Consider the following 110,640-nt stretch of genomic DNA (forward strand, 5'->3'; position numbering starts at 1 on the left):
CGGCGCACTTGTCCTCGTTGCAGGTGAACAGGCCGAAGTCGGTGTAGAGCTTGGCGGTGCGCGGATGGTAGTTGCCGGTGCCGAGATGGGCGTAGCGGCGCAGCCGGCCTTCTTCGCGGCGCACCACCAGCAGCATCTTGGCGTGGGTCTTGTAGCCGTAGACGCCGTAGACCACGTGGGCGCCGACGCGCTCGAGCTTGGCCGCCCAGTTGATGTTGGCCTCCTCGTCGAAGCGCGCCATCAGCTCGACCACCACCGTCACTTCCTTGCCGGCCTGGGCCGCCTCGATCAGCGCCTCCATCAGCGCCGAATCGCTCGAGGTGCGGTAGACCGTCATCTTGATGGCCACCACCTGCGGATCGCGCGCGGCCTGCTGCAGGAGGTCGATCACCGGGGTGAAGCTCTGGAACGGGTGGTGCAGCAGGATGTCGCCATGGCGGATGGCGGCGAACATGTCGGGCTGCTTGCGCAGTTCCTTGGGCACGCTCGGCATGTAGGGCGGGAACTTGAGATCGGGCCGGTCGACCTGGTCGGGCACCTGCATCAGCCGCACCAGGTTGACCGGGCCGTCGACGCGGTAGAGGTCGTCGCTGTCGAGGCCGAACTGTTCGAGCAGGAAGTCCGAGATGTGGTGCGGGCAGGTGTCGGCCACCTCGAGCCGCACGCCGTCGCCGTACTGGCGCTGGCTCAGCTCGCCCTGCAGCGCGGCGCGCAGGTCCTTGACGTCCTCCTCGTCGACGTTGAGGTCGGAATCGCGGGTGACGCGGAACTGGAAGCAGCCCTTGATCTCCATGCCGGGGAACAGCGTGTCGACGTGGGCGTGCACCACCGAGGAGAGGAAAACGAAGCCGTGCTCGATGCCCGACACCTCGGACGGCAGCTTGATGAAGCGCGGGAAGATGCGCGGCGCCTGCACGATGGCGACGCCGGAATTGCGGCCGTAGGCGTCGCGGCCGTCGAGCTCGACCACGAAGTTGAGGCTCTTGTTCAGCAGGCGCGGGAAGGGGTGGGACGGGTCCAGCCCGATCGGCGTCAGCACCGGCGCCAGCTCGCGGTCGAAGTAGTCGCGCACCCACTGGCGCTGCACCTCGTTCCACATGGTGCGGCGCAGGAAGCCGATGCCCTGGGCCGCCATCTCGGGCAGCACCACTTCGCGCAGGATCTTGTACTGCTTTTCGACCAGCGCGTGGGCGTCCTCGGCGATGCGGTGGTAGGCCGCCTCGGGCGACAGGCCGTCGGGTGCCGCCCGCGCCGTATGCAGGCGGATGTTCTCCTTCAACCAGGCGACGCGCACCTCGAAGAACTCGTCCATATTGCTCGACACGATGCAGAGGAACTTGAGCCGCTCGAGCAGCGGATTGTTCGGATCCTCGGCCTGGGCCAGCACGCGCCGGTTGAATTCGAGCAGGCCCAGCTCGCGGTTGAGGAACAGTTCGTGGCCTTGCTCGTGGGGATTGGCTTGGGGTGGCATGCTGGTCATGGTGTCATCGTACGGGCTACGGCCCCGGCTTGGAGCGGGGCCCCAGTATAGTCCCGGCCCGGAGGTGGAAACGAAAATGGCCGCGCAGGGCGGCCATCGGGGCGTGAAGCGGATTACTGCGGCGGCGGCACGTAGCCTTGCGGCATGTCGGCGCCGGCGCCGAAGAAGTAATTCTGCATCTGCTGCGACAGGTACTGGCGTGCGCGGCTGTCGGCAAGATTGAGGCGGTTCTCGTTGATCAGCATGGTCTGGTGCTTGACCCAGGCCTGCCAGGCTTCCTTCGACACGCTCTCGTAGATCTTCTTGCCCAGTTCGCCGGGCAGCGGCGCGAAATCCAGTCCCTCGGCTTCGCGACCCAGTTTGACGCAGTTCACCATTCTGGCCATGGCGGTACTCCTCTCGACTAATAGCATTGCCACGTGACGCCCGTATGAACGGGCGCCACGCAGTGGATCAGACGTTAAGGCGCGATTGCGCCTGCAAGGCATTGATTTAAATAATCAACAGGCTACACCGTCCAAGAAAATACTCATGCTTGTACTCAAAGAACGCGGTGCTGAGTATGTTCAACGGTGAACTGGAGCCATTGCGAGATGCTCGGATTCAGCGCTCCAAGCGCTGGTGACAGGTATCAATGACGGATTTTATCTGCTGCGCCATCGTCTGCCTAATCGGAACGCGCTCAAATCGCTCAGCCAATGAGCGTGCCTCCAGCAACATCCGGTCGATGACCTCCTCCGCCTGTTTGATCGATACGCCTCCCTCCTTCGCCAGGCGCAACAGATGCTGGCGTTCGATGGCGGCGCCTTCGCCGCAAATGTCCAGGTGGTGCTGACCCATCGGGCCCTCGCTGAAGGTCAGATCGAAGGCGGGCGCTAGCCGCCAGCGCCGGTCACGTCCGAGACGCCACGCGAAATTCTTCGGATGATCGTCACGGTTGTGGAAGAGCACGTTGAAAACGGCTCGTGCATAAGCCTTCTCCACTTCGCGCTCATCGCGCGTCAAGAAGCGGGTGGCCCGCAGGAAGGCGGTGTAGTCGCTGGCACCAGGCATCCGGAAATCCACCTGCAGTAATCCGGCCAGACTATGCACTGGCACGAGTAGCCCGCCTTCGCGGTCGAAGCGTGCGACGCCGAATGCCGCCAGTTCAGGGCCAAGGTCGAAGCAGCGACTTTCGGGCATGTCCAGCCCACAATCCCGAGCCAACTCGGCATAGAGCTGCTCGATGACACAGACTTCCTTGTGTTCGTTCTGCGCGGGAAACTTGACCAGCCAGGGGCTGCCGGGCGCATCAGGACGGGTGCTGACTTGCCCGGTCGCGGCGTCATACTGCACCAGCGCCTTGGGCCTGGCGCCTTGCGGCGAGCCGCCGGTGAGCGCGAGTTCGCGCAGGGCGGCACCCGCTTCACCAGCCAGCGCGCGCCGGCTTTGCTCGGCCAGTGCCAGCAAGGACCAGTCGGGCTCCCGGGCACCGGCATCGCTCACCGGGACAAAGCGCAAAGCACCCATGGCGCGCCCACCAACGAAGGCCAGCCGGTCCAGTGGCCCGGGGTGACGCACACCCTGCTGACGAAACAGGCGATCCATCAGCAACAAGCCCCAGCCGTCAGGAAGGCTGTCGGCGATCAGGCCCGGAAGGCGATGCAGGTGAGGCGGAAAGCTACCGTAGGCATCTGCACGCAACTTGAGGTGTAAGGGTGACAGTTCCAAGCCCTGAGCCAGGGCTTCGGCGGAGTATTCGAAGAGCAGGGATTGACCGTCATCAGCTAACCGCCCCAACGGCCAGTCTTCGCCCCAGCCGCAATAATGCACGGTGAGCGACTTCATGATGCCCTCTTGCGTGGCGCACGCTGGCGGCGGCTGACAAGGTCAACCTGCTCCATCTGGGCGATGGATTGCCGTTTGAGCACGAAGAGATCGTCCAGCGCCTCCAGCAAGCCAAGCGCCTGCGCGGCGCGGACCAGTGTTTCCAGCGAGCATTGGCCGTCCGTTTCGAGTTTGCGCAACGCCCCCAACGACAGCCCGGCCATTTGCGCCAGTTCACGCTGCGTAAGGGACTGGGCAAGCCGCTGCTCGCGCAGACGCACACCCAGTGCCTGCTGGATTTCAACGGGGGTCGAGAGATTAAAAGCCAACCTAATGATCCTAATCGCAACAAAAATAGCTTAAAGATCATAATAATGACTTTTAATAAACATGAAAAGTGGCCTGTGCCGCGATAGCTACTGCGAGCGATCAGACGGCATCGGAGGCGCCACTTTCAACACCTCATTCAAAATGGTTCACGAGCCTGTCGCGGCTCTCAGCTCGGTTCGGTACCTATCATCTACTCGTTGGCAGAGCTCACCCAGCGAAAGCTCCAAAGCTTCCGCAAGACGGTGCAGGACGCTGATGGTGGGCTGCTTCCGTCCGCTTTCGATCATCGTGATGAATGGACGGTCGAGCTCACAGCGCCCGGCCACATCCTCTTGAGACAGCGCCAATTCTTGCCGGCGCACCTTGACCTCGACCCCGAGAGCTGTGATCAGCAGTTGATTTCGACTTGGACGCATAGGCGTCAAGTCTTTGTGTTTGGTTTACTATTGACACGTGTCTATAGATAACAATCGACTGCTGCTGAATCTAATGGGGAAGCTAATGAAGGTACTAACACAAAGGGTGCTCTCACATGGCAACGCACACTTTCGGCTGGTAAAGGTTGGCGCTGCGTCTATCTTCGCGGCAACGGCCCTGACCGGCTGCGTGACGACACAGTCACAGGCTGACGGCTCGACCAAGGTTCATCTCTCGCTGGGTGGCGTCTCCAAAATCAGTCCGGACAGCCCATCATCTCCCCCTACATCTGAAGCCAGACTGGCAACAACAGCCAATCAGACGAAGCCGGGCCTGCCGAGCCCGGTTAGCACTCCCGGCATTCGCACGACGGCGCTGGCGGGCGTCTTTAGCAAGCATCCCTACGACGGAACGCCCAAGACCTATTTCCCCCGAGTGGCTATCACGGTAACGGACTGGTCTCGCAACGACTGCTGGATTGGCACGGCCACCATTTGGTGGAGCAAGAGCAAGTCCGAGGCTGTGCCTGCCTTCTCAGTGTGCTGGGGACAGTCGGTCGGCTTCGCCGTCAACAACGCCGCCAACCTGCACCTATTCATGCAGCAGACAGCGGTCGAGCACAGCGGCAACGTGCGCACCGCTGGCCCGAAACCGCCGATGCTGGCGGTTCCTGACCGGCAGCCGATCAGCGAACGGCAGCAGCTCGCTTTCCAGGGATTCATCCAGCAACTGGTACTCGACACCGGCTGGCGGCCAGGCGCGCCGACCAATCTGTGGTTGGTGGGGTACGACGCCAATGCCGTAATCAGGCCGACCACGGCTCCTGTCTCCAGCAAGGGAGCGCCGCAGCCCGTGGACGCCAAGGGCAAGGCGCAGCTCGATCAGGCGCTGGCCTGCACTGCCATCAGCCCACGATTTGATTTGGCCGAGTCCATGCTCAAGCAGGCTGGGTGGAGCCCAGACCAGGGAATCATGCCGGTCACCCTCACTGAGCAGGTCAAGGTCTACGGGTTCAGCGTTCGAAGAGTTGCGGTGTCACGTGACGGCGGCGAGCAGATCTACCGCAGCTACTTGGCTGGCACCACCCTCCAGCAGCTTGCGAAATCGGCCTCGCTAAAGCTGGGCAAAGACGGCAAGACCTACGGTCGTTTGACCAAAGTCGGTGTGTTGTCGGCGGGCATGGAGGGCGGCGAAGCCACGCTGACCTGCACCGTCAACACCGAAGGTTCGGAGGGTTGACCATGACGATACAATGCCCGAGCTGCGGCAGCACGCACATCCAGCCTATGGCCGTTGTGCATGCGGGCGGCACGCAGCACTTCCACGCAACGCACACGGCGATCACTTCAGATGGGCAGTTCGTTCAAGGCAGCAGCCAAGGCTCCCAATCCACGGCGCTGGCTCAGCACTGCGCCCCACCTGCGCCGCCGTCACCGCTACCGTTCATTGGAGCCTATGGGATTGGCGGCATCATCATCTACATGTCGATGACGGTGTGCCCTTTGCTGGCGCGAGAGTGCGTTTATGTCGGCATGGCAGGCCTGCGCTACAACTGGAAGCAAGCTGCTATCGGTCTGGGTCTGATCGCGTTGGGCTGGCTGCTGATGAAGGGCTGGCGTGCCCAGGCCAAGGTCTACAGTGCGGCGAAGCGCCAGTGGCAGAGCACTTGGTTTTGCCATACGTGTGGGCAGGCGCATCAACGGGAGTGACGGGCCGCAGGCGATTACCGTAGTTATCGTAATTACGGTAATCGCCCGGGCCGGGTAACAAGTAGGCGCCATCGGGCCGCGCTGAAACACTCACAAGCCAACGGAGTGTTCGACTTCCCTTGGTCAAGCCATGAATCCGATCCCCCGGCGTGAAGAGGCCGGGATGGCGGGCAGATCACTGGCGCGAATGTGGTCACGCTCATCACGGGCAGCGCGCCCCAGTGCGCGCTGCAAGGCGAGGCCCAGGGTACGTGGTGGCAGGTCTTTCAGCTGGCTCACCACCTCTTCATCCAGCTTCGGGGCAAAGACGGAACCCCAGGGGCTCTCGGCCCGCATGCGGCCGTAGATTTGCTGCGCGATGTGCGCGACTTGCTCGGGCGTAGGCGCCCGCACCTGTAGCACCGTCATGCGCGACAGCAGTGGCGCCGGGATGCCCTCGGTACTATTCGCCGTGGCGATCCAATTCACGTGGCTGGCATCGATGGCGAAATCGCGGATCGACAGGTCGATGAAATCGCGTGCGCTGCGTGGTTCCAGCAGGGTGTAAAGCGCCGCGAGTGGATCGTACTGGCGCTGCTGATCGGTCTTGTCGAGCTCGTCCAGCACGATCACCGGATTGGCCAGCGGCTGGTACGCCAGCAGCTCAAACACCACGCCAGGCTCCGAGTTCGACCAGAACGACTCCGACCCCGCCAAAGGCGAGCTGGACTGGGTGCTAGCCATGTCGATCACGCGGAACGGAAGGCTCAACCGGGAGGCAAGCCAGCGTGCAGCCTCTGTCTTACCAATGCCCGCAGGGCCGATGAGCAGGATGGGAGACCAGGCAACACGGCCGTCGCCCATCGCGTGCAAGGCGAAGTGGTCATGCAATACGTCGGCTAGTTCGGCAAAGTTGGGGAAGTCGCGCTGGAAGTCTTCGATCAACTGCGGCCAGTCGTCAGGCAGTTCGCCCAGCTTGCGGCGTTCATGGCCTGCGGTGCGGATGCGCTCGGCGATGTACTGCGCCCGCTTGGCTTTCTCATCGGGCTTGGTGCGGTGACGCTCAACAAAGCTGCGCAGACCAGCGGCATCCAGAAACGCGATTGGGGGCGTTGCCCGAGGTGCCTGTAGTGCGGGCTGCTCCGGCGCCGCTGACGCTGCCTTCATGTCTGGCAGCGACTGCACTAGAGCATGCACCGCATCGTCGATGGATGGATCCAGCGGTTCCCCACGAACCGATTGCTCAGGCTTGGTGGCGGCCTGCAGCAGCCCTGCCGCGACCGCGAGCTTGTGGTTGCGCTTCAAGTCTTCCGCGAAGAGTCCGATGGTGGTTTCGTGCTGCTGGCAGCGCACGCCCTGGCCTGCGTTGGCATCACCGCCAATCACAGGCGCAGCGCACACCGGGCAGTGCTGCTGGGCAGCATGCCGGGTCGCCTCGATCAGATCCAGCAGGGCACGGTCTCTGTTGATGCTAGCGCCCACCAGCTCCACGCGCAGGCTGAGCTTGTCGCGCTGGTTGGTGGCGCAAAAGAGCGGCAAGTGTCGGTAGTCGGCCGGCTTCATCAGCAGCTCGCATTGAGACACGAAGTGCTCCAGCACTGCTAAGTGGCCGGGAGCCGGCTCCACCACCTGCTTGGCCAACCAAGGGTGTTGGGCTTTCAGAGTTACCAGAGCGGCCTGGTAGGCGGCGCGGCTCATGGGGCGGTGGCGGTTGGAGCGTGTCATGGCAGCCTCTCTTGGCTAACTATAATTTACTATAACAACAAGAAGAGCGGGAATCCAGCCTCGCCGGCCGCAGTGGATTTGTTTATAGTGATTTACTGTGATTTAGATCGAGATTTGTCATGCCAGCGCTGAGCAACGAGCAACTCCCCATGCTGGCCGGCGCACTGCTGCGTCTGCGCGGCCTCACGTTGGCTGCGGTGTTTGACGCCACGGGCATTCGCCCGGCCAACTTATCCGCTTGGGTGAAGGGCAAACCGCAGGTTATCTCTGCTGCGCGCGTGGCAGCACTGATGTATCACCTCGGCGTGCAAGGCGGCCAGCTTCGCTCGGACATCGTGCATACCTGGACCGACCAAGGTGACTGGGCACATCTGCGCACCGTGTTCAATCTGCTTCAGGAGCCGGTGGCGCCTCGATGCTTATTCCTCGACGAGCATCCCGGGATGTGCCACACCAGATTCCTGCAATGGGGCGAGGCATGGGTTCGACTGTCGCTCACGCCGGGGCCTACTGCGCAGGATGATTTGGCCGCGATGGTCAGTCCAGACCGACTGATCGTGCTGCCCGTCGCGCTGGAGGGTATCCCCGCGCAAGACCCGCAAGCGACAGCTTCTGCGCTCTTGAGCCTTACCGAGCAGGGAGGGCAGGAGATTCCCACTGGCGAACTGGCCCATGGCTTCATGCAACGCCTCGGGGCGCCGCCTGGGCAGGACTTTGTGCTCACGAGCGGCGACACATTGGGCTGGCGCATCTTGGAGACGAGCTTGCGCAGTGCAATGCGCAGGGGATTGAGTCCCACCCAGTTAGCGTTGAAGATCGAGACGATGCGGCTCGATGAAGACGATTTCACCCGTTCAGGCAAAGTCAAATCTGGATGAACTGCGGGACGAACGCGAGTAGTGCGAATTCCGGACACGTGCCGGTAGCGACCGGACTAGGCTGATAGCGGAAGTTCACTAACAACGGCTTCGCTACCGCGAGTTTCCCGTCTACGGATATCTAGAAAGGCCGAGGCGATTCAGTCCTGTAGAGTCATTCGGAAGGGAGCGGCAGTCCTGTGGAAACGTGGACGCCGCCGGAGAACAAAATGGAGGCTGCGTGGTGTTGAGCTTGGACTTCAAACGTGTTCGTGAACATCGAGGAACTCGGAACGGCGGCTTCGAAGAACTCTGCTGTCAGCTGGCCGCCCTGGAGGACTCGGCGACCGGTTCCCGATTCATCCGCAAAGGCCCGGGGGCCGACCAAGGGCTCGAGTGCTACCGCGCTTACGCGGACGGTCACGAAGTTGGCTGGCAAGCGAAGTACTTCATCGACGGCTTCGACGACGGACAAGTCAGCAACCTGGCCGACTCGTTGAAGCGCGCACTCAGCGCCCATCCGCTGTTGACGAAATTCATCGTGTGCCTGCCCGTCGACCTGCGTGACAACCAGTCTGGTAAGAAGGCCAGCGAAGTTCAGCGCTACGAGCGATGGCGCAAGAAGAGCGTCGCCGACGCAGCCGCCAACGGCCGCGTCATCGAAATCGAACTCTGGAGTGCGTCCAGCATCGGCGAGCGCCTTGGGCGCGATAGCCCCATGTACTCTGGGCGGGCACGCTACTGGTTCGACGCCGTCACGTTCAGTTCGGCCTGGTTCCGCGACAAGCTTGACGTGCAGCGTCACAACCTAGGTGAGCGCTACAGCCCCGAAAGCCACGTGGAGCTGCCCATCCAGCAGGCCTTGCAGGCGGTGGCACGTAACCCAGAATTGCTCGCAGCGCCTGAGGCTTGGGTAGCCGAGATTACGTACAAAATGGACGGCGCGGTCGGTAGCTTGTCGCGCGAAGAGCTGTCGTCTGCTGCCGACCTAGTACGACAGGCCTGCGAGCCACTGCTGCAAAGTCTAGGCGCGCCTCCCGCGGCATTGGAAGCGCCGGTGCCCCTGGAGAGCTGGGCGAACATGGTGGCCGCGGCCATCGACGGCGTTTCCAATGCCCTGACTGAGGTCGAGGACAAGGTCCCCGCGAAGAGCCGCTATATCCCACGCAAAGACCTGTTCGACCTCTATTCGGCGGTCGACCGTGTCCGCGAAGAAATCGCCAGCGTGCGATGGCAGCTCATGAACAAGCGCGAGCTGGTCATTTCGGGCCCCGGCGGCATCGGAAAATCGCATCTCATCGCTGACTTCGGACACAAGCAGCTCGAGGCAGGCCGCCCCTTCGTGCTGGTCCTCAGCGGAAGCCTGACAGACGGAGACCCCTGGGAGCAAATCCGAGGTCAGCTGGACCTAGCCCAGGTGACAACCGCCGACTTCCTGGGCGCGTTCGACGCCGCCGCCGAGGCCGCCGGCTGCCGGGCCGTGTTGGCGATAGACGCCCTCAACGAGAGACATGGCATCGCACTGTGGGAGGCACGTCTGCCAGGGTTCATCCGGCTGGTCCAGAAGTTCCCTCGACTGGCCCTTGTGCTGACCGTGCGCAGCACGTACTACCGCTTCCTCCCGCTGAAAGACCTGGAACGCGTTGTACATCCCGGCTTTGCCGGCCATGCCGGCGCCGCAGCAAAGGCCTACCTCGACCGCCGCGGCATCGCGCGACCGAGCTCTCCCAACTTAGCGAGGGAGTTCGAGAACCCACTGTTCCTTCGAACCTGTTGCGAGTACCTCGGCACCGAGGGCCTCAAGCAGTTGCCCAAGGGCATGGACGGCGTCACCGCCATCTTCGACTTCTACCTGACTGCCGTGGCGGACAAGGTCCAGAGGGAGCTGAAGCTCATCCCCGAGCTGAAAATTCCGCGCAAAGCGCTGGAGCAGTTCCTAGAAGCTTGCGCGGCTCATCGCGACGGCGGAAGCCTGCCCATGGAAGACACCATCAAGCTGCTGGAAGACATCCACAACTCGGGGGGCTACACGGACCGCAGCCTCTTTTCTGCGTTCATGTCAGAGGGCGTTCTCACCCAAGACGTCGAGTGGCAGGCTGGAGGGGCCCATAGAGAAATCGTCAGGTTCACGTTCGAGCGGCTGTCGGACCATCTGCGCGCAAAGCAGCTCATCGAGCAAATTGACCGAGCTGACGTCGAAGGCTCGTTCCTCCGAGCACCGTTGGTGGCCTACTTCGAACCGTTCGAGAGCTGGCAATTTGCTGGAGTCATCGAGGCCCTGGCAGTGCAACTGCCGGAGGTGTTCGGCCTCGAGCTGCTCGATTTGCTGCCCAAGGAGGCCCTCGACGACCCTTCGCTCTGCGACGCTTTCGAGAATTCGCTGGCATGGCGGAGTCCCAAGGCGTTCACACGCCGAACGGCCAGATGGGTGGAGAAACTATGCGAGGCCACTGGCCGCTCGGCCTACGGCTTGATGCTTCTGGTCAGTACCGAGCCTGAGAACGTGTTCAACGCCAACTGGCTACACAATGACCTGTGGCCGCGCCCGATGCCACACAGAGACGCTGCATGGTCGGTGTTTCTAGCGAAGGACGATTTGGACGAGGGCGGCGCAGTCGTCTCGCTCATTGACTGGGCCTGGGAGGCTGACGCCAACGAAGTCGATGAGCAGCGCTTATGGCTTGCAGCGGTCACACTAACCTGGTTCTTGTCGACCAGCAACCGTGCCGTGCGCGACCGCGCCACCAAGGCGCTCGTGAACCTGCTTTCTTGCAAGCTCGGTCACGCTGCGGACCTCATCGACCAGTTCGCCGATGTCGACGACCCGTACATCATAGAGCGCGTCCTCGCCGCCTGCTACGGCGCTGCGATGCAGGGCATGGACCGAGCCCGTTGCGGGGCGCTGGCCGCTTCAGTCTGGAAAAGCTACTTTGCCGAAGGTAAGCAGCCGCCGCTGAACCTGATGGCCCGGGACTATGCGTTCGGTGTCCTGCTCTACGCTCAGGCCGTAGGCCAGTTACCGGCGGAGGTCGACCTTGACGCATGCAGGGCCAAGTTCAAGTCAGCCTGGCCGCTTGAATCCGTGACGGAAGAGGACCTCGAAAAGTACCGCGGCAGGGGATACGGAGACTCGATTTGCTCCTCCACGAACGAACACGGTGACTTCGGCAACTACACCCTGCGCAGTTGGTTACACGACATCGTTGACGCGCCCCGCACCCTTGTCGGCAATTCCACCAAGGAACTCTTCGAACGCTGGCAGAGCGCGCTCATAGACAAGGCGACCCCGGAGCAGCAAGAAGCCTACCTTGCGCTGCGTCGGCTTACGGTCGACTACCGCTTGCAGCCGCTGCATTTTTCAATCGACAAGAAGGGCACGGGCAAATCCGAGCGCCTCTGGGCCGAGGTTAAGCAAGCCAACGAGGCGTTCAAGGACACGCTGTCCGAAGAGCTGCGCACCGAATACGCAACGTTCGCGGAAGATCATCTTCTTGAGTCCACGCGCATGCGGGACGACAACCGGCGCCCGTCGGAACTCGACCACGGCCCTGTACGGCGGTGGATTTGCGAGCGCGCGCACCAGCTCGGGTGGACCGAAGAGCTCTTCGAGAACTTCGAGAGGGGTGGGAATATCAGCCACGACCGCATGGGCAAGCACCGCGTGGAGCGCGTCGGCAAGAAGTATCAGTACATCGCGCTCGCTGAGACGACGGCACGCTTGACCGACAACTTGGCGATGTGCTCGTGGGGAGACGATGGCAAGCTGAGGGCGTTCGAGCCAGGCCCACGCGGACGCGACATGAAGAGAGACCTGGACCCATCCCTCCTCATTCGAAGCACCCTCGAAACCGGCTGGGCGGCGGCGCCGGTCACATGGTGGACCCCGTCTGCTCCCCGACTGCCGTCCGGAGACACCGACCTGCTCCTCGCATGGGTGCATGTCGAGAGCGACTTGTGCAACGACGTCGGTCAAATCGAGGTGGTCAGCCCTGACGGCGAGCGATGGCTGACCGTGTACGGCTTTCGCCGCTGGACTGTTCCGGGCCAAGGCAGGCGCAACCACGCTGACGCCTGGTCGCGCATTAGCTGTCTGGTCTGCGCACTAGGCAACGGTCCTCGGTTGGCAACGGAACTGGTCGCCAGGCAGCGCGGCGACGTATCTCGCCTGTGGGAAAGCGGTTCCTTAACCCCTTCTTGGGAGAGCATGGCTGGCGCGACCCCATGCCAATCGAGCTGACGCAGAACCTCAGCGCTGGCATCAAAACACCGTATGCCGGCATCGTGGAATCACTGAACGCTGAAGGCAACGGCAACGACAACTCGGTCGACGACGGGTTCTCGCTCTACCTGCCCTCGTCGGGCGTCATCAAGACGCTGGACTTGCATCTGCGCAGCGGCAAGGTTCCGGAGTACGTTGATGCTGGCGGCACCCTGCGGTGGCAGGATCCCTCGCTGCGCCAGCGCGGTTCTGGGGCCGGTGTGGCGTCCCGCGACTACTTCGTGAGCAAGCTTGCAAGCGCGGAGCTTGAACCGGTCTGGGTGCTGGCCGGCGAGAAGAACGTCTACGCAGGCAACGACGTCGGGGTGTCCATGGGAGGGTTTGGCGGCAGCCTGTATCACACCACCGCCTTCGCCATGGAAGCTGGCGTCCTGAAGTCATTTGGCACGAAAACTGAGTTCCACGCGCCGAACGCAGAACAGCTAGATAAACTGAAGGCACGGTAAAACGCATACAGGCGCAATTTGCGCCACCGCCCCACCCCATTTCTAACGTCGAAGGGCTGCTCTTGGGCGTCAAGTTCGACGAAGCGGGGGACCGCAACCGCTGCATTGCTGCCCTCCACAAGGAAGTCGTCCTTGCCGAGTTCTAAAACTGCAGCATCTCAGTTCGTGTGGCGTGACGTGGTTACTGCATGCATCTATAACGCGGGCAGCCAGACCGCTTCCTGCTCCAGTGCCAGACCCAGGTTCTGCATCTGTACGGTCAGTTCGCGCAAGGATGCCGGCAGATATGCCACGGCGCCGCTGAAGTGGCGCAAGGTGTCTCGCCATAGCTGTACGCTGCCATATCGCGCCAGTTTCCTTTCCCACTGCGGCATCAGCCAGAAATCGCAAGCATCGCCCAGCGCTTCGCGAAGTCGCGCGAAGTTGCTAAGGCCCACGCCGTCGTAATCTGGGAAAAGGATCACCCGGCTGGCACGGGGGCGTTGGCCCAGCCATGACAGCAGCCGGCCGTCGAGCTGCCCGCCGTAGTACAGCAGCGTGGCCTGCGTACCTTCAGGCAGCCAGTCCGTGCGATCAAACAGCGCCTGGTTCTCGACAAGCCAGAGGGCTTGCTCGGTGTGCCAGGCATCGTCTTGCTGAAGGCACAGGGTGGCCGCGCCGAAGTCACGGGTGAGGGTGCTCAGTGGCAACTCCACCTCTTGCTTGCCTTCACACCAGTTCACTGAACAGCCGACCGCCTTGAGCAGCGGGTAGTAGCTGCCGTGTTGATGACGCCGGGCCTTGCTGTCGCGGGCATGGGCAACGTGCTGTGCGCGCAGTGGCAGTTGCTCTGCGAGCGAGGGCTCTACCTGCGGGGACAGATCGACCAAGTGGGCGTCAAACGCCACCTGATCACGGATTGCATACACATCACCTCTGCCCTGACGCTGGCAGCGCACGGCACCCGTTTTCCGAGCAAATCGATCCAGAGCGCTACGTTGTGCCGGGGTGAATTGGCTCGCAGGCAACGGGTTCTTGCCTCTCAGCTTAAGTAGCGCCGCGCGCAGAGCCTGATCTGTCATCAAGCTTCCACCGGTTCGATGATCTGCCAGCTGAAGCGGCTGATCTGGTTGCTACCCTGCCGGTGATGAATGGGCACACAGTAGCGCACGGTGGTCAGCGGCGCGGGAGAAGCGAAGATCAGCGAGAAGCCGAATTCGGCAGCGGTCTCGATCAGGCTGCGCTGGTTGCGCGCATCCAGGGCCAAGGCTTCGTCCAGATAGCAGATGCCTTGGATCGGGCGCCGTTGATCCTGCATCAGGTGCAGCATCGCCAGCCCCGTCACCAGCTTGGCCATCAGTACCGTGCCATTCGAGGCGGCGCTGTCGAGGTCGTCGAAGGCTTCCGGCTCGCGATCTGCCTTGCCCACCCAAAAGCGCAGGCGGAACAAGTCGGCTACGCGCAAGCCGTGGCGGGCGTTGCCTTCCTCGATGAGCAGGGTCTTGGCGCGGTTGAGCTGGTCATCATCCAGCACGCTCTGCTGGTTGAAGAGTTCAAAGGTCTCGCCATTGTCGACCGTGGCGGCCGTGCTGATGAGCAGCTCGATGGCTTCGACCAGTGCGGTTTCGTCTTCGGGTTCGATCTTGAAGACCGCCAGATCGGAGAGTTGACGTCCGCTGATCTTGCGATTGAACTCGCGCATCCGGCGTTTGAACGCGGCCAAGCCGTCGCGCAGTTCGCGCAGACAAGCCGCAACGTTCACCACGGCCGACCGCACCTTCTTTTCCAAGGCCTCTGCCTCCTGCGGCAGGTGATGGGCGAATTCCACCAGGCGGGTGATCTCTTCCTCAGGGTCGCCGACGAACTGATACTTGGTGAGCCCGCCCATGTGGATGTCACCCAGCAGTCGGCGGATCAGGTCATCCAGCTCCAGCAACTGGCGGCAGTCGGCTTGATAGGTCTGCAAGCGCTCGGCCAGCTGCTCCAGCGCAAATTCCGGCTGAGCCAACCACGGCTGATGAGGCAAGTCGGCCAGCCAAGTGAAAGGGCCTTCGTGATCGATCCGCTGATTGCGACGTTGCTCGATCTGCCGATGCTGCTGCTTGAGTGACTCTAAATCCTGCTGCCGCTGTTGACGCTGTTGATCCAGCGCCCGGTAGCGAGCGGCTGATTGCGCAAGGGTATTGGTCAGCTCAGCGAGCTTCTGCTCAAGCACGGCAAGCCGCGCTTGGCGTTCCGCATCACCGCCCTGCAGGGCTTGCATCTGGGTGTAGTCACGCAACTCGGCATCCAGCTGTACCAGTTGCTGTTCCAGCGCATCCTGCTCGCGCTTGACGCTCTCCAGCGCTTGCGCCGTGGCCAACTGCTCTTTCAGCTGCGCCTGCTGCTGTTGCAACTCCCGCTGCAGCTCGTCCAGCTCCGCCAGACTGCGCTGTTGATGCTGTTCGAGAAGGGTGCCAATGCGCAATTCAAGGCCGGGTAGACGGAACATGTTGGCGTCAGCGCCACCAAGAGCGTCCAACAGAGTCTGACCATCTAGCTGGAAGTCCTCCGCGCCAAGGGTCAATGCGGGCTTGGCCAGCACCCTATTCAGCGCATCCAGTTGCTCGGCCAGCAGCACGCTCGCCAGTTGCTGGTAGAGGTTGTGGCCTTGGGTGCGCATCTCCTGCGTCAACTGTGCCAACTCCCTGTCCACGCGTGCGATTTCGCGTTCAATGGCCGCAGGTGGGCGGCTTTGCACTTGGCCCAGGCGGACCACCAAGGCGTCGCGCTGTGCCTGCACGCCACGGCGGCACGCTTCCAGAACTGCCCGGCTTTCCACCAAGGCGAAGCGCAACTGCAGCTCTTGCAATTGCTGCTGCTCTTGATGGAAGCGTTTCTGCTCCAACTCCCACTGGCTCTGCTCGCGCACGGATTGACGATCCTGCTCACGCAAGCGGTCCAGCTCGCCATCGCACTGCTGCAGCTCATGCTGCAGGGCTTGTTGGCGTGATTCGAAATGCTGCTGCCACTGGCCGAGCGCGTCGTCGATCATGGGGCGCCAGCACAGCAGCTTGCCTCGCAGTACCAGCCGAGCGTCGTGCTTGCGCTCCAGTTCAGCGAGGGTGCCTTTCAAACGCTCGGCAGCCAGGTACTGACTGCGCTCGGCGTTGAGGTCGGCGAAGGCCTTGTCCCACTCCGCCTTGAAGTCGACGCTGGCGTCCGGCAGATCGCGCCGGAAGATTTGCAGCAGGTAGTCTTTCACCTCGCTGGAGCGCAGCTTGTCCAGCCGCAGCGTCCGGGTGAGCACGCGCTGGAAAACGCTGGCGTCACTGGCGTGCTCCAGGCGGAACACGCAGAAATCCTGCGAGCCACTCAGCTTGCGGTTCCGACCGCCGTACACCATGTCGGCGAACTCGCTGCTGCTGTAGCTGAATACGCGGCGACCGTGGGTGGCTAGGTGGCTGGCGAGCTTGGGCTGAGCCACGAGCGAGCCATCAGGCAGGCAGAACTCTTCGACCTTGAGCGGGCCGGCGTAGGCGAAGTACTCGTACTCGAAGCTTACGCCCTTGCCCACACACCCCAGCACCACGGTGCCCGATTCCGGTAGCGACACCTCCAGCAGCACATACGCGCTGTTGTTGGGGAAGTAAAACCGCCGGCTCTTCTCCACGTCGTGCGCGCCAAAGTCCATGCGGCGCCGGTCAATGATCAGCAGGAACTGCAGGGCATTGATCAGGCTGGTCTTGCCCGTGTTGTTGGGCGCCACCAGGGACACCGCACCATCCAGCGGCAGCTCGGCGCGGGAGTAGCCCGCGCTACCGAGCAAGACCAGGCGTTGAAAGCCGTGCTGCATCAGTCGCTCTCCTCGTCGTTCAGCACGTCGTCGCCGTCATCTTCAGGGCCAGCGTCCGCCTCGTTGTCGTCATCTCGTGAGGCTGCTGCCAGGCCCTCAAAGTGGTCCAGGTAGCGACAGACGGCAGGCAGCAGCCGCCAGCCTGCGGGCTCCGCCACTGCGAAGCCAAGCGTGCTGGCACGTCCCAGCAGGTCGATCAGCCCATCAGTTGACAGCCCTTCGGCGTCCAGCAGGTCTTTCTGCTGTTCGTGCACCTCGGCCAGCCATTCCCGATCAATGAGCCAGTCGGTGAAGCGTTGCAGGGCTTTGCCGGCATTGGCTTGGGCGTCGAAGATGACCATGAACAGCAGGGCCAGTTGACGGCTGACCTTGCCGATGTTGCTGCTTGCATCGGTGTTGTGGAACCAAGCAAAGCCTCGTGCATCCATGCGCAGCTCAAAACCCAGCGCCGCGAACAGCCCGGCATAGCCCGCTTCCTGCTGTTCAAGTTCCGCCCAAAGTGCAGGCTCGGCCATGCGGTTCAGGTGCTTGCCAGACAGGAACAAGCGGAAGAGTTCGGCCAATGCTGGCATCTGTGCCAGTTGCGGGGTCAGTGGATGAGGCGTCGTCATGCCGGAATGCTCACTCGGTGAGGATGGTGCAGCACACGGATGGTCTGCAAAGTGGTGGTCTCGGGATGCTCGCAGGCCTCGATGTGCCAACTGTCCTCGTGCTGAAGCTCATGGAACAGTCGCAGCAGCGTTGCGTCCCGCAGATGACCGTGATGGGTGTGCAGCCAGTCCAGCAGGCTGTCCACCGGCAGGCTGCTTCTCAGCTGTTGCCGGATAGCCGCCTCGTCCACGTGCTCCAGCAGCGGCGGGGCGTTGCCGGGCTCATCTTGTGGGAAGACCACCGACTGCGGCTGGTACTGCTGAGCTGCGGCCATCACGGTGCGCACCTCATCGCCCAACTGCAATCGGAAGCCCCGTTCATTGCGCCAGACAGGCATTGCAGTGTTGGCCGTGTGCCGCGACAAAGCTCGGCGCAGGCCCCGTTTGCGCACCTGGCCCAGCAGCAGGCTGACCGCACTGGTGAGCGCATTGTGTTGACGCATCTCCTCGCGCAATGGGAGCACCGTGTCGGCGCACTGTTGAGCGATCAGGCGACCAAATCGCCGCAGCTCCTTGGCCTGATGCGCCACCTGCCTGAGCTGCAGGCGATGCGAGTACAGTCCGCCTTGCACCGATAACTGCTCAAAGGCCAGATCAAGCGAACGCTCGGCATCTTCCAGGTAACGGTAAAACGTGCCTTGCGGGCCAGTGTCCATCATCTGGTTCATCGGCTCGACGTAGTGGTCGTAGGCCTCCAGCACACGTCTGTAGCGTTGGGCGATGGGCGTGCTGGCGTCGGCGCTCTTGGCATCTTCAGCCAGCTCCAGCAGTGCGTGGCGGTCTTGATCCAATTGCAGGCTGATCTGGCGGAACAGCTCAGCGAGCTTGTTGGCCGCGCCTCGCGCCCGGTCCATGTCGGCGCCCTGCATTCCCTCGTTGAGAGCCTCCGTGGCCACTCGGATGGCGGCAACGCGTGCTTGCAGCACGGCAGCCAAGCCCAGCTCGTGTTCGCGAGTCAGCCCGCGCACGAAGTCCAGCACGTAGGCGTTGAGCTGCAGGTCGCTGCTGCGTGCGCAGGGTTGGAGAATGTCTGCATTCACCATGGTGCGAACTGCTGCCCCCTGGGCTTCTGCATCCATCTGCGGAGCCACCTTCGCGATGCAGCCCAGCACTTGTTCGGTGGTGAGCACCGCAAGCTCGCGCGACAGCCTCACCAAGACCTCCACGGTGTCCCAGTGTGTGTACAGCGCGTAGACCAGTGAACGCGGGTTAGCCATGTCAGCTCGACGTCATAGTTGAGCCGCGCTGCACGGCCCGGCGGTGCATAGCGTCAGTTCCAACGCGGGGTTAGGCATCTGTACGCCCCTTCGCGTGTTCTTTGCGCCAACGCTCAAGAAGTTCTGTGTTTCCTGATGCCACCTCAATGAGCATTTGCAGGGAGAGAACTGCGCCCGGAACGATGCCTGCTTCATCAATCTCCTGCCCGTCGAAGTCTGGATTTGTCGGAATCTCGACGTTTACTACCCACCAGACGCCAATCTTGCGCAACAGAGTCACCAATTCAGCGAACTGAGCTTCATGGGCCGACTTGACCTGTCCAGTCACCACAGCGAACAGTTGGTGGGCTAGCTGGTTGCGTGTGAATTTCAGCTTTTCAAAGGTGGCCATATCAGCATCATCAATGGCGTCGTTCTCGCGCAGCCATTGAAGGGATGCGTATAGCGGGCTCTTGTTCTTGGATAGGACCCTAGATTGGTAGTCGTCCCCGACAACTGGCCCTTGCTCATCAAATCCGCTCGTGTAGAAGCTGCGAACGTCGTCCACGATCGAGTCCTTGAGGATCTCGAACGTGGTGATAAACATTGTTGCTAGGAACAGCGATGGTCTTACCACCTCCGGATCAAGGAATCGCTCCCATTGGTCGGTCGTGTCGGTCATCAGACTCCTAGCCTCCCAATATGGCGGGCATCGTGCTTGGCGTGCGATTCCAGACCTTTTAGTGTCGCCCACAGCCGCGCATGGCAGCACACCGGCCCGTGGCCGCAGCGAGGATTCAACCTGATGCCTGATCTGGACGCAGCCTTCTTCTGCAGTGTCCCCAGCTGCCGCTGCCCGCAAAACCTGCCGGTCATGCGCTCAGCGGCCACATTCTTCGAGCTCGAAGAAGCGAGCTCAAAGAATGTGCCGAATGCGGTGGGGACAGCCTGCTTACGAACGTGCGTCCAGCATGAATGTGCGAAAGACGGTGCCAGCCCATGCGTGAAGACCGGTGTCTGCTTTGTGCGAAACAGGTGGGAGCAATGTGCAAAGACGTTGGCGACAGCGTGCCGTGAACTGTGCGAGCAGTGTGGTGACATCCAGCCGAACAAGGTGTGAACACCTCGCCCGGCTTGGGTTTCAAAGTACCTCATCTTGCGACGCCACCATCCACACCCGCTTCAATGGCAGCTCCGCTTTGAGGTCTTCATCCAGCCGCTCGTACTGCTCGAACAGTTGTTCGAGCAGCTCTTTTTGCGTCCAAAGCCGCAGCCGGAAGAACTGGGAGGCGAGCTCCTTCTGCACGTTGCCCTTGAAGCCACCCCAGGCCACGAACAGGCCCTGATCAGCGTTGAACTTGGTCATGGCTCCCAGCAGCTTGTCCACCGGCTCGCGGCCAATCGGCGAATCCTCTGACTTCACCTCCACGCACAGACGTGGCGCGGAAAAAACCCAAGGGGCCAGAGCCTGCAAGGATGTCGGCTCCGCCGTCTGCCCCTCCGGGCTGCGGTAGGTGGTGTAGCCCTGCGCTTTCAGGATGCCTTCAACCAGTCGGGTCAGGCCGTGCCCTTTGAAGCGCGCGGACACCAGGGCGGCGATCTGGTCGCGTGCCAGTTCGTCCAGGTCAGTGTCTGCGGCCTCGACATCGGTGGTCGTTGCTGCTGCGGCTTTGGCTGGCGCAGCCAGCGCTTCCGCCTTCCATCCGGTAGCACGCATAGCAGCGATGCGTTGCTCCGCGTTGTTCCGCTGGATGCGGCAGATGGTGAGAAACGCCCCGAAGGAAAACAGCAAGTCCTTGCCGAAGTGCATTCGGGGAATGGCCTCGCCGATCCACTTGACTGTTCGCCAATGGAAGAAGGGGTTTGGGCCTGCCTTCTCCGCGTGGTAGTCGCCCGTGATCTCGCCAATGTAAACCGCAGGCTGCGTCTTCAGTGGCAAAACCACCAAGTCGCCCTTTTGCATCTCGTGCGCGAATGGCCAGACCTGACTCACCCAGTTCAGCACTGCCTTGGGCTTGGCCTCCGGGTAGCGCTGGGTCATTTCAGCATTCAACTCGCCCCGCTGTTGTAGCTTGGATAGGTCAAGGTTCAGCTCATCCCAGGTCACGTAGACCCGGCCTTCATGGATGAATTTCTGCTCGTATTCGCCGTGCGAGCCTGCACGGACCAGCCAAATCGCCATTCAGTCCCCCTTGTTGTTGGTATGCCCGCGTTGTAGGTGGTCAGGTCGTCCAGCTGTTAGACAGCTCCTCAGCCTGCTTCAGCACCAGCTCCACTGCGTCGGGTTGCTGGTCGGGTGGGTACTTCCATTTCTGCAGGCAGCGCCGCACCAGGATACGAAGCTTGGCCCGCACGCTTTCGCGCACCTGCCAGTCCACCGTGGTGCTAGCCCGAAGCTTCTCCGTTATCTCAATGGCGATCTTTTTCAGCACCTCGTCGCCCAGGGCTCGTACGGCACTCTCGTTGTTGGCAAGTGCGTCGTAGAAGGCAATCTCGTCCTGCCCCAAACCCAATGCAGCCTCTCGCTCCAGTGTGGCCTGGAACTCCTTGGCCATCTGGATCAGCTCCTCGATGACCTGCGCCGTTTCAATCGCACGGTTGTGGTACTTGCGCAGGGTTTCCAGCAGGCGGTCGCCGTACTTTTTCTCCTGTACCACATTGTTGCGGGCCCGAGCCTTGATCTCGTCGCGCAACAGCTTCTCAAGCAGTTCCACGGCCAGATTGCGGCTTTCCATCTTGCGCACATCGGCCAGGAATTCTTCCGACAGTAAGCCGATGTTCGGCTTGTCCAAGCCGGCCAGGGCAAACACGTCGGCCACGCCGTCAGCGATGATGGCGTTATCCAGGATCTGCTTCAGTGCGCTGTTCTTCTCGGCGTCGCCCCGCTTTTTGTCCACGGTGGTGAACTTGGCGATGGCCGCCTTGATGGCCGAGAAGAAGGCAATCTCCTTGCGCAAGGCGCCGGCCTCATCCAAGGTGCCGCACAACGAGAACGCCTTGGCCACTGCCACCATGGTGTCGAGGAAGCGTGACTTGCCGTCCTTCAAGCCCAGGATGTGGTTGGCCGCAGGCACCAGCAGCTGAATGGCCTTGGTTTCGAAGGCACTGTAGTCGAAGCCGTGCATCAGGCCGCGCACGATGTCCATCTTCTCCAGCAACACGGACAACGCTTCGGCGGCGTTATGCGTTGGGTCACCCTTGCCCTTGGCGTCGGTGTAGGTCTTGAGCGCGGCCTTCAGCTCGTTGGCAATGCCGATGTAATCGACCACTAGACCGCCCGGCTTGTTCTTGAACACCCGGTTGACGCGGGCGATGGCCTGCATCAGGTTGTGGCCCTTCATGGGCTTGTCGATGTACATCGTATGGCAGCAAGGCGCGTCGAAGCCCGTCAGCCACATGTCGCGCACGATCACCAGCTTCAGCGGGTCTTTCACGTCCTTGAAGCGCGCCTCCAGCCGCTTCTTGACCTGCTTGCTATAGAGGTGTGGCTGCAGCAGTGCCTTGTCGGCTGCGGAGCCCGTCATGATGATCTTGATGGCACCTTGCTCGGGGTCGGTGCTGTGCCAGTCGGGGCGCAACGCGACGATGGCGTTGTAGAGCTGCACGCAGATGTCACGGCTCATGCACACGATCATGGCCTTGCCGTCCACCACCGAGACTCGCGCTTCGAAGTGCGGAATCAGGTCGCGGGCCACTTGCTGCAGCCGTGGCTCCGAGCCCACCAGCTTTTCCAACGCCGCCCATTCGCTCTTGGTCTTCTCGCGGTTGGCAATGTCCTCTTCGTCTTCGACCACCTCTTCAACCTGCTCGTTAAGCGCGTCAATCTCGGCCTGGTTCACGTCCAGCTTGGCCAAGCGGCTCTCGTAGAAAATCGGCACTGTGGCGCCATCGTCCACCGCATCCTGGATGTCGTAAATGCTGACGTAGTCGCCAAATACTGCGCGGGTGTCTTTGTCTTCCAGCGCAATGGGTGTACCGGTGAAGCCGATGAAGGTGGCGTTCTTGAGTGCGTCGCGCAGGTGTTTGGCGTAGCCGAACACGTACTTGCCCGTCTTGGTATCTAACCGCCCCTTGGTGCCGTACTGGCTACGGTGGGCCTCGTCCGAAATCACCACGATGTTGGTGCGGCCGGAGAGTAGCGGGTGAGCCTCTTCACCCTCCAGTAGCGCGAACTTCTGCACCGTGGTGAAGATGATGCCGCCGGCCTCTCGCGAGGCCAGCATCTCGCGCAACTCGTCGCGGTCGCCGGCCTGCACGGGGGTAGTCTTCAGCAGATCGCTGGCAGCGCTGAAGGTGGCGAACAGCTGGCCGTCCAGATCGCTGCGATCCGTCACCACCACCAAGGTGGGGTTCTTCATTTCGGGCTGCTGCAGTAGCTTGCCCGCATAGCAAGCCATGGTGATGCTCTTACCCGAACCCTGCGTGTGCCACACCACCCCGGCCTTGCGTGAGCCGGGTGTCACCTGCTTGCCATAGGTGGCACGTTCTTCATGCACCTCCAGCAGGCCTCGATCTGCATCCTGCGCCGCAATCACCGTCGCCCGTACCGCCTCGCGTACCGCATGGAATTGGTGATAGCCCGCGATCTTCTTGATGATGGCGTCGCCATCCTGCTCGAACAGCACGAAGTGCCGTACGTAGTCCAGGAACAGCTCGGGCTTGAAGAAGCCCCGCACCACCGTCTCCAACTCCATTTGCAGGCGCGGCCGATCGTCTTCATTGGCGATGGTGCGCCAGGGCAGCATGCGCTCCGCATTGGCGGTAAGCGAGCCGACGCGCGCGGTCCAGCCATCGCTCACCACCAGGGCCGCGTTGCTGTTGAACAGATCGCTGATCTCGTCCTTGTAGGTTTGTAGCTGGTTGAAGGCGTCCCACACATCGGTCTGCTCGTTGGCGGGGTTCTTCAGCTCCACCACGGCCAGCGGCAAGCCGTTCACAAAGGCGATCACATCCGGTCGGCGTGGCTGCTTGGTGCCGGTGATGGTGAACTGGTTCACCACCAGGAAGTCGTTGTTGCTGGGCTGCGCGAAGTCGATGAAGTACACCAGATCGGTCTTCTTCTCATCACCAACCGTACATTCCACCATCACCCCGTTCAGCAGCAGGCGATGCACGCTGCGGTTGCGCACCACCATCTGTGGCTCACTGACCGATTGCAGCGCATGTGCCGCCTGCTCCAATGCTGCGGGTGGCATGTGCGGGTTGATCCGGCCCAGTGCGGTAAGCAAGCGCTCACGCAGCACTACCTGTCGATAGTCGGTACGCTCCGGGGCGTTGCTATCGGGGGCAATGTCCGGGCCGTGGGCGAAGCGCCAGCCCGTCTCCTGGAACCAGCCCAGGCAGAGTTCTTCGAGTTGTTGTTCGTTCAGCATCTTGGCCTCCCTGCGCCTCCTCAAACTCTCTGGCAGCTGATCAGGATTGCGATGAAATAAGAAATTCTTTTTAAATCAATTGGTTGATCGCACATCAATTAGCGAGCCGCGTTTGCAATGAAATGGTAGCTACGCCCACGCCGGGATGTACCGTGCATAGCGCCGCGAGTCAGGCGCATTGGGGTCGCTCTTGACCAGCCCCTGCTCCATGGTCGCGGTGATGATCTGCGATACCGTGTTGCTGCTTCCCTCAGGCAAACCAAACCGTTCGCGTAGCGACTGGTTGGTCATCTGCTTGCGCAGCACGTACTGCAACACACAGTGCTGATAGCAGGCCCGAACCCTGTCGCTGCCGTTCATGTCGCGGAATGAACGCGGTCCATGGATCACCACGATGGTGCGGCGATGACTGGTCAAGAACTCGGGCGCCGGCAACTGCATGAACTCGGAAGCCTCGATCACCCTGTCAATGCCACTGCTCTTCTCCTCGCAAATGCCGAAGCGGCGCATCAGGTCGGCCAGCCGTTCGTTGCGGGACTGATAGCCGTCGATGAAGCGCTCCACCGGTACGATGGGCTCACCAGGGTTGGAGATTTCCACGCGGTTGCTAAAGACCTCCACCACCGGAGAGGTGCCGCCCATGTCGAAGTCCTGGTGGATCAGCGCATTGGCGAGCAGCTCTCGCACCACCACCTCCGGCAGCAGCTTGACCTCTTTGCGGATGGCGCCCTCGATCACTTCGTTTTGGGGCAGCTTGCCCATCACGTACTGCACCAGCCCGGCAAAGCCCACGGCGTAGCCCTTCTCGCCGGTCACATCCGAGACAGTCTGCATCTTGGACTCGCCGGCATACACGATCACGCGTGCGGCCTTTCTGCTGATGTCCGGGAATTGCCGCATGTTCTTGGCCAGTAACACAGCACCGATGTGCAGGATGTTGAAGCCTGCTGCGCTGCGCTCGATCAAGCGTTCGTCTAGCAGTCGTGCCAGAACCCCTGCCTGGTCCGTGGGGTAAGGCAAGCGCATCAAGTCGAAGAAGGTCTGGGTGTCCAGTAACTGCACCACGTCTTGGGCGGACACGTCCTTGAGCGCAGGATTCTCCAGCCAACTGGGCTGACCCTCGGCGAAGATCTTGCGCAACTGGTCTTCGCTCATCGGCACCAGCTCTTCGCCAGAGCGCATCAGGTAGGCACCTTCGTAGTGGTACGCCGTACCCTTGGGGCGAGCGGGAATGCTGAACACCACCACCCGACCATCAGGGTGACCAACAGCCTCAACGTCCACACGAAAGCCCACCCAGTGGAACAGCTTTTCGGCGATGTCCAGGGTGTCGGGGAATGCTTGGCTGCCTACCACCGCACGCGGTGGCTTGTCTGCGATACCCAGCACCAAATGCCCGCCGCCTTCGTTGGCAATGGCGACGCAGTAACGGCAAAGCTTACGCGTATCGTACTGGTTGCCCGCCTCCTTGAATTCGAGGTTCTGGGTTTCAGAAGCGCGGTCACGCCACAAGTCGATTTGTTCTGGGGAGATGCTCATACAAACGCCACCTGTCTGCGCGCCACCGCGACGGCTAGTTTAAGGATTTGCTCCAACAGGCTGTGATCCGGCTTGCCCTCGGCATCGGCAGGGGTTGCGTACCACAACGGCCGAATCTTCAGCTGCAGCAGCCTGTCTTCCTTGCGGGCACGCTCTGGCGCCGTGGTGGGCTCATTGAGCAGTGCAAAGTGATCCGGGATTTCAAACGCGCCCTCATCCACGACGGACTTGAATAGATCAAGCGTCTTGTCCTGCTCAAGGCTGCAACCCAAGAACAGCAGCGAGTGGCTGATGAAGATTTGCCGCAGAGCCCTGGGAAGCTGGTTCTGGAAAGCGAAGGGCTCGCCACCAGCCCCACCATAAGCCGCCTGGTATTGCGTCTGAGTGAACACATGGGTGTTGGCCTGCCCGGCGTCTCCATGCAGCTTCAGAATGCAACGTTCACCGCGTAAGAGCCGCTGCACGAAATTGTTGCCGGCCTGGGTGCCGTGCATATATCCATCCAGCGGTTGCCCTTTCTCGCGAAACAGGTCTTCGATGGCTGTGTCGAAGTTGGTGGTGACGATGCAGCCAGTGGCGAGCTGCGGTAACAGCGTCACAGGCCCTGTGATCACGCCACGCTGGCGAAACTCGGTCTTGATGAAATGCTGCACCTGCTGGGATGCAGCCTCATAGAGCACCTGGGCAGCTTGCAGATAGTCGTACTGCGCCATCAGCGGCTCAATGTCCTGCACACCGAGTTCGCTGAGCTTCTGAGCGATCTTGCGCAGGGCCTCGCCCCACATCGGATACCCACAGGGTTTGGAAAGTCCGGCGCCGACAAACGGCGCGATGCGCCCGAAGCGAATGGCATCGACCAAGTCGAGAAAAACGGCTTGTTGGTCAGAGTCTTTGATGAAGCTAGTCGCAGCTTCGTGTTGATTCACTTCGCGCTGCCCCTCCCAATGATCCAGCTCATCCAGATAGGCATCACGTTCAACCCAGTACAGGGCATCGCTCACATTGACCAGGTATTCGTGCTCGGGGTCACGCAGGCTCTTGAATGACAGCGGCGCTGCCTCATCCAGTACTGCATTGAATTCCTGATTCGACGAATACGCCGCCTGCAAGGCCTCCTCGACCTTGTCAACGATGAGCTTGTTTTCGCGGAGCTTTTTGATGTCCATTATGCGGCCCCGGCAGATTCGGCGAGTGCCTCGACGGACAGCTCACCAGAGAGGAGTTTGGGGAGAAGGGTGTCGCGCAACTCGGCCAATCGCTGCAATTCAGCTTGGCGAGCGTGAATGGCTGCCCATATTGGATCGACTCTGGTTGCGAATTCAGCCTTAATACCGAGAGGAGGGTTGAGAACTGGAAACGAGGGGAAGTCTTTCAGCGCAATCCGATTGACGGTTGCGCCGGGGATTGTGTGCTTTTGAAGGAAGCTCTGGAATGGGGGGCTACGAACTGATGGAACCAAAAGGTTCCGAAGCCCTGTTCTGCCAGTGGCCGGACTAAGGCTAGTCGTCGCCCAAGGCAACAACGTAGACCGCGCGGAAGCAATGCAAAGTAACCCAGTGTCGCTTCGTAACTGAAAACAATATCTCCTGATCGCGGAGTAACTCTTCGTGTCCACTGCGCCCAGTCGGCTTCCGCGATATGTCGAATTTCGCTCAGGTCAAGCGCCGTACCTGTCAGGTTGCGAATGCCCAGGAATACAGGACCATTGGTGGACGCTGGTGGGGTGGCATGGGGGCCGTCGTACACGCCTTCGACGACTTCTCGAATGCTCTCAACAGCCCACCCTTTCGGAATCTCCCCCAACTCCGACGCTTCCATCTCATACGGGAACAGCACGGCCGTAGCCGCGAGTTGTTCGTATTGCTTGGGCGGCAGCGTATCGAGTTCAGCCTCGGCCTTGCCGCTGATGGCGCTCATCGCGGCGCGCAGCGGGTCGCGGCCTTCGGCGAGGGCGGCGATCTTGGCTTTGACTGGGTCGAAATCGACAAACCACGATTTGAAGATGGCTTGCGCCATGGCTTCGAGGGTTTGGTTGATCCGGCGGTTAAGGTTAATCTTTTCGTCGAGCACCCTTAATACCCTCGCAGCTCCACGTTGCAATTTGATTGAGGGTAGCGGAATGCGAAGTTCGACGAGTGCCTTTCCGGTTAAATGCTTGATGGTCGTGCCGGTGAAGAATGGCTCCAGTTCCCCCGTGGTGCCAGCTCGCAGGAACCAGTAGTACAAGAAATAGTTGTCCAGCCCCGCCTTTGTTCTGACGCGATGCAATGCCTTTTGAATCTTCATCGGCGTGTTGCCACGCCAAATCGCGCAACGTCCGGGTTCCCCGCCTTCACAAACGATCAGATCGCCGTCGCGGATTCCATAGCGCTCCTCCTCATGATCCTCAAAGCGCATGGCCGACAATTCTTCGAGCTCGAACGAGCCCCACCGCACATTGCTATTTCCAAGATAAGGGCGCAATTCACCTCGGTTCTTCTGCACATCAAGCATCTTCCCAAGGCAAGCATCCACATAGTCTCCCAGCCGAACCACAGGGTGTTCAGAAGCCATAACCCAACCCCGCCAAGTTCTTCTTGATCTTATCCTCCAGCTTGGCACTCTCCGCAAACTGCTCCGCCAACTGCGCCGTCAGCCGCGCCATCTTGTCGGCAAAGGCCTCGCCGTCTTCCTCCTGCTCCTCAGCGCCGACATAGCGCCCCGGCGTCAGCACATGCTCGTGTTTGCGAATGTCGTCCAGCGAGGCCGAGTAGCAAAAGCCCGGCACGTCTTCGTAGCCTTCGCCCTGCTGCCAGGCATGGAAGGTGTCGGCCACCTTTTTGATGTCGTCCAGCGTGAAGTCGCGCAGCACGCGGTCTTTCATGTAGCCGAGCTGCCGGGCGTCGATGAACAAGAACTGCTCGCGCCGGTCGCGCTTCTTCTTGTCGAGGTTGAAGCCGTTGGCCTTGTCTTTGGTGAGAAACCAGATGCAAGCCGGAATCTGGGTGTTGGTGAACAGCTGGCCGGGCAAGGCCACCATGCACTCCACATAATCGCGCTCGACCAGTTGCTTACGGATCTCGCCTTCGTTGTTGGTGTTGCTGCTCATGGAGCCGTTGGCCAGTAGCAGCGCCATGCTGCCGGTGGGGGCCAGGTGGGCCAGCATATGCTGCAGCCAGGCGAAGTTGGCATTGCCCTGGGGCGGCGTGCAGCCCGGCAGCCAGCGCCAGTCGTTCTCCAGCTTGGCGTTCCACCATTCCTTCATGTTGAAGGGCGGGTTGGCCATCACGTAGTCGGCGCGCAGGTCGGGGTGCAGGTCGTTCAGCAGCGTGTCGCCTGGCTGGCCGCCAAAGTTGAAGTCGAGGCCACGGATGGCCATGTTCATGGCAGCCAGTTTCCAGGTGGTGGGGTTGCTTTCCTGGCCGTAGACGCTGATCTGGCCGCTCTTGCCGTTGGCCACTTTGCCACCGTGTTCGGCGATGAATTCTTCGCTCTGCACAAAGAAGCCGCCCGAGCCCATGGCGGGGTCGTACACCCGGCCCTTGAAGGGCTGAAGCATCTCCACAATCAGCGTGACGATGCTCTTGGGGTGTAGTACTGGCCGCCCTTCTTGCCCTCGGCCAGGGCGAACTGGCCGAGGAAGTATTCGTAGACGTGGCCAAGGATGTCCTTGCTCTTTAGGTTCAGCCGATGGCCGTCGTAGGTGGGCTGGCTGAAGTGAGTATCGGAGAAGTGGGCAATCAGGCCAGCCAGCTTGTGGCTGTCGATCTCGGTGCGAGCGAAGTTCTTGTTGAGCACGTTCTTGAGTTTGGAGTTCTCGCGCTCCACGGCTTCCATGGCATTGTCGATCAGCCAGCCCACGGTGCGCATTTTGTCCGGCACCATTTCCAGCTCGCCCGCTTCGTTGCGCACATAGCGGCCATCGCTGTCGCGCTTGGGCACAAGCCAAGGCAGCTCACTGCCGGGAGGGAGTTGGGCCAGATCGCGCAGGGTTTGCCAACGGGCCTCAAATGGCACCCAGAAGACGTTCTTCTCGGTGTAGTAGTCGCGCACCTCCAGCTCAGCTTCGACATCGGCCTCGTAGTCTTCCGGGAAATCGGCCGGGTCCATGTAGTAGTCATGATCCGCATCGCGGAACTGGGCGTTCAGTTCGCGCTGTCTTTCCTCAAAGGCATCTGACACGTACTTCAAGAAGATCAGGCCCAGCACCACATGCTTGTAGACAGACGCATCCAGCGATGAGCGCAGCTTGTCGGCGGCAGTCCAGAGTTTCTTTTCAAGCGCGTTGAAAAACTGTTGTTCGATGAGATTCATGCGTTGGCTTCTGGCGCGGATGGCAATGGATGGCAATCAGCAGCGCAGGCACAGCCCGCTTGCCTGCTAATGCACGTGTTGGTAAATGGATGCGTGGGCTGGAAATGCCTTGTCATGGCGTTGCCCGCTTCATTGAAGATGCCGGAGCCGATGCGTCGACCTGTAGACCATGCTGCCGGGCGTACTCCAACACCAGAATTTCCACCATGGATGCCAACGAGCGGCGCTCACGCTCAGCCGCCAAGCGTAAGAGCTGCTTGATTTCGTCGGTGGTGCGGATGGAGAGGGTTTCGGCTTTCAGGCGTGACATGGCGGCGCCTCGTCAATGGTGTGGCGCCAATGTACTGCCTTTGGCTTCTAGAGGGCAATGCCTCCAGAGAGGGGGATTGCTCGCCGCTCGGATGCCGGAGCGAGAAAATTGGGTAATGGGACTCGCCAATGCCCCCATCTGAACCGCTTTACCTCAATCCGGGCGTGGCGTGTGCTGCAGGATGTGGTCTGGTGGAGTGCAGCCGCAACGGCAGTTCGGCTTCGATGCAAACTGGCCGTAGTGCATGTGCACCCTGAGCCTGGCAGGCTATTCCGTAGAACCTCCGCGTCTTGGAGCTGCGATGCCCCAGACCCCTGCTGGCAGCGTCTGCATCGCCAGCGGCTTTCACATCCGCGCTCCATTGGTGGCGGAAGCAGGTGGCGGTGACGGCGTGGTCATGGTTGCGCCAGAGCATGCGCGCAAGGCGTTGAATCTCCGCCGTGAAGTTGCCCGCCTTGGCGATATGGATGTCCAATTTTCTGTCGGGCAGTGTGCTAAGCCGATTTACTAGCGCCGCCACCAGCGGATGCGTGTCTTCTACTGAGTAGGCCATGAATCGGTATGGCTGCCCCTGTTGCGCCTTGATCTTGATGCCTTGCACATAAAGGCAAAGGGTCTCGATACCGAGCGCGTCGTCATGCCGCAGCCATGCAGTGATGCCTTTGACCAGTTCACCGGGTCTCGCGCCGGTCAGGGCCGATGCCAGCAGCGCATCGGCGTACTTGCCCGGCGCGCCGCGTGCGCACAGCTCTTCTCGCCAGCTCGGCGGCAACCCCTTCAGTGCTTGGCGCTTGCTGCGGCGCTTACGCCGGGGTTGGGTCATTCCATGTTCATTTAGGGTGATCAAGGCACGAAGCTGCTCATGGAGCCGTGGCAGCACGTCCGCCAAGCTTTGCCAGTCCAGCTCCTGTGAGGCCGAGCGTACATCGAGGTGCTCGCGCACCAGCTGCCGGCAGGAGAAACGCAGGGCTGCCAAGCGCTTGTGAAAGGTTCTGGGGCTTTGGGTAGCCTGCACCGCCGCTGCCAGTGCTCCTGGGGCGCCGTTTGCGCGCTCCAGGAGCGCTTGAGCCATGCGCAGGTATTCGGCCTCTGTACGGCTGGATCGGCCTGTGGAGGGAGCCTGAGGCAGCGCTGCGGGCAGCATGGCCAAGCATTCGCGGGCAATGTCGTTCAGGCGGTCGGCGTTGGGGCTCATAGCCACGCGCCTTTGGCGAGGTCTTCGAAAACGGCAGCTGAAACCTCCCGCAGCGTTCCTTGTCGGAGGGCACTGAGCAGTTCGCCTCGACTGAGCGGTGCATAGCCATGCCTGGCCTTGCCCTCTTTCAAGGTGAGTTGTTCGCAGAAGCCACTTTCTTCGACGCGAATGAAATTGCTTGGGTTTTCGTTCGGCCAGCAGAAGCATCGATTTGCCCAGGCTTTCAATTCCGATTTGGACGGCTCGGCAGATGTTGTGGACTGTTGAGGTGTTGTGACCAAACTCTGGGCCACGGCATAGGCGTAGGCTCCAGCATCTCTTGGCGGGTGACCTGCCCGAAACGGCTTCGCAACGGCCGCGAGAATCACCTGCTTGTCTGCCTTGCTCACGCCTTTGCGCTGAGCCTGGGCAATGGCGGCCTCCACTTGCGCCAAGCAGCTCGCCGGGATGCCCAACTTATCCACAGGCGACCGTGCCGGCGCGTCTGGAGTTGGAGTTACCTTAGAGTTGGTTTTATTGTTGGTGTTATGACGGGAAAAGTTGGATGAGCCATCGATACCGTATCCATATGGTACCGATGACACTTCAGCTGTTAAGTGGCCGGCCAGAAGGGAGTCCAGCAGCGTTCGATGTTCTTCACTCAGCCGCGCTTTGTAGGCGTCAAGGAATGGGCCCAGCCAAGGCTCGGGCAGTTGCCGGATGTTGTCGAGGGTTCTGGCACGGAGTTTGGGCCCAAGGGTCTGGCTCGCCAGGTTGTGGTGCCACCAGACCCTAACCCAGACGAACATGCGAACAGGCTCGAACCAAACCAGATCTTCTGCGCGCAGGCGCTCAATGACCTGCAGCCACTGGTCTTGCGACCAACCGACCTCGGCGGCGGCGATCCTCGGTACCAGCGGGTAGGCGCCGATGATGTTGGAAACGGGGCTGGTCAACAGGTGCAGCAGCGCGGTCTTGTCCTCAGTCGTGCAGCCCTGCAGAAGCGGGCTGTGCCAGAACCCCTGATCGTTGACGGTCCTTTGGCGACTCATGCTCAGGCTCCCACAGCAGACTGAATTTGGGCGGCCCGGCCGCTCAGCCAGGCGTCGATGTCATGTTCGAACCAGGCAGGTATACGTCGCCCTAAACGAATAGCCTTCGGGAAGGATGGATCGTCTCTGACAAGACGCCACAAGGTGACCCGGCTGATGTCTCCCAGCCGTGTGCAAACTTCGCTGATACGCAGAACTTTCATTTGGTGCCCCCTTCTGTACTTCACTGAAATTGCAGTGAGTTTCAGGGGGCACAGGGGTGCGTCACGGTTGCCGAATTGTTGGGAAATAGCAATTCGCCAGCCTTGAATAGGGCGACTTTTTCTGTTATGCGAGAGTGGCCGCGCGACCCGCCAAATCACTTTCCCGCGCGGATATATCGCGTTGCTGCCGTGCAAGTTCCTTGGCGAAGGCAAGCAGTTCTGGCGGCAGAGCGATCTTCTTCAGCGCTTTTTCGTAGCCAATGGCGTATTTCACCATCCGATTGGCAGCCGACCAGCTCAACCCGCCATACTGCGCGTCGAGCAATACCAGCAGTGCCGAGCAACTTGCGAAGGTGGCGGGTGTGGTGAGTATTGGCATGCCATGACGATCCGTTTCCGCATCGATATTTGGCGTGGCGCGCAATGGCAGACGGCAGCGTCGAAGTACATCGGCCAAATTCATGCCGAGCAGCCGTTCTGCGACTGCGAAACGGTGCCCTTGTTTGACCGAGACCATGCTTGATGCCTGCTGGGCCACCTTGGAAAGTTGCCCGACCTCGTAGGTCAGGCGCCCAAGATCGACAACGCAATGCAGGCAGTCATCGATCCAAATCTGACTTGCTTGGGATAGTTGCTGGATGGCTTGTACAAGCGCTGCCGCAGATTCACTGACGCGCTGCATTTCGGTTCTCTGCGCCGCTGGGGTATGCGGGGGATTGAACGGGCCACGCCAAAATTGTCCGGCATCAGCGAGAGCTTGAAATAAAGCCTCCTCCTCGGCAGCATCCAGAGCTTCAACCTCGGGCAAGCCACAGATTTTCGCGATCAATCGAGCCCGAAACTGGTCCTTGTAATCAGGAAGAGGCGGCAATGATGTCATGCCTGTTTCTTCCAGCTTTCCAGGTGATCTGCCCAATCCTGCATCATGACCTTGCGCTCATCGAAGTAGGTCGCATGGTTGTATGTCCGGCGTACATTGTTCTGATCAGCGTGCGCCAGCTGGGCTTCGATCGCATCGGGCCGGTAACCCATCTCGTTCAAGCGCGTGCTGCCGGTGGTGCGAGTGGCGTGAGGGCTGTAGGTGCCACCCCAACCTAGGGCGTTCAGCGCTTGGCGTAACGATGCAACCGACATCGGTCCGTTGCGATCATCGCGACCAGGAAAGAGGTGTTTCCGATTGCCGGTCACCCCCTGCAGTCCCTTGAGCATTTCAACCGCTTGCCGTGGCAGCGGTACGACATGGTCCTTGCGTGCCTTCATCCGAGCGGCCGGAATACGCCAGATGGCGGCATCCAGATCAAATTCGCTCCATTCCGCTTCGGCGACTTCACTGGGGCGAGCAAGCGTCCACCACATCAATTGCATGCAGTAGTTGGTCTGAAATGTGCCTCGATGATTGTCGAAATCGACCAGCAGTTTGCCAATCTGCCCGGTAGCCAAGGCTGTTTTGTGCTGGGTTTTATTGGCAGGTAGCGCCTTGCGGACAGGCCAGACCGGATCGCCATCCGCGCGGAGGGTAGCCACGGCGAACTCGAAGACTGCGGACATGGTGCGCCGGGCCTCAGCAGCCACGGTTGGTGCGCCGCGTTTGAAGGTTTTTTGCAGGATGTCGAGTACATGCGCCGGTGTGACATCGCGAACGGGCATCTTTCCGATGGCGGGGAAGACGACACGTTCGAGCATGTCCAGACGGCGATTCTTGGTGACATCCTCCCAGTCCTTGGTTTGCAGCCACTCCCTGGCAACCACTTCAAAGGTGTTGTTGGCCTCATGGGCTTGTCTGATGCGGTCAAGCTGGCGCTGTTGCGCCGGGTTGATGCCCTGCTTGACCAGCTTGCGGGCGGCCTCGCTACGCTCACGCGCCTCGGCAAGGGTGACACTGGGATATTCGCCCAGCGCGTACATGCTCGCCTTCCCGCCCAAGGTGAAGCGATAACGCCACGCCTTTACCCCTGAAGGCTTCACCTCCAGATACAGCCCCGGAAGTCGTTCAGGCGGTAGAGCTTGTCTTTCGGTTTGGCGTTACGGCAGTGCGCATCGGTGAGCATGGGCTTCTCCCTCAGTGAACACAGGATCAGTTCACTGTACTCACTTATTCATCCGGCCTCAATCAACCATACTCACCAATGTACTCAGGTTATTGGTGAAAGCCCGCTAAACACCAAGCAACAAAAAGAAACAAAAAAGCCGCGTAAGTACGCGGCTTTAAAAGGTTTTTCTGTCATCTTTGATGTTTCTTGAAATCTCCAGAAACATCAGAAATGGATCAGACGTTGAACAGGAAGTTCATCACGTCGCCGTCGCGCACCACGTACTCCTTGCCTTCGGCGCGCATCTTGCCGGCTTCCTTGGCACCCTGTTCGCCCTTGTAGGCGATGAAATCGTCGTACGAGATGGTCTGGGCGCGGATGAAGCCGCGCTCGAAATCGGTGTGGATCACGCCGGCCGCCTGCGGTGCGGTGTCGCCGACATGGATGGTCCAGGCGCGCACTTCCTTCACCCCGGCGGTGAAGTAGGTCTGCAGGCCCAGGAGCTTGTAGCCGGCGCGGATCAGCCGGTTCAGGCCCGGCTCCTCGAAGCCGAGATCCTCGAGGAAGGCCTGCTTGTCGGCGTCGTCGAGGTCCGACAGTTCCATCTCGATCTTGGCGCACAGCGCCACCACCGGCGCGCCCTCGGCCTCGGCATGGGCCTTGAGGCGGTCGAGGTGCGGATTGTTCTCGAAACCGTCCTCGAGCACGTTGCCGACGTACATCGCCGGCTTGATGGTCAGCAGGCACAGCGGCTTGAGCAGCGCCTTCTCTTCGTCGGTCAGCGCCAGCGTGCGGGCCGGCTTGCCCTCGTTGAGGTGGGGCAGCAGCTTTTCGCAGGCGGCGACCAGCTTCTGCGCGTCCTTGTCGCCCGACTTGGCCTTCTTGCCCTCGCGCTGGATCGCCTTCTCGACGCCGGCCAGGTCGGCCAGCGCCAGCTCGGTGACGATCACCTCGATGTCGGCCAGCGGATCGACCCGGCCGGCGACGTGGACCACGTTCTCGTCGTCGAAGCAGCGCACCACATTCACGATCGCGTCGGTCTCGCGGATATTGGCCAGGAACTGGTTGCCCAGGCCCTCGCCCTTGCTGGCGCCGGCGACCAGGCCGGCGATGTCGACGAATTCGACGATGGCCGGCTGGACCTTCTGCGGATTGACGATCTTGGACAGCTCGGTCAGCCGCGCATCGGGCACCTCGACGATGCCGACGTTGGGTTCGATGGTGCAGAACGGATAGTTCTCGGCCGCGATGCCGGCCTTCGTCAGCGCATTGAACAGGGTCGACTTGCCGACGTTGGGCAGGCCGACGATGCCGCATTTGAGGCTCATGGGTGTTCCTTCGGGGAAAGCGTGATTCTAGATGCATGTGAACGGTGAAACGTGAAATGTGAGGAAGGCGTCCGACGATCGCAGGGCGGCCGGCCGGTCGCAGCTTCCGCAGGTTCACTTTTCGTCCTTGGCCGGACGCGGCTTGCTGTTGATCGCCATGGTGGCGCGGGCGAAGTCGCCGCGCGCCAGCAGGGGCCAGGCGGCCAGCGTGCGCTCGATCGCCTCGTCGATGGCCGGCTGCTCGTTCTGGCGCGGCCGGTGCAGCACGAAGTCGGCGACCGGCTGGTTCAGGTTCAGCGTGCGCGGGTGGCCGATGCCGATGCGCAGGCGCCAGAACGCGGGCGAGCCGAGCAATGCCTGGATGTCCTTGAGGCCGTTATGGCCGGCATGGCCGCCGCCCTGCTTGAGCTTGGCTTCGCCGGGCAGCAGGTCGAGCTCGTCGTGCACTACCAGGATCTCGTGCGGCAGGATCTTGTAGAAGCGCGCCAGCGCGGCCACCGACTGGCCCGAGCGGTTCATGTAGGTGGCCGGTTCCAGCAGCCAGACCTCGCCGTCGCCCAGGCGGGCGCGGCCGGCGTTGCCGTGGAATTTGCTCTCCACGCGCCAGTCGACCTTGAGGTCGTGCGCCAGCGCGTCGACCCACCAGAAGCCGGCGTTGTGGCGCGTGTCGACGTATTCGGGCCCGGGGTTGCCCAGGCCGACGACCAGGCGGATGGGTTGAGTGGCGGTAGTCATCTCGATGCTTCGATCGTGGCCGGGAGGTGCGGCTGCGGCACCGCAGCCCACATCGTCCCGGCGAATGTGAAAACGGCCCGTCGGCCCAGCGGGCGACGAGCCGTTCTGCGAAGGGCGCGACCGATTACTCGGCAGCGGCTTCCTCGCCACCGCCACGCACGGCCAGGATGGTGGCCACGGTTGCGTTGTCGCCGTGCTTGAGGGCGACGAACTCGACGCCGGCCGGCAGGGTCAGGTCGGACAGGTGGATCGAGCTGCCTGCCTGCAGGTCCTTCAGGTCGACTTCGATGAATTCCGGCAGGGCGCCCGGCAGGCACTCGACGTCGGCGTCGTTCATCACGTGCGACACAATGCCACCGCCTTGCTTCACGCCAGGAGCCACGTCGCCGTTGACGAAGTGGAACGGCACCTTGGTGTGCAGCTTCTGGTTGGCGTCGACGCGCTGGAAGTCGACGTGCATGACGATCTGCTTCCAGGGGTGGTATTGGGCGTCGCGCAGCAGCACCGGCTCGCTCTTGCCGTCCACGGTCAGGCTCAGGATGGTGGCGTGGAAGGCCTCTTCCTGCATCGCGTAGTACAGGTTGTTGTGGTCCAGTTCGATGGCAACCGGCTCGCCCGAGCCGTAGATGATGCCGGGAACCTTGCCGGCGCGACGCAGGCGGCGGCTCGCTCCGGTGCCCTGTTCGACGCGCTTGTTGGCGATCACTTCGATGGTCATGGGTCTTGCTCCAGTGAAAAATGCACCGCCCGCGACCAGGCGATGCATGGGTAGACGGCCCGCCGGGGCGAGCCGCGAAAGATCAGTCGACGAAGAGGGTGGAGACCGACTCTTCGTTGTTGATGCGGCGCAGCGTCTCGGCCAACAGCGGGGCCAGGCTGACCACCCGGATGCGCTCGGACTTGCGGGCGGCGTCGCTGAGCGGGATGGTGTCGGTGACCACCAGCTCGTCGAGTTCGGACTGGGCGATGCGCTCGACCGCGGCGCCGGACAGCACCGGGTGGGTCGAGTAGGCCATCACGCGCTTGGCGCCGTGCTGCTTGAGCGCATCGGCCGCCTTGCACAGCGTGTTGGCGGTGTCGACCATGTCGTCCATGATCAGGCAGGTGCGGCCTTCGACGTCGCCGATGATGTGCATCACCTCGGCCACGTTGGCCTTGGGGCGGCGCTTGTCGATGATGGCCAGCTCGGTGTTGAGCTGCTTGGCCATGGCGCGGGCGCGCAGCACGCCGCCGACGTCGGGCGAGACCACCATCAGGTCTTCGTAGTTCTTGGTACGGACATCGTCGAGCAGCACCGGGGTGGCGTAGATGTTGTCCACCGGAATGTCGAAGAAGCCCTGGATCTGGTCGGCATGCAGGTCGACGGTCAGCAGGCGGTCGACGCCTGCGGCCTGCAGCATGTTGGCCACCACCTTGGCCGAGATCGGCACGCGGGCCGAACGCGGGCGGCGATCCTGCCGCGCGTAGCCGAAGTAGGGCATGGCGGCGGTGATGCGGCCGGCCGAGGCGCGCTTGAGCGCGTCGACCATCAGCAGCACTTCCATCAGGTTGTCGTTGGTCGGCGCGCAGGTCGACTGCAGCACGAAGACGTCGCGGCCGCGCACGTTCTCCAGCAACTCGACGGTCGCTTCGCCGTCGCTGAACCGGCCCACGCTGGCACGGCCGAGCGTGATGTCGAGGTGTTTGACCACGGCCTCCGCCAACTGCGGGTTGGCGTTGCCGGTGAAGACCATCAAGCTCTCGTAGGCCATGTCCTGATTCCTGACAAAAAAAGAAAGCGTGTAATCGTCATTACACGCTTTCGGGTTTTTCGCATTACGCGAGCGCACTGGCTTCGGCCTCGTACGCTATGGGGTATTTGGCAGGGGAGGTAGGGATCGAACCTACGAATGTCGGAATCAAAATCCGATGCCTTACCACTTGGCGACTCCCCTACAACTTGCCCGACCGAATCATTCGACTCGATCCAGCAAATCAGACAACGGGTGCTGCGTCATGCTCTCCGCGGCGAATCCTCGCATCGAGGCGGGCAATTGCCCGATCACCGCTTCGGCTTGGGCCTGGGTATCGAATGCAGCGAATACGCAGGCGCCTGATCCGGTCATCATCGCCTTGCCGTGTTGGCCAAGCCAATCTAGGTATTCGGCGATGATCGGATATTTCCGTTTTGCGACTGTTTCCAGGTCATTTCTGACCCCGTCGTTCGGAAAGGCCGCCATTATTATGGGCTTGGTATCGCGTGTCAAGCAGGGGTCGGAAAAAATCTCAACGGTGGGGACCGATACCGGCGGGATCAGCACCACATACCATTGATGCGGCAGCGAAATCGGCTGCAGCGCCTCGCCGACGCCTTCGGCGAACGCATCGCGGCCGAACACGAAGACCGGCACGTCGGCGCCCAGGCGCAGGCCCAGAGCCTGCAGGCTCTGCCGCGACAGGCCGAGCCGCCACAGATGGTTGAGCGCGATCAGCGCGGTGGCGGCATCGGAGCTGCCGCCGCCGAGGCCGCCGCCCATCGGCAGCCGCTTGTCGACGCGCAGCCGGCAGCCCTGGCGGCAGCCGGTCTCGGCCTGCAAGAGGCGCGCCGCGCGCACGATCAGGTCGCTGTCGGCCGGCACGCCAGGCAGCGGGTTCTCGTGCACCACCTCGCCGCTGTCGTCGACGGCGACATGCAGCGTGTCGCCGAAGTCGATCAGGCGGAATACCGTCTGCAGCAGGTGATAGCCGTCGGCGCGGCGGCCGGTGACGTGCAGGAACAGGTTGAGCTTGGCGGGGGCGGGGAAGGCGTGGAACTCGGTCATTGCGTGGAGGGAGTATCGAATTGCCAATCGGACAGCACGATGCGGACCTCGAGGTCGGGCCGGCTCAGCGTCAGCCGTTCGGGGGCGCCGGCGGTCGTGCCGCGGAAGCGGATCGACCAGCCGTCCTGTTCGAGCACGCGCTCGTCGACTTCGCGGCGCCATTGCGCCGGGCGCGACGGATCGGCCAGGCCGAGCAGCCAGTAGCGCAGGCCGTAGGCTGGCAATCGCCAGCCGAGCTCGCGCTCGCTCAGCGTCTCGACATCGTCGGCGCTGCGGGCTTTGCCGGCGCTGTCGTAATAGCGTGCGCCGCCCGGTTCCAGCTCCAGCCGCGCCACCACCTGGCCGAGCGGATTGCTGACGTCGACGCGGTCGACGTCCTGCGCATGCGCCCAGCTGAAGCTCGCGCTATAGCCCTTGCCGGCCGCGTTGACGCCGATGCGGCCGCTCACGCTGTATTGGCCGGGCAGGCCGCTCGGCGCCGGCGGCGCCATGGACGGGGTGGCGCAGGCCGCCAGCAGCAGGGCCGCCACGGCGGCGGCCAGGAATCTCGTCGGCTGCATCGGCCTACTTCCCGGTCAGCCGCTGGATGGTTTCGGTCAGCACCTCGTGGTCGGGATCGAGCCGCGCGCCCTGGGCCCAGACCTTGCGCGCCTCGCCCTGCTTGCCCGAGCGCCACAGCGCTTCGCCGTAGTGGGCGGCGATTTCCGGATCCTGCAGCGCGCCGAAGGCGCGGCCCAGCCATTGCACGCCCTCGGCCAGCTTGCCGCGGCGCAGCATCAGCCAGCCCATGCTGTCGAGGATCACCGGATTGTCCGGTTCCTTGGCCAGCGCCTGGCGCAGCAGCGCCTCGGCCTCGTCGAAGCGCTCGGTGCGGTTGGCCAGCGTGTAGCCGAGCGCATTGAGCGCCAGCGCGCTGTCGGGATTCAGCGCCAGGTAGCGGCGCAGATCGGATTCGGCCGCGCCGACGTCGCCGAGCTGGTCGAACACCAGCGAGCGGTCGTACAGCAGGTCGGCGTTGTCCGGATGGGCGAGCAGGCCGGCGTCGAGCGTGGCGCGCGCCTGCTTCAGGTCCTTCAGCTCGCGCCAGACCTGCGCCTCGAGCTGGGTGCGCGTCACCTTGTCGGCGTCGCTCTGGCCGGGCAGCCGCTGCAGGGCGGCCAGCGCCGCCGCGCGGTTGCCGAGCTTGGCCTCGATGCGCGCCAGCCGGGTGGCGGCCTGCACGCCGAGCTCGCCGTCGCCGACCTGGGCATAGTGGTCGCGCGCGGCGGTGAGCTTGAATTGCTCTTCGGCCGCCACGCCGAGGTAGTAGCGCAGCGTGTCGGGCTTGCCCACGCCGAGCGCCAGCGCGCGCGTCAGCGCGGCCTCGGCCTGCGGATAGCGGCGCAGCTGCAGCGCCGACAGCGCCTCGCCGACCGCGTATTCGGTCTCGCCCGGGTAGTCGCGGCCGAGCGCGGCGAAGGCCTGGCCCGCTTCGTCGTAGCGCTTGAGGTCGGCCAGCTCGCGCGCCAATGCGGCGCGCAGCTCGCGCGACTTGGGCAGGCGTGCGCTGGCGGCCTTCAGGTAGGCGACCGCCGCCTCGGGCGAACGCGCCTCGGTCAGCGCCGCGCGGTAGAGGATGCCGGCCTCCCAGTCGGGCTTGCGGCGCACCGCCTCGTCGGCGGCGGCCAGCGCGGCGTCGGGCTGGCCGGCGTTGTTGGCGGCGACCGCGATCGACAGCGCCGCCTCGGGCAGGTCGGGATAGTCGCCCGCCAGCCGGCGCACCAGCAGCAATACCGCCTGCTTGTCGACCTGCGGCGTCCACAGCGTATGCAGCTGCATGAAGATGCCGGCCGCGTCCTTGGGCCGGTCGGCCAGCCAGGACCTGAGCTCGGCCTCGGCCTCGCCGAGCCGGCCGCCGCGGGCCAGCAGGCTCAGCAGCGTCTGGCGCGGCAGCAGCGCGCCGGGCTCGAGCGTGCGCCACAGCTGGGCGGCCGCCAGCGCGTTGTCGTACTTGCCGGCCGAGAAGCCGATCTCGACCGCGCGCCGCGCAGCGCGCGGGTCGCGGGTGCGGCGGGCGAGTTCGAGCCAGGTGTCGGCGGCGAGCCGGCGGTCGCCCTGCTGGGCGGCGATGTCGCCCAGCAGGAAGCCGAACAGCAGCTCCTTGGTCAGCGCCTGCTTCGGATAGAGCGCTTCGTCCTTGTCCTCGGCAGCCGCGGCCGGGGCTGGCTCCGGATCGGGCCGGCTCTCGGCGGCATCGGGCGTGTTCGTCGCCGGCGTGGCGCCGGGAGCCTGCGGTGCCGCGCAGCCGGCGAGCAGTGCGATCAGCAGCGCGGCGAGGCCGCCGCGGGCGTGTAGGTGTTTCGACATGCGTTGATTGTCCTTGGCCGCCTCGGGCGGCAATGGCGGCCATGCTATAGTCGGCCGCTCTTTTATCTTAACCCGTTCCGACCGCGCTTCCAGGCCGACACCATGCCCGAATTGCCCGAAGTTGAAACGACCCGGCGCGGCATCGAGACGGCCTTGACCGGGCGCACCCTGCTCGGCGCGACAGTGCGCGAGCCGCGCCTGCGCTGGCCGATCCCGCCCGATCTGGCGGAACGGGTGGCGGGGCGCACGGTGCAGCGGGTCTGGCGTCGCGCCAAGTACCTGTTGTTGGACATCGGCGACGCGCATTTGATTCTCCACCTCGGCATGTCCGGCAGCCTGCGGGTGCTGAGCGGCCCCACGCCGCCCGAGCGGCACGACCACGTCGACCTCGAGCTCGACGACGGCTGCCTGCTGCGCTACCGGGATCCGCGCCGTTTCGGCGCGCTGCTGTGGGTGCCCGGCGATCCGCTGCGGCACGCGCTGCTGGCCTCGCTCGGCCCCGAGCCGCTCGAAGCGGGTTTCGATGCCGACTACCTGCGCGGCGCGCTCAAGGGCAAGTCGACGGCGATCAAGCTGGCGCTGATGGACAACCACCTGGTGGTCGGCGTCGGCAACATCTACGCCAACGAATCGCTGTTCCGCGCCGGCATCGCGCCGCAGCGGCCGGCCGGCAAGCTGACCCGGCCGCAATGCGAGCGGCTGGTGCAGACCGTGCGCGAGACCCTGGCCGAGGCCATCGTGGCCGGCGGCAGCACGCTGCGCGATTTCGTCGACAGCGCCGGCAAGCCCGGCTATTTCCAGCAGCGCTATTTCGTCTACGGCCGCACCGAGGAGCCCTGCCTGCGCTGCGGCACGCCGATCCGCCAGGCGCGGCTGGGCCAGCGTTCCACCTACTGGTGCCCGGAGTGCCAGCCACGCTGAAAATGCTTTGCGGCCCAAGGTTGCCGGATTCGGCGCGGTGTCCGGCGGATGACCGCATCTCGAGATATTGCGGATGAATGGCGCCCTGCCGCGAGGAGCGGCAAGCGATGGCCGATGGCCGCGCTTGCGCGGCGGCGGGGCGCGTTATTTAATGACAACTGGTTTTTTAAATTGCCGGGCGCGCACAATCCAATAACGGCCGCCTTGAGGATATAAAGATGGGGCATGACAACCTGGTGGCCAATTTCGAGGCCTACAGCGAATGGCGCGGCAAGCTGATCCAGAGCATCGGCGATTTGCAGCGCTGGCTGTCGGAACAGGATCTGAACGACGCGCAGACCAATATGCGCATCCAGCATCTCCTGGACAAGCTGCGCGACGACAAGCTCAACATCGCCTTCGTCGCCGAATTCTCGCGCGGCAAATCCGAGCTCATCAACGCGATTTTCTTCGCCGAATACAAGCAGCGCGTGCTGCCTTCGTCGGCCGGCCGCACCACGATGTGCCCGACCGAATTGCAATACGACCCGTCGCGCCCCAATTGCATCCAGCTTTTGCCGATCGAAACGCGCGCCGGCGATACCACCACCTCCGAATACAAGCGTTATCCCGACGAATGGGTGTCGGTCGCGCTCGACATCGAATCGGGCGAGGCGATGCTGGCCGCCTTCCAGCAGGTCGGCCAGAAGAAATGGGTGCCGGTCGAGGAGGCCAAGAAATACGGCCTGTTCGACGAAAGCGACCCCGATCACAAGCTGTCGGTGCAGAACGGCCAGATCGAAATCCCGTGCTGGCGCCACGCCACCATCAATTTCCCGCATCCGCTGCTCAAGCAGGGTCTCGTCATCCTCGATACGCCGGGTCTCAATGCGATCGGTACCGAGCCGGAACTGACGCTGAACCTGCTGCCCAATGCCCACGCGATCCTGTTCATCCTGGCGGCCGACACCGGCGTGACCAAGACCGACATCGACGTCTGGCGCAACCATATCGGCCGTGCCCAAGGCGGCCAGCGCGGCCGGCTGGTGGTGCTCAACAAGATCGACGGCCTGTGGGACAGCCTCAAGAGCGAGGCCGAGGTCGAGGCCGAGATCGACAAGCAGGTGCGCACCAGCGCCGAGCTGCTCGGCATCCGCACCAGCCAGGTATTCCCGGTCTCGGCCCAGAAGGGCCTGGTCGGCAAGATCAACGACGACGCCGAACTGCTGGCCAAAGCCCGGCTGGCGCCGCTGGAGAAGGCGCTGTCGGAGGACCTGATCCCGTTCAAGCAGGAGATCGTGCGCGACAACAGCCAGACCGAGGTCGAGGACGTGGTGCTGTCGACGCGCGGCATCCTCAATGCGCGGCGCGAGGGCGTGAAGGAGCAGCTCGACGAATTGACCGCGCTGCGCGGCAAGAACCGCGACGTGATCGAGCACATGCTGGACAAGATCCAGGAAGAGAAGACCCACTTCGAGCGCGGCATGCAGCGCTTCCAGGCCTTGCGCAGCGTGTTTTCGCAGCAGACCAACGTGCTGTTCGGCTATCTCGGCGTCGACGGCCTGCGCAATCGCATTACCCGCATCCGCAGCGAAATGGACGGCGCTTCGCTGTCGTCGGGCCTGACCGGCGCGATGCAGAAATTCTTCAAGGACGTGAATGCCAACATCACCAAGTCGGCCGAGCAGGTGGCCGAGATCCAGGCGATGATGGCCGGCATGTACAAGAAATTCAGCGAGGAGCACGGCCTCGGCGCCGTCACGCCGCCACCGTTCTCGACGCTGAAATACCATAAGGAAATCGCCCGGCTGGAGAAGAGTTTCCACGAGCATTTCAATACCTTCGGCGTGATCCTGACCACCTCGCAGAGCAAGCTCACGCAGAAGTTCTTCGAGACCATCGCCAGCCGCGTGGTTTATGTCTACGAAGTGGCCAACCGCGATGTGGAGAATTGGCTCAAGGCCGTGATGGCGCCGATGGAAACCCAGGTGCGCGAACACCAGATGCAATTGCGCCGCCGGCTCGAGAGCGTCAAGCGCATTCATAAGGCGACCGATACGCTCGAAGACCGGATCGAGGAATTGAGCGAAATCGACGCTGGTATCCGCCAGCAATTGGGCGAACTCGACGTGCGGCTCAAGCGCGCATATGAGGCGCTGAATCAGCCTATGCGGCCGGCTGCGAGACACGCGGCCTGAACTTTCAAATAATTCATATGTCATATTCGCCGCCATGTGCGGCGATTTTATTTGGCGACGGGTTGATGAATTGAATTATCCGCTGCATAATCGACTCAGTCTTTCGACCATAAACTGCTTGCGTAGTACTAGGAGAATGAAAAATGGTGGATTTGTCCGGTCTGGCGCTGCCAGCGCTTTATCAGCTGCAAAAAGACCTCGAGCGTGAGATCGCCCGCCGCAAGGTCGAAGACAAGCAAAAGGCCATTGCCGACCTGCAAAAGCTCGCAGCCGACCGTGGCTTCAGCCTCAATGAACTGATCGGCGCCGAAGTGCCGAGCAAGCGCGCCGGCGGCAAGCGTGGTCCGGTGGCGGCCCAGTTCAAGAACCCGGCCAACGACCAGACCTGGAGCGGCCGTGGCCGCAAGCCGCAATGGGTGGTCGACCACCTGGCCAAGGGCGGCAGCATCGAAGACCTGCGCGTTTAATACGCCGGTCGGCCCGGGATCCCGGGGCCCAAGAAAAAAGGAAGCCGTCGCGCTTCCTTTTTTCTTGGGCCTTTCGCTTTTCGCGGCGCTGAAGCGCATTCCATTCCTGCCGGCGCAGTTCATTCTCCAGACCGGTATCTGCCGCTCGGCCGGGCGTATTGCGTGGTTGCACCGGCCACGCATGCCCCCATGCAATCAAAACCATTCGGTACGCTCGCCTGGCCATGAATCGAATATGGTCGAGGCCGGATTGCCCGTGATTTTATATTCATCGCTGGGTTCAATTAATTCATGACGATCGGCAGGTGTATCGTTGAATGCTGATCCGGCCGCGTCGGCTGAATCGGGGCGAATCACCGATATGTAGCCTGACTGCAATACATATCCGCGGGCGAAGGCGCGCGTTCGGGGCGCCGAGCGAAGCGGCGCCCGGAGCTGTCGCCAATTCGGCGACATGCGGACGGTTCGCGCCCGGCGTGGCCGGCCGGTCGGCCCGTTCGGCCGCCGTGTTAAGCTCGCGGCCATGCGCTGGCAATGGCAACTGCCGATCTCCTATCTCGCCGGGGGCCGAGCCGTCGTGGCTGGGCCGGCACTTCCTCTTGGCCTGGCATGCCGTGATCCTGGTCACCAGCGGCTACCCCTTCAGCGACTGGCGCTATACCGGCGAACCGGTGCTGGCCTTCTTCGGCTACCCGCTGCCCTACTACCACACCGTCGCCGACAACGCGCTCAACCTGCTGGCCTACCTGCCGCTGGGCTACGCCTGGGCGCTGTACTTCCGTTGTCGCTGGTTTGCGCCGCTGGCCGCCCTGCTGCTCGGCGGCGCGCTGTCGTCCGGCGTCGAGTTCGTCCAGCAGTTCCTGCCCGACCGAATCGCCTCCAACCTCGACATCCTCTACAACGCGGCCGGCAGCCTGCTCGGCGCGCTGCTGGCCGGGCTGTCGAGCAAGCTGCTGATCGTGCGCGGCTGGCATATCCGGCGGCAGCGCTGGTTCGCCGAGGGCGCGCTGACCGATTTCGGCCTGACGCTGATGGTGCTGTGGTTCCTTACCCAGCTGAACCCGGCGGTGCCGCTGTTCGGCGTGGTGGTGCAGCCGGGCGGCTTGCCGCAGCCCTGGGTGTCGCCGATCGCCGATGCGATGCTGTTCCTGCGCGTGCTGGAGGCGCTCGGCGTGATGCTGAGCGTGACCGCAGTGGCGCTGATGGTGGCCACGCTGCTGGCGCACCGGCGCCACCTGGCGCTGGCGATCTGGGCCACGGTGCTGGTCGCGCTGCTGGCCAAGATGGTGTTCGCCGGCGCCTTGCTCAAGCCGGCCGAATTCCTGGCCTGGTTCAACCGCAACGTGGCGGCCGGCGGCTTGGCCGCGATCATCCTGCTGGCGGTGCTGGTGCGGCTGCAGCGTGGCTGGCAGGCCGCCGCGGCGCTGGTCTGCCTGGTATTGGCGCGGGGGTGGAAATGTACTGGCCGCTCAACGAAACGCCTTACAGCATGCTGTCGCTGTTCCGCTGGCGCTATGGCCACCTGCGCGATTTCAACGGCCTGACCCAGGTGATGTCTGCGGCCTGGCCGTGGCTGGCGGCGCTCTATCTCGGCTGGCGCAGCGTGCAGCAGTGGCGGCGCGCGCATAGCTCGGTCGAGCTGCGTTAGCGCCTGGTGTTTCTTGGTCGGTGGCGGTGTATGGACACCTGCAGCGCAGGCGGCCGGGAAACCCGGGCGCTCGCCGTGGATGAGGGCTGAAACATCGGCGCGCCCTGTTTCAATCCACTCCTCCCGTCCCCGCCGCTGCGGGGAAGCCTCGCTGGCGCTCGTCGGCGACTCGAATAGGCGCAGTGACGACTGGCGCGGAGGCAGTGCGCCGCGATGTCGAGGTTCAGCGCACCTGCAGCGGGAAGGCCGGATTGACGAAGCGTTCGCCGCGCAGCAGCTTCTGCAGCATGGCCGGATCGTGCCATTCGGCCTGGCATTGCTCGGAGAACACCACGTCGGTCAGCGCGATCTCGCCCATGCGCGGGTTGTAGGCATCGGCACGGAAGCATTGCGCGTAGCCGGTCTCGGTCTCGTGCGCGATCACCGAATGCAGCACCACGTCCTGCTCGCCGTTGGCCATCTCGGTGTTCTTCAGGATGGCGTCGATCAGCACGAAGAACAGTCGCGAGAACTGCTCGGCCGACGGCGATACCGGCATCGAGATCCAGCGCGCCGAATAGCGCTTGGCCCAGGCGATGTAGTCGGCCTCGTCGCGGTCCCAGAAGCAGATCGCGTGGTCGAAGGCGTCGATCACGTCGCGGATGGTGCCCTTCATCAGGCCGAAGTCGTAGACCATCTGGCCGTGATCGAGCGCATGCGCCTCGAGCAGCACTTCCACCTTGTAGCTGTGCCCGTGGATGGAATGGCGGCAGCGGTCGCTGCTGCAATTGCGCACGATATGGGCGTTTTCGAACTTGAACAGCTTGCGGATCAGCATGGGTGGGGCCTGGCGGTGAATGGCCGAATTGTGCCATCGGCCGGCCGAATTGCCACGGAATGCGTCGGCGGCGACCGGCGGCCGGCGGCATGAAAAAAGCCACGCGCGAAGGCGTGGCGTGAGTTGCCGCGGCCAGCGGGGCGGCCACGGCGCATGGATCGGATGGGAATCAGAACGCCGGCACGACGGCGCCGTTGTACTTCTTCTCGATGAAAGCCTTCACGTCGGCGCTCTGCAGCGCCAGCGCCAGCTTCTTCACCGCGGCGGCGTTCTGGTTGTCGGCACGGGTCACCAGGTAGTTGGCGTAGGGCGACCGGGCGTCTTCGATGAACAGCGCGTCGCGCGTCGGCACCAGCTTGGCTTCGAGCGCGTAGTTGGTGTTGATCAGCGCCAGGTCGACCTGGTCGAGCACGCGCGGCAGCGTGGCGGCCTCGAGTTCCTTGAACTGCAGTTTCTTCGGGTTGGCGACGATGTCCTTCACCGTCGACAGGATGTTGGCCGGGTCCTTCAGCTTGATCACGCCGTTCTTGTCCAGCAGCACCAGCGCGCGGCCGGCGTTGGAGGTTTCGTTCGGGATGGCGACGACCGCGCCGTCCTTGAGCTCTGCGGCCTTCTTCACCTTGCGCGAATAGGCGCCGAACGGCTCGACGTGCACCGGCACGCCGGTCACCAGCGTGGTGCCGCGGTTCTTGTTGAATTCGACCAGGTAGGGCTTGGTCTGGAAGTAGTTGGCGTCGACGCGCTTCTCGGCCAGTTGCAGATTGGGCTGGACGTAGTCGGTGAACACCTTGACGTCGAGTTCGACGCCCTGCCTGGCCAGCAGCGGCTTGATGTGCTCGAGGATCTCGGCGTGCGGCACGGCGGTGGCCGCCACGGTGAGCTTCTCGGCCTGGGCGGTGACGGCGGCGAGGCCGGCGGCTGCGATCAGCAGCGTCTTGACGAGTTTCATGGGTCTACCTTTTGGGTACTTGGGTTGGGGGAGCCGATCGGCGCCGCGGGTAGCCGCGCCTTGTTATCCGTGGGTACTCATTTGCGCGCGACGCGGCGCACCAGCCAGTCGCCTGCCATCTGCACCGCCTGCACCAGCGCCAGCAACGCCAGCACGGTGACCACCATCACCTCGGTCTGGAAGCGCTGGTAGCCGTAGCGGATGGCCAGGTCGCCCAGGCCGCCGCCGCCGATCACCCCTGACATCGCGGTGTAGGAGACCAGCGTGACCGCGGTGACGGTGGTGGCCGCCAACAGTCCGGGCAGCGCCTCGGGCAACAGCGCGCGGGTGACGATCTGCCAGGTGGTGGCGCCCATCGCCTGGCTCGCTTCGACGATGCCGCGGTCGACCTCGCGCAGCGCGGCCTCGACCAGCCGGGCGAAGAACGGCGCGGCGCCGGCCACCAGCGGCGGGATCGCGCCGGCCACGCCGATCGAGGTGCCGACCAGCTTGAGCGTCAGCGGGATCAGCACGATCAGCAGGATCACGAAGGGCAGCGAGCGCAGCGCGTTCACCACGAAGGAGAGCGCCGCATAGGCCGGCCGGTTGGCCAGCAGCTGGCGCGGGCCGGCCAGGAACAGCAGCACGCCGAGCGGCAGGCCCAGCACGATGGTGAAACCGAGCGAGGCGCCGAGCATGGTCAGCGTGTCGAGCGTGGCGAGGCCGATGTCGGTCCAGTCGATCAGGCTCCAGTCGAAGGCGCTCGCGTTCATGCCGCCACCTCCTCGCAGCGCACGCCGCGCGCTTCGAAGGCCTGGCGGGCATGGGCGGCATCGCCGCCGAAGCCGACGATCAGCTGGCCGTAGGGGCGATCCTTGATGCGGCCGACGCTGCCTTGCAGGATGTTGATCGGCGCGTCGAGCTGGCGGCCGACCTCGGCGATCACCGGCTCGTAGGTCGCGGCGTCGACGAAGGTCAGGCGCAGCAGGCCGTGGCCCAGGTGGCCGAGCCGGCCGGCCAGGTCGAGCGCGGCGGCGTGGCCGTCCTCGGCCACCAGGTCGCGCGTGGCGGCATGCCGCGGATGCAGGAAGACCTCGGCCACCGCGCCGTGCTCGACGATGCGGCCGCCGTCGATCACCGCCACCCGGTCGCAGATCGCGCGCACCACCGCCATCTCGTGGGTGATCAGCACGATGGTCAGGCCGAGCCGGCGGTTGATGTCGAGCAGCAGTTGCAGGATGGACTGGGTGGTCTGCGGATCGAGCGCGCTGGTGGCCTCGTCGCACAGCAGGAGCTTGGGATGGTTGGCCAGCGCGCGGGCGATGCCGACGCGCTGTTTCTGGCCGCCCGACAACTGGGCCGGGTACTGGTCGCGCTGGGCGGCCAGGCCGACCAGTTCGAGCAGCTCGGCCACGCGCGCATCGATCGCGGCGGCGTCGAGCTCACCGGCCAGCTCGAGCGCATAGCGCACATTGCCGGCTACGGTGCGGCGGGAGAGCAGGTTGAAGTGCTGGAACACCATGCCGATCTCGCGCCGCACGCGGCGCAGGCCGGCGCCGTCGAGCGCGGTCAGCTCGGTGCCGTCGATGGTGACGCGGCCGTGGTCGGGCCGTTCGAGCAGGTTGATCAGGCGCAGCAGGGTGCTCTTGCCGGCGCCGGAGCGGCCGATGATGCCGAAGATCTCGCCGGCACCGACGTCGAGGCTGACGTCCTGCAGGGCGGGGACGGGGCGGCCGTCGCTGCGATAAGTCTTTGAAAGCTGGTGAAGCGCGATCACGGGGTGCCGTTCTCGTGGAGTCCATAAAGCGGTGCCGCCGGGTTGGCCGGCAGCAGGGACGCCACTTTAGCGAACGCTTTTATACCCGTTAAATACGAAATATCGATTTCAACAGTTCATGTGGTTATTTGTTGTGCAGCCAGCCGCGCCGCCCGGCGATCGCGGGCAGGGCGTCGAGCCGGTGCAGCGCCACGTCCACGACCGGCCCGCGCCGGGCGCGGCGGGCCAGCCAGACGGTGGCCATGCCGAGCCGGCGGGCCGGCGCCAGGTTGCCGCGGCTGTCCTCGACCATCACGCAGCGGCGCGGATCGAGCCGGTAGCGCTGCAGCAGGCGACGGTAGCCGGCCAGGTCGGGCTTGGGGCGCAGCCGGGTCTGCTGGATCGCGATCACGCCGTCGAATCGATACGCCACGCCCAGGCCGCGCAGCACGGTGACGGCATAGGCCAGCGGCGCATTGGTGAACAGGATCTTGCGGCCCGGCAGGCGCGCCAGCGTCGCGCGCAGCCCGCGCATCGGCCGCAGCTGGCGCGGCAGGTCGGCGAAGCGATGGGTCTCGGCCAGGAAGTGCTCGGGGTCGATATGGTCGTGGTGATGCAGCAGGCCCGACAGCGTGGTGCCGTAGCGCTGCCAGTAATGCAGCCGCAAGGCATCGGCCTCGTCGACGCCGATGCCCAGGTGCTGCGACACGTAGTCGTTCATCAGCCGGTTCATCTCGGGAAAGATGTAGGGCTCGGCATCGTGCAGGGTGTTGTCGAGGTCGAAGATCCAGGTCTTGGGCATGGGATGGCGCAGGGCAGTTGAGTCGGCAGTCGGGGCGTCCCAGTGTTTACCATGCCTCCACAGGATTTCGCTGCACGTGGTTCACGTCACGGACCTGTGCAGATGATGCGCCGAGTAGGAGCGGCTTCAGCCGCGAATGGCCATGGCGGCATCTTGGCGATTCGCGGCTGAAGCCGCTCCTACACGCTTCTGCAACCCGCAGCGAGATGGGAGCCGTCTGCATGGGCACCGTGAAGTTGTTTACTGCTGGGCCTACGAAGAGAGAACGAGCGAAGCGAGGCTCCCTCGCGGCGGCGAGGGCGGGGGAGTAGGGGTGAATCAGGAAGGGCCGGGCGCCGCTTCAGTTCTGGCTGACGACAAACGCCCGGCTTTGCCGGGCGTTGCACTGAACGTTGAGGCTCCACCATTGTGGCCGCTGGGCCGGCCCCCTACCCGTGGATGTAGTGCTCGAGCTGCTCGATCAGGTACTGCTGCTCGGCGATCTGCTCGCGCACCAGGTCGGTGATCGACAGCACGCCGAGCACGCGGCTGTCGTCCATCACCGGCAGGTGGCGGAAGCGCTTCTCGGACATGATGGCCATGCAGTCGTCGATGGTCTGCGACGGTTTGGCGAACACCACCCGGCGGGTCATGATGTCGGCGATCGGCGTGCCGGCCGAGGTCTTGCCCTGCAGCACCACCTTGCGCGCGTAGTCGCGCTCCGAAAAGATCCCGACCAGCCGCTCGCCCTCCATCACCAGCACCGCGCCGATGTCCTTCTCGGCCATCAGTTGCAGCGCCTGGTAGACGGTGGCATTGGGCGCCACCGAGAAGATGCCCTGGCGCGATTTTTCCTGCAGCAGTTGGCGAGCGGTTTTCATACGACACATTCTCCGACGTGGGTTGGCCTGCAATCACTATATAGCCAGGCTCCGCACCCTGCTAAGACGCGGCGCACAAATCCGGCGACCCGGATGGCGCGCCGCCGTCAGTCGAGGCGCCGGAACACGCCGTACTGCTCGTCGCCGCCGGTCCACAGCGGCAGCCACGCGTAGCCGGGCGCCAGCTGCATCTTCAACTGCTCGAGCACGGCCGGGCCGCGCGCCTGGTCGTAGCGGCTCCACACCAGGTAGCGCACCTTCTGGCTGCGCAGCCATTGCAGCGCGTCCGGCCGGTTGCCGCGGTAGATCGCGCGGATCAGCTCGGTCCGCTCGTTGATGAAATCGGGCGAGCCGCGCCACTGCGACTCGTGATCGGGCCAGCCGGCCGCCGACGGTTGGCCGGCGTGCAGGGCGAAGGCGCTCGACGGGCTGTAGGCGCCTTGCTCCACGCTCTCCAGCACCAGGCCGCGCGGCGCGGCGCGCAGCCAGTCGACGATGGCGCGCTGGGCGCGGTCGTCGCGCAGCCAGCCGTCGCCCTGCAGGCGGCCGGCATGCGGCCGCGGCGTCTCGATCCAGCTGTGCGCCAGCGGCAACAGGTAGGTCAGCACGGCGACCGCCGGTAGCAGGGCCAGCGCGCGCCAAAGCCGGTTCGGCCGGGCCAGGTTGAGCGCCGACAGCCAGACCAGCGCGGCCGGGTAGAGCCAGGACCACCACTTGAGCGTGGTGTTGAAGCGCTGGTAGCGGTCGCCGCCGGGATCGTCGACCGTGACGAATTCGCCCAGCAGCCAGAACGCCAGCACCGCCAGTCCCGACCACCAGGCCAGCCGCCGGCCCGGTCCCTGCAACAGGCTCAGCGCCACCAGCCAGGCGATCGGCCACCACAGCACCAGCCCTTGCCGCCACGGCGTATGGTCGTTGGCCCCGGTCAGCACCAGCGGCGTGCTCAACGCGTTCGGCGCGAAATGGCCGAGGAAGGGGTAGAGCAGGAACAGCGCGGCGGCGCCGCCGAGCGCCAGCGGCCGCCCGTGGAGCGCCTGCCGGCCGCGCCAGCGGTAGGCCAGCCAGCCGGCCACCAGCAGCGCCTGCAGCGGGAACACCCAGGTGTTGACCGCCAGCGTCAGCGGCACGGTGGCGCCGAGTGCGCCGGCGAGCAGGCGGTCGTCGCCGCCGGCCGCCGCGCCGTCTTCCGCGCGCTCCAGCCGCGCCATCAGCGCCAGCGCGAAGAACAGCAGCACGAAGCCGCCCAGCGGCGGGTGGACGTCGCCCAGGTGCAGCAGGTAGGACGGCGTCTCCAGCGGCAGGTCGCGCACCGCGGCCGCCTCCGGGCTGCCGGGTGCGGCGGCCTTGCCGAACCAGGCCTGGCCCCACGCGACCGGGATCTCCTGGTCGTACAGGCCGATGAAGCGGGTGTTGGCCCAGACCTGGGCGATGGCGTTGCCGGGGTACAAGGCCGTCAGCAGCGGCGCGATGCCGGTGCCGCCGAGCAGCAGGGCGGCGACCAGCAGGCCGCGCAGCGCCGGCGGGCGGACCCAGCGGCCGGCGACGCTCCAGCCCAGGCTGCCCAGGAGGCCGAACACCAGCGCGCCGCCGAGGTTCATCGCCGGCCCGGCCGCCAGGCCCAGCCAGCGCCCCAGGAGGGCGGTGCCGTAGTGCAGGAAGCCGTAGTAGAAGTCGAAGCGGTAGCCGGGCAGCCAGCGGTCGGGCGGCGGCAGCGTGTCGCCGCCGAGGTAGTTGCTGACGAAGTAGAGGTCGGTGATCTTCTCGGCGGTCGGCTCGAGGTCCGGATAGGCGAGCCGCCAGCCCAGCACCAGCAGGAAGGGCACGGCGAACGGCAGCTGGGCGAGCGCGATCGCGCGGGCGTCGCCGCGCCGCCGCCACAGCAGCCAGGCGGCCACCGCCGTGCTGACCGGCCACAGGCCGGAGAGGCCGCCGAGCCCGACGAAATGCTCGGCGAAGAAGCCGAGCAGGCACAGCCCGAGCACGCCGGCGGCGCGGGCGATCTGCGTGTCGGGCAGCCAGCGCGCCAGCGCGGCGGCCAGGCCCGCCAGGTTCACCAGCAGGATGGCCACGGTCAGGGCCAGGTAGATTGCGAGCACGGCTTCTCCTCGATGCGGCAGGTGCGGCAGGGGATGCGAAGGGGCTGCGCGCCGGCCGGCGGGTATCGTTCCCAGCGGAGGACGCAAAAAAGCCGGCCTCGCGGCCGGCTCGGACGATCACTCGTCGCGCTGGATCATGGTGCCGACGCCGTGGTCGGTCAGCACCTCGAGCAGCAGCGCGTGCTTCACCCGGCCGTCGATCACGTGCACCGAGTTGACGCCGTTGATCGCGGCCTCGAGCGCCGACGAGATCTTGGGGATCATGCCGCCCGAGATGGTGCCTTCGGCCACCAGCTGGTCGACCAGCTTCGGCGTGAGGCCGGTCAGCAACTGGCCCTGCTGGTCGAGCACGCCGGGCGTGTTGGTCATCAGGATCAGCTTCTCGGCCTTGAGCACTTCGGCCAGCTTGCCGGCGACCAGGTCGGCGTTGATGTTGAACGCCTCGCCGCCGGGGCCGACGCCGATCGGCGCGATCACCGGGATGAAGTCGCGGGTGTCGAGCAGGGCCACCAGCTCCGGATCGATGCTCTCGATCTCGCCGACCTGGCCGATGTCGATGCGCTCGTCGTCCTCGCCGCCCTTGAGGTACATCTTCTTGGCGCGGATGAAGTGGCCGTCCTTGCCGGTCAGGCCGACGGCGCGGCCGCCGTGCTGGTTCAAGAGGCTGACGATCTCCTTGTTCACCAGGCCGCCGAGCACCATCTCGACGATGTCCATGGTCTCGGCATCGGTCACCCGCATGCCCTGGACGAACTCGCCCTGCTTGCCGACGCGGTTGAGCAGGTCGTTGATCTGCGGGCCGCCGCCGTGCACCACCACCGGGTTCATGCCGACCAGCTTGAGCAGCACCACGTCGCGGGCGAAGCCTTCCTTGAGCTCGGGTTCGGTCATCGCGTTGCCGCCATACTTGATCACGATGGTCTTGTCGTAGAAGCGGCGGATATAGGGCATGGCCTCGGCCAGTACGGCAGCCTTGTCGGCGGCGGCCTGGGCGGAGATCGGTTCGACGGCGGGCATGGGCGATCCTCGGCGGATTGGGGGGAAGGGTTGAGCCCGATTTTAGCCGTTCGTCGCCCGAGAAGCGCGCTGCGCTTGCCGTAGCCAGGGTAATTGCACTACATTGCCGAAAAGTAAATGAGCATTCATTTACTAATATATTGTTCGTACCCGATTCCCCAGGAACCCTCGTCCCCATGTCCAAGTCCGCATCTGTTCCATCCGGTCCGCGCGATGCCCCGAGACGGCGGCGCGCTGGACGCGCCGCAAGGATGCGCGGCCCGGCGAGATCCTCGACGCGGCGCTCGAGCTGTTCGTCGCGCGCGGCTTCGCCGCCACCAAGGTCGAGGACATCGCCCGCGCCGCCGGCGTGACCGCCGGCACCATCTACCGCTACTACGCCAACAAGGAAGACATGCTCAAGGCGGTCATCCAGGAGTCGTACGAGCGGACCTATCTCGAGGGCGACCAGCTGTTCGCCCAGTTCCGCGGTACCGGCCCCGAGTTGCTGGCCGAGGTGATCCGCGCCTGGTGGCGGCTGGTCGGCTCGACCCGCCTGAGCGGCCTGCCCAAGCTGATGATCGCCGAGGCCGCCAACTTCCCCGAGCTGGCCCAGTTCCACCGCGAGGCGGTGATCGAGCGCGGCGAGGGCTATATCGCGCGGGCGATCGAATACGGCATCGCGCGCGGCGAATTCCGCCCGTTGCCGGTCGACATCGCCGTCAAGGTGGTCTGCGCGCCGGTGGTGATGGCCATGATCTGGCGCCACGCGCCGCTGCCATGCAACGCCGGCGATCTCGATATCGAGCGCTACCTCGACGAAGTGATCCATACATTGATTCAAGGCCTGGCCGTCCGACCGGCCGGGTCCAACCCGGAGAGATAAATATGATGCGCAGTACCCTGAGCCTGACCCTGCTGGCGGCGGCCCTGCTGACCGCCTGCGGCAAGACCGAGGCGCAGCACGAGGACGTGCGGCCGGTCCGTACCACGCTGGCCAAACCCGACGGCCTGGCGGTCGGCGCCAGCTATTCGGGCGAGATCCGCGCCCGCCGCGAGGCGCAACTGGGCTTCCGCGTGCCCGGCCAGGTGGTCGAGCGCTACGTCGAGCTCGGCCAGCGGGTGAAGGCCGGCCAGCCGCTGCTGCGCATCGACGGCAAGGACGCCGCGCTGCAGCAGGCGGCGGCCAGGAGCCAGTTCGACAAGGCGCGGATGGACCACGAACGCGCGGTGCAGCTGCGCAGCCAGGGCTTCGTCAGCCAGGCCAACGTCGACGCGGCCAAGGTGGCGCTCGACGCCGCCCGCGCGCAATACAGCCTGAGCAGCAACCAGGGCGGCTACACCACGCTGCGCGCCGAGCGCGCCGGCGTGGTGACGGCGCTCACCGCCGAGGTCGGCCAGGTGGTGGCGGCCGGCACGCCGGTGGTGAAGCTGGCCGAGGACGGCGAGCGCGAGGTGCTGGTGAGCGTGCCCGAATCGCGCGTGGGCGAACTGCGTGCCGCCGGCGAGCTCGGCGTGACGCTGTGGGCCGCGCCGGGCAAGCGCTACGCCGCCAAGCTGCGCGAGCTGGCGCCCGACACCGACCCGGTGACGCGCACCTACGCCGCGCGCATCACCGTGCTCGATCCGGACGAGGCGCTGGGCCTGGGCATGACTGCCAACGTGTTGCTGCCGGGCCAGGCCGGCGAGACCGGCTTCCACCTGCCGCTGACCGCGATCTACGACCAGACCGGCCAGCCGCGCGTGTGGGTGGTCGACCCGAAGGAGAGCCGCGTGCACGCCCGGCCGGTGCGGCTGGCCGCGGTGCGCAACGACGTGGTGCTGGTGGCGGCCGGGATCAAGGCCGGCGAGACGGTGGTGACCGCCGGCGCGCATCTGCTGCATGAAAACCAGAAGGTGCGGGTGGCGGAAAGCCAACTCGCCCGCCAGTGAGCCTGGGGGCGGTGGTGGCTTCTGCTCTGAATCAATCCTGGTACCGGCCCCGGCAAAGCCGGGTGCTTGCGGCCAGCTTGAACTCGACCACCGGCTCACCCTGATTAATCCCGACTCCCCCGCCCTCGCCCCAGCGAGGGAGCCTCGCTGCGCTCGATGGCACGTTCGCCACGGGTCAGCGCATAAGAAGGAGGCCGCGCGATGCGCGATTTCAACCTGTCCGACTGGGCGCTCAAGCACCAGCAGCTGGTGCTGTATTTCATCGTGATCTTCATGCTGGCCGGCGTGTTCGCCTACACCCGGCTGGGCCAGAAGGAAGACCCCGAGTTCACCTTCAAGGCGATGGTGATCCAGACCTACTGGCCCGGTGCCAGCGCCAAGGATATGGAGCTGCAGGTCACCGACAAGCAGGAGAAGAAGCTGCAGGAGATGGCCGAGATCGAGTACGTGCGCTCGTATTCGAAGGCCGGCGAGAACCAGCTGCTGATCAACCTCAAGGAAGGCGTGCCGCCCAAGCAGGTGCCCGAGCTGTGGTACCAGGTCCGCAAGAAGATGTCGGACATCCGCCATACGCTGCCGGCCGGCGTGCAGGGGCCGTTCTTCAACGACGAGTTCGGCGACACCTTCGGCAATCTCTACGCCTTCACCAGCGACGGCTTCGGCTACGCCGAGCTCAAGCGCTACGTCGACGCGGTGCGCGCCGAGCTCTTGCGCGTGCCCGACGTCAACAAGGTCGACTACGTCGGCGTGCAGGACGAGAAGATCTACGTCGAGACCAGCAACGCCAAGCTGGCCTCGCTCGGCATCGACCCGCAGCTGGTGTTCCAGACGCTGCAGGCGACCAACGCGGTGGTGCCGGCCGGCGTGGTCGAGACCGGCAGCGAGCGCGTCGCGCTGCGCGTGACCGGCGAGTTCGACTCGGTCGAGGCGATCCGCAACATCGGCATCCGCGCCAATGGCCGCTCGCTGCGGCTCGGCGACGTCGCCCGCGTCTATCGCGGCTACACCGATCCGACCGCCATGAAGCTGCGCCACAACGGCCAGGAGGCGATCGGCCTGGCGGTCAGCATGAGAAAGGGCGGCGACGTCATCAAGCTCGGGGAGGCGCTCGACGCCACCATGAGGCGCGTCAAGGCCGAGCTGCCGGTCGGCATCGAGGCGCACGCGGTGTCGGACCAGCCCAAGGTGGTCAAGGATTCGATCAAGGAATTCGTCAAGAGCCTGGCCGAGGCGGTGGTGATCGTGCTGGCGGTCAGCTTCCTGTCGCTGGGCCTGCGCACCGGCCTGGTGGTCGCGCTGTCGATCCCGCTGGTACTGGCGATGACCTTCCTGGTCATGTACGCCTTCGGCCTCGACCTGCAACGCATCTCGCTCGGCGCGCTGATCATCGCGCTGGGCCTCCTGGTCGATGACGCGATCATCGCGGTCGAGATGATGGCGCTCAAGCTCGAGCAGGGCTGGGACCGCGTGCGCGCGGCCACCTATGCCTACACCAGCACCGCCTTCCCGATGCTGACCGGCACGCTGATCACCGCCGCCGGCTTCATGCCGGTCGGCCTGGCGAAGTCCAACGCCGGCGAATACACCGTGTCGATCTTCCAGGTGGTCGGCATCTCGCTGATCCTGAGCTGGGTGGTGGCGGTGCTGTTCACGCCCTACCTGGGCTACAAGCTCCTGCCCGAAATGGCCCATCACGGCGACGAGGACGCGGTCTACCACAAGCCCTTCTACCAGCGCTTCCGCCGGCTGGTGAGCTGGTGCCTCGAATACCGCAAGACGGTGATCCTGATCACGGTGGTGCTGTTCGTGGTCGCGGCCGGCCTGTTCAAGTTCGTGCCCAAGCAGTTCTTCCCGGCCTCCAACCGGCCCGAGCTGATGGTCGACGTCTGGCTGCCGCAGGCCTCGACCTATGCCCAGACCGAGCAGCAGGTGAAGGCGCTCGAGGCACGCCTCAAGCGCGAGCCGGACGTCGTCGGCGTGACCAGCTACGTCGGCAACGGCAGCCCGCGCTTCTACCTGCCGCTGGAGCAGCAGCTGCCCAACCTGAACTTCGGCCAGCTGATGGTGATGACCAAGAACGAGCACGTGCGCGACACGGTGCTGGTCAAGATCCAGGGCTGGTTCGAACGCGACTTCCCGCTGGTGCGCGGCCGGGTGACGCGGCTGGAGAACGGTCCGCCGGTCGGCTACCCGGTGCAGTTCCGGGTATCGGGCCCCGACGAGGCCAGGCTCAAGCCGGTGGCCGAGCAGGTGGCGGCCATCATGCGGGCCAACCCGCACATCCGCCACGTCAACACCGACTGGAGCGAGCGGGTCAAGGTGATGCGGCTCGAAGTCGACCAGGACAAGGCGCGCGCGCTCGGCATGACCTCGCAACAACTGAGCGTGGCCCTGCAGAACTCGCTCAGCGGCGTGACGGTGACGCAGTACCGCGAGCACGACCGCACCATCGACGTGGTGGCGCGGCTGGACCGGCCCGAGCGTACCGACCTCAACAACCTCAAGGACGCCAAGGTCTACCTGCCCGGCGGCCGCTTCGTGCCGGTGAGCCAGATCGCCCACCTCAAGCTCGAGAGCGAGGAGAGCATCATCTGGCGGCGCAACCGCATGCCGACCATCTCGGTGCGCGCCGACGTCGAAGGCGCCCAGGCGCCCGACGTGACCATGGCGCTGTGGCCGAAGATCCAGGAGGTGCGCGCCAAGCTGCCGATCGGCTACGAGATCGAGATCGGCGGCTCGCAGGAATCGAGCGTCAAGGGCCAGAGCTCGATCATGGCGGTGATGCCGCTGATGCTGCTGACGGTGATGACGCTGCTGATGTTCCAGCTGCAGAACATCTCCAAGATGCTGCTGGTGCTGCTGACCGCACCGCTGGGCATGATCGGGGTGGCGGCCATCCTGCTGCTGTTCCAGGTGCCGTTCGGCTTCGTCGCCCAGCTCGGCGTGATCGCGCTGGCCGGCATGATCATGCGCAACTCGGTGATCCTGGTCGACCAGATCGACCAGCACGTCAAGGAAGGCGAACACATCTGGCACGCGATCGTCGAATCGGCGGTGCGGCGCTTCAGGCCGATCATGCTGACCGCCGCGGCGGCCATCCTGGCGATGATCCCGCTGACGCGCTCGACCTTCTGGGGGCCGATGGCCTGGTCGATCATGGGCGGGCTGTTCGTGGCGACGCTGCTCACCCTGCTGTTCCTGCCGGCGCTGTATGCGGCCTGGTACCGGGTGCGCAAGCCGCTGGATGCTTGAGCCTTCCGTGTCGGCCGAGGTGTGGGTGCCGGCCCCGGCGAAGCCGGGGCTTGGCTGGCGGAGATGGGTTCGGCGGGCGCGGCTTGCGCTGATCGACTCCTACTCCCCCGCCCTCGCCGCCGCGAGGGTGCCTCGCTGGCGCTCGTCGCGTATCTTTCGAGCGCAAGTGGCGGGTACGGTCGGATCAGGTTATCGCCAGTCACATCTAACGATCTGTAAATGACTGTATCCATTCACCGGGCGATTTACGCAGCGCGCAAAACTGACCTAGAATTCATTAATTATCCAAGTTAAAATACTGCACGGTATGTTTGTCTCGTGCGCCCATTCCAGAGGACCCACCATGTTCCCATCCGCCCGCCGCGCCCTGTCGCTGGCCATCGCGCTCGCCGTCGGCTCCTCGGCGTTCGCGGCCGATCTGCTCTCGGTCTACCAGGAAGCCAAGAAGTACGACGCCACCTACGCCGCGGCCGAGGCCGCCTTGCGCGCGGGGCAGGAGAAATCGGCCCAGGGCCGCTCGCTGTGGCTGCCCAAGGTGCAGCTGCAGAGCGGCTACAGCCACGCGACGCAGGATACCGACTATGGCCGCAACAACGTCCTGCTGCAGGACAGCGACCGCAGCGGCAACAGCTACAACTACACCGTCAGCGCCAGCCAGCCGATCTACCGCGCCGACGCGAGCGTGGGCAAGGTCCAGCTCGACGAGCAGGCGCGGCTGGCCGAGGTGAGCTTCGCCTCGGCCCAGCAGAACCTGATCCTGCGCGTGGCGCAGGCCTACTTCGACGTGCTCTACGCCCAGGACAACCTCGAATTCGTCCGCTCGCAGAAGGACGCGGTGTCGCAGCAGCTGGCGCAGGCCAAGAAGAGCTTCGAGGTCGGCGTCGCCACCATCACCGACACCCACGAAGCGCAGGCCAAGTACGACGCCATCGTCGCCAGCGAGATCGCCGCCGAGAACGACCTCTTGGTCAAGCAGAACGCCTTCCTGCAGCTGACCGGCGTGCCGGCCGAGGGCCTGTCGATGCTGCCGGCCAAGATGGCCGCCACGCCGCCGAGCCCGAACGACGTCAACGCCTGGCTGCGCGACGCCGAGCAGAAGAGCCTGGCGATCGACGCCCAGCGCGGCCAGCTGGCCATCGCCGAGGCCGAGATCGACAAGTACCGCCTGCTGCGCCAGCCGACGCTGGACCTGGTGGCGCAATACGGCACCGACTACAAGAAGAACGGCCTGACCGCGGCCGGCGGCACCGACAAGACCACCAGTTCGGCGATCGGCGTGCAGCTGAACATTCCGATCTACACCGGCGGCGCCACCAGCTCGCGGCTGCGCGAAGCGATCGCGCTGCGCGACAAGGCCCAGCACGAGCTCGAAGCGACCCGGCGCGACACCGCCCAGACCACCAAGCAGGCCTTCCTCGGCGTGCAGGCCGGCGCGGCGCAGATCCGTGCGCTCGAGCAGGCGCTGGTGTCGTCGCAGAGCTCGCTCGATTCGACCAAGCTCGGCCGCGAAGTCGGCGTGCGCACGACGCTCGACCTCCTGAACGCGCAGCAGCAGTACTACTCGACCAAGCGCGACCTGGCGCTGGCCCGCTACAACTACCTGCTGAACCAGCTCAAGCTGTCGGCCGCCGTCGGCGAGCTCGGCCAGCCGAACCTGGAGGCGGTCAACGCCCAGCTGGCGCGCTGATCCGGCGCGATCGCCCGCCCATGACAAAGGCCGCCAATTGGCGGCCTTTGTCTTTTCGGAGGAACGGCGATCCGGGGTCGGATCGCCGCGCCGATCACTCCCGTTCGAACAGGTTCGACAGCCCGCCGAGCACCGAGCCCTGCTCGCCGCCCTGGCTGCCGCCCACGCGCGAGGCGCCGACGATGCGGTTGGCCAGCCGCGCCAGCGGCAGCGACTGCAGCCAGACCTTGCCCGGCCCGCGCAGGTTGGCGAAGAACAGCCCCTCGCCGCCGAACAGCGCGCTCTTCACGTTGCCGACGAACTGGATGTCGAAATCGACGTTCGCGGTGAAGGCCACCACGCAGCCGGTGTCGACGCGCAGCGATTCGCCGGGCCGGAGCGTCTTCTCGATCACCGCGCCACCGGCGTGGATGAAGGCCAGTCCGTCGCCTTCGAGCTTCTGCAGGATGAACCCTTCGCCGCCGAAGAAACCGGCGCCGAGCTTCTTCTGGAAGGCGATGCCGAGCGACACGCCCTTGGCTGCGCACAGGAAGGAATCCTTCTGCGCCAGCAGCGTGCCGCCGAGCTCGGACAGGTGCACCGGGATGATCTTGCCCGGGTAGGCCGCGCCGAAGGCGACCTTCTTCTTGCCTGAGCCCTGGTTGACGAACACCGTGGTGAACAGCGATTCGCCGGTCAAGAGGCGCTTGCCGGCGCCCATCAGCTTGCCCATGAAGCCGCTCTGCTGGGCCGAGCCGTCACCGAAGATGGTATCCATCTGGATACCGTCTTCCATGTAGAACATCGTGCCGGCCTCGCCGACGGCGGCCTCGCCCGGGTCGAGCTCGATCTCGACGAACTGCATGTCGTCGCCGAACACCTGATAGTCGATCACATCCATGGTCATTGCAGTTCTCCTTTGTCTACGTGCTTATGCGGCCGCGGTAGCGGCCTGTTCGAGGGGATACGGGGGAATACGGGACGGAGCGCGGCTCAGGCCGGCGCGTCGGTCTCGCCCCAGCGCGCCATCAGCTGGTGCGGCACGCCGAGCTGGTCGAGCACGCGCGCGACCACGAAGTCGACCAGCGCCTCGACCGAGCGGGGGTGGTGGTAGAAGCCCGGATTGGCCGGCAGCACGCAGACGCCGAGCCGCGCCAGCTTCAGCATGTTTTCCAGGTGCAGCGCCGAGAACGGCGTCTCGCGCGGCACGATCACCAGCTTCTTCGCTTCCTTGATGGCGACGTCGGCGGCGCGCTCGATCAGGTTGTCGCTCATGCCGGCGGCGATCGCGGCCAGCGTGCCCATGGTGCAGGGACAGATCACCATCGCGTCGGCCGGGTTGGAGCCCGAGGCGACCGGCGCGAACCATTCCTCGCGGCCGAATACCCTGAGCCGCGTGCCGTCGACGCCGTGGCGCGCCTGCAGCAGCGCCTCGACCTCCTTGGCGCGCGAGGGCCAGGTCTCGCCGATCTCCTGGCGGATCACCACCTGGGCGGCCTGCGAATACAGCAGGTAGACGCGCACCCCGGCCGCCAGCAGGCATTCGAGCAGGCGCAGGCCGTAGGGCATGCCGGAGGCGCCGGTCAGCGCCAGGGTCACGGTCGCGGCCGTCATTCGGTCGAGCCCTCGCGATGGCGCACCAGCACCTGGCGCTCGGCGGCGAAATGGGCGGCCAGCTTCTCGGCCAGCCAGACCGAGCGGTGCTGGCCGCCGGTGCAGCCGATCGCCACCGTGACGTAGCTGCGGTTGTCGTGATCGAAGGCCGGCAGCCAGCGCTGCAGATAGTCGCGGATGTCGGCGTACATGTGCAGCGCGGCCGGCTCGGCCTCGAGGAAGCGCACCACCGGCAGGTCGCGGCCGGTCTGGCCGCGCAGGCTGGGGTCGTAGTAGGGATTGGGCAGGCAGCGCACGTCGAACACGAAGTCGGCGTCGAGCGGCAGGCCGTGCTTGAAGCCGAACGATTCGAAGATCAGCGTCAGCCGCGACTGGTCGAGCGCCAGCCAGTGGCGTACCCAGCCGCGCAGGCCGTTGGCGCTGAGGTCGCTGGTGTCGACGCGGTGAGCCATGCCGGCCACCGTGGCCAGCAGCTCGCGCTCCATGATCATGCACTCGGTGACCGTCAGCTCGGGGTAGAGCACCGACAAGGGATGCTTGCGCCGGGTCTCGGAGAAGCGCTTGAGCAGCGCCTCGTTCTTGGCTTCGAGGAACAGCACGCGGACGTCGAGCTGGCGCGCCTTGAGGTCGGTCACGCAGTCGGGCAGCGCCGGCAGGCTGTGCACGCCGCGGATGTCGACGCTGATGCCGACGCGCTTGTGCGCCTCCGACTGCAACAGCTCGACCGTCTCGGCCAGCAGCGCGGCCGGCAGGTTGTCGATGCAGAAATAGCCGAGGTCCTCGAGCAGCTTGAGCGCGACGCTCTTGCCCGAGCCCGACAGGCCCGAGATCAGCACGATCTGCATGGCGCTGTGCGGCATCGCTATTCCCCCGATTCCATGAAGCGCTGGTGGCGCTCGATGAACTCGCGCGTCGAATCGATGCCGCGCAGCTGCAGGATGTAGTTGCGCACCGCGGCCTCGACCAGCACCGCGAGGTTGCGGCCGGCGGCGACCGGCAGCACCACCTTGCGGATCGCCACGTCGAGCACCGCCTGGGTCGCCGCCTGCATCTGCAGCCGGTCGAGCGGGGTGACCGATTCGGACTGCTTGGTCAGGTGGATGATCAGCTTGAGGTTCTTGCGCGGCCGCACCGCGGTCTCGCCGAAGATGGTGCGGATGTTCAGCACGCCGAGGCCGCGCACCTCGAGGAAGTCGCGCAGGAGCGGCGGGCAGCGGCCTTCGAGCGTATCGGGCGCGATGCGGTAGAGCTCGACCACGTCGTCGGCGACCAGGCCGTGGCCGCGCGAGATCAGCTCCAGCGCCAGCTCGCTCTTGCCCATCGCGCTTTCCCCGGTGATCAGCACGCCGACCTCGAGCACGTCGAGGAATACGCCGTGCAGATTGGTCGACACCGCCAGCGCCTTGGCCAGGTAGAAGCGCAGCACGTCCATCAGGTAGGGCGACTGCTCGGGCGAGGTCAGGAGCGGCACGTGGGCGCGCTCGCAGGCCTCGCGCAGGATCTCGGGCGTGGCCTGGCCGTTGGCCACGATCATGGCGGCCATGTCGGTGCTGAACAGGTGGTCGAGCGACTTGCGCAGCGCGGCCGGCTCGACCTGCTGCAGGTAGGCGATCTCGGCGAGGCCGAGCACCTGGATGCGGTTGGGGTGGACGAAGTTGAGGTGGCCGACCAGCGCATGGGCGGGCTTCTGGGTGTCGGCGTCGTTGGACAGCAGGTTGTTGGCACCGCTCTGGCCGGCGAGCCAGGTCAGCCGCAGCTTCTCGGCGTTGTCGATGAACAGCTGGCGGACGGTGATTTGCGGCATGGCGTCGGTTTCGGGGGCGGTGTGCGCCTGCCGCCCCGGGGTGGAACGGGCGCGGGCAGGAGACAGGGCTGGTAACGGTACGCCGGCGGCCGCGCCAAGGGCGCAGAGCGGGCGGTTCGACTGCATAGCATACTATGCCGTACGCCTTCCACCGCGTGCGGGTGACGCAGCCGGAATGCGCCCCGGGGCGCGCCGCCGCTCAGCCTTGCCAACTGGTCAGCAGGCGGTGCACTTCTTCGGCGGTCGGAGCGCTGGCGAGGCTTTCGCGCAGCTTCTTGTCGCTGAACAGCTGGGCGAGCTCGGACAGGATCTGCAGATGCAGGTCGGTCGCCTGTTCCGGCACCAGCAGGGCGAAGGCGAGGTGGACCGGCTTGCCGTCGGGCGCTTCGAACGGGATCGGCTGCTTGAGCCGCACGAACACGCCGACCGCTTCCTTCAGCCCCTTGATGCGGCCGTGCGGGATGGCGACGCCCTGGCCGATGCCGGTCGAACCGAGCTTCTCGCGCGCGAACAGCGCGTCGAAGATGGCGCTGCGGGCGATGCCATGGCTGTTCTCGAACAGCAGGCCGGCCTGTTCGAACAGGCGCTTCTTGCTGGTCAGGTCGAGGTCGAGAAAGACGTTGGCCGGCGGCAGGATGGAGGCGATCAGGGCCATGGCAGAGAGATGGGTTCGGCGCCGGCGGCGCGGAGAGGCCGCCATTGTACGCCGGCCAGAGGGCGCGACAAGGAGCGCTTGCTCGCCGGCAGTCCCGTTGCGGTGAAATCGATCGGCATGCGGTTCAGACCGCTCCGGCAGGCATGGATTCCCGCCTTCGCGCGCCGGCGGTCACGCAAAAGAAAAGCGGGAACGGTGTCCCTGTACCGTTCCCGCGCCCTCGCGTGCGATTAGGTGTGCTGCAAGTCCGCTCACGCGGCGGGCTGTTCGCTCTCCTGGTACTTCAACGGTTCGGCGTGACGGTCGCCGTAGCGCTTTTCCTTGTGCTTGAGGACCTGTCGATCGAGCTTGTCCGCGACCAGGTCGATGGCGGCATACATGTCGGGCTCGCAGGCCTCGACGTGGATGTCCTTGCCTCGCAGGTGGACGTTGACCTCGACCTTCTGCTGCAGCTTGTCGACCGACAGGGTGACGTTCATGTCGATGACGTGGTCGAAGTGGCGCGTCACGCGTTCCAGCTTGGTTTCCACGTAGTCGCGGATGGCCGGGGTGACGTCGAGATGGTGCCCACTGATGGTCAGGTTCATACAACTCTCCTTGTGCTGAAGGATGCCGCCGGGCCGACGCCCGGACTGCGGGAGTCGGTGGCGGCTATAGGGACTTTCTTTGGTTCACGGGAGGGATTTGCAAGGCTTCACGGTATTTGGCGACGGTACGGCGGGCGACGTTGATGCCCTGCTTGCCGAGCACGTCGGCGATCGTGCTGTCGCTCAACGGCTTCTTGCCGTCTTCGTTCTGGATCAGCTGCTTGATCAGCGCCTTGATGGCGATGGCCGAGCATTCGCCGCCGGAGTCGGTCTCGACGTGGCTGCCGAAGAAATACTTGAACTCGTAGATGCCGCGCGGCGTGAGCATGTACTTCTGGGTGGTCACGCGCGAGATGGTCGATTCATGCAGGTCGAGCTCCTCGGCGATGTCGCGCAGCACCAGCGGGCGCATGGCGACCTCGCCGTGCTCGAAGAAGCGCTGCTGTTTCTCGACGATGGCCTGGGCGACGCGGAGGATGGTTTCGAAGCGCTGCTGGACGTTCTTGATCAGCCACTTGGCCTCCTGCAACTGGCCCGACAGGCCGGCTCCGTTTTCGCGGTGTTGTCGCAGGATGTTGGCGTACAACTGGTTCACCTTGAGCTTGGGCATCGCGGCTTCGTTGAGCTGAACCGTCCAGCCCTGCCGCTGCTTCTTGACCACCACGTCGGCCACGACGTAGCGGGTGTCGGTCGCGCCGAACGCGGCACCGGGGCGAGGGTTGAGACGCTGGATCAGCGTCTGCGCCGCCTTCAGTTCCTCGTCGTCGCATTTGAGCGTCTTCTTGAGCCTACTGTAGTCCTTGTTCGCCAATAAATCGAGGCAGTCGGCGACCACCGTGCAGGCCAGCGCGCAGGCCGCTTCGTCGGCATGGAACTGCTTGAGCTGCAGGGTCAGGCAATCACCCAGGTTGACCGCGCCGACGCCGGCGGGTTCCAGCTGGCGGATCAATTGCCAGGCGACCTGCAATTCCTCGAGCTCGATCTCGAGCTCCTCCCGCAGTGATTCCGGGATCAGCTCGAAGATTTCTTCGAGCGGGGTGGTCAGGTAGCCGTCGTCGTCGAGCGCGTCGATCACCAGGGTGGCGACCGCGTGGTCGCGCTGGCTGATCGGCAGCAGGCCGAGCTGCTCGAGCAGGTGCTCGCGCAGCGTGAACACGCGGGCGACGTTGGCATGCGGGTCGAACTCGTCGTCGTCCTCGCGCTGGCGGCCGCCGCCGGCGGCCTCGCTCCAGTAGTTGTCGCCGAGCGCGTCGTCGAAGTCGAAGTCGGGCTCGCCGGCCGGCGCGTCCTCGGCCGCCGCCGGCGGCGCCTCGGCCGTCGGCGCGGCGTAGTCGGCCGGGCCTTCGGCCGGCGCGCCGTCCTCGCGGACCGCGTGGGTCTCGGGCTCACCCTCGTCCTCGCGCTCGAGCATCGGGTTGTCCTGCAGGAATCGTTCGATCTCCTGGTTCAGATCGAGCGTGGACAGCTGCAGCAGCTTGATCGACTGCTGCAGTTGCGGCGTCAGCGTGAGGGACTGGGAGAGCTTGAGCTGGAGGGATGGTTTCATGCCGGTCTTTGGGTGCGCGGCTCAGAGTTTGAAATGCTCGCCGAGATAGACCCGGCGCACATTGTCGTTATAGACGATCTCCTCGGCAGTCCCCGAGGCGAGCACGCTGCCCTCGTTGATGATGTAGGCGCGATCGCAGATGCCGAGCGTCTCGCGCACGTTGTGGTCGGTGATCAGCACGCCGATCTGGCGCTGCTTGAGGAAGCGGATGATCTTCTGGATGTCCATCACCGCGATCGGATCGACGCCGGCGAACGGCTCGTCGAGCAGGATGAAGCGCGGCTTGGCCGCCAGCGCGCGGGCGATCTCGCAGCGGCGCCGTTCGCCGCCCGACAGCGACAGCGCCGAGCTGTCGCGCAGGTGGGCGATGTTCAGTTCGCGCAGCAGTTCGTCGAGCTGGCGTTCGACCGCATCGGCGTTCGGTTCGTGCAGTTCGAGGATGGCGCGCACGTTCTCGGCCACCGTCATGCGGCGGAAGATCGACGCTTCCTGCGGCAGGTAGCCCAGGCCCAGGCGCGCGCGCTCGTGGATCGGGCGGTGGGTGACGTCGGCGTCGTCGAGGAAGATCTTGCCGCCGTTGAGGGCGACCAGGCCGACGATCATGTAGAAGCTGGTGGTCTTGCCGGCGCCGTTGGGGCCGAGCAGGCCGACCACCTCGCCGGCGTCGACGTGCAGCGAGACGTCGCGGACGACGGTACGGGCCTTGTAGCGCTTTTGCAGGTGCTGGGCGGATAAACGGGCGGTCATGGCTTGGCGGGCGTCTCGGTCTTCTTCTTGGGCTGGATGACGATCTTGACCTGGCCCTGCGGCGCGTCGCCCGTGGCGGCCGGCGCATGCGGGCCGCCTTCGGCGTGGTAGACCTCGGTGTTGGTGTTGTACACGATGGTGCTGCCGGTGAATTCGTCCTCGCCGCGCTTGAGCCAGGCGTTGCCGCTGAGCTTCACGTCGCCGCTCTTGCTGTCGTAGTCGACCCGGTCGCCGTGCGCGTCGAGCCAGGTGTTCTGGCCTTCCATCTTCTGGCGGAACTTGACCGGCCGGCCTTCGGCGCGGACCAGCTGGCTGCCGTCGGAACGGTTCAGCTGGTTGGCGCGGTCGGCGTCCACCACCATCGTGCCCTGGGTGATATGGACGCGACCGGTCAGCACGTGTTCCCCGGTCTTTTCGTTCATGCCGGCCTGGTCGGCCCGGATCACGATTTCCTTGTCGCGATCGGCCAGTTCGGCGTGGCCGCTGCCGGCGAGCAGCAGCAGCGTAGCGGCCAGCCAGGGCCTAGCGTTTGGGCGGCGCATAGCGGATGTTCACTTTCGAGCGCAGGTTGAGTTGGGTGCTGTTGTTGTCGTAGTCGAAACCGACGGCGTTGGCCTGGTAGCCGGGCGAATCGAGCTGGGTCGGCGCGTCGGAGGCGGCCTGGCCGCGCGCGGTGTCGAGCGAAAGGCGGCTGGTGTGCAGCACCAGCGGGCCGGTCTGGCCCGCCGCCTCGCGATGCATCACCACGTCGCGCTCGAACCAGATCTTGTCGCCGTCGTCGGTCACCCGCGCGGTGCTGGCGTCGACCGTCAGCGTCGGTTCGCTCGGCAGCGTGCGCACCAGCCGGGCCTGCGAGAACTCGAGGCGCTCGTCGGCCGGGAAGTGGCGCATCTCGCGCGCAGTCAGCGTGTAGAGCGGCTTGCCGTCGTTGCCGAAGCCGGTGGCGGCGAAGCGCGAGATGATCAGGTCGGGGTCGCGGTTGGCCGCCACCGGCGAGAAGTAGGGCAGCTCGGTCGCCCGGTCGAGCAGCAGCGCCAGCCCGGCCAGGAGGCCGAGCAACAGCAGGGGGAAGGCGCGCGCGGCGCGGTCGGGCAACAGGCTCATCGCAGGTAAGGCGCCAATTGGGCCTCGAGGGTTCCCTGCGCCTGCATGACGACTTCGCAGGCTTCGCGCACCGCGCCGTGGCCGCCGCGGGCGCCGGTCACGTAATGCGCGTGCTGGCGTACCAGCGTCGGCGAATCGGGCACCGCCACCGCGAAGGCGACGCGGCGCATCACCGGCAGGTCGACCACGTCGTCGCCCATGTAGCCGCAGTCCTCGGGCTTGAAGCCGGTCTCGGCCAGCAGGGCCTGGAACGAGGCGAGCTTGTCGTGCGCGCCCTGCACCAGGTGGTCGATGCCGAGGTTGCGGGCGCGGTGCTCGACCAGCCGCGAAGTACGGCCGGTGAGGATGGCGAGCTGCACGCCCGAGGCGCGCAGCATCTTGAGGCCGTGGCCGTCGAGCGAGTTGAAGGCCTTCAGTTCTTCGCCGGCGTCGGTGTAGTAGAGACCGCCGTCGGTCATGACGCCGTCGACGTCGAAGATCATCAGGCGTACCGGTTGTGCGCGTTCAAGCACCTTGCATCCTTTGCATCGTGTGCGGTCGCCCGTGGGCGCCGCGGGTATCGAGGTTCAGACCACGCCGGCCTGCAGCAGGTCGTGCATGCGGATCGCACCGGCCAGCCGGCCCTGGTCGAGCACCAGCAGCACGTAGACCTTGAGCGCTTCCATCTGCTGCACGGCCTCGACCGCCAGGCGGTCGGCGTCGATGGTCTTGGGATTGCGGGTCATCACGGCGCCGATGGCGGCGGTCTTGAGGTCGACGTCGCGGTCCATCGCGCGGCGCAGGTCGCCGTCGGTGAACACGCCGGTCAGCTGGCCGGCGGCGTCGACCACCGCGGTCAGGCCCAGGCCCTTGCGGGTGATCTCGAACAGCGCGTCCTTCACGCTGGCCGACTCGGCCACCACCGGCAGCGCATCGCCGTGATGCATCACGTCGCGCACGTGGACCAGCAGCTTGCGGCCCAGGCTGCCGCCCGGGTGCGACAGCGCGAAGTCGTCGCGGCCGAAGCCGCGCGACTCGAGCAGGCAGACCGCCAGCGCGTCGCCCAGCGCCAGCGCGGCGGTGGTGCTGGCGGTCGGCGCCAGGTTCAGCGGGCAGGCTTCCTTGGCGACGCGGGCGTCGAGGTGCACGTCGGCGGCACGGCCCAGCGTCGACTGCGGATTGCCGGTCATGGCGACGATCTTGGTGCCCTTGCGCTTGATGGCGGGCAGCAGCGACACCAGTTCGTCGCTCTCGCCCGAGTTCGACAGCGCGAGCACCACGTCGTCGGCGGTGATCATGCCGAGGTCGCCGTGGGCGGCTTCGGCCGGGTGCATGAAGAACGACGGGGTGCCGGTGGAGGCCAGCGTGGCGGCGAGCTTGCGGCCGATATGGCCGGACTTGCCGATGCCGGCCACCACCACGCGGCCGCGGCAGGCCAGCATCAGCGCGTGGGCGGCGGCGAAGGTGGCGTCGAGCCGGTCGGCCACTGCGCGGATCGCGTCGGCCTCGATGGTCAGCACCTCGCGGGCCAGTGCCAGCAGGCCGTCTTCGGTTTGCGTGCGGATGGATTTCATGAAGGGATGAGGGCGGGATTCACAAGCGCGAAGTATAAGGGATGCGCCGATCCCTCGTCCCGCCGGGCAAGCCCGACGCGGCTCCGTATAATCCAGCCATCGTCCCCCGTCCGCGCGCCATGCACCACGCCCTCGAAACCGTCCTGATCCTGCTCGCGGCCGCCGTCGCGGTGGTCACGCTATGCCGCCGCGCCCAACTGCCGGCCATGCTGGGCTACCTGCTGGTCGGCATCGCGATCGGCCCGCATGCGCTGGGCCTGATCGCCTCCCGGGCGAAGCCGAAGGGCTGGCCGAATACGGCGTGGTGTTCCTGATGTTCAGCCTTGGCCTCGAGTTCAGCCTGCCCAAGCTCCTGGCCATGCGTGCCACGGTGTTCGGCCTCGGTTCGGCCCAGGTCGGCAGCGCGATGGCGGTGGTGCTGCTCGGCGCGCTGGCCTGCGGCCTGCCGTGGCAGGCCGGCGTCGCGCTCGGCGGCGTGCTGGCGATGTCGTCCACCGCCATCGTCACCCGCCTCCTGGCCGAACGCGTCGAGGTCAATGCCTCGCACGGCCAGAGCGCGATCGGCGTGCTGCTGTTCCAGGATCTGGCGGTGGTGCCGCTGCTGATCATCCTGCCGGTGCTGGGCCAGGCCGGCGGCGACCTGTGGCTGGCGCTGGGCTGGGCCGCGATCAAGATCGCGGTGGTGCTCGGCGCGCTGCTGTACTTCGGGCCGCGCCTGCTGCGGCCGCTGTTTCACCTGGTGGCCAAGGGGCGCTCGGGCGAGCTGTTCGTGCTCAATGTGCTGCTGGTCACGCTCGGCATCGCCTGGGCTACCGCGCTGGCCGGCCTGAGCCTGGCGCTCGGCGCCTTCCTGGCCGGCATGCTGATCGCCGAGACCGAGTACCGCCACCAGGTGGAGGAAGACATCCGGCCGTTCCGCGACCTGCTGCTCGGCCTGTTCTTCATCACCGTCGGCATGCGGCTGGACTTGGCTGCGGTGTGGCGCGAGCTGTTCGCGGTGCTGCTGGTGTTCCTCTTTCTGGTCGTCGGCAAGACCCTGCTGGTAGGCGGACTGACCCGCGCCTTCGGCCGCAGCGCCGGCACCGCGGTGCGTACCGCCCTGGCGCTCGGGCAGGGCGGCGAATTCGGTTTCGTGCTGCTGACGCTGGCGGCCGGCTCGGGCGTGCTGCCCGACACTGCCGAGCAGGTGGCGCTGGCGGCCATCCTGCTGTCGATGTTGGCTGCGCCGTTCATGATCCAGCAGTCGGACGCCATCGTGCGCCGCTTCATCGCCTCGGACTGGATGCTGCAGGCGATGCGGCTGACCCAGCTGGCCGCGCGCACCATGGCGACCTCGGACCATGTGATCCTGTGCGGCTACGGCCGCAGCGGCCAGGCCCTGGCGCGGGTGCTGCAGCAGGAAGAGATCGCGATCTACGCGCTCGACCTCGACCCCGAGCGGGTCAAGGAAGCGGCCGCGGCTGGCGAGCAGGTCTCCTTCGGCGACGCCACCCGGCGCGAGGTGCTGATGTCGGCCGGCCTCGCACGCGCACGCGCGCTGATCGTCACCTATGACCACACGCCGAGCGCGCTGAAGATCCTGCACGTGGTGCGCGAGGTGCGGCCGGACCTGCCGGTCATCGTGCGCACCTGGGACGACAGCGATATCGAGCGGCTGCGCCAGGCCGGCGCCGACGAGGTGGTGGCCGAGATCATGGAGGGCAGCCTGATGCTGGCCTCGCACGCCATGATGCTGCTCGGCATTCCGCTCAACCGGGTGCTGCGCCATATCCGCGACGCGCGCGAAGAGCGCTACAGCCTGTTCCGCGGCTTCTTCCGCGGCGCGACCGACGACAGCCTGGAAGAGCAGCTGCAGCCGCGCCTGCACTCGGTCCAGCTCGACGCCGGCGCGGCCGCGATCGGGCTGCGCATGGATCAGCTCGAGCTGGCCGACGACGGCGGCGTGACGGTCAAGAGCCTGCGCCGCGGCGGCCGCCGGCTCGACGAGCCGCAGGCCGACGAAGTGCTGGCGGCCGGCGACGTGGTGGTGCTGCTCGGTGCGCCCGCGCTGATCGCCAAGGCCGAACGGCGGCTGCTCAAGGGGGAGTGAGCGGCGCAGTGGGCATCGGCATGGCCTGTGGATCGCCGCGACTTGGTTCCTGCCGTCGATTTTTCCCTTGCGCATGGCTCCGCGTTCGCTGTTTGTAGGAACGGCTTCAGCCGCAAACACCGAGGGCCGCGTCCAGCCCGTTCCTGGCGAAAGCAGCGGACGCTGTTTGTTCCAGTCGATATTTGCTTCTCGCTGCATTTCGCTGCGTACCAATCGTCTCCCTGCGCGTACTTTGTAGGAGCGGCCGCCTGCCGCGCCAGGTCGGCTTGCCCCGTTCGCAGCTGAGGCCGCTCCTGCTGCGTTCCGCCGCGTCATCCGACTTGAAGGGCCTCGCCGATCGGCTGGCGCCTGGGCCCGCAGGCACTGGCCGCGCTCAGGCCGTCCGGCACACCGAATACTGGCTGTCCTCCGAGTAGCTCGTCGGCAAGGTCGCGGCGGCCGCGGTCGGCGCCGCATTGCCGTTGCCGGCCATGGCGCGGACGCTGCCGGTATTGGGCTGGCCGTCGTCGAGCTGCACGTCGATCGCTGCCGCGGCTTTGCCCGGTACGCTGCCCATGCACAGCACGGCGCCGCCGAGGCCGTAGACCTCGGTGGTGATGCCGGTGAGGCCGCCGAAGGCGTTGCGCGGCAGCGAGGTGATGCCGGCGTCGGCCGGATTGCCGCTGATCAGGCCGGCGGCGCGCAGATGGCGGAAGTAGTTGTCGTTCTCGCCGCCGCCGCTGAAGGTCTGCGCCGCCGTGATATTGAGCACGCCGTCGTTGTTGCCCGCCGGGATCGCCGCCCAGATCGCGCCGCGCGCCTGCACCGCGGCGGCCGGGCCGTCGTCCCCCGGCATGCGGCGATAGCGGTCGCGATAGGCGCTGGTCGCGGCCGTGATGCCGTTCAGGTCGTTGACCGCGTTCTTGACCTTGCCGCTCTCGATCATTTCCTGCCCCTTGAGCACGCCGCCGAGCAGAAGGCCGATGATGACCAGCACGATGGCGATCTCGATCAGCGTGAAGCCGGCCGCGCGACATGGTGTTGCGATACGGCGATGGGATCTTGCTTGTGGTGTTTGCATGGTCCGCCCCTCCTAGGCGAATGCTCGAATTTGAGCCGGAGCTGGTTAGCAACCGATGTGCCTGCAAGCGTGGCGCAGCGGGGCCGGGTCGATCCGCCGGTCGCGACGGCGGTGCAACGGATCGATCTGTCGAGATGTCGACAACTTCGACGAGAGTTCGACAATCGTTGATGCAACGCTGCCATGGCCGCGTGCGCGACCTGGTGCCGACCGCGGGGCCGGTCGGTGGTCTGGATTGGCGATGGGAATGGAGTGTCCGGCCGGGGTGGCTCGACCGGTCGGGCGAGGGAATAGGTGCGCCCGGGCCGCTGCCTGACTGGTCCAGGGCTGGAGATGAAATGCCGAGAAGGGCCGTGGTGGCCGTCAGGGAAGCTGTCCGGCCATCACCATCCGGTTGTAGAGGATCACCGGTGGAAGCCAGACCAGCTGGTCGTCGAAGCGATTGCCGGCCGTTTCGCGGGGCTCGTGCGCGACGAAATCGGCATCGCCGTCGAGATTGGCCGCCTCGTCGATACCGTTCGCACCCGGCCCTTCGGCGCCGGTCGACAGCAGGACGGCCACCAGGCCCTTGCCCTGGATATCGCTGCAGGCAAGGTCGCTGCATACGCGCAGGCCGGTGAACGGCATGCCCAGCCCGGCCTGGCGCATGCCTTCCGCGGTCGAGAACCGATGGCTGCCGTGATCGCTGGCCAGCGCGTAGCGGATCGGCCGATCCCAGCCATCGGTGTAATGCGCCTCGGCGTCGAGGCGGTCGAGCCCGAGCGTCCGACCGGGCAGCAGGCCGTCGTTGCCGGCGCAGTGGCCGCCGCCGCCCGGTACTTCGTCGCCGTGGCTCGACGCGGTAGCCGGGCAGGGCAGGCGGCCCTGGCTGACGGCAAAGCCCAGCAGCGCCTCGCGCGCCAGCTCGAGACGCGAACGGGTGAGATCGGCCCGGCGCTGCGCGATCTGCTGCGGCAGCGTAGTCATCAATCCGCCGAGCAGCAGGCCGACGACGACCAGCACGATGGCGGCCTCGGTCAGGGTGAATCCGGATGCGTGGCGGATGCGCATGGTCGACTCCTCTTTCAGCAGACTTTGTCCCGTCCCAGTCGCAGCGAGCCGTCGCGCAATTGCAGCGTGAACAGGCTGGCGCAACCCTCGATGCTCAGTTCGGCCTGGCCTGCGTCGATGCGGCGGTAGCGCATCGCCCGGAACCAGCCTTGCGGATCGGCGGGATCGTCCCAGGCCGGCCATGGCGATGGGCCGGCCTGCAGCAGGCCCGCGCAGCCTTCGCCGTTGCCCGCGGGCAGCATGCCGAACACCGCCGCCGGCCAGGCGGGATCGCAGCGAAGCATCGCGTCGGCCGGGTCGGCTGGATCGGGCAGGGCGCCGCCATGTGCGGCGGCATGCGCTGCGACGATCGCGCGCAGCGACTGCATCGTGCGCAGCACGAGGCGGTCTAGATAAGCGTCGCGGCTCAGGTAGCGGATCCGGTCGTTGAAGCCGGCCGACCGTGGCGCCAGTACATAGGTATTGGTCGCCCCGGCATGATCGACCACCGGGCCGCAGGGGGCGGGCAGCGTGATCGCGTCGAGGAACTGGCGTGCAGCCGGCGCCGCGCCGCCGCGCCGTTGCTCGCCGAGCGGCGCGCCGGGCGCGATGATGACCAGGGCGGCCCGGTCGGCCAGGATCTGGCCGTCTGCACCGCATACGCGCAGCCAGTGTGGATCGGCAGCCGTGGATCGAAGCGCGGCCGGCGTCAGGAAGCGGTGGCCGGCGACGATGTCGGCGTAGTCGGCGAAGACCCGGTTGTCGATCACGTTGCGCGACACCGCCAGCCACAGTCGGCTGCCGCTGGCGTCGAACGGCGGCGTGCCGACGTCGTCGGTGCGCGCGGTGTTGTCCGTCCTGCCTTCGCAATTGCTGTTGCCCGCCGATTCAGGCTCGCCGCGCCAAGGCAGCATGCCGATGCGCAGCAGGTTGTTGTCGAGGTCGGTAACGACGCAATCGGATTGGCCGTCGTAGTCGCCGTCGTTGGCGCGATCGGTATAAGGCATCAGGCCCGGTGGCGCCCGCTGGGTGTCCGGGCGAGCCATCGACCAGGCCAGCAGCGCCTCCTGCGCATCGGCGAGCGCCTGATTGGTGGCGTCGTCGTCGAGCCGCGGCGGCGCATGGGCGCCGACGATCAGCGCCAGCATGGCGGCCATCGTCATGAAGAGGAAGATCAGCAGCGCGAGGCCGTTTTGCCGATACGGAACAAGGGGATGGATGAGCATGCCCATCGCTCAAGCAACGTTGATGCCGGAGGTGGGCGAAAGTATTTTGAAAAAAGTTGCACGAGGTGTTTGACAGGTGGGGCGACCCTCTCCATAATGCGCGGCTCTCACGGAGGGGTTCCCGAGCGGTCAAAGGGATCAGACTGTAAATCTGACGGCTCTGCCTTCGAAGGTTCGAATCCTTCCCCCTCCACCAAATTCAGTAGTAGGTAGCGTCCGCGGTGGCTGTGTTGGCCGCGTGTAAGTGGTTCGAAGCCTGTCGTGCGGGTGTAGCTCAATGGTAGAGCAGAAGCCTTCCAAGCTTACGACGAGGGTTCGATTCCCTTCACCCGCTCCATCTGGTTTGTTGTGTGGAAGCCCATGTAGCTCAGGGGTAGAGCACTCCCTTGGTAAGGGAGAGGTCGGCAGTTCGAATCTGCCCATGGGCACCAGCACCAACGCTTGATCCGTCTTTATCGCAATCAAGGAATCCATCATGGCTAAGGAAAAGTTCGAGCGGACCAAACCGCACGTAAACGTCGGCACCATCGGCCACGTTGACCACGGCAAGACCACCCTGACGGCTGCCATCACCACGATCCTGTCGAAGAAGTTCGGCGGCGAAGCCAAGGGCTACGACCAGATCGACAGCGCGCCGGAAGAAAAGGCCCGCGGCATCACCATCAACACCGCGCACGTCGAGTACGAGACCGAAAACCGTCACTACGCGCACGTCGACTGCCCCGGCCACGCCGACTACGTCAAGAACATGATCACCGGTGCCGCCCAGATGGACGGCGCGATCCTGGTGGTGTCCTCGGCCGACGGCCCGATGCCGCAAACCCGCGAGCACATCCTGCTGGCTCGCCAGGTGGGCGTGCCCTACATCATCGTGTTCATGAACAAGGCCGACATGGTCGACGACGCCGAGCTGCTCGAGCTGGTCGAAATGGAAGTCCGTGAACTGCTGAGCAAGTACGACTTCCCGGGCGACGATCTGCCCATCGTCAAGGGTTCGGCGCTGAAGGCGCTGGAAGGCGACCAGTCGGAAATCGGCGAGCCGGCGATCTTCGCCCTGGCCGCTGCGCTGGACAGCTACATCCCGACGCCGGAGCGTGCTGTCGACGGTGCCTTCCTGATGCCGGTGGAAGACGTGTTCTCGATCTCGGGTCGCGGTACCGTGGTGACCGGTCGCGTCGAGCGCGGCATCGTCAAGGTCGGCGAAGAAATCGAAATCGTGGGCCTGAAGCCCACGGTCAAGACCACCTGCACCGGCGTGGAAATGTTCCGCAAGCTGCTGGACCAAGGTCAGGCTGGCGACAACATCGGCGCGCTGCTGCGCGGCACCAAGCGTGAAGACGTCGAGCGCGGCCAGGTTCTGGCCAAGCCGGGTTCGATCACTCCGCACACCAAGTTCTCGGGTTCGGTCTACGTGCTGAGCAAGGACGAAGGCGGCCGCCACACCCCGTTCTTCAACGGCTACCGTCCGCAGTTCTACTTCCGTACCACCGACGTGACCGGTGCGGTCGAGCTGCCGGCCGGTACCGAAATGGTGATGCCGGGCGACAACGTCGAAGTGGTCGTGTCGCTGATCGCTCCGATCGCCATGGAACAAGGTCTGCGCTTCGCGATCCGTGAAGGCGGCCGTACCGTTGGCGCCGGCGTCGTCGCCAAGATCATCGAGTAATTGGAATGACCGGCCGCGAAGCGTGAGTTTCGCGGCCGTTGCAAGTACAGGCGAGTAGCTCAATTGGCAGAGCACCGGTCTCCAAAACCGGGGGTTGGGGGTTCGAGACCCTCCTCGCCTGCCAAAGATCAAGTGTTGTCGGCGTTGATCAAGGCAGCCGTTTTCCGGTAGGGAAACGGCTATCTTTTATTTTTCGGGCATCGAGCCAAGTCATGGAAAACCAGGACAAATTGAAGCTGGGTGCGGCGCTGCTGCTGGTTGCGGCGGGTGTGGCCGGTTTCTATCTGCTGCCGGCGGATCAGAATGCATTGCGCGTGGCGGCCGTCGTGGCCGGCGTGCTGCTGGCTGCGGCCGTGATCTGGTTCTCGGCTCCGGGTCGCCAGTTCGTCGATTACGCGCGCGATTCGGTCAAAGAGGCCGAGAAGGTGGTCTGGCCGACCAAGAAGGAAACCTGGCAGATCACTGGCGTGGTCTTCCTGTTCGCCTTCGTGCTGGCCTTGTTCATGTGGCTGGTCGATTCCGGTCTGACCTGGTTGTTCTACGACGTGCTGCTCAAGCGCGGCTGATCGACCACTCGGAGAGAGCTAGATGGCAGCAATGCGTTGGTATGTGGTCCACGCCTACTCGGGTTTCGAGAAGAGCGTGCAGAAGGCCCTCAAGGAACGGATCGAGCGCGACGGGATGGGCCATCTGTTTGGCCAGATCCTGGTTCCGGTCGAGGAAGTCATGGAGATGCGCAACGGTCACAAGGCGTTGACCGAGCGCAAGTTCTTCCCGGGCTACGTGCTGGTCGAGATGGAAATGACCGACGAAACCTGGCACCTGGTGAAGAACACGCCCAAGGTGTCGGGCTTCATCGGCGGTTCGGGCATGCGTCCGACGCCGATCTCGCCCAAGGAAGTCGACGCGATCATGCAGCAGATGCAGGAAGGCGTCGAAAAGCCAAAGCCCAAGGTGCAGTTCGAAGTCGGCCAGGTGCTGCGCGTGACCGAGGGTCCGTTCGCCGACTTCAACGCCACCGTGGAAGAAGTGAACTACGACAAGAGCAAGCTCAAGGTGTCGGTGCTGATCTTCGGTCGCGCCACGCCGGTCGAGGTGGATTTTTCGCAGGTCGAGAAAGTCTGATCCGGTTGGGTCGGGCTGGCGCGGCCAGCAAAGCGTCCGGAGCGATCCGGGCAGTATGAACGGGGAGCGGCGTCGCCGCGCTAGTACCCAAAACAGGAGCACATCGTGGCTAAGAAGATTACAGGCTACATCAAGCTGCAAGTCCCGGCCGGCAAGGCCAACCCGTCGCCGCCGATCGGCCCGGCGCTCGGCCAGCGCGGCCTCAACATCATGGAATTCTGCAAGTCGTTCAACGCGCAGACCCAAGGTGTCGAGCCCGGCCTGCCGATCCCGGTGGTGATCACCGCCTACGCGGACAAGTCCTTCACCTTCGTGATGAAGACCCCGCCGGCCACCATCCTGATCAAGAAGGCTGCCGGCATCACCAAGGGCAGTTCGAAGCCGCACGCCGACAAGGTGGGCACCATCACGCGCGCCCAGCTCGAAGAAATCGCCAAGACCAAGACCCCCGACCTGACCGCTGCCGACCTGGACGCCGCCGTGCGTACCATCGCCGGTTCCGCGCGTTCGATGGGTCTCAATGTGGAGGGCGTGTAAATGGCCAAGGTTTCCAAGCGCGTCGCGGCCCTGAAGGCCAAGATCGACCGCAACAAGCTGTACTCCATCGACGAAGCGCTGTCGCTGGTCAAGGAAGGCGCCACCGCCAAGTTCAACGAGTCGGTCGACGTCGCCATCAACCTCGGCGTCGATGCGCGTAAGTCCGACCAGGTCGTCCGTGGCTCGGTCGTGCTGCCCAAGGGCACCGGCAAGACCGTCCGCGTCGCCGTGTTCGCCCAGGGTGCCAACGCCGAAGCCGCTCGCGGCGCCGGTGCCGACATCGTCGGTTTCGAAGACCTCGCCGAACAGATCAAGGGCGGCATGATGGACTTCGACGTGGTGATCGCCACGCCGGACGCCATGCGTATCGTCGGTCAGCTCGGTACCATCCTCGGCCCGCGCGGCCTGATGCCGAACCCGAAGGTCGGCACCGTGACCCCGAACGCCGCCGAAGCCGTGAAGAACGCCAAGGCCGGTCAGGTCCAGTACCGTACCGACAAGAACGGCATCATCCACACCACGCTGGGCCGCGCTTCGTTCGAAGCCGCCGACCTGCGCGCCAACCTGGCCGCGCTGATCGAAGCCCTGCAGAAGGCCAAGCCGGCTTCGTCCAAGGGCATCTACTTCAAGAAGATCGCCGTCTCCAGCACCATGGGTGCCGGTGTGCGCGTCGATGCCGCTTCGGTGCTGGGCGCTTAAGCATCAGTTGTATCCGGATGCGGTTCGCGCCGCGTCCGAAACGGACTTTGGGCCGCCTGGCCGGTAACGATCGGGCGGATTATCAAAGACCGTAGGGGGCGACCGGCAGCGATGCCGGTGCCTTAATCGGCAAGCGATACGGGGTGGTGGTACTGCCCGCGTCGTCCCGCCCTACGCAGATGGTGTACCCAAGAACAGGATTTCCCCCGTCTCGATCGAGCCGGGTCCCTCCTGATGATTGGTCGCCATTTCTTTAGGTTCCGTCGGGTGACTGACGGATTTTCCAGGAGGGTAGACCTTGAGTCTCAATCTCGACGATAAAAAGGCTGTAGTGGCCGAGATCTCCGCCGAAGTGGCGAAGGCTCAAGCCATCGTGGTGGCCGAATATCGTGGCATCCAGGTGAGCGCCATGACCAAGCTGCGTGCGGAAGCGCGTAGCAAGGGCGTGTACCTGCGCGTGTTGAAGAACACGCTGGCTCGCCGCGCTGTTGCGGACACCCCGTTTGCCGATCTGGCCAACCACATGGCCGGTCCGCTGGTGTACGGCATTTCCGCCGACCCGGTGGCCGCTGCCAAGGTGCTGGCCGACTTTGCCAAGACCAACGACAAGATCGTGGTCAAGGCGGGTTCGTTCGACGGCAAGACGCTGAGCGCCGCGGAAGTGGTCCAGCTCGCTTCGATCCCGAGCCGCGAAGAGCTGCTGTCCAAGCTGCTGTTCGTCATGCAGGCCCCGGTTTCGGGCTTCGCCCGTGCCCTGGGCGCGCTGCTCGAGAAGCAGGGCGGCAGCACCGCCCGGCGGAAGAAGCTCCGGCCGAAGCCGAAGCGGCTGCTTGATCCCGCTCAGCCTTTCAAACGATTTTCGACTTATCCGTATTCAGGAGTAAACAAATGGCTCTGACCAAAGAAGACATCCTCGACGCCGTTGGCGCGATGACCGTGCTGGAACTGAACGACCTGGTGAAGGCGTTCGAAGAGAAGTTCGGCGTGTCCGCCGCTGCCGTGGCCGTTGCCGGTCCGGCTGGCGCCGCCGCCCCGGCTGCCGAAGAAAAGACCGAATTCGACGTGATCCTGACCGGCGCCGGCGCCAACAAGGTCGGCACCATCAAGGTGGTGCGCGAACTGACCGGCCTGGGCCTGAAGGAAGCCAAGGACCTGGTCGACGGCGCGCCGAAGCCTGTCAAGGAAGGCATCGCCAAGGCCGACGCAGAAGCCATGGTGAAGAAGCTGGTCGAAGCCGGCGCCACGGCCGAGATGAAGTAAGTCTCCTTCGGGAGATGCAGGCCAGGCTGGCGACTCAGGTCGCCGGCCTGCTTGCGTTTGTAGCAAATCGCAGCATATCTCTGGGCGGCCAAACCGGAAGGCCTGTACGGCGGACCTTGCGGTTTGGTTTAGCGCCCCCACTCGATCGGAGACTCTATGAGTTACTCGTTCACTGAGAAGAAACGCATTCGTAAAAGCTTTGCGAAGCGAGCGAACGTTCTCGACGTTCCTTATCTGCTCGCCACCCAAATCGATTCCTATACCGAGTTTCTTCAGCTGGGCGTGACGGTAGAACAGCGCCGCAGTATCGGCCTGCAAGCAGCTTTTTCCTCGATTTTCCCGATCGTTAGCCACAACGGTTACGCCCGGCTCGACTTCGTCAGCTACCAGCTGGGCGAGCCGCCGTTCGACGTGGTGGAGTGCCAGCAGCGCGGCATCACCTTCGCCGCCCCCTGCGCGCCAAGGTGCGCCTGACCATCTTCGACCGCGAGTCGTCCAAGCCGGTGGTCAAGGAAGCCAAGGAGCAGGAAGTCTACATGGGCGAAATTCCGCTCATGACCGAGAACGGCTCGTTCGTCATCAACGGTACCGAGCGCGTGATCGTCAGCCAGCTGCATCGTTCGCCCGGCGTGTTCTTCGAGCACGACAAGGGCAAGACGCACAGCTCGGGCAAGCTGCTGTTCTCGGCGCGGATCATCCCCTACCGCGGTTCCTGGCTCGACTTCGAGTTCGATCCGAAGGATCTGCTGTACTTCCGGATCGACCGCCGCCGCAAGATGCCGGTGACCATCCTGATGCGGGCGCTGGGCTACAACAACGAGCAGATCCTGGCCGAGTACTACGAGTTCGACACGGTGCGCCTGTCCAAGAGCGGCGTATTCCTCGAAGTCGTGGCCGACCGCCTCAAGGGCGAAGTCGCCAAGTTCGACATCGTCGGCAACGACGGCAAGGTGCTGGTCCAGAAGGACAAGCGCATCACCGCCAAGCACATCCGCGACCTGCAGACCGCCGGCGTGAAGGAGCTCGAGATCCCGACCGACTTCCTGGTCGGCCGCGTGCTCGGCGCCAACGTGGTGAACCCCGAGACCGGCGAGCTGGTGGCGCGCGCCAACGAGGAAGTCACCGACGACCTGCTGATCAAGTTCGAGGCCGCCGGCGTCAAGGAAGTGAAGCTCCTGTACGTCAACGACCTGGACCAGGGCGCCTACATCTCCAACACCATGCGTCTGGACGAAACGCCGGACCGCCAGGCTGCGCGCGTCGCGATCTACCGCATGATGCGCCCCGGCGAGCCGCCGACCGAAGACGCGGTCGAGGCGCTGTTCAACGGCCTGTTCTTCTCCGAAGACCGCTACGACCTGTCAGCCGTGGGCCGTATGAAGTTCAACCGTCGCGCCTATCCCGACCGCCTCGACGACAAGGCGCCGGGCTGGCAGAAGCGCTTCTACGAGCGCGTCGGCCCGCAGGGCGTGACCGGTGCCGGCGTGCTGAACACCGACGACATCATCTCGGTGATCGGCATCCTGGTCGAGCTGCGCAACGGCCGCGGCGAAGTGGACGACATCGATCACTTGGGTAACCGCCGCGTGCGTTCGGTGGGCGAACTGGCCGAGAACCAGTTCCGCGCCGGCCTCGTCCGCGTCGAGCGCGCCGTCAAGGAGCGCCTGAGCCAGGCCGAATCCGAAAACCTGATGCCGCACGACCTGATCAACGCCAAGCCGGTCAGCGCCGCGATCAAGGAATTCTTCGGTTCGTCGCAGCTGTCGCAGTTCATGGACCAGACCAACCCGCTGTCCGAGATCACGCACAAGCGCCGCGTCTCGGCCCTCGGCCCGGGCGGCCTGACGCGCGAGCGCGCCGGCTTCGAAGTGCGCGACGTGCACCCGACCCACTACGGCCGCGTCTGCCCGATCGAAACGCCGGAAGGCCCGAACATCGGCCTGATCAACTCGCTGTCGGTCTACGCCAAGACCAACGAGTACGGCTTCCTCGAGACGCCGTACCGCAAGGTGATCGACCAGAAGGTGACCGACGAGATCGAATACCTGTCGGCCATCGAAGAAGGCAAGTACGTGATCGCCCAGGCTAACGCCAAGCTGGACGACGACGGCCGCCTGATCGACGAGCTGGTGACCTGCCGCGAACACGGCGAAACCATCGTGGCTCGGCCCGAGCGCGTCCAGTACATGGACGTGGCTCCGTCGCAGATCGTGTCGGTCGCAGCCTCGCTGATCCCCTTCCTCGAGCACGATGACGCGAACCGCGCGCTGATGGGCGCCAACATGCAACGCCAGGCCGTGCCTTGCGTGCGTGCCCAGAAGCCGCTGGTCGGTACCGGCATCGAGCGCACCTGCGCGGTCGACTCGGGCACCGCGGTGAAGGCCCTGCGCGGCGGCCGCGTCGACTACGTCGATGCCAACCGCGTGGTGATCCGCGTCAACGACGATGAAACCAGCGCCGGCGAAGTCGGTGTGGACATCTACAACCTGACCAAGTACACGCGTTCGAACCAGAACACCAACATCAACCAGCGTCCGATCGTGAAGGTCGGCGACGTGATCGCCGCGCATGACGTGATCGCCGACGGCGCCTCGACCGACCTGGGCGAGCTGGCGCTCGGCCAGAACCTGCTGGTCGCCTTCATGCCCTGGAACGGCTTCAACTACGAAGACTCGATCCTGATCAGCGAGAAGGTGGTGGCCGACGACCGCTACACCTCGATCCACATCGAGGAACTGAGCGTGGTCGCCCGCGACACCAAGCTCGGGCCGGAAGAAATCACCCGCGATATCTCCAACCTCAGCGAGCGCATGCTGGGCCGCCTCGACGAGGCCGGCATCGTCTACATCGGCGCCGAAGTGGAAGCCGGCGACGTGCTGGTCGGCAAGGTGACGCCGAAGGGCGAAACCCAGCTGACGCCGGAAGAGAAGCTGCTGCGCGCGATCTTCGGCGAGAAGGCCAGCGACGTGAAGGACACCTCGCTGCGCGTGCCCTCGGGCATGAGCGGCACGGTGATCGACGTCCAGGTGTTCACCCGCGAAGGCATCGAGCGCGACAAGCGCGCCCAGTCGATCATCGACGACGAGCTCAAGCGCTACCGCCTCGACCTGAACGACCAGCTGCGGATTCTCGAGAACGACGCCTTCGAGCGGCTCGAGCGCCTCCTGATCGGCAAGAAGGTCAACGGCGGTCCGAAGCGCATCGCCAAGGGCACCGCGCTGGACAAGGAATACCTCGACAGTCTGCCGCGTCACGACTGGTTCGACATCCGCCTGTCGGACGAGGACGTCGCCAAGCAGCTCGAGCTGATGAAGGACAACCTGTCGCAGAAGCGCGCCGAGTTCGACCTGCGCTTCGACGACAAGAAGCGCAAGCTGACCCAGGGCGACGAACTGCCGCCTGGCGTGCAGAAGATGGTCAAGGTCTACGTCGCGGTGAAGCGCCGCCTGCAGCCCGGCGACAAGATGGCCGGCCGCCACGGTAACAAGGGCGTGGTGTCCAAGATCCTGCCGGTCGAGGATCTGCCCTTCATGGCCGACGGCACCCAGGTCGACATCGTGCTGAACCCGCTCGGCGTGCCGTCGCGGATGAACGTGGGCCAGATCCTGGAAGTCCACCTCGGCTGGGCGGCCAAGGGCATCGGCCGCCGCATCGACGCGATGCTGCGCGAAGAGCGCGCCAACCGCGCCGCCGAGATGCGCGCCTTCCTGGGCGAGGTCTACAACACCCGCGGCAAGCCGGAGGACCTGGCTTCGATGACCGACGACGAGATCATCGAGCTGGCCCACAACCTGCGCGATGGCGTGCCGTTCGCCACGCCGGTGTTCGACGGCGCCAAGGAAGAAGACCTGATGGCCATGCTCGAGCTGGCCTACCCGACCGACGATGCCAAGACCAAGCGCCTGGGCTTCAACAACTCGAAGACCCAGGTCACGCTGTACGACGGCCGCACCGGCGAGAGCTTCGAGCGCCTGGTCACGGTCGGCTACATGCACGTGCTGAAGCTGCACCACCTGGTCGACGACAAGATGCACGCGCGTTCGACCGGCCCGTACTCGCTCGTTACCCAGCAGCCGCTCGGCGGTAAGGCGCAGTTCGGCGGCCAGCGCTTCGGTGAGATGGAAGTGTGGGCGCTGGAAGCGTACGGCGCGTCCTATACGCTGCAGGAAATGCTGACGGTGAAGTCGGACGATGTGAACGGCCGGACCAAGGTCTACGAGAACATCGTCAAGGGCGACCACAAGATCGACGCCGGCATGCCGGAATCCTTCAACGTGCTGGTGAAGGAAATCCGCTCGCTGGGGATCGATATCGATCTGGAACGCTACTAAGCCTGAACGGCGCGCGGGACGAGGCAGTGAGGCCGCGTCCCGCAGTGCGCCGGAAGGTAGGGCCTCACTCGGCAACACGAGGAAAATGACATGAAAGCTTTGCTCGACTTGTTCAAGCAGGTGACGCAGGAAGAAGAGTTCGATGCGATCCGCATCGGCCTGGCGTCGCCCGACAAGATCCGTTCCTGGTCGTACGGTGAAGTCAAGAAGCCCGAAACCATCAACTACCGCACCTTCAAGCCCGAGCGCGATGGCCTCTTTTGCGCCCGCATCTTCGGGCCGGTGAAGGACTACGAGTGCCTGTGCGGCAAGTACAAGCGCCTCAAGCACCGCGGCGTCATCTGCGAGAAGTGCGGCGTCGAAGTCACGCTGTCCAAGGTGCGCCGGGAGCGCATGGGCCACATCGAGCTGGCTTCGCCGGTCGCCCACATCTGGTTCCTGAAGTCGCTGCCGAGCCGCCTGGGCATGGTGCTCGACATCACGCTGCGCGACATCGAGCGCGTGCTGTACTTCGAAGGCTTCATCGTCATCGAGCCGGGCATGACGCCGCTGCAGCGCGGCCAACTGCTGAGCGAAGACGACTACCTGGCCAAGGTCGAGGAATACGGTGACGAATTCGTCGCCATGATGGGTGCCGAAGCGGTGCGCGAACTGCTGCGCACGCTCGACATCCACTCGGAAATGGACACCCTGCGCCACGAGCTGCAGACCACCGGCTCCGAAGCCAAGATCAAGAAGATCGCCAAGCGCCTCAAGGTGCTCGAGGCCTTCCACAAGTCGGGCATCAAGCCCGAGTGGATGATCATGGACGTGCTGCCGGTGCTGCCGCCCGAACTGCGTCCGCTGGTGCCGCTCGACGGCGGCCGCTTCGCGACCTCGGACCTGAACGACCTGTACCGCCGCGTCATCAACCGGAACAACCGCCTCAAGCGCCTGCTGGAGCTGAAGGCGCCCGAGATCATCGTGCGCAACGAAAAGCGCATGCTGCAGGAAGCCGTCGATTCGCTGCTCGACAACGGCCGCCGCGGCAAGGCCATGACCGGCGCCAACAAGCGTCCGCTGAAGTCGCTGGCCGACATGATCAAGGGCAAGGGCGGCCGCTTCCGGCAGAACCTGCTGGGCAAGCGCGTCGACTACTCGGGCCGTTCGGTCATCGTGGTGGGCCCGACGCTCAAGCTGCACCAGTGCGGCCTGCCGAAGAAGATGGCGCTCGAGCTGTTCAAGCCCTTCATCTTCCACAAGCTCGAAGTGCTGGGCCTGGCGACCACCATCAAGGCCGCCAAGAAGCTGGTCGAGCAGGAAGTGCCGGAAGTCTGGGACATCCTCGAAGAAGTCATCCGCGAGCATCCGGTGCTGCTGAACCGCGCCCCGACGCTGCACCGCCTCGGCATCCAGGCTTTCGAGCCGGTGCTGATCGAAGGCAAGGCGATCCAGCTGCACCCGCTGGTCTGTACCGCCTTCAACGCCGACTTCGACGGTGACCAGATGGCCGTCCACGTGCCGCTGTCGCTCGAAGCGCAGATGGAAGCCCGCACCCTGATGCTGGCCTCCAACAACGTGCTGTCGCCGGCGCACGGCGAGCCGATCATCGTGCCGTCGCAGGATATCGTGCTGGGTCTCTACTACATGACCCGCGAGCGCATCAACGGCAAGGGCGAAGGCCTGCGCTTCGCCGACCTGGAAGAGCTGATCCGCGCCTACGAGACGCGCCAGGCCGAACTGAGCGCCCGCATCTCGGTGCGCCTGAAGGAATGGGAGAAGGACGAGAACGGCGAGTGGCAGTACAAGCTGGTGCGTCGCGAGACCACCGTCGGCCGCGCCATCCTGTCCGAGATCCTGCCCAAGGGCCTGCCGTTCGAGAACATCAACAAGGCGCTCAAGAAGAAGGAAATCTCCAAGCTGATCAACGCGTCGTTCCGCCGCGTCGGCCTGCGCGAGACCGTCATCCTGGCTGACCGCCTGATGTACACCGGCTTCACCTACTCGACCCGCGCCGGCATCTCGATCGCCGTCGACGACATGCTGGTGCCGGCCGAGAAGGTCAAGCTGCTGGCCGAGGCCGAGCGCGAAGTGAAGGAAATCGAGGCCCAGTACACCTCGGGCCTGGTGACCCAGGGCGAGCGCTACAACAAGGTCGTGGACATCTGGGGCCGCTGCGGCGACCAGGTCGCCAAGACCATGATGGCCCACCTCGGTAAAGAGAAGACCATCGACCGCGAAGGCAAGGAAGTCGATCAGGAATCGTTCAACTCGATCTACATGATGGCCGATTCGGGCGCCCGGGGTTCCGTGGCCCAGATCCGCCAGCTGGCCGGCATGCGGGGCCTGATGGCCAAGCCGGACGGCTCGATCATCGAGACGCCGATCACCACCAACTTCCGCGAAGGCCTGACGGTTCTGCAGTACTTCATCTCGACGCACGGCGCCCGTAAGGGTCTGGCCGATACCGCGCTGAAGACCGCCAACTCCGGTTACCTGACCCGTCGCCTGGTCGACGTGACGCAGGATCTGGTGGTGACCGAGGACGATTGCCACACCAAGAACGGCGTGGCGATGAAGGCCGTGGTGCAGGGCGGCGACGTGATCGAAGCGCTGCGCGACCGGATTCTCGGCCGCGTGGCCGCCATCGACGTGATCGATCCGGCCAGCCAGGAAACCGTGTTCGAAGCCGGCACGCTGCTGACCGAAGACATCGTCGAGCGCATCGAAGCCTTGAGCATCGACGAAGTGAAGGTGCGCACGCCGCTGACCTGCGAAACCCGCTACGGTCTGTGCGCCCAGTGCTACGGCCGCGATCTGGGCCGCGGCCAGCGCGTCAACGTCGGCGAAGCGGTCGGCGTGATCGCGGCCCAGTCGATCGGTGAGCCGGGTACCCAGCTGACCATGCGGACCTTCCACATCGGTGGTGCCGCGTCGCGAGCCGCCGCGGCGAGCCAGGTCGAATCGAAGTCGAACGGCAAGATCGGTTTCGCCGGCACGATGCGCTACGTCACCAACACCAAGGGCGAGCAGATCGTCATCACCCGTTCGGGCGAGCTGGTGGTGTTCGACGACAACGGCCGCGAGCGCGAGCGTCACAAGGTGCCGTACGGCGCCACCATGCTGGTCACCGACGGTCAGGCCATCAAGGCCGGTACCGTGCTGGCCACCTGGGACCCGCATACCCGTCCGATCATCACCGAGTACGCCGGTCTGGTCCGCTTCGAGAACGTCGAAGAAGGCTCGACCGTGGCCAAGCAGGTCGATGAAGTGACAGGCCTGTCGACCCTGGTCGTGATCGATCCGAAGCGCAAGGCCGGCGCCACCAAGAGCGTGCGCCCGCAGGTCAAGCTGCTCGACGAGAACGGCGTGGAAGTGAAGCTGGCCGGTTCCGATGCCTCGGTCAACATCACCTTCCAGGTCGGCGCCATCATCACGGTGAAGGACGGCCAGCAGGTCGGCGTCGGCGAAGTGCTTGCCCGTATCCCGCAGGAATCGGTCAAGACCCGCGACATTACCGGTGGTCTGCCGCGCGTGGCCGAGCTGTTCGAAGCGCGTTCGCCGAAGGATGCCGGCATGCTGGCCGAAGTCACCGGCACCTCGTCGTTCGGCAAGGACACCAAGGGCAAGCAGCGCCTGATCATCACCGACCTCGACGGCACGCCGCACGAGTACCTGATCCCGAAGGACAAGCACGTGCTGGTCCACGACGGCCAGGTGGTGAACCGCGGCGAAACCATCGTCGACGGCCCGGCCGATCCGCACGACATCCTGCGCCTGCAGGGCATCGAGACGCTGGCCCGCTACGTGACCGAGGAAGTGCAGGAGGTGTATCGACTGCAGGGCGTGAAGATCAACGACAAGCACATCGAGGTGATCGTTCGCCAGATGCTGCGTCGCGTGGTCATCTCGGATGCCGGCGATTCGGACTTCATCCTCGGCGAACAGGTCGAGCGCGCCGAAGTGCTGGAAGCGAACGACAAGCTGAACGCGGAAAACAAGCAGCCGGCCCAGTTCGACAACATCCTGCTGGGTATCACCAAGGCGTCGCTGTCGACCGATTCGTTCATCTCGGCCGCGTCGTTCCAGGAAACCACGCGCGTGCTGACCGAAGCCGCCATCATGGGCAAGCGCGACGAGCTGCGCGGCCTGAAGGAAAACGTGATCGTTGGCCGCCTGATCCCGGGCGGTACCGGTCTGGCCTACCACAACAACCGCCGTCGTCGCGGCACCGGTTCGGGCGATGGCCCGATGGTGCTCGACGCGCCGGTCGAAGCGGTCGGCGAAGTCGCGTCGAGCCAGGAAGAAGCCTGACCCGGCTCATGAACCAGCGGTCCGGCCGAAAGGCCGGATCGTGAAGCAGTCGACAGCCCTTCCGTCGCCCTATCGCCACCCCGGTGATAGGCGGCGGAGGGGTTTGTTGACATTAAGCGCTTGATTTACCTATAATCCGCGCTCTTTTTGGGGCGGCCCCTCGTGCGTCTTGCGCGAGGCACGCCATTTTTACTTTTGGGAAACGATATAGATGCCAACCATCAACCAGCTCGTCCGTAAGGGACGTGAAGCGGAAAAGGCCAAGAGCAAGGTTCCCGCGCTCGAAGCCTGCCCGCAGAAGCGCGGTGTTTGCACCCGCGTGTACACGACGACCCCGAAGAAGCCGAACTCGGCCCTCCGTAAGGTCGCCAAGGTGCGCCTGACCAACGGTTTCGAAGTGATTTCGTACATCGGCGGTGAAGGCCACAACCTGCAGGAACACTCGGTCGTGCTGATCCGCGGTGGTCGTGTGAAGGACTTGCCGGGTGTGCGTTACCACACCGTGCGCGGCTCCCTCGATACCGCCGGTGTCAAGGACCGCAAGCAGGCCCGTTCCAAGTACGGCGCCAAGCGTCCGAAGGCCTAAGGCCCGGATGCGGGCAGGGTCGCGAGCCCGGTCTCGATCGTTCGAGACATTCGCGACGACGGCGAGTCGCCCGGGTGGGCGCCGTCGAGTAAGTGACCAGTCCCTTTGGATGGTCGAGAGCGCGTAAGCCGCGCTCAACTGAATACTACTGAGGTTGAAACATGCCGCGTCGTAGAGAAGTCCCCAAGCGCGAAGTACTGCCGGATCCGAAATTCGGTAGCGAAGAACTGTCCAAGTTCATGAACGTCGTCATGCAGGACGGCAAGAAGTCGGTCGCTGAGCGCATCGTTTACGGTGCCCTCGAGATCGTCGAGAAGAAGACCGGCAAGGCCCCCTCGAGGTGTTCTCCCAAGCCCTCGGGAACGTGAAGCCGGTCGTCGAAGTGAAGAGCCGTCGTGTCGGTGGCGCCAACTACCAGGTTCCGGTCGAAGTGCGTCAGACCCGCCGTATGGCCCTGGCCATGCGCTGGCTGCGCGAAGCGGCCCGCAAGCGCGGCGAGAAGTCGATGGGTCAGCGTCTGGCTGGCGAACTGCTCGATGCGGCCGAAGGCCGTGGCGGCGCAATGAAGAAGCGCGACGAAGTGCACCGTATGGCCGAAGCCAACAAGGCCTTCGCTCACTACCGCTTCTAATACATCCTTTTATCAAAGGTACTGGCTGTGGCTCGCAAGACACCCATTGAACGTTACCGGAACATCGGTATCAGCGCGCACATCGACGCGGGTAAAACCACGACGACCGAGCGTATTCTTTTCTACACCGGCGTGAACCACAAGATTGGTGAAGTGCACGACGGCGCCGCCACCATGGACTGGATGGAGCAGGAGCAGGAGCGTGGCATCACCATCACCTCCGCCGCCACCACCACGTTCTGGAAGGGCATGGCGAACAACTTCCCGGAACACCGTATCAACATCATCGATACCCCGGGCCACGTCGACTTCACTATCGAAGTTGAGCGTTCGATGCGCGTGCTCGATGGCGCGTGCATGGTGTATTGCGCCGTGGGTGGCGTGCAGCCGCAGTCGGAAACCGTCTGGCGCCAGGCCAACAAGTACAAGGTGCCGCGTCTCGCGTTCGTGAACAAGATGGACCGTCAAGGCGCCAACTTCTTCCGCGTGGTCGAGCAGATGCGCGTGCGCCTGAAGGCCAACCCGGTGCCCATCGCGATCCCGATCGGCGCCGAAGACACCTTCACCGGCGTGGTCGACCTGATCAAGATGAAGGCGATCATCTGGGACGAAGCCTCGCAAGGCATGAAGTTCGACTACGTCGACATCCCGGTCGAGCTGCAGGCGACTGCCGACGAGTGGCGCGAAAAGATGGTCGAGGCTGCGGCCGAGGCTAACGAAGAGCTGATGAACAAGTACCTCGAAACCGGCGAACTGTCGGAAGAGGAAATCGTCGGCGCGCTGCGCCAGCGCACCATCGCCTGCGAAATCCAGCCGATGCTGTGCGGTACCGCCTTCAAGAACAAGGGTGTGCAGCTGATGCTGGATGCCGTGATCGAGCTGCTGCCCTCGCCGGTCGACATCCCGCCGGTCAAGGGTACGGACGAAGACGGCAAGGAAGACCATCGCGAAGCGTCGGACGAAGCGCCGTTCTCCGCCCTGGCCTTCAAGCTGATGAACGACCCCTACGTCGGTCAGCTGACCTTCTTCCGCGTCTACTCCGGCGTCGTCAATTCGGGCGACTCGGTGCTGAATTCGGTGAAGGGCAAGAAGGAGCGGATCGGTCGTATCGTGCAGATGCACGCCAACAACCGTGAAGAAATCGAAGAAGTGCGTGCCGGCGACATCGCCGCCGGTATCGGCCTGAAGGACGTGACCACTGGCGAAACCCTGTGCTCGCTCGACAAGGTCATCGTGCTCGAGCGCATGGAATTCCCGGACCCGGTGATTCACGTCGCCGTCGAGCCGAAGACCAAGGCCGACCAGGAAAAGATGGGCGTCGCCCTGAACCGCCTGGCCAAGGAAGATCCGTCGTTCCGCGTGCGGACCGACGAAGAATCGGGCCAGACCATCATCTCCGGCATGGGCGAGCTGCACCTGGAAATCCTGGTCGACCGGATGAAGCGCGAATTCGGCGTGGAAGCCAATGTCGGCGCGCCGCAGGTTGCCTACCGCGAAACCATCACCAAGACGGTGACGGACGTGGAAGGCAAGCACGCCAAGCAGTCGGGCGGTAAGGGTCAGTACGGTCACTGCGTGATCACGCTGGAGCCGGCCGGCGAAGGCAAGGGCTACGAGTTCCTCGACGAGATCAAGGGCGGCGTGATTCCGCGCGAATTCATCCCGTCGGTGGACAAGGGCATCCAGAACACGCTGAAGGCTGGCGTGCTGGCCGGCTTCCCGGTGGTGGACGTCAAGGTTCGCCTGACCTTCGGTTCGTACCACGACGTCGACTCGTCGCAGATCGCCTTCGAATTGGCCGGCTCGCTGGCCTTCAAGGAAGCCATGCGTCGCGCCAGCCCGGTGATCCTCGAGCCGATGATGGCCGTCGAAGTCGAAACGCCGGAAGAGTACATGGGCGACATCATGGGCGACATCTCGTCCCGTCGCGGCATGCTGCAAGGCATGGACGACAATCCTGCCGGCGGCAAGATGATCAAGGCGGAAGTGCCGCTGTCCGAGATGTTCGGCTACTCGACCACGCTGCGCTCGATGTCGCAAGGTCGCGCCACCTACTCGATGGAATTCAAGCACTACTCCGAGGCGCCGCGTAACGTCGCCGAAGCGATCATCAACAAGAAGTAATTCGGATGCTGCCGGGCCTGGCCCGGCGGCTTTCGACACTCATTCAAGACTAAGGAATTGAGCAATGGCTAAGGAAAAGTTCGAGCGGACCAAACCGCACGTAAACGTCGGCACCATCGGCCACGTTGACCACGGCAAGACCACCCTGACGGCTGCCATCACCACGATCCTGTCGAAGAAGTTCGGCGGCGAAGCCAAGGGCTACGACCAGATCGACAGCGCGCCGGAAGAAAAGGCCCGCGGCATCACCATCAACACCGCGCACGTCGAGTACGAGACCGAAAACCGTCACTACGCGCACGTCGACTGCCCCGGCCACGCCGACTACGTCAAGAACATGATCACCGGTGCCGCCCAGATGGACGGCGCGATCCTGGTGGTGTCCTCGGCCGACGGCCCGATGCCGCAAACCCGCGAGCACATCCTGCTGGCTCGCCAGGTGGGTGTGCCCTACATTATCGTGTTCATGAACAAGGCCGACATGGTCGACGACGCCGAGCTGCTCGAGCTGGTCGAAATGGAAGTCCGTGAACTGCTGAGCAAGTACGACTTCCCGGGCGACGATCTGCCCATCGTCAAGGGTTCGGCGCTGAAGGCGCTGGAAGGCGACCAGTCGGAAATCGGCGAGCCGGCGATCTTCGCCCTGGCCGCTGCGCTGGACAGCTACATCCCGACGCCGGAGCGTGCCGTCGACGGCGCCTTCCTGATGCCGGTGGAAGACGTGTTCTCGATCTCGGGTCGCGGTACCGTGGTGACCGGTCGCGTCGAGCGCGGCATCGTCAAGGTCGGCGAAGAAATCGAAATCGTGGGCCTGAAGCCCACGGTCAAGACCACCTGCACCGGCGTGGAAATGTTCCGCAAGCTGCTGGACCAAGGCCAGGCTGGCGACAACATCGGCGCGCTGCTGCGCGGCACTAAGCGTGAAGACGTCGAGCGAGGCCAGGTTCTGGCCAAGCCGGGTTCGATCACCCCGCACACCAAGTTCTCGGGTTCGGTCTACGTGCTGAGCAAGGACGAAGGCGGCCGCCACACTCCGTTCTTCAACGGCTACCGTCCGCAGTTCTACTTCCGTACCACCGACGTGACCGGTGCGGTCGAGCTGCCGGCCGGTACCGAAATGGTGATGCCGGGCGACAACGTCGAAGTGGTCGTGTCGCTGATCGCTCCGATCGCCATGGAGCAAGGTCTGCGCTTCGCGATCCGTGAAGGCGGCCGTACCGTTGGCGCCGGCGTCGTCGCCAAGATCATCGAGTAATGCGAATCCGGGCGGGCCTCAGGGCTCGCCCGTCCGTTCTTTATCATCCAGGCGGTCTGCCGATCGCCCTGTTCTTTGGAATACATCATGCAAAACCAGAAGATTCGCATCCGCCTCAAGGCCTATGACTACGCCCTGATCGACCGCTCCGCTCAGGAAATCGTCGACACCGCCAAGCGGACCGGCGCCGTCGTCAAGGGCCCGGTTCCGCTGCCGACCAAGATCGAACGTTTCGACGTGCTGCGTTCGCCGCACGTGAACAAGACTTCGCGCGACCAGCTCGAGATCCGCACCCACCTGCGCCTGATGGACATCGTCGATCCGACCGACAAGACGGTCGATGCGCTGATGAAGCTGGACCTGCCGGCCGGTGTTGATGTCGAGATCAAGCTGCAATAAAAATCTTGCATTAACTCAAGACGTTGCATTATCATCGCGGGCTCGCCTATATCAGGCGGGCCCGTTTTGTATACGGCCGCCTCGTGTGGCGTATGTGTGCGGGTAGTTTCGTTCGATGCAGGCCGCCCTGCGCGGCCCGCGAAATATCGCCGGCCAATCGTAGCTGGCCCTTCTAAAAGGAAAGAACGATGAGCTTAGGACTTGTCGGGCGCAAGGTCGGCATGACCCGCGTGTTCTCCGATGATGGCGTGTCCATCCCGGTGACCGTGCTGGATCTGTCTGCCAATCGCGTCGCACAAATCAAGACGCCGGAAACCGATGGCTACTCTGCCGTCCAGGTTGCTTACGGCGAACGTCGTGCAAGTCGTGTGAACAAGGCTGAAGCCGGTCACTTCGCTAAAGCGGGTGTCGAGGCTGGCCGTGGTCTGCACGAGTTTGCGCTCACGGCTGACGAGCTGGCCAAATTCCAGCCGGGCAGTCAGATCAGCGTCGAAATCTTCGCCGTGGGTCAACTGGTCGACGTGACCGGTACCTCGCAAGGTAAGGGTTTCTCGGGCGCGATCAAGCGTCACAACTTCTCGTCGCAGCGCGCGTCGCACGGTAACTCCGTGTCGCACAATGCCCCTGGTTCGATCGGTATGGCGCAGGATCCGGGTCGCGTTTTCCCGGGTAAGCGCATGGCCGGTCAGCTCGGTAACGTCAAGAGCACGGTGCAGAACCTCGAAGTGGTTCGCGTCGATGCAGAGCGTGGCCTGTTGCTGGTCAAGGGCGCCGTTCCCGGCTCCAAGGGCAACGACGTGGTCGTGCGTCCCAGCGTGAAGGCAGGTGCGTAATGGAACTGAAAGTCATCAATGCAAGCGGCCAGCCGGCCGCCGGCGTGAGCGCTTCCGACGCCCTGTTCGGTCGCGACTACAACGAAGCCCTGGTGCACCAGGTCGTCACCGCCTATCTCGCCAATGCCCGTAGCGGCAACCGTGCGCAGAAGGGTCGCAGCGACGTGGCCAAGTCCACCAAGAAGCCGTGGCGTCAAAAGGGTACGGGCCGCGCCCGTGCCGGTATGGCGTCGAGCCCGCTGTGGCGTGGCGGCGGCAAGATCTTCCCGAGCTCGCCCGACGAGAACTTCACCCAGAAGGTGAACCGCAAGATGTACCGCGCCGGCGTTGCGACTATCCTGTCGCAGCTGGTGCGTGAAGAGCGTCTGGTGGTCGTCGACGAATTCGTGGTCGATACGCCCAAGACCAAGGCTTTCGCTGCCAAGCTGGCTGCCATGGGCCTGAACGAGCGCACCCTCATCGTCACCGGCAACCTCGACGAGAACCTGTACCTGGCTTCGCGCAACCTGCCCAACGTGCTCGTGCTCGAGCCGTCGCAGGCCGATCCGGTCAGCCTGGTCCGCTTCAAGAAGGTTCTGGTGACCCGCGAGGCCCTCAAGCAAATCGAGGAGATCCTGGCATGACTCAACTGAATCAAGATCGCCTGCTGCAAGTGCTGCTGGCGCCGGTGATCTCCGAGAAGAGCACCTTCGTTGCCGACAAGTACGAGCAGGTCGTGTTCCGCGTGGTGAGCGATGCCACCAAGCCGGAAATCAAGGCTGCGGTCGAGCTGTTGTTCAAGGTGCAGGTCGAATCCGTCCAGATCACCAACGTGAAGCCGAAGCAGAAGCGCATCGGCCGCAGCACGGGTTGGCGCAAGGGCTGGAAGAAGGCCTACGTTGCCCTCAAGCCGGGTCAGGAAATCGACCTGCAAGCCGCGCAGTAAGGAGAACGACGATGCTGGTTAAAGTAAAACCTACTTCCCCGGGTCGCCGCGCGGTCGTCAAGGTCGTGAGCCCCGAGCTGCACAAGGGTCGTCCCCACGCAGCGCTGGTTGAATCGCAAAGCAAGAACGCCGGTCGCAACAACCGCGGCGTGATCACCGTCCGCCACCAGGGCGGCGGCCACAAGCAGCACTATCGCCTGATCGACTTCCGTCGCAACAAGGATGGCATCGTCGCCACCGTGGAGCGCCTGGAATACGATCCGAACCGCACCGCGCACATCGCGCTGCTGTGCTACGCCGACGGCGAGCGCCGCTACATCATCGCCCCGCGTGGCCTGAAGGCCGGCATGCAGGTGGTGAGCGGCTCGGAAGCGCCGATCAAGGTGGGCAATACGCTGCCGCTGCGCAACATCCCGGTCGGTAGCACCATCCACTGCATCGAGATGCAGCCTGGCAAGGGCGCCCAGCTGGCGCGTTCGGCCGGTGCCTCGGTTCAGCTGCTGGCTCGTGAAGGTGCCTACGCTCAGCTGCGTCTGCGTTCCGGTGAAATCCGCAAGGTGCACGTCGATTGCCGCGCCACCATCGGTGAAGTCGGCAACGAAGAGCACAGCCTGCGCAAGATCGGCAAGGCCGGTGCTCAGCGCTGGCGCGGTATCCGCCCGACCGTCCGCGGTACGGCGATGAACCCGATCGATCACCCGCACGGCGGTGGTGAAGGTCGTACCGGCGAAGGCCGCGTGCCGGTCAGCCCGTGGGGTACCCGACCAAGGGTTACCGTACCCGCAGCAACAAGCGCACCGACAACATGATCGTGCGCCGCCGGTATTCGAATAAGGGGTAATCAGACATGGCTCGTTCCGTTAAGAAGGGCCCGTTCGTCGACGCCCACCTGCTCAAGAAGATCGAAGCAGTGCGCGCGACCAACGACAAGCGCCCGGTTAAGACCTGGTCCCGTCGCTCCACGGTGTTGCCCGACTTCGTCGGCCTGACCATCGCGGTGCACAACGGCAAGCAGCATGTTCCCGTGTACATCAACGAGAACATGGTTGGTCACAAGCTCGGCGAATTCTCGCTGACCCGGACGTTCAAGGGTCACGCCGCCGACAAAAAAGCCAAGAAGTAAGGTGCTGCCATGCAAACTTCCGCTATTTTGACTGGCGCTCGCCTGTCGGCTCAGAAAGCTCGCCTGGTCGCTGACCTGGTGCGCGGCAAGCCGGTCGAGCAAGCCATCAACATCCTGACCTTCAGCCCCAAGAAGGGCGCGGTCATCATCAAGAAGTTGTTGCTGTCGGCGATCGCCAATGCCGAACACAACGACGGCGCCGATATCGACGCCCTCAAGGTGACGACCATCTATGTGGACAAGGGCACTTCGCTGAAGCGCTTTACCGCACGTGCCAAGGGCCGCGGCAATCGCATCGAGAAGCAGACCTGCCACATCACCCTGACCGTGGGCGAGTGAGGACGATATGGGACAGAAAATTCATCCGACGGGCTTCCGTCTTGCCGTCAACAAGAACTGGGCTTCGAAGTGGTACGCGAGCAGCAAGAATTTCCCGGCCATGCTCGCCGAAGACATCAAGGTCCGTGAGTTCCTGAAGAAAAAGTTGTCGCATGCCTCGGTTGGCCGCATCGTCATCGAGCGTCCGGCCAAGAACGCCCGCATCACCATTCACAGCGCCCGTCCGGGTGTCGTGATCGGCAAGAAGGGCGAGGACATCGAGCTGCTCAAGCGTGACCTGGTCAAGCTGATGGGCGTGCCGGTGCACATCAACATCGAGGAAATCCGCAAGCCGGAAACCGATGCTCAGGTGATCGCCGACTCCATCGCTGCCCAGCTCGAAAAGCGCGTGATGTTCCGCCGTGCCATGAAGCGTGCGATGCAGAACGCCATGCGTCTGGGTGCCCAGGGCATCAAGATCATGTCGTCGGGCCGCCTGAACGGCATCGAAATCGCGCGTACCGAGTGGTATCGCGAAGGCCGCGTGCCGCTGCATACGCTGCGCGCCGACATCGACTACGCGACGTCCGAAGCCAAGACCACCTACGGCATCATCGGTATCAAGGTCTGGGTCTACAAGGGCGAAGTGAAGGCTGGCCAGGAAGTTGCCGTCCAGCCGGAGCAAACCGAACGCAAGCCGCGAAAGGGGCCTCGCAATGCTGCAGCCAACTAGACTCAAATACCGCAAACAGCAGAAGGGTCGTAACACCGGCATCGCGACCCGCGGTAACAAGGTGAGCTTCGGCGAGTGGGGCCTGAAGGCGATCGGCCGTGGTCGTCTGACCGCCCGCCAGATCGAAGCCGCTCGTCGCGCCATGACCCGCCACATCAAGCGGGGCGGTCGCGTCTGGATCCGCGTGTTCCCGGACAAGCCGATCTCTTCCAAGCCCGCCGAAGTCCGGATGGGTAACGGTAAGGGTAGCCCCGAGTACTACGTCGCTGAAATCCAGCCGGGCAAGGTGCTGTACGAGATGGACGGCGTGGACGAGACGCTCGCCCGCGAAGCCTTCCGTCTGGCTGCCGCCAAGCTGCCGATCGCGACGACTTTCGTAACCCGACATGTGGGGCAGTGAGATGAAAGCGACTGAACTGCGTAACAAATCGGTCGACGAGCTCAAGCAAGAGCTCACCTCGCTCCTGAGGGCCCAGTTCGGCCTGCGCATGCAGCTGGCTACCCAGCAGCTTGCCAAGACCAGCGAACTGAAGCGCGTCCGCCGCGATATCGCGCGCGTCCGCACCATCCTGGCCCAGAAGGTGGCGTAAATGACCGAGACCAAACTGAAGCGTTCGCTGACCGGCGTGGTGGTCAGCAACAAGATGGACAAGACGGTGACCGTGCTGGTCGAGCGCAAGGTGAAGCATCCGCTCTACGGCAAGATCATCCGCCTGTCGAAGAAGTACCATGCGCACGACGAAGCCAACACCTACGGTGAAGGCGACGTGGTGACCATCGAGGAAACCCGCCCGCTGTCCAAGACCAAGTCCTGGATCGTGACCGGCCTCGTTGAAAAGGCGCGCAACGCCTAATCTGCGAATTTAATTCGCTTTTTTGGTGTTGCATGCTTGCCAGGGCATTCTACGCATCGTAGAATGCCCTGCTTTTCATCTCTCGCCTGTTTGGCTGTTCGGTTGGGCAGGGCTTGAGAGTTTTCTCCCCTTTCGGGATCCAAAACTAGCCGTCGTGCCGTGGCTTGCTGCGGCGCTGCCGCGTACGTCGGCGGATGTGACGGGTTAAGTTGGAGGTTTGTCTACATGATTCAAATGCAATCCATGCTGGAGGTTGCTGACAACACCGGTGCGCGTACCGTTATGTGCATCAAGGTGTTGGGTGGCTCCAAGCGTCGTTACGCCTCGGTGGGCGACATCATCAAGGTGAGCATCAAGGATGCTGCTCCCCGTGGCCGAGTGAAGAAGGGTGACGTCTACAACGCCGTCGTCGTTCGCACCGCCAAGGGCGTGCGCCGTCCCGATGGCCAGCTCATCAAGTTCGATGGCAACGCTGCCGTGCTCCTCAACAACAAGCTCGAGCCGATCGGCACCCGTATCTTCGGACCGGTCACCCGTGAGCTGCGCACCGAACGATTCATGAAGATCGTCTCGCTTGCGCCGGAAGTGCTGTAAGGAGCGCGCAGATGAACAAGATTCGCAAAGGCGACGAAGTCGTCGTCATCACCGGCAAGGACAAGGGCAAGCGTGGCACCGTGACGCGCGTCCTGGTTGGCGACAAGGTGGTCGTTGAGGGCGTGAACGTCGTCAAGAAGCACCAGAAGCCGAACCCGGTTCGCGGCGTTGCTGGCGGTATCGTCGACAAGACCATGCCGATCCACGTGTCCAACATCGCCATCTTCAACAAGGCCACCGGCAAGGCTGATCGCGTCGGCTTCAAGCTGCTCGACGACGGCAAGAAGGTTCGCGTGTTCAAGTCGAACGGCGAAGTGGTCGGGGGCTAAGGGGTAGAACATGGCTCGTTTGCAAGATTTCTACAAAGAAACCGTCGTTCCGCAACTGACTGAAAAGTTCGGCTACAAGTCGAGCATGGAAGTCCCGCGGATCGAAAAGATCACGATCAACATGGGCGTGGGCGAAGCGGTTGCCGACAAGAAGGTCATGGAGCACGCCGTTGGCGACCTGACCAAGATCGCCGGCCAGAAGCCCGTCGTCACGCTGTCGAAGAAGTCGATCGCCGGCTTCAAGATCCGTGACAACTACCCGGTGGGTTGCAAGGTCACGCTGCGCCGTGAACGCATGTACGAATTCCTGGATCGCCTGGTGACCGTCGCCATGCCGCGCATCCGCGATTTCCGTGGTGTGTCCGGCAAGTCCTTCGACGGCCGCGGCAACTACAACATGGGTGTGAAGGAACAGATCATCTTCCCGGAAATCGAGTACGACAAGATCGACGCGATCCGCGGGATGAACATCACCATCACCACCACCGCGAAGTCCGACGAAGAAGCCCGCGCGCTGCTCGCCGCCTTCAAGTTCCCGTTCAAGAACTGAGGTTTGCCATGGCCAAACTCGCTTTGATCAACCGTCAAGAGAAGCGCGAAAAGCTGGTGGCGAAGTTCGCTGCCAAGCGTGAAAAGCTGCTGGCAATCATCAACGACCAGAACGTGAGCGACGAAGAGCGCTTCGAGGCTCGTCTGAAGCTGCAAGCTCTCCCGCGCAATGCCAATCCCACCCGCCTGCGTAACCGTTGCTCGGTGACCGGTCGTCCGCGTGGCGTCTTCCGCAAGTTCGGCCTCGGCCGCAACAAGTTGCGTGAAATCGCGATGCGCGGCGAAATCCCGGGCGTCGTCAAGGCCAGCTGGTAAAGGAGATCACGAATGAGTATGCATGATCCCATCGCCGATATGCTGACCCGCATCCGCAACGCCCAGCGCGCGGACAAGCCGTCGGTGAGCATGCCCTCGTCCAAGCTGAAGGTGGCCATCGCCGCCGTGCTGAAGGATGAAGGCTACATCGAGAACTTCGCCGTTTCGGGCGAAGAGAAGAAGCCCCAGCTCGACATCGAGCTGAAGTACTACGCCGGCCGTCCGGTCATCGAGCGCATCGAGCGCATCTCGAAGCCCGGCCTGCGTATCTACAAGGGCGTCAACGATATCCCGAAGGTCATGAACGGCCTCGGTATCGCCATCGTCTCCACCTCGCAGGGTGTGATGACCGATCGCAAGGCTCGCGCCCAGGGTATCGGCGGCGAACTCCTGTGCATCGTGGCGTAAGGAGTGAACGATGTCCCGCGTAGCTAAGAACCCAATCGTTCTGCCCGCCGGCGTTGAAGTGACGCTGGCCGGCGGCGAGATCGTCGTCAAGGGCCCGCTCGGTACGGCCTCGCGTCCGCTGAACAGCGCCGTCGAGATCGCGCTCGAGAACAATGCCCTGACTTTCAAGGCCGTTGATGAGAGCAAGAACGCCCGTGCCATGTCCGGCACCATGCGCGCTCTGCTCAACAACATGGTGATCGGTGTCTCGAAGGGTTTCGAGCGCAAGCTCAACCTGGTCGGCGTGGGTTACCGCGCTCAGGCCCAGGGCGAGACGCTCAACCTGACGCTCGGTTTCTCCCACCCGGTGGCGCACAAGATGCCCGCTGGCGTGAAGGCTGAAACCCCGACGCAGACCGAGATCATCCTCAAGGGTGTGGACAAGCAGCAGGTCGGTCAGGTCGCCGCCGAAATTCGCGCTTACCGCGCGCCGGAACCCTACAAGGGCAAGGGCGTTCGCTACAGCGACGAAGTGGTGGTCCTGAAAGAGACCAAGAAGAAGTAATCGAGGCTGAACATCATGGACAAGAACCAAACTCGCTTGCGCAGGGCCCGCAAAACCCGTGCCCGCATCGCAGGGTTGAAGGTGGTGCGCCTGTCGGTGCATCGCTCCAACAGCCATATCTACGCCCAGATCATCGACGAGACGGGCAGCAAGGTGCTGGCCAGCGCGTCCACCCTGGAAGTCGAGGTCCGCAAGGACATCGCCAACGGTGGCAACGTCGCTGCGGCCGCGGCTGTCGGCAAGCGTATCGCTGAGAAGGCGAAAGCGGCCGGCATCACTGCCGTCGCCTTCGACCGTTCGGGCTTCCACTACCACGGTCGCGTCAAGGCCCTGGCCGACGCCGCTCGTGAAGCCGGCCTCGAATTCTAAGGAGTAATCATGGCTAAGTCTGATATCGAAGATCGCGGCGATGGCCTGCGGGAGAAGATGATCAGCGTCAACCGCGTCACCAAGGTGGTGAAGGGTGGCCGGATCATGGGTTTCGCCGCGCTGACCGTGGTCGGTGATGGTGATGGCCGCGTCGGCATGGGCAAGGGCAAGTCGAAGGAAGTGCCCGTGGCCGTGCAGAAGGCGATGGAAGAAGCTCGCCGCAAGCTGGTCAAGATCAGCCTGAAGAACGGTACCGTGCAGCATGCGGTGATCGGCAAGCACGGCGCCACCACGGTGCTGATGCAGCCGGCGCCCGAAGGTACCGGCATCAAGGCCGGAGGCCCGATGCGCGCTGTATTCGAGGTGATGGGCGTGACCAACATCTCGGCCAAGTGCCACGGCTCCACCAATCCGTACAACATCGTGCGCGCCACGCTGGACGGTCTGTCCAAGCTGCGTACGCCGTCGGACATCGCTGCCAAGCGCGGCAAGTCCGTCGAGGACATCCTGGGGGTAGAGGCAAATGGCTGAAGCTCGCACGATCAAAGTGACGCTCGTCAAGAGCCTGATCGGCCGTCTCGAGGCGCACAAGGCGTGCGCCCGTGGCCTGGGTCTGCGGAAGATCAACCAGTCGGTTGAAGTCATCGATACCCCGGCCAATCGCGGCATGATCAACAAGATCAGCTACCTGCTGAAAAGCGAGGGCTAAATGGAACTGAATACGATCAAGCCGGCCGACGGCGCGACCCACGCCAAGAAGCGTGTCGGTCGTGGCATCGGTTCCGGTCTGGGCAAGACTTGCGGCCGTGGTCACAAGGGTCAGAAGTCGCGTTCGGGTGGTTTCCACAAGGTGGGCTTCGAAGGCGGTCAAATGCCGCTGCAACGTCGCTTGCCGAAGCGTGGCTTCAAGTCGCTGACCAAGGGTCTGACGGTTGAAGTGCGTACGGGCGACCTGAACCGTCTGCCGGTGGAAGAAGCTGACCTGCTGGTTCTGAAGCAGGCTGGCCTCGTTCCGCATGGTGCCCGTGGCGTGAAGCTGATCCTGGCTGGCGCGGTCGAAAAGGCCGTCAAGCTGCGTGGCGTGGTGGCGACCGCTGGTGCCAAGGCTGCTCTCGAAGCTGCCGGCGGCAGCATCGTCGAGTAATTGAGATAGGGCGATATACGTGGCGAATCCCGCGATGGCCAGTACCGCGAGCAAGTTCGCGGATCTGAAAAAGCGCATCTGGTTCCTGATCGGTGCCTTGATCGTTTATCGCATCGGCGCGCACATCCCCGTGCCGGGTATCAACCCGGCGGAGCTCGCACACCTCTTCGATACGTCGAAGAGTGGTGCGGGCCTCCTGAACATGTTCAACATGTTCTCCGGCGGCGCGCTGTCTCGGTTTACGGTCTTCGCGATCGGCATCATGCCGTACATCTCGGCCTCGATCATCCTTCAACTCGCTTCCGAGGTCATTCCTGCCCTCAAGGAGCTGAAGAAGGAAGGCGAGTCCGGTCGTCGCAAGATCACGCAGTACACGCGCTACGCGACCGTGCTGCTCGCCACGTTCCAGAGCTTCGGTATTGCGGTGATGCTGCACCGCCAGCCCAACCTGGTGCTGACGGGGCAGATCGAGTTCTACTTCACCACCGTCATCACGCTGGTGACCGGAACCATGTTCTTGATGTGGCTCGGCGAGCAGATCACTGAACGTGGCCTCGGCAACGGTATCTCGATCCTGATCTTCTCGGGCATCGCCGCGGGTCTGCCGAATTCGATCGGCCAGACCCTCGAGCTCGCCAGCAAGGGTGCCTTGCCGATCCTGCTGGTGCTCGGTCTCGGCGCCGGCGTGGTGTTGATTACCGCTGCAGTGGTCTTCGTCGAGCGTGGTCAGCGCAAGGTGCTGGTCAACTACGCCAAGCGCCAGGTCGGCAACCGGATCATGCAGGGCCAGAGCACGCATCTCCCGCTCAAGCTCAACATGGCCGGTGTGATTCCGCCGATCTTCGCCTCGAGCATCATCCTGTTCCCGGCTACCGTGCTGTCCTGGACCGGAAACTCCGAGTCGTTCTCCTGGCTCAAGCGTGTCGGCGACATGCTGCATCCGGGTCAACCGCTCTATGTACTGCTGTACGCGGCTGCGATCATCTTCTTCTGCTACTTCTACACGGCCCTGGTGTTCAATCCCAAGGAGACCGCGGACAACCTGAAGAAGAGCGGCGCCTTCATCCCGGGCATCCGCCCCGGTGATCAGACTGCCAAGTACATCGAGCGCGTGATCCTGCGTCTTACCCTGATCGGCGCGATCTACATCGCAGTCGTATGCCTGATCCCTGAATTCCTGCTGTTGCAATGGCAGTTGCCGTTCTACTTCGGTGGCACTTCGCTGCTGATCGTGGTGGTGGTGACGATGGACTTCATGGCGCAGGTTCAGTCTTACCTGCTGTCGCACCAGTACGAAAGCTTGTTGAAGAAAGCCAACTTCAAGGCCGGTTGAACCGCTTGTCGGTAAACGATAGGTAATCCAACGAGTCATGTCGAAGGAAGATGTCATCCAGATGCAGGGGGAGGTGTTGGAAAACCTCCCCAACGCGACTTTCCGCGTGAAGCTGGAAAATGGCCATGTGGTGCTTGGCCATATCTCCGGAAAGATGCGGATGCACTACATCCGCATCCTGCCTGGTGACAAGGTGACCGTGGAGCTGACGCCCTACGATCTGTCCCGTGCACGGATCGTGTTCCGCGCCAAGTGACGCGGGTTTATTTTTGAAAGGATAGAGCGATGCGAGTCCAAGCTTCGGTCAAGAAAATCTGCCGCAACTGCAAGATCATCCGCCGCAACCGCGTTGTGCGCGTGATCTGCACGGATCCGCGGCACAAACAGCGTCAAGGCTAAAGCTGAGCGGCATTGCCGCTAGCAGGTCTTGGTGCTAGAATCCACGACTTTTTAAATTTGGGGTAACGCAAATCATGGCCCGTATTGCTGGGGTTAACATTCCCAATCATCAGCATACCGTGATTGGCCTGCAGGCCATTTACGGAATCGGACAGACTCGCGCCAAGGCCATCTGCGCAACCGCCGGTGTTCCCACTGATCGCAAGATCAAGGACCTGACGGATACGGAGATGGACAAGCTGCGTGAGGAAGTCGGCAAGTTCACGGTCGAGGGTGACCTCCGTCGTGAAATCACGATGAACATCAAGCGTCTGATGGATCTCGGTTGCTACCGCGGTCTGCGCCATCGTCGGGGCCTGCCCTGCCGTGGCCAGCGCACCCGTACGAACGCCCGCACCCGCAAGGGCCCGCGTAAGGCGATCGCCGGGAAGAAGTAAGCACTTAAGGAATCGCAATGGCTAAAGCAAACACAGTGCGTGTACGTAAGAAAGTCAAGAAGAGTGTTTCGGAAGGCATCGTGCACGTGCACGCTTCCTTCAACAACACGATCGTGACCATCACCGATCGCCAAGGGAATGCATTATCTTGGGCTACCTCGGGCGGTGCTGGTTTTAAAGGCTCTCGGAAAAGTACACCGTTCGCAGCCCAGGTGGCTGCGGAGCACGCTGGTAAAGTTGCCCAAGAACACGGTGTCAAGAACCTCGAAGTCCGCATCAAGGGTCCCGGCCCCGGCCGCGAATCCGCTGTGCGTGCGTTGAATGCGCTGGGATTCAAGATCACCAGCATTTCCGACGTTACCCCCGTACCGCACAACGGCTGCCGCCCGCCGAAGAAGCGTCGTATTTAATCCCGGAGACCCGAGATGGCACGTTATATCGGACCGAAATGTAAACTTTCGCGCCGTGAAGGCACTGACCTGTTCCTGAAGAGCGCCCGTCGCGCCCTGGACAGCAAGTGCAAGCTCGACAGCAAACCCGGTCAGCATGGCGCCAAGCAACCGCGCCTGTCTGACTTCGGCGTTCAGCTGCGTGAGAAGCAAAAGATTCGCCGTATCTACGGCGTCCTGGAACGCCAGTTCCGCCGCTACTTCGAAGAAGCGGCCCGCCGCAAGGGCTCGACCGGTGAGAACCTGTTGAAGATCCTGGAGGCCCGCCTCGACAACGTGGTGTATCGCATGGGCTATGGCTCGACCCGCTCGGAAGCGCGTCAATTGGTCAGCCACAAGTCCATCACCGTGAATGGCCAAGTGGTCAACATCCCGTCCTACCAGGTCAAGTCTGGCGACGTGGTGTCGGTGCGCGAGAAGTCGAAGAAGCAAGTCCGCATTCAGGAAGCGCTTGCGTTGGCCGAGCAGATCGGTCTCCCGAGCTGGGTCAGTGTCGACAGCAAGAAGATGGAGGGCGTGTACAAGAGCGCTCCCGAGCGCGGCGACCTCTCCAGCGACATCAACGAGCAGCTCGTCGTCGAGTTCTACTCGAAGTAATTGAGCTTATTGGTTCGTCGCTCGTTTCGATAAAGGGATTGATTGTTTATGCAAAGCAACGCGAATGACTTGCTGAAGCCGCGCATCGTCGATGTGCAGGCAGCGTCGTCCAACCAGGCGCGTGTCGTGATGGAGCCGTTTGAGCGTGGCTATGGCCATACGCTCGGCAATGCGTTGCGTCGCATCCTGTTGTCGTCGATGCCGGGCTACGCGCCGACCGAGGTCAAGATCGACGGCGTGCTGCACGAGTACTCGGCGCTCGATGGCGTTCAGGAAGACGTGGTCGACATCCTGCTCAACCTGAAGGGCGTGGTGCTCAAGCTGCATGGTCGCAGCGAAGCGCTGCTCACGCTGAAGAAGGATGGCGAAGGACTGGTTCGTGCCCGGGATATCGAAGTCCCGCATGACGTCGAGATCGTCAACCCTGATCACGTGATCGCCAATCTGTCCACCGGTGGCAAGCTTGCCATGGAAATCAAGGTCGAAAAGGGCCGTGGTTACCAGCCGGCGGTCGTGCGTGTTGACAAGGAGGAAGGCCGTAATATCGGTTCCATCCTGCTTGACGCCTCGTTCAGCCCGATCCGTCGCGTCAGCTACGCGGTCGAGAGCGCTCGCGTCGAGCAGCGCACCGACCTCGACAAGCTGGTGATGGAAATCGAAACGAACGGTGCCATCGACCCGGAAGAGGCAGTACGTTATGCCGCCCGCGTTCTGGTCGAGCAACTGGCCGTGTTCGCCGATCTGAAGAGTACCGAAGTCGAAGCCGAGGCGCCGCGCGCGCCGCAGGTCGACCCGATCCTCCTCCGTCCGGTCGACGACCTTGAGCTCACCGTGCGTTCGGCCAATTGCCTCAAGGCTGAAAACATCTATTACATCGGCGACCTGATCCAGCGTACCGAGACCGAGCTGCTGAAGACCCCGAACCTGGGCCGCAAGTCCTTGAACGAGATCAAGGAAGTGCTGGCTTCGAAGGGTCTGACGCTCGGCATGAAGCTGGAAAACTGGCCGCCGGTCGGCCTGGAAAAGCCTTAATCCGGGCAGGAAAGACAAGGGATAAAAACCATGCGTCACCGTCAAAGTAACCGCAAGCTGAATCGTACGACGTCTCACCGTCTGGCGATGTTGCGCAACCTGGCCAACGCACTGCTGAAGCACGAAGTCATCAAGACGACGCTGCCGAAGGCCAAGGAACTGCGTCGCGTTGCCGAGCCGTTGATCACTCTGGGCAAGCAGGAGCGTTCGGTCGCCAACCTGCGTTTGGCTTTCGATCGCACCCGCGATCGCGAGCTGACCCTGAAGCTGTTCGACGTGCTGGGCCCGCGCTACAAGAACCGCAACGGCGGCTATCTGCGTATCCTCAAGTACGGCTTCCGCCAGGGCGACAATGCGCCGATGGCGCTGGTCGAGCTGGTCGATCGCCCCGAGCACGCCGACGTCGTCGAAGCTGAATAAGCCAAGCGACTGCGTTCTACAAAAGAGCCAACCTTCGGGTTGGCTCTTTTGCTTTGTGTGTGCGCTATTGATCGATGTCGTCGCCCGGAAGCCGCAATTCCGGCGGCGGCGCGAGCGCGATATCGCCGTACCAGGCCCTGTTCTCGAAGGCTTTGCGGCAGGCCTGCAGCGTCACATGCTCGGCCTTTTCCAGGCCGAGGCCGGTCAGCGACGCGATGGCCTGGAGGTCTGCGGCCAGCTCGGGTTCGTTCCATCCTCGCGCCGCGTGGCGCGCATACGCCGTGGCGAGCAGGACGGTCCGGGCGCGCGGATGCTCCGCCTGCTGCTCGTCCATCAGCAGCTTGAGCACGTTGGGCAGTTTCCAGCGCGCGATCAGCGCCAGCTGCAGTTCCTGTAGCGGAAAGCCGAAGACGGCCTTCTGCACCACGTGATCGTCCAGCTGCGGCGCGCGTTGCTGCATGGCGCGGATGCGCAGGATCAGCTTGGGTGCGAAGCAGCAGACCAGGATCTCGGCGACGTCCTTCAGCAGGGCGGCGGTCACGACCTCGCCTTCGTCTATGTCGTGGCGGAAGCCCGCCCAGGTGGCCGCGCACAGTGCGGCATGGTGCGAGCGGAACAGCATGCGGCGGACTTCGGACAAACCATGTGGATGAGGGGTTAGTGCCGATTCGATGGTGCCGTTGCGAGCGAACCGGTTCAGCAGCGGCGTCACGCCGAGCATCAGGATGGCGCGCTCGACCGTGGCGACGTCGGTGACCTGGTGCGAGGAGCGGTGTTGCTGTAGGTGGCGCAGCGTCTGCAGGACCAGCAGGGCGTCGTGTGCGGC

Annotated in this window: 108 protein-coding genes, 5 tRNA genes and 8 pseudogenes (2 of these 121 running past the window's edge); 64 read left to right on the top strand and 57 right to left on the bottom strand. The window is 64.1% G+C overall.

All coding sequences use genetic code 11. From position 1 onward, the window contains the following. The 5 genes from ppk1 to H9L41_RS25980 form a co-directional block, all read right to left on the bottom strand. On the bottom strand, nucleotides 1–1,471 hold the 5' portion of the coding sequence (gene ppk1, locus H9L41_RS01800) for a polyphosphate kinase 1 (RefSeq protein WP_034606681.1). It extends 620 nt beyond the left edge of the window; 1,471 of the gene's 2,091 nt are visible here — the first part of the coding sequence; the start codon lies at nucleotides 1,469–1,471; its stop codon lies off the left edge, out of view. Nucleotides 1,472–1,593: 122 nt separating this feature from the next. Further along, a complete protein-coding gene (locus H9L41_RS01805; protein WP_028445850.1) occupies nucleotides 1,594–1,866 on the bottom strand; it encodes an oxidative damage protection protein in 273 nt (90 codons plus the stop codon). A gap of 217 nt (nucleotides 1,867–2,083) precedes the next feature. Then, on the bottom strand, nucleotides 2,084–3,307 hold the full coding sequence (locus H9L41_RS01810; RefSeq protein WP_028445851.1) for a type II toxin-antitoxin system HipA family toxin: 1,224 nt from the start codon (nucleotides 3,305–3,307) through the stop codon (nucleotides 2,084–2,086). Then, nucleotides 3,304–3,615: a helix-turn-helix domain-containing protein gene (locus H9L41_RS01815; RefSeq protein ID WP_028445852.1), complete on the bottom strand. Its 312-nt coding sequence runs from the start codon at nucleotides 3,613–3,615 to the stop codon at nucleotides 3,304–3,306. The genes H9L41_RS01810 and H9L41_RS01815 overlap by 4 nt, the downstream gene beginning before the upstream one ends. 147 nt (nucleotides 3,616–3,762) lie before the next feature. Beyond that, on the bottom strand, nucleotides 3,763–4,032 hold the full coding sequence (locus tag H9L41_RS25980) for a helix-turn-helix domain-containing protein (protein ID WP_084300123.1): 270 nt from the start codon (nucleotides 4,030–4,032) through the stop codon (nucleotides 3,763–3,765). 37 nt (nucleotides 4,033–4,069) lie between these two features. On the opposite strand from H9L41_RS25980, the gene H9L41_RS01825 reads away from it, so the two are divergent. Both H9L41_RS01825 and H9L41_RS01830 read left to right on the top strand, forming a co-directional pair. Then, nucleotides 4,070–5,272 (top strand): hypothetical protein, encoded by a 1,203-nt coding sequence (locus H9L41_RS01825; RefSeq protein ID WP_245589188.1) that lies wholly within the window; start codon nucleotides 4,070–4,072, stop codon nucleotides 5,270–5,272. 2 nt (nucleotides 5,273–5,274) lie between these two features. Then, entirely contained in the window at nucleotides 5,275–5,742 is a 468-nt protein-coding gene (locus H9L41_RS01830) for a hypothetical protein (RefSeq protein WP_028445854.1), read from the top strand. Between the two features lie 123 nt (nucleotides 5,743–5,865). Here H9L41_RS01830 and H9L41_RS01835 read toward each other — a convergent pair whose 3' ends face one another. Then, nucleotides 5,866–7,446 (bottom strand): AAA family ATPase, encoded by a 1,581-nt coding sequence (locus H9L41_RS01835; protein WP_028445855.1) that lies wholly within the window; start codon nucleotides 7,444–7,446, stop codon nucleotides 5,866–5,868. Between the two features lie 119 nt (nucleotides 7,447–7,565). Between H9L41_RS01835 and H9L41_RS01840 the strand changes: the two genes are divergently transcribed. From H9L41_RS01840 to H9L41_RS01850, 3 genes are all read left to right on the top strand, one after another. Continuing rightward, nucleotides 7,566–8,324, top strand: coding sequence for a helix-turn-helix domain-containing protein (locus tag H9L41_RS01840; RefSeq protein WP_028445856.1), 759 nt, complete (start codon nucleotides 7,566–7,568; stop codon nucleotides 8,322–8,324). 232 nt (nucleotides 8,325–8,556) lie between these two features. Further along, the gene (locus H9L41_RS01845; protein ID WP_187523653.1) at nucleotides 8,557–12,540 is read left to right on the top strand and encodes an NACHT domain-containing protein; all 3,984 of its coding nucleotides are present in this window, start codon (nucleotides 8,557–8,559) and stop codon (nucleotides 12,538–12,540) included. Beyond that, nucleotides 12,525–13,028: a hypothetical protein gene (locus H9L41_RS01850; protein ID WP_187523654.1), complete on the top strand. Its 504-nt coding sequence runs from the start codon at nucleotides 12,525–12,527 to the stop codon at nucleotides 13,026–13,028. Before H9L41_RS01845 ends, H9L41_RS01850 begins: the two co-directional genes overlap by 16 nt. A gap of 194 nt (nucleotides 13,029–13,222) precedes the next feature. Here H9L41_RS01850 and H9L41_RS01855 read toward each other — a convergent pair whose 3' ends face one another. From H9L41_RS01855 to H9L41_RS01935, 17 genes and pseudogenes are all read right to left on the bottom strand, one after another. Further along, nucleotides 13,223–14,089, bottom strand: coding sequence for a DUF7281 domain-containing protein (locus H9L41_RS01855; RefSeq protein WP_028445858.1), 867 nt, complete (start codon nucleotides 14,087–14,089; stop codon nucleotides 13,223–13,225). Further along, nucleotides 14,089–16,842 carry an Mks condensin complex protein MksF gene (locus tag H9L41_RS01860; protein ID WP_028445859.1) on the bottom strand — a complete coding sequence of 918 codons (2,754 nt, stop codon included), beginning with the start codon at nucleotides 16,840–16,842 and terminating at the stop codon, nucleotides 14,089–14,091. The genes H9L41_RS01855 and H9L41_RS01860 overlap by 1 nt, the downstream gene beginning before the upstream one ends. Next, entirely contained in the window at nucleotides 16,842–17,453 is a 612-nt protein-coding gene (locus H9L41_RS01865; protein WP_028445860.1) for a condensin complex protein MksE, read from the bottom strand. The genes H9L41_RS01860 and H9L41_RS01865 overlap by 1 nt, the downstream gene beginning before the upstream one ends. After that, on the bottom strand, nucleotides 17,450–18,709 hold the full coding sequence (locus H9L41_RS01870; protein ID WP_028445861.1) for an MksB family condensin complex protein: 1,260 nt from the start codon (nucleotides 18,707–18,709) through the stop codon (nucleotides 17,450–17,452). Before H9L41_RS01870 ends, H9L41_RS01865 begins: the two co-directional genes overlap by 4 nt. A gap of 70 nt (nucleotides 18,710–18,779) precedes the next feature. Then, entirely contained in the window at nucleotides 18,780–19,370 is a 591-nt protein-coding gene (locus H9L41_RS01875) for a hypothetical protein (RefSeq protein WP_028445862.1), read from the bottom strand. Nucleotides 19,371–19,829: 459 nt separating this feature from the next. Next, on the bottom strand, nucleotides 19,830–20,870 hold the full coding sequence (locus tag H9L41_RS01880; protein WP_187523655.1) for a restriction endonuclease: 1,041 nt from the start codon (nucleotides 20,868–20,870) through the stop codon (nucleotides 19,830–19,832). A gap of 40 nt (nucleotides 20,871–20,910) precedes the next feature. Next, complete coding sequence (locus H9L41_RS01885) at nucleotides 20,911–24,060, bottom strand: type I restriction endonuclease subunit R (RefSeq protein ID WP_034606641.1); 3,150 nt, start codon at nucleotides 24,058–24,060, stop codon at nucleotides 20,911–20,913. A 129-nt stretch (nucleotides 24,061–24,189) separates the two neighbouring features. Next, nucleotides 24,190–25,599 carry an ATP-binding protein gene (locus H9L41_RS01890; RefSeq protein WP_028445864.1) on the bottom strand — a complete coding sequence of 470 codons (1,410 nt, stop codon included), beginning with the start codon at nucleotides 25,597–25,599 and terminating at the stop codon, nucleotides 24,190–24,192. Then, nucleotides 25,596–26,765 (bottom strand): SIR2 family NAD-dependent protein deacylase, encoded by a 1,170-nt coding sequence (locus H9L41_RS01895; protein WP_028445865.1) that lies wholly within the window; start codon nucleotides 26,763–26,765, stop codon nucleotides 25,596–25,598. Before H9L41_RS01895 ends, H9L41_RS01890 begins: the two co-directional genes overlap by 4 nt. Before the next feature lie 205 nt (nucleotides 26,766–26,970). Then, a complete protein-coding gene (locus H9L41_RS01900) occupies nucleotides 26,971–28,152 on the bottom strand; it encodes a restriction endonuclease subunit S (RefSeq protein WP_187523656.1) in 1,182 nt (393 codons plus the stop codon). Then, nucleotides 28,142–29,892, bottom strand: a pseudogene (locus tag H9L41_RS25985) (class I SAM-dependent DNA methyltransferase). The gene H9L41_RS01900 and the pseudogene H9L41_RS25985 overlap by 11 nt, the downstream one beginning before the upstream one ends. 112 nt (nucleotides 29,893–30,004) lie before the next feature. Next, the gene (locus H9L41_RS01910) at nucleotides 30,005–30,202 is read right to left on the bottom strand and encodes a ribbon-helix-helix domain-containing protein (RefSeq protein WP_084300127.1); all 198 of its coding nucleotides are present in this window, start codon (nucleotides 30,200–30,202) and stop codon (nucleotides 30,005–30,007) included. 148 nt (nucleotides 30,203–30,350) lie between these two features. Continuing rightward, nucleotides 30,351–31,397, bottom strand: a complete 1,047-nt coding sequence (locus tag H9L41_RS01915; RefSeq protein ID WP_157461931.1) for an integrase — start codon at nucleotides 31,395–31,397, stop codon at nucleotides 30,351–30,353. After that, a complete protein-coding gene (locus H9L41_RS01920; RefSeq protein ID WP_157461932.1) occupies nucleotides 31,394–32,428 on the bottom strand; it encodes a hypothetical protein in 1,035 nt (344 codons plus the stop codon). Before H9L41_RS01920 ends, H9L41_RS01915 begins: the two co-directional genes overlap by 4 nt. 2 nt (nucleotides 32,429–32,430) lie before the next feature. Continuing rightward, nucleotides 32,431–32,631, bottom strand: coding sequence for a helix-turn-helix transcriptional regulator (locus H9L41_RS01925; RefSeq protein WP_084300129.1), 201 nt, complete (start codon nucleotides 32,629–32,631; stop codon nucleotides 32,431–32,433). A gap of 124 nt (nucleotides 32,632–32,755) precedes the next feature. After that, nucleotides 32,756–33,511 (bottom strand): hypothetical protein, encoded by a 756-nt coding sequence (locus tag H9L41_RS01930; RefSeq protein WP_157461933.1) that lies wholly within the window; start codon nucleotides 33,509–33,511, stop codon nucleotides 32,756–32,758. Continuing rightward, on the bottom strand, nucleotides 33,508–34,596 hold the full coding sequence (locus tag H9L41_RS01935) for a tyrosine-type recombinase/integrase (RefSeq protein ID WP_265583923.1): 1,089 nt from the start codon (nucleotides 34,594–34,596) through the stop codon (nucleotides 33,508–33,510). The genes H9L41_RS01930 and H9L41_RS01935 overlap by 4 nt, the downstream gene beginning before the upstream one ends. A gap of 81 nt (nucleotides 34,597–34,677) precedes the next feature. On the opposite strand from H9L41_RS01935, the gene H9L41_RS01940 reads away from it, so the two are divergent. Beyond that, nucleotides 34,678–34,872, top strand: coding sequence for a hypothetical protein (locus tag H9L41_RS01940; protein WP_169730165.1), 195 nt, complete (start codon nucleotides 34,678–34,680; stop codon nucleotides 34,870–34,872). A gap of 25 nt (nucleotides 34,873–34,897) precedes the next feature. Here H9L41_RS01940 and ychF read toward each other — a convergent pair whose 3' ends face one another. The 8 genes from ychF to H9L41_RS01980 all read right to left on the bottom strand — a co-directional run bounded on the left by ychF (nucleotide 34,898) and on the right by H9L41_RS01980 (nucleotide 41,871). Next, nucleotides 34,898–35,989 (bottom strand): redox-regulated ATPase YchF, encoded by a 1,092-nt coding sequence (gene ychF / locus H9L41_RS01945; RefSeq protein ID WP_028445869.1) that lies wholly within the window; start codon nucleotides 35,987–35,989, stop codon nucleotides 34,898–34,900. A gap of 114 nt (nucleotides 35,990–36,103) precedes the next feature. After that, a complete protein-coding gene (pth, locus tag H9L41_RS01950) occupies nucleotides 36,104–36,724 on the bottom strand; it encodes an aminoacyl-tRNA hydrolase (protein WP_034606642.1) in 621 nt (206 codons plus the stop codon). A gap of 124 nt (nucleotides 36,725–36,848) precedes the next feature. Further along, nucleotides 36,849–37,442, bottom strand: coding sequence for a 50S ribosomal protein L25/general stress protein Ctc (locus H9L41_RS01955; RefSeq protein WP_028445871.1), 594 nt, complete (start codon nucleotides 37,440–37,442; stop codon nucleotides 36,849–36,851). 82 nt (nucleotides 37,443–37,524) lie between these two features. Next, entirely contained in the window at nucleotides 37,525–38,475 is a 951-nt protein-coding gene (locus H9L41_RS01960) for a ribose-phosphate pyrophosphokinase (RefSeq protein WP_028445872.1), read from the bottom strand. Nucleotides 38,476–38,583: 108 nt separating this feature from the next. Further along, nucleotides 38,584–38,658: transfer RNA gene (locus H9L41_RS01965), tRNA-Gln, on the bottom strand. Nucleotides 38,659–38,676: 18 nt separating this feature from the next. After that, nucleotides 38,677–39,525 (bottom strand): 4-(cytidine 5'-diphospho)-2-C-methyl-D-erythritol kinase, encoded by an 849-nt coding sequence (gene ispE, locus H9L41_RS01970; RefSeq protein WP_028445873.1) that lies wholly within the window; start codon nucleotides 39,523–39,525, stop codon nucleotides 38,677–38,679. Next, nucleotides 39,522–40,085 (bottom strand): lipoprotein insertase outer membrane protein LolB, encoded by a 564-nt coding sequence (gene lolB / locus H9L41_RS01975; RefSeq protein WP_051318930.1) that lies wholly within the window; start codon nucleotides 40,083–40,085, stop codon nucleotides 39,522–39,524. The genes ispE and lolB overlap by 4 nt, the downstream gene beginning before the upstream one ends. A gap of 4 nt (nucleotides 40,086–40,089) precedes the next feature. Beyond that, nucleotides 40,090–41,871: a tetratricopeptide repeat protein gene (locus H9L41_RS01980; protein WP_157461934.1), complete on the bottom strand. Its 1,782-nt coding sequence runs from the start codon at nucleotides 41,869–41,871 to the stop codon at nucleotides 40,090–40,092. 102 nt (nucleotides 41,872–41,973) lie between these two features. Between H9L41_RS01980 and mutM the strand changes: the two genes are divergently transcribed. The 3 genes from mutM to H9L41_RS01995 all read left to right on the top strand — a co-directional run bounded on the left by mutM (nucleotide 41,974) and on the right by H9L41_RS01995 (nucleotide 45,436). Further along, complete coding sequence (mutM, locus tag H9L41_RS01985) at nucleotides 41,974–42,792, top strand: bifunctional DNA-formamidopyrimidine glycosylase/DNA-(apurinic or apyrimidinic site) lyase (RefSeq protein WP_028445875.1); 819 nt, start codon at nucleotides 41,974–41,976, stop codon at nucleotides 42,790–42,792. Between the two features lie 218 nt (nucleotides 42,793–43,010). Then, nucleotides 43,011–44,969, top strand: a complete 1,959-nt coding sequence (locus H9L41_RS01990) for a dynamin family protein (protein ID WP_034606643.1) — start codon at nucleotides 43,011–43,013, stop codon at nucleotides 44,967–44,969. A 143-nt stretch (nucleotides 44,970–45,112) separates the two neighbouring features. Next, a complete protein-coding gene (locus H9L41_RS01995; RefSeq protein ID WP_034606645.1) occupies nucleotides 45,113–45,436 on the top strand; it encodes an H-NS histone family protein in 324 nt (107 codons plus the stop codon). Nucleotides 45,437–45,631: 195 nt separating this feature from the next. On the opposite strand, the gene H9L41_RS02000 is transcribed toward H9L41_RS01995, so the two are convergent. Continuing rightward, complete coding sequence (locus H9L41_RS02000; protein ID WP_187523657.1) at nucleotides 45,632–45,793, bottom strand: hypothetical protein; 162 nt, start codon at nucleotides 45,791–45,793, stop codon at nucleotides 45,632–45,634. Between the two features lie 242 nt (nucleotides 45,794–46,035). On the opposite strand from H9L41_RS02000, the gene H9L41_RS02005 reads away from it, so the two are divergent. Both H9L41_RS02005 and H9L41_RS02010 read left to right on the top strand, forming a co-directional pair. Further along, nucleotides 46,036–46,980 (top strand): VanZ family protein, encoded by a 945-nt coding sequence (locus tag H9L41_RS02005; RefSeq protein ID WP_187523658.1) that lies wholly within the window; start codon nucleotides 46,036–46,038, stop codon nucleotides 46,978–46,980. Beyond that, the gene (locus tag H9L41_RS02010; protein WP_187523659.1) at nucleotides 46,926–47,084 is read left to right on the top strand and encodes a hypothetical protein; all 159 of its coding nucleotides are present in this window, start codon (nucleotides 46,926–46,928) and stop codon (nucleotides 47,082–47,084) included. The genes H9L41_RS02005 and H9L41_RS02010 overlap by 55 nt, the downstream gene beginning before the upstream one ends. Before the next feature lie 223 nt (nucleotides 47,085–47,307). On the opposite strand, the gene H9L41_RS02015 is transcribed toward H9L41_RS02010, so the two are convergent. The 9 genes and pseudogenes from H9L41_RS02015 to argB form a co-directional block, all read right to left on the bottom strand. After that, nucleotides 47,308–47,901, bottom strand: coding sequence for a 6-pyruvoyl trahydropterin synthase family protein (locus H9L41_RS02015; RefSeq protein WP_028445877.1), 594 nt, complete (start codon nucleotides 47,899–47,901; stop codon nucleotides 47,308–47,310). Nucleotides 47,902–48,070: 169 nt separating this feature from the next. Continuing rightward, nucleotides 48,071–48,850 carry a MetQ/NlpA family ABC transporter substrate-binding protein gene (locus H9L41_RS02020; protein ID WP_028445878.1) on the bottom strand — a complete coding sequence of 260 codons (780 nt, stop codon included), beginning with the start codon at nucleotides 48,848–48,850 and terminating at the stop codon, nucleotides 48,071–48,073. 77 nt (nucleotides 48,851–48,927) lie between these two features. Continuing rightward, nucleotides 48,928–49,602, bottom strand: coding sequence for a methionine ABC transporter permease (locus H9L41_RS02025; protein ID WP_028445879.1), 675 nt, complete (start codon nucleotides 49,600–49,602; stop codon nucleotides 48,928–48,930). After that, a complete protein-coding gene (locus tag H9L41_RS26395; protein WP_444542006.1) occupies nucleotides 49,599–49,883 on the bottom strand; it encodes an NIL domain-containing protein in 285 nt (94 codons plus the stop codon). Before H9L41_RS26395 ends, H9L41_RS02025 begins: the two co-directional genes overlap by 4 nt. Next, nucleotides 49,872–50,606 (bottom strand): annotated as a pseudogene (locus H9L41_RS02030) (methionine ABC transporter ATP-binding protein); the annotation flags it as partial. The pseudogene H9L41_RS02030 and the gene H9L41_RS26395, both read right to left, overlap by 12 nt. Nucleotides 50,607–50,730: 124 nt before the next feature. Then, complete coding sequence (locus H9L41_RS02035) at nucleotides 50,731–51,387, bottom strand: pyrimidine 5'-nucleotidase (RefSeq protein WP_028445881.1); 657 nt, start codon at nucleotides 51,385–51,387, stop codon at nucleotides 50,731–50,733. 428 nt (nucleotides 51,388–51,815) lie between these two features. Then, nucleotides 51,816–52,247, bottom strand: coding sequence for a CBS domain-containing protein (locus H9L41_RS02040; RefSeq protein WP_028445882.1), 432 nt, complete (start codon nucleotides 52,245–52,247; stop codon nucleotides 51,816–51,818). A gap of 107 nt (nucleotides 52,248–52,354) precedes the next feature. Further along, on the bottom strand, nucleotides 52,355–54,343 hold the full coding sequence (locus tag H9L41_RS02045) for a DUF2298 domain-containing protein (protein ID WP_028445883.1): 1,989 nt from the start codon (nucleotides 54,341–54,343) through the stop codon (nucleotides 52,355–52,357). Between the two features lie 117 nt (nucleotides 54,344–54,460). Continuing rightward, complete coding sequence (gene argB, locus H9L41_RS02050; protein ID WP_034606647.1) at nucleotides 54,461–55,360, bottom strand: acetylglutamate kinase; 900 nt, start codon at nucleotides 55,358–55,360, stop codon at nucleotides 54,461–54,463. Nucleotides 55,361–55,649: 289 nt separating this feature from the next. Here argB and H9L41_RS25435 point away from each other — a divergent pair. From H9L41_RS25435 to H9L41_RS02070, 5 genes and pseudogenes are all read left to right on the top strand, one after another. After that, nucleotides 55,650–55,709: pseudogene (locus H9L41_RS25435) on the top strand (hypothetical protein); the annotation flags it as partial. Further along, nucleotides 55,710–56,225 (top strand): TetR-like C-terminal domain-containing protein, encoded by a 516-nt coding sequence (locus H9L41_RS02055; protein WP_265583924.1) that lies wholly within the window; start codon nucleotides 55,710–55,712, stop codon nucleotides 56,223–56,225. A gap of 2 nt (nucleotides 56,226–56,227) precedes the next feature. After that, nucleotides 56,228–57,271 (top strand): efflux RND transporter periplasmic adaptor subunit, encoded by a 1,044-nt coding sequence (locus H9L41_RS02060; protein WP_245589189.1) that lies wholly within the window; start codon nucleotides 56,228–56,230, stop codon nucleotides 57,269–57,271. A gap of 201 nt (nucleotides 57,272–57,472) precedes the next feature. Further along, entirely contained in the window at nucleotides 57,473–60,523 is a 3,051-nt protein-coding gene (locus tag H9L41_RS02065; protein ID WP_028445886.1) for an efflux RND transporter permease subunit, read from the top strand. Between the two features lie 343 nt (nucleotides 60,524–60,866). Next, entirely contained in the window at nucleotides 60,867–62,210 is a 1,344-nt protein-coding gene (locus H9L41_RS02070) for a TolC family outer membrane protein (protein ID WP_028445887.1), read from the top strand. A 94-nt stretch (nucleotides 62,211–62,304) separates the two neighbouring features. Here the strand turns inward: H9L41_RS02070 and H9L41_RS02075 are convergent, their stop codons facing one another. The 12 genes from H9L41_RS02075 to H9L41_RS02130 all read right to left on the bottom strand — a co-directional run bounded on the left by H9L41_RS02075 (nucleotide 62,305) and on the right by H9L41_RS02130 (nucleotide 71,799). Further along, entirely contained in the window at nucleotides 62,305–63,096 is a 792-nt protein-coding gene (locus tag H9L41_RS02075; protein WP_028445888.1) for a TIGR00266 family protein, read from the bottom strand. A gap of 86 nt (nucleotides 63,097–63,182) precedes the next feature. Further along, entirely contained in the window at nucleotides 63,183–63,803 is a 621-nt protein-coding gene (locus H9L41_RS02080; protein WP_028445889.1) for a flavin prenyltransferase UbiX, read from the bottom strand. Further along, on the bottom strand, nucleotides 63,800–64,648 hold the full coding sequence (gene rapZ / locus H9L41_RS02085; protein WP_028445890.1) for an RNase adapter RapZ: 849 nt from the start codon (nucleotides 64,646–64,648) through the stop codon (nucleotides 63,800–63,802). Before rapZ ends, H9L41_RS02080 begins: the two co-directional genes overlap by 4 nt. A 17-nt stretch (nucleotides 64,649–64,665) precedes the next feature. Next, the gene (gene hprK / locus H9L41_RS02090; RefSeq protein WP_028445891.1) at nucleotides 64,666–65,607 is read right to left on the bottom strand and encodes an HPr(Ser) kinase/phosphatase; all 942 of its coding nucleotides are present in this window, start codon (nucleotides 65,605–65,607) and stop codon (nucleotides 64,666–64,668) included. A gap of 199 nt (nucleotides 65,608–65,806) precedes the next feature. Further along, nucleotides 65,807–66,262, bottom strand: coding sequence for a PTS IIA-like nitrogen regulatory protein PtsN (ptsN, locus tag H9L41_RS02095; RefSeq protein ID WP_028445892.1), 456 nt, complete (start codon nucleotides 66,260–66,262; stop codon nucleotides 65,807–65,809). 251 nt (nucleotides 66,263–66,513) lie between these two features. Then, nucleotides 66,514–66,849, bottom strand: coding sequence for a ribosome hibernation-promoting factor, HPF/YfiA family (gene hpf / locus H9L41_RS02100; protein ID WP_028445893.1), 336 nt, complete (start codon nucleotides 66,847–66,849; stop codon nucleotides 66,514–66,516). 64 nt (nucleotides 66,850–66,913) lie between these two features. Continuing rightward, nucleotides 66,914–68,395 (bottom strand): RNA polymerase factor sigma-54, encoded by a 1,482-nt coding sequence (locus H9L41_RS02105; protein WP_028445894.1) that lies wholly within the window; start codon nucleotides 68,393–68,395, stop codon nucleotides 66,914–66,916. Between the two features lie 21 nt (nucleotides 68,396–68,416). Continuing rightward, on the bottom strand, nucleotides 68,417–69,142 hold the full coding sequence (gene lptB / locus H9L41_RS02110; RefSeq protein ID WP_028445895.1) for an LPS export ABC transporter ATP-binding protein: 726 nt from the start codon (nucleotides 69,140–69,142) through the stop codon (nucleotides 68,417–68,419). Continuing rightward, nucleotides 69,139–69,684 carry a lipopolysaccharide transport periplasmic protein LptA gene (gene lptA, locus H9L41_RS02115; RefSeq protein WP_028445896.1) on the bottom strand — a complete coding sequence of 182 codons (546 nt, stop codon included), beginning with the start codon at nucleotides 69,682–69,684 and terminating at the stop codon, nucleotides 69,139–69,141. Before lptA ends, lptB begins: the two co-directional genes overlap by 4 nt. Next, a complete protein-coding gene (gene lptC, locus H9L41_RS02120) occupies nucleotides 69,665–70,246 on the bottom strand; it encodes an LPS export ABC transporter periplasmic protein LptC (protein WP_028445897.1) in 582 nt (193 codons plus the stop codon). The genes lptA and lptC overlap by 20 nt, the downstream gene beginning before the upstream one ends. After that, nucleotides 70,243–70,728: a KdsC family phosphatase gene (locus H9L41_RS02125; protein WP_051318934.1), complete on the bottom strand. Its 486-nt coding sequence runs from the start codon at nucleotides 70,726–70,728 to the stop codon at nucleotides 70,243–70,245. The genes lptC and H9L41_RS02125 overlap by 4 nt, the downstream gene beginning before the upstream one ends. A gap of 84 nt (nucleotides 70,729–70,812) precedes the next feature. Beyond that, nucleotides 70,813–71,799, bottom strand: a complete 987-nt coding sequence (locus tag H9L41_RS02130) for a KpsF/GutQ family sugar-phosphate isomerase (protein ID WP_051318935.1) — start codon at nucleotides 71,797–71,799, stop codon at nucleotides 70,813–70,815. 41 nt (nucleotides 71,800–71,840) lie between these two features. On the opposite strand from H9L41_RS02130, the gene H9L41_RS25440 reads away from it, so the two are divergent. Together H9L41_RS25440 and H9L41_RS02135 are read left to right on the top strand one after the other, a co-directional pair. Then, nucleotides 71,841–72,113, top strand: a complete 273-nt coding sequence (locus H9L41_RS25440; RefSeq protein WP_308419571.1) for a cation:proton antiporter — start codon at nucleotides 71,841–71,843, stop codon at nucleotides 72,111–72,113. Continuing rightward, entirely contained in the window at nucleotides 72,113–73,888 is a 1,776-nt protein-coding gene (locus H9L41_RS02135) for a monovalent cation:proton antiporter family protein (RefSeq protein ID WP_308419572.1), read from the top strand. The genes H9L41_RS25440 and H9L41_RS02135 overlap by 1 nt, the downstream gene beginning before the upstream one ends. A gap of 373 nt (nucleotides 73,889–74,261) precedes the next feature. Here the strand turns inward: H9L41_RS02135 and H9L41_RS02140 are convergent, their stop codons facing one another. The 3 genes from H9L41_RS02140 to H9L41_RS02150 form a co-directional block, all read right to left on the bottom strand. Then, on the bottom strand, nucleotides 74,262–74,948 hold the full coding sequence (locus tag H9L41_RS02140) for a prepilin-type N-terminal cleavage/methylation domain-containing protein (RefSeq protein WP_051318936.1): 687 nt from the start codon (nucleotides 74,946–74,948) through the stop codon (nucleotides 74,262–74,264). Nucleotides 74,949–75,311: 363 nt separating this feature from the next. Further along, a complete protein-coding gene (locus H9L41_RS02145) occupies nucleotides 75,312–75,998 on the bottom strand; it encodes a hypothetical protein (RefSeq protein WP_034606648.1) in 687 nt (228 codons plus the stop codon). Between the two features lie 14 nt (nucleotides 75,999–76,012). Further along, on the bottom strand, nucleotides 76,013–77,203 hold the full coding sequence (locus tag H9L41_RS02150; protein WP_028445903.1) for a hypothetical protein: 1,191 nt from the start codon (nucleotides 77,201–77,203) through the stop codon (nucleotides 76,013–76,015). A gap of 111 nt (nucleotides 77,204–77,314) precedes the next feature. Here H9L41_RS02150 and H9L41_RS02155 point away from each other — a divergent pair. The 46 genes and pseudogenes from H9L41_RS02155 (at nucleotide 77,315) to rplQ (ending at nucleotide 109,814) form a co-directional block, all read left to right on the top strand. Continuing rightward, a tRNA-Tyr gene (locus H9L41_RS02155) sits at nucleotides 77,315–77,399 on the top strand. Nucleotides 77,400–77,466: 67 nt separating this feature from the next. Further along, a tRNA-Gly gene (locus H9L41_RS02160) sits at nucleotides 77,467–77,540 on the top strand. A gap of 19 nt (nucleotides 77,541–77,559) precedes the next feature. Continuing rightward, nucleotides 77,560–77,634 (top strand) — tRNA-Thr (locus H9L41_RS02165). Between the two features lie 44 nt (nucleotides 77,635–77,678). Continuing rightward, nucleotides 77,679–78,869, top strand: a complete 1,191-nt coding sequence (gene tuf, locus H9L41_RS02170) for an elongation factor Tu (RefSeq protein ID WP_187523660.1) — start codon at nucleotides 77,679–77,681, stop codon at nucleotides 78,867–78,869. 48 nt (nucleotides 78,870–78,917) lie between these two features. Then, nucleotides 78,918–78,993 (top strand) — tRNA-Trp (locus H9L41_RS02175). Between the two features lie 88 nt (nucleotides 78,994–79,081). Further along, a complete protein-coding gene (secE, locus tag H9L41_RS02180) occupies nucleotides 79,082–79,435 on the top strand; it encodes a preprotein translocase subunit SecE (protein ID WP_028446299.1) in 354 nt (117 codons plus the stop codon). 31 nt (nucleotides 79,436–79,466) lie between these two features. After that, on the top strand, nucleotides 79,467–79,994 hold the full coding sequence (gene nusG / locus H9L41_RS02185; protein ID WP_028446298.1) for a transcription termination/antitermination protein NusG: 528 nt from the start codon (nucleotides 79,467–79,469) through the stop codon (nucleotides 79,992–79,994). 105 nt (nucleotides 79,995–80,099) lie between these two features. Continuing rightward, entirely contained in the window at nucleotides 80,100–80,531 is a 432-nt protein-coding gene (rplK, locus tag H9L41_RS02190) for a 50S ribosomal protein L11 (RefSeq protein WP_028446297.1), read from the top strand. Further along, nucleotides 80,532–81,230: a 50S ribosomal protein L1 gene (gene rplA, locus H9L41_RS02195; protein ID WP_028446296.1), complete on the top strand. Its 699-nt coding sequence runs from the start codon at nucleotides 80,532–80,534 to the stop codon at nucleotides 81,228–81,230. 298 nt (nucleotides 81,231–81,528) lie between these two features. Next, nucleotides 81,529–82,023 (top strand): annotated as a pseudogene (rplJ, locus tag H9L41_RS02200) (50S ribosomal protein L10); the annotation flags it as partial. Between the two features lie 95 nt (nucleotides 82,024–82,118). Then, nucleotides 82,119–82,490 carry a 50S ribosomal protein L7/L12 gene (gene rplL / locus H9L41_RS02205; RefSeq protein WP_028446294.1) on the top strand — a complete coding sequence of 124 codons (372 nt, stop codon included), beginning with the start codon at nucleotides 82,119–82,121 and terminating at the stop codon, nucleotides 82,488–82,490. Nucleotides 82,491–82,646: 156 nt separating this feature from the next. After that, a pseudogene (gene rpoB / locus H9L41_RS02210) lies at nucleotides 82,647–86,821 on the top strand (DNA-directed RNA polymerase subunit beta). Between the two features lie 90 nt (nucleotides 86,822–86,911). Beyond that, nucleotides 86,912–91,019, top strand: a pseudogene (gene rpoC, locus H9L41_RS02215) (DNA-directed RNA polymerase subunit beta'); the annotation flags it as partial. 306 nt (nucleotides 91,020–91,325) lie between these two features. Beyond that, entirely contained in the window at nucleotides 91,326–91,700 is a 375-nt protein-coding gene (rpsL, locus tag H9L41_RS02220) for a 30S ribosomal protein S12 (protein ID WP_028446291.1), read from the top strand. Between the two features lie 161 nt (nucleotides 91,701–91,861). After that, nucleotides 91,862–92,331, top strand: a pseudogene (gene rpsG / locus H9L41_RS02225) (30S ribosomal protein S7). A gap of 27 nt (nucleotides 92,332–92,358) precedes the next feature. Further along, nucleotides 92,359–94,455: an elongation factor G gene (fusA, locus tag H9L41_RS02230; RefSeq protein ID WP_028446289.1), complete on the top strand. Its 2,097-nt coding sequence runs from the start codon at nucleotides 92,359–92,361 to the stop codon at nucleotides 94,453–94,455. Between the two features lie 64 nt (nucleotides 94,456–94,519). Continuing rightward, nucleotides 94,520–95,710 (top strand): elongation factor Tu, encoded by a 1,191-nt coding sequence (gene tuf / locus H9L41_RS02235; protein WP_187523660.1) that lies wholly within the window; start codon nucleotides 94,520–94,522, stop codon nucleotides 95,708–95,710. A gap of 87 nt (nucleotides 95,711–95,797) precedes the next feature. Next, the gene (rpsJ, locus tag H9L41_RS02240; RefSeq protein WP_028446091.1) at nucleotides 95,798–96,109 is read left to right on the top strand and encodes a 30S ribosomal protein S10; all 312 of its coding nucleotides are present in this window, start codon (nucleotides 95,798–95,800) and stop codon (nucleotides 96,107–96,109) included. Between the two features lie 188 nt (nucleotides 96,110–96,297). Beyond that, a complete protein-coding gene (gene rplC, locus H9L41_RS02245) occupies nucleotides 96,298–96,942 on the top strand; it encodes a 50S ribosomal protein L3 (protein WP_028446090.1) in 645 nt (214 codons plus the stop codon). Then, entirely contained in the window at nucleotides 96,942–97,565 is a 624-nt protein-coding gene (gene rplD, locus H9L41_RS02250; RefSeq protein ID WP_028446089.1) for a 50S ribosomal protein L4, read from the top strand. The genes rplC and rplD overlap by 1 nt, the downstream gene beginning before the upstream one ends. Nucleotides 97,566–97,570: 5 nt before the next feature. Continuing rightward, nucleotides 97,571–97,867 (top strand): 50S ribosomal protein L23, encoded by a 297-nt coding sequence (gene rplW, locus H9L41_RS02255; RefSeq protein WP_211236870.1) that lies wholly within the window; start codon nucleotides 97,571–97,573, stop codon nucleotides 97,865–97,867. Between the two features lie 11 nt (nucleotides 97,868–97,878). Then, nucleotides 97,879–98,708, top strand: a pseudogene (rplB, locus tag H9L41_RS02260) (50S ribosomal protein L2). Nucleotides 98,709–98,714: 6 nt separating this feature from the next. Beyond that, nucleotides 98,715–98,990, top strand: coding sequence for a 30S ribosomal protein S19 (gene rpsS / locus H9L41_RS02265; protein WP_028446086.1), 276 nt, complete (start codon nucleotides 98,715–98,717; stop codon nucleotides 98,988–98,990). Between the two features lie 9 nt (nucleotides 98,991–98,999). Then, nucleotides 99,000–99,329, top strand: a complete 330-nt coding sequence (gene rplV, locus H9L41_RS02270; protein ID WP_028446085.1) for a 50S ribosomal protein L22 — start codon at nucleotides 99,000–99,002, stop codon at nucleotides 99,327–99,329. A 7-nt stretch (nucleotides 99,330–99,336) separates the two neighbouring features. Further along, nucleotides 99,337–100,041, top strand: coding sequence for a 30S ribosomal protein S3 (rpsC, locus tag H9L41_RS02275; protein ID WP_028446084.1), 705 nt, complete (start codon nucleotides 99,337–99,339; stop codon nucleotides 100,039–100,041). Beyond that, nucleotides 100,025–100,441, top strand: coding sequence for a 50S ribosomal protein L16 (rplP, locus tag H9L41_RS02280; protein WP_028446083.1), 417 nt, complete (start codon nucleotides 100,025–100,027; stop codon nucleotides 100,439–100,441). The genes rpsC and rplP overlap by 17 nt, the downstream gene beginning before the upstream one ends. A gap of 1 nt (nucleotide 100,442) precedes the next feature. Continuing rightward, entirely contained in the window at nucleotides 100,443–100,631 is a 189-nt protein-coding gene (gene rpmC, locus H9L41_RS02285; protein WP_028446082.1) for a 50S ribosomal protein L29, read from the top strand. Next, on the top strand, nucleotides 100,632–100,895 hold the full coding sequence (rpsQ, locus tag H9L41_RS02290) for a 30S ribosomal protein S17 (protein WP_028446081.1): 264 nt from the start codon (nucleotides 100,632–100,634) through the stop codon (nucleotides 100,893–100,895). A 225-nt stretch (nucleotides 100,896–101,120) separates the two neighbouring features. After that, the gene (gene rplN, locus H9L41_RS02295) at nucleotides 101,121–101,489 is read left to right on the top strand and encodes a 50S ribosomal protein L14 (protein ID WP_028446080.1); all 369 of its coding nucleotides are present in this window, start codon (nucleotides 101,121–101,123) and stop codon (nucleotides 101,487–101,489) included. 11 nt (nucleotides 101,490–101,500) lie between these two features. Next, a complete protein-coding gene (rplX, locus tag H9L41_RS02300) occupies nucleotides 101,501–101,818 on the top strand; it encodes a 50S ribosomal protein L24 (RefSeq protein ID WP_028446079.1) in 318 nt (105 codons plus the stop codon). A gap of 10 nt (nucleotides 101,819–101,828) precedes the next feature. Next, nucleotides 101,829–102,368, top strand: a complete 540-nt coding sequence (gene rplE, locus H9L41_RS02305; RefSeq protein ID WP_028446078.1) for a 50S ribosomal protein L5 — start codon at nucleotides 101,829–101,831, stop codon at nucleotides 102,366–102,368. 8 nt (nucleotides 102,369–102,376) lie between these two features. After that, entirely contained in the window at nucleotides 102,377–102,682 is a 306-nt protein-coding gene (gene rpsN, locus H9L41_RS02310) for a 30S ribosomal protein S14 (RefSeq protein WP_028446077.1), read from the top strand. 12 nt (nucleotides 102,683–102,694) lie between these two features. Further along, on the top strand, nucleotides 102,695–103,090 hold the full coding sequence (gene rpsH, locus H9L41_RS02315) for a 30S ribosomal protein S8 (RefSeq protein ID WP_028446076.1): 396 nt from the start codon (nucleotides 102,695–102,697) through the stop codon (nucleotides 103,088–103,090). A 10-nt stretch (nucleotides 103,091–103,100) separates the two neighbouring features. Further along, nucleotides 103,101–103,634: a 50S ribosomal protein L6 gene (rplF, locus tag H9L41_RS02320; RefSeq protein ID WP_028446075.1), complete on the top strand. Its 534-nt coding sequence runs from the start codon at nucleotides 103,101–103,103 to the stop codon at nucleotides 103,632–103,634. 15 nt (nucleotides 103,635–103,649) lie between these two features. Then, nucleotides 103,650–104,003, top strand: coding sequence for a 50S ribosomal protein L18 (gene rplR, locus H9L41_RS02325; protein WP_028446074.1), 354 nt, complete (start codon nucleotides 103,650–103,652; stop codon nucleotides 104,001–104,003). Between the two features lie 9 nt (nucleotides 104,004–104,012). After that, complete coding sequence (gene rpsE / locus H9L41_RS02330) at nucleotides 104,013–104,534, top strand: 30S ribosomal protein S5 (protein ID WP_028446073.1); 522 nt, start codon at nucleotides 104,013–104,015, stop codon at nucleotides 104,532–104,534. Continuing rightward, entirely contained in the window at nucleotides 104,527–104,712 is a 186-nt protein-coding gene (gene rpmD / locus H9L41_RS02335) for a 50S ribosomal protein L30 (RefSeq protein WP_028446072.1), read from the top strand. The genes rpsE and rpmD overlap by 8 nt, the downstream gene beginning before the upstream one ends. Next, nucleotides 104,713–105,147, top strand: coding sequence for a 50S ribosomal protein L15 (gene rplO, locus H9L41_RS02340; RefSeq protein ID WP_028446071.1), 435 nt, complete (start codon nucleotides 104,713–104,715; stop codon nucleotides 105,145–105,147). A gap of 34 nt (nucleotides 105,148–105,181) precedes the next feature. Then, nucleotides 105,182–106,480, top strand: a complete 1,299-nt coding sequence (gene secY / locus H9L41_RS02345; RefSeq protein ID WP_308417312.1) for a preprotein translocase subunit SecY — start codon at nucleotides 105,182–105,184, stop codon at nucleotides 106,478–106,480. A 37-nt stretch (nucleotides 106,481–106,517) separates the two neighbouring features. Next, nucleotides 106,518–106,736 (top strand): translation initiation factor IF-1, encoded by a 219-nt coding sequence (gene infA / locus H9L41_RS02350; RefSeq protein WP_005674242.1) that lies wholly within the window; start codon nucleotides 106,518–106,520, stop codon nucleotides 106,734–106,736. Between the two features lie 29 nt (nucleotides 106,737–106,765). Further along, nucleotides 106,766–106,879 carry a 50S ribosomal protein L36 gene (gene rpmJ, locus H9L41_RS02355; RefSeq protein ID WP_018748524.1) on the top strand — a complete coding sequence of 38 codons (114 nt, stop codon included), beginning with the start codon at nucleotides 106,766–106,768 and terminating at the stop codon, nucleotides 106,877–106,879. Between the two features lie 74 nt (nucleotides 106,880–106,953). After that, nucleotides 106,954–107,316 carry a 30S ribosomal protein S13 gene (gene rpsM, locus H9L41_RS02360; RefSeq protein ID WP_028446069.1) on the top strand — a complete coding sequence of 121 codons (363 nt, stop codon included), beginning with the start codon at nucleotides 106,954–106,956 and terminating at the stop codon, nucleotides 107,314–107,316. 17 nt (nucleotides 107,317–107,333) lie between these two features. Continuing rightward, nucleotides 107,334–107,726 carry a 30S ribosomal protein S11 gene (rpsK, locus tag H9L41_RS02365; protein ID WP_028446068.1) on the top strand — a complete coding sequence of 131 codons (393 nt, stop codon included), beginning with the start codon at nucleotides 107,334–107,336 and terminating at the stop codon, nucleotides 107,724–107,726. A gap of 15 nt (nucleotides 107,727–107,741) precedes the next feature. Beyond that, a complete protein-coding gene (rpsD, locus tag H9L41_RS02370) occupies nucleotides 107,742–108,362 on the top strand; it encodes a 30S ribosomal protein S4 (protein ID WP_028446067.1) in 621 nt (206 codons plus the stop codon). 48 nt (nucleotides 108,363–108,410) lie between these two features. Next, nucleotides 108,411–109,394, top strand: coding sequence for a DNA-directed RNA polymerase subunit alpha (locus H9L41_RS02375; protein WP_028446066.1), 984 nt, complete (start codon nucleotides 108,411–108,413; stop codon nucleotides 109,392–109,394). Between the two features lie 30 nt (nucleotides 109,395–109,424). Continuing rightward, the gene (gene rplQ, locus H9L41_RS02380) at nucleotides 109,425–109,814 is read left to right on the top strand and encodes a 50S ribosomal protein L17 (RefSeq protein ID WP_028446065.1); all 390 of its coding nucleotides are present in this window, start codon (nucleotides 109,425–109,427) and stop codon (nucleotides 109,812–109,814) included. A gap of 64 nt (nucleotides 109,815–109,878) precedes the next feature. Here the strand turns inward: rplQ and H9L41_RS02385 are convergent, their stop codons facing one another. Continuing rightward, a protein-coding gene (locus H9L41_RS02385) for an HDOD domain-containing protein (protein WP_051318971.1) crosses the window boundary here: on the bottom strand, nucleotides 109,879–110,640 show its 3' portion. Its footprint extends 147 nt past the window's final position; the window shows 762 of its 909 coding nt (coding positions 148–909); the start codon falls outside the window, past its right edge; its stop codon occupies nucleotides 109,879–109,881.

This window comes from Chitinimonas koreensis, from assembly GCF_014353015.1.
Classification (GTDB): Bacteria; Pseudomonadota; Gammaproteobacteria; order Burkholderiales; family Chitinimonadaceae; genus Chitinimonas; species Chitinimonas koreensis.

What these genes read in the sequence shown, in the direction of transcription:
- H9L41_RS01940 (WP_169730165.1), top strand. Translation starts at nt 34,678, where the DNA reads ATGGGCTTCTCCCTCAGTGAACACAGGATCAGTTCACTGTACTCACTT.
- H9L41_RS02140 (WP_051318936.1), bottom strand. Translation starts at nt 74,948, where the DNA reads ATGCAAACACCACAAGCAAGATCCCATCGCCGTATCGCAACACCATGT.
- rpmD (WP_028446072.1), top strand. Translation starts at nt 104,527, where the DNA reads ATGGCTGAAGCTCGCACGATCAAAGTGACGCTCGTCAAGAGCCTGATC.
- H9L41_RS02075 (WP_028445888.1), bottom strand. Translation starts at nt 63,096, where the DNA reads ATGACCATGGATGTGATCGACTATCAGGTGTTCGGCGACGACATGCAG.
- H9L41_RS25440 (WP_308419571.1), top strand. Translation starts at nt 71,841, where the DNA reads ATGCGCCGATCCCTCGTCCCGCCGGGCAAGCCCGACGCGGCTCCGTAT.
- H9L41_RS02135 (WP_308419572.1), top strand. Translation starts at nt 72,113, where the DNA reads ATGTTCAGCCTTGGCCTCGAGTTCAGCCTGCCCAAGCTCCTGGCCATG.
- H9L41_RS01895 (WP_028445865.1), bottom strand. Translation starts at nt 26,765, where the DNA reads ATGGACATCAAAAAGCTCCGCGAAAACAAGCTCATCGTTGACAAGGTC.
- rpsK (WP_028446068.1), top strand. Translation starts at nt 107,334, where the DNA reads ATGGCTAAAGCAAACACAGTGCGTGTACGTAAGAAAGTCAAGAAGAGT.
- rpsL (WP_028446291.1), top strand. Translation starts at nt 91,326, where the DNA reads ATGCCAACCATCAACCAGCTCGTCCGTAAGGGACGTGAAGCGGAAAAG.
- ptsN (WP_028445892.1), bottom strand. Translation starts at nt 66,262, where the DNA reads ATGGCCCTGATCGCCTCCATCCTGCCGCCGGCCAACGTCTTTCTCGAC.
- H9L41_RS02020 (WP_028445878.1), bottom strand. Translation starts at nt 48,850, where the DNA reads ATGAAACTCGTCAAGACGCTGCTGATCGCAGCCGCCGGCCTCGCCGCC.
- H9L41_RS02080 (WP_028445889.1), bottom strand. Translation starts at nt 63,803, where the DNA reads ATGACGGCCGCGACCGTGACCCTGGCGCTGACCGGCGCCTCCGGCATG.
- H9L41_RS01930 (WP_157461933.1), bottom strand. Translation starts at nt 33,511, where the DNA reads ATGACATCATTGCCGCCTCTTCCTGATTACAAGGACCAGTTTCGGGCT.
- H9L41_RS02375 (WP_028446066.1), top strand. Translation starts at nt 108,411, where the DNA reads ATGCAAAGCAACGCGAATGACTTGCTGAAGCCGCGCATCGTCGATGTG.
- H9L41_RS02130 (WP_051318935.1), bottom strand. Translation starts at nt 71,799, where the DNA reads ATGAAATCCATCCGCACGCAAACCGAAGACGGCCTGCTGGCACTGGCC.
- ychF (WP_028445869.1), bottom strand. Translation starts at nt 35,989, where the DNA reads ATGAGCCTCAAATGCGGCATCGTCGGCCTGCCCAACGTCGGCAAGTCG.
- rplN (WP_028446080.1), top strand. Translation starts at nt 101,121, where the DNA reads ATGATTCAAATGCAATCCATGCTGGAGGTTGCTGACAACACCGGTGCG.
- H9L41_RS01955 (WP_028445871.1), bottom strand. Translation starts at nt 37,442, where the DNA reads ATGACCATCGAAGTGATCGCCAACAAGCGCGTCGAACAGGGCACCGGA.
- rplF (WP_028446075.1), top strand. Translation starts at nt 103,101, where the DNA reads ATGTCCCGCGTAGCTAAGAACCCAATCGTTCTGCCCGCCGGCGTTGAA.
- lptA (WP_028445896.1), bottom strand. Translation starts at nt 69,684, where the DNA reads ATGCGCCGCCCAAACGCTAGGCCCTGGCTGGCCGCTACGCTGCTGCTG.
- pth (WP_034606642.1), bottom strand. Translation starts at nt 36,724, where the DNA reads ATGACTACCGCCACTCAACCCATCCGCCTGGTCGTCGGCCTGGGCAAC.
- rplV (WP_028446085.1), top strand. Translation starts at nt 99,000, where the DNA reads ATGCAAACTTCCGCTATTTTGACTGGCGCTCGCCTGTCGGCTCAGAAA.
- rplP (WP_028446083.1), top strand. Translation starts at nt 100,025, where the DNA reads ATGCTGCAGCCAACTAGACTCAAATACCGCAAACAGCAGAAGGGTCGT.
- H9L41_RS01805 (WP_028445850.1), bottom strand. Translation starts at nt 1,866, where the DNA reads ATGGCCAGAATGGTGAACTGCGTCAAACTGGGTCGCGAAGCCGAGGGA.
- H9L41_RS01870 (WP_028445861.1), bottom strand. Translation starts at nt 18,709, where the DNA reads ATGGCTAACCCGCGTTCACTGGTCTACGCGCTGTACACACACTGGGAC.
- H9L41_RS01850 (WP_187523654.1), top strand. Translation starts at nt 12,525, where the DNA reads ATGCCAATCGAGCTGACGCAGAACCTCAGCGCTGGCATCAAAACACCG.
- lolB (WP_051318930.1), bottom strand. Translation starts at nt 40,085, where the DNA reads ATGCAGCCGACGAGATTCCTGGCCGCCGCCGTGGCGGCCCTGCTGCTG.
- H9L41_RS02150 (WP_028445903.1), bottom strand. Translation starts at nt 77,203, where the DNA reads ATGCTCATCCATCCCCTTGTTCCGTATCGGCAAAACGGCCTCGCGCTG.
- rpsE (WP_028446073.1), top strand. Translation starts at nt 104,013, where the DNA reads ATGGCTAAGTCTGATATCGAAGATCGCGGCGATGGCCTGCGGGAGAAG.
- rplQ (WP_028446065.1), top strand. Translation starts at nt 109,425, where the DNA reads ATGCGTCACCGTCAAAGTAACCGCAAGCTGAATCGTACGACGTCTCAC.
- H9L41_RS02025 (WP_028445879.1), bottom strand. Translation starts at nt 49,602, where the DNA reads ATGAACGCGAGCGCCTTCGACTGGAGCCTGATCGACTGGACCGACATC.
- H9L41_RS02040 (WP_028445882.1), bottom strand. Translation starts at nt 52,247, where the DNA reads ATGAAAACCGCTCGCCAACTGCTGCAGGAAAAATCGCGCCAGGGCATC.
- H9L41_RS01920 (WP_157461932.1), bottom strand. Translation starts at nt 32,428, where the DNA reads ATGAGTCGCCAAAGGACCGTCAACGATCAGGGGTTCTGGCACAGCCCG.
- hpf (WP_028445893.1), bottom strand. Translation starts at nt 66,849, where the DNA reads ATGAACCTGACCATCAGTGGGCACCATCTCGACGTCACCCCGGCCATC.
- rpsC (WP_028446084.1), top strand. Translation starts at nt 99,337, where the DNA reads ATGGGACAGAAAATTCATCCGACGGGCTTCCGTCTTGCCGTCAACAAG.
- H9L41_RS01960 (WP_028445872.1), bottom strand. Translation starts at nt 38,475, where the DNA reads ATGGCCTACGAGAGCTTGATGGTCTTCACCGGCAACGCCAACCCGCAG.
- H9L41_RS02070 (WP_028445887.1), top strand. Translation starts at nt 60,867, where the DNA reads ATGTTCCCATCCGCCCGCCGCGCCCTGTCGCTGGCCATCGCGCTCGCC.
- rplX (WP_028446079.1), top strand. Translation starts at nt 101,501, where the DNA reads ATGAACAAGATTCGCAAAGGCGACGAAGTCGTCGTCATCACCGGCAAG.
- H9L41_RS02105 (WP_028445894.1), bottom strand. Translation starts at nt 68,395, where the DNA reads ATGAAACCATCCCTCCAGCTCAAGCTCTCCCAGTCCCTCACGCTGACG.
- rpmC (WP_028446082.1), top strand. Translation starts at nt 100,443, where the DNA reads ATGAAAGCGACTGAACTGCGTAACAAATCGGTCGACGAGCTCAAGCAA.
- H9L41_RS02145 (WP_034606648.1), bottom strand. Translation starts at nt 75,998, where the DNA reads ATGCGCATCCGCCACGCATCCGGATTCACCCTGACCGAGGCCGCCATC.
- H9L41_RS01915 (WP_157461931.1), bottom strand. Translation starts at nt 31,397, where the DNA reads ATGAGCCCCAACGCCGACCGCCTGAACGACATTGCCCGCGAATGCTTG.
- rplD (WP_028446089.1), top strand. Translation starts at nt 96,942, where the DNA reads ATGGAACTGAAAGTCATCAATGCAAGCGGCCAGCCGGCCGCCGGCGTG.
- rplR (WP_028446074.1), top strand. Translation starts at nt 103,650, where the DNA reads ATGGACAAGAACCAAACTCGCTTGCGCAGGGCCCGCAAAACCCGTGCC.
- argB (WP_034606647.1), bottom strand. Translation starts at nt 55,360, where the DNA reads ATGCCCGCCGTCGAACCGATCTCCGCCCAGGCCGCCGCCGACAAGGCT.
- H9L41_RS01910 (WP_084300127.1), bottom strand. Translation starts at nt 30,202, where the DNA reads ATGTCACGCCTGAAAGCCGAAACCCTCTCCATCCGCACCACCGACGAA.
- rplA (WP_028446296.1), top strand. Translation starts at nt 80,532, where the DNA reads ATGGCCAAGGTTTCCAAGCGCGTCGCGGCCCTGAAGGCCAAGATCGAC.
- H9L41_RS02125 (WP_051318934.1), bottom strand. Translation starts at nt 70,728, where the DNA reads ATGATCTTCGACGTCGACGGCGTCATGACCGACGGCGGTCTCTACTAC.
- H9L41_RS01835 (WP_028445855.1), bottom strand. Translation starts at nt 7,446, where the DNA reads ATGACACGCTCCAACCGCCACCGCCCCATGAGCCGCGCCGCCTACCAG.
- nusG (WP_028446298.1), top strand. Translation starts at nt 79,467, where the DNA reads ATGCGTTGGTATGTGGTCCACGCCTACTCGGGTTTCGAGAAGAGCGTG.
- rpsS (WP_028446086.1), top strand. Translation starts at nt 98,715, where the DNA reads ATGGCTCGTTCCGTTAAGAAGGGCCCGTTCGTCGACGCCCACCTGCTC.
- rpsN (WP_028446077.1), top strand. Translation starts at nt 102,377, where the DNA reads ATGGCCAAACTCGCTTTGATCAACCGTCAAGAGAAGCGCGAAAAGCTG.
- H9L41_RS01925 (WP_084300129.1), bottom strand. Translation starts at nt 32,631, where the DNA reads ATGAAAGTTCTGCGTATCAGCGAAGTTTGCACACGGCTGGGAGACATC.
- H9L41_RS01885 (WP_034606641.1), bottom strand. Translation starts at nt 24,060, where the DNA reads ATGCTGAACGAACAACAACTCGAAGAACTCTGCCTGGGCTGGTTCCAG.
- H9L41_RS01865 (WP_028445860.1), bottom strand. Translation starts at nt 17,453, where the DNA reads ATGACGACGCCTCATCCACTGACCCCGCAACTGGCACAGATGCCAGCA.
- rplL (WP_028446294.1), top strand. Translation starts at nt 82,119, where the DNA reads ATGGCTCTGACCAAAGAAGACATCCTCGACGCCGTTGGCGCGATGACC.
- rpsQ (WP_028446081.1), top strand. Translation starts at nt 100,632, where the DNA reads ATGACCGAGACCAAACTGAAGCGTTCGCTGACCGGCGTGGTGGTCAGC.
- H9L41_RS01980 (WP_157461934.1), bottom strand. Translation starts at nt 41,871, where the DNA reads ATGTCGAAACACCTACACGCCCGCGGCGGCCTCGCCGCGCTGCTGATC.
- rpmJ (WP_018748524.1), top strand. Translation starts at nt 106,766, where the DNA reads ATGCGAGTCCAAGCTTCGGTCAAGAAAATCTGCCGCAACTGCAAGATC.
- H9L41_RS01880 (WP_187523655.1), bottom strand. Translation starts at nt 20,870, where the DNA reads ATGGCGATTTGGCTGGTCCGTGCAGGCTCGCACGGCGAATACGAGCAG.
- H9L41_RS01995 (WP_034606645.1), top strand. Translation starts at nt 45,113, where the DNA reads ATGGTGGATTTGTCCGGTCTGGCGCTGCCAGCGCTTTATCAGCTGCAA.
- hprK (WP_028445891.1), bottom strand. Translation starts at nt 65,607, where the DNA reads ATGCCGCAAATCACCGTCCGCCAGCTGTTCATCGACAACGCCGAGAAG.
- H9L41_RS01860 (WP_028445859.1), bottom strand. Translation starts at nt 16,842, where the DNA reads ATGCAGCACGGCTTTCAACGCCTGGTCTTGCTCGGTAGCGCGGGCTAC.
- H9L41_RS01840 (WP_028445856.1), top strand. Translation starts at nt 7,566, where the DNA reads ATGCCAGCGCTGAGCAACGAGCAACTCCCCATGCTGGCCGGCGCACTG.
- H9L41_RS02010 (WP_187523659.1), top strand. Translation starts at nt 46,926, where the DNA reads ATGCTGTCGCTGTTCCGCTGGCGCTATGGCCACCTGCGCGATTTCAAC.
- secE (WP_028446299.1), top strand. Translation starts at nt 79,082, where the DNA reads ATGGAAAACCAGGACAAATTGAAGCTGGGTGCGGCGCTGCTGCTGGTT.
- lptB (WP_028445895.1), bottom strand. Translation starts at nt 69,142, where the DNA reads ATGACCGCCCGTTTATCCGCCCAGCACCTGCAAAAGCGCTACAAGGCC.
- rpsD (WP_028446067.1), top strand. Translation starts at nt 107,742, where the DNA reads ATGGCACGTTATATCGGACCGAAATGTAAACTTTCGCGCCGTGAAGGC.
- rpsH (WP_028446076.1), top strand. Translation starts at nt 102,695, where the DNA reads ATGAGTATGCATGATCCCATCGCCGATATGCTGACCCGCATCCGCAAC.
- H9L41_RS01990 (WP_034606643.1), top strand. Translation starts at nt 43,011, where the DNA reads ATGGGGCATGACAACCTGGTGGCCAATTTCGAGGCCTACAGCGAATGG.
- H9L41_RS25980 (WP_084300123.1), bottom strand. Translation starts at nt 4,032, where the DNA reads ATGCGTCCAAGTCGAAATCAACTGCTGATCACAGCTCTCGGGGTCGAG.
- rplC (WP_028446090.1), top strand. Translation starts at nt 96,298, where the DNA reads ATGAGCTTAGGACTTGTCGGGCGCAAGGTCGGCATGACCCGCGTGTTC.
- H9L41_RS02015 (WP_028445877.1), bottom strand. Translation starts at nt 47,901, where the DNA reads ATGCTGATCCGCAAGCTGTTCAAGTTCGAAAACGCCCATATCGTGCGC.
- rplE (WP_028446078.1), top strand. Translation starts at nt 101,829, where the DNA reads ATGGCTCGTTTGCAAGATTTCTACAAAGAAACCGTCGTTCCGCAACTG.
- rpsM (WP_028446069.1), top strand. Translation starts at nt 106,954, where the DNA reads ATGGCCCGTATTGCTGGGGTTAACATTCCCAATCATCAGCATACCGTG.
- infA (WP_005674242.1), top strand. Translation starts at nt 106,518, where the DNA reads ATGTCGAAGGAAGATGTCATCCAGATGCAGGGGGAGGTGTTGGAAAAC.
- H9L41_RS01810 (WP_028445851.1), bottom strand. Translation starts at nt 3,307, where the DNA reads ATGAAGTCGCTCACCGTGCATTATTGCGGCTGGGGCGAAGACTGGCCG.
- lptC (WP_028445897.1), bottom strand. Translation starts at nt 70,246, where the DNA reads ATGAGCCTGTTGCCCGACCGCGCCGCGCGCGCCTTCCCCCTGCTGTTG.
- H9L41_RS02060 (WP_245589189.1), top strand. Translation starts at nt 56,228, where the DNA reads ATGATGCGCAGTACCCTGAGCCTGACCCTGCTGGCGGCGGCCCTGCTG.
- rapZ (WP_028445890.1), bottom strand. Translation starts at nt 64,648, where the DNA reads ATGCAGATCGTGCTGATCTCGGGCCTGTCGGGCTCGGGCAAGAGCGTC.
- rplO (WP_028446071.1), top strand. Translation starts at nt 104,713, where the DNA reads ATGGAACTGAATACGATCAAGCCGGCCGACGGCGCGACCCACGCCAAG.
- H9L41_RS01900 (WP_187523656.1), bottom strand. Translation starts at nt 28,152, where the DNA reads ATGGCTTCTGAACACCCTGTGGTTCGGCTGGGAGACTATGTGGATGCT.
- rpsJ (WP_028446091.1), top strand. Translation starts at nt 95,798, where the DNA reads ATGCAAAACCAGAAGATTCGCATCCGCCTCAAGGCCTATGACTACGCC.
- tuf (WP_187523660.1), top strand. Translation starts at nt 77,679, where the DNA reads ATGGCTAAGGAAAAGTTCGAGCGGACCAAACCGCACGTAAACGTCGGC.
- H9L41_RS01875 (WP_028445862.1), bottom strand. Translation starts at nt 19,370, where the DNA reads ATGACCGACACGACCGACCAATGGGAGCGATTCCTTGATCCGGAGGTG.
- H9L41_RS02035 (WP_028445881.1), bottom strand. Translation starts at nt 51,387, where the DNA reads ATGCCCAAGACCTGGATCTTCGACCTCGACAACACCCTGCACGATGCC.
- ispE (WP_028445873.1), bottom strand. Translation starts at nt 39,525, where the DNA reads ATGACCGAGTTCCACGCCTTCCCCGCCCCCGCCAAGCTCAACCTGTTC.
- secY (WP_308417312.1), top strand. Translation starts at nt 105,182, where the DNA reads ATGGCCAGTACCGCGAGCAAGTTCGCGGATCTGAAAAAGCGCATCTGG.
- H9L41_RS02065 (WP_028445886.1), top strand. Translation starts at nt 57,473, where the DNA reads ATGCGCGATTTCAACCTGTCCGACTGGGCGCTCAAGCACCAGCAGCTG.
- tuf (WP_187523660.1), top strand. Translation starts at nt 94,520, where the DNA reads ATGGCTAAGGAAAAGTTCGAGCGGACCAAACCGCACGTAAACGTCGGC.
- H9L41_RS01830 (WP_028445854.1), top strand. Translation starts at nt 5,275, where the DNA reads ATGACGATACAATGCCCGAGCTGCGGCAGCACGCACATCCAGCCTATG.
- H9L41_RS01890 (WP_028445864.1), bottom strand. Translation starts at nt 25,599, where the DNA reads ATGAGCATCTCCCCAGAACAAATCGACTTGTGGCGTGACCGCGCTTCT.
- H9L41_RS01855 (WP_028445858.1), bottom strand. Translation starts at nt 14,089, where the DNA reads ATGACAGATCAGGCTCTGCGCGCGGCGCTACTTAAGCTGAGAGGCAAG.
- mutM (WP_028445875.1), top strand. Translation starts at nt 41,974, where the DNA reads ATGCCCGAATTGCCCGAAGTTGAAACGACCCGGCGCGGCATCGAGACG.